Source organism: Peptoniphilus phoceensis (genome assembly GCF_001517665.2).
Taxonomy (GTDB): domain Bacteria; phylum Bacillota; class Clostridia; order Tissierellales; family Peptoniphilaceae; genus Peptoniphilus_A; species Peptoniphilus_A timonensis.
The window spans coordinates 114993-230335 of the sequence record NZ_LN999809.1 but is presented as its reverse complement, the minus strand read 5'-3'; the positions used below and the strand labels follow the sequence as shown (position 1 = coordinate 230335).

General features: G+C 31.1%; 101 protein-coding genes, 3 tRNA genes, 3 pseudogenes, 1 riboswitch and 1 other annotated feature (2 of these 109 cut by a window edge). Of the genes and pseudogenes, 24 read left to right on the top strand and 83 right to left on the bottom strand.

Translation table 11 applies throughout. The annotated features are described in order from the left end of the window. Nucleotides 1-567, top strand: the 3' portion of a protein-coding gene (locus tag BN3657_RS05330; RefSeq protein WP_062552067.1) for a ComEA family DNA-binding protein. 93 nt of this gene lie to the left of the window's left edge; 567 of the gene's 660 nt are visible here — the last part of the coding sequence; its start codon lies off the left edge, out of view; its stop codon occupies nucleotides 565-567. A 138-nt stretch (nucleotides 568-705) separates the two neighbouring features. Here the strand turns inward: BN3657_RS05330 and BN3657_RS05325 are convergent, their stop codons facing one another. The 9 genes from BN3657_RS05325 to BN3657_RS05285 form a co-directional block, all read right to left on the bottom strand. Next, nucleotides 706-1041, bottom strand: coding sequence for a hypothetical protein (locus BN3657_RS05325; RefSeq protein ID WP_019138044.1), 336 nt, complete (start codon nucleotides 1039-1041; stop codon nucleotides 706-708). 12 nt (nucleotides 1042-1053) lie between these two features. Further along, on the bottom strand, nucleotides 1054-2478 hold the full coding sequence (locus BN3657_RS05320) for a hypothetical protein (protein ID WP_062552066.1): 1425 nt from the start codon (nucleotides 2476-2478) through the stop codon (nucleotides 1054-1056). Further along, nucleotides 2471-3892, bottom strand: coding sequence for a sensor histidine kinase (locus BN3657_RS05315; RefSeq protein ID WP_062552065.1), 1422 nt, complete (start codon nucleotides 3890-3892; stop codon nucleotides 2471-2473). Before BN3657_RS05315 ends, BN3657_RS05320 begins: the two co-directional genes overlap by 8 nt. 8 nt (nucleotides 3893-3900) lie before the next feature. After that, nucleotides 3901-4584 carry a response regulator transcription factor gene (locus BN3657_RS05310; protein ID WP_019138040.1) on the bottom strand — a complete coding sequence of 228 codons (684 nt, stop codon included), beginning with the start codon at nucleotides 4582-4584 and terminating at the stop codon, nucleotides 3901-3903. Nucleotides 4585-4656: 72 nt separating this feature from the next. Next, the gene (gene guaB / locus BN3657_RS05305; protein ID WP_019138039.1) at nucleotides 4657-6102 is read right to left on the bottom strand and encodes an IMP dehydrogenase; all 1446 of its coding nucleotides are present in this window, start codon (nucleotides 6100-6102) and stop codon (nucleotides 4657-4659) included. A gap of 25 nt (nucleotides 6103-6127) precedes the next feature. Beyond that, a complete protein-coding gene (locus tag BN3657_RS05300; RefSeq protein ID WP_062552064.1) occupies nucleotides 6128-7066 on the bottom strand; it encodes a CdaR family protein in 939 nt (312 codons plus the stop codon). Then, nucleotides 7047-7877, bottom strand: coding sequence for a diadenylate cyclase CdaA (gene cdaA, locus BN3657_RS05295; protein WP_062552063.1), 831 nt, complete (start codon nucleotides 7875-7877; stop codon nucleotides 7047-7049). The genes BN3657_RS05300 and cdaA overlap by 20 nt, the downstream gene beginning before the upstream one ends. After that, the gene (locus BN3657_RS05290) at nucleotides 7877-8437 is read right to left on the bottom strand and encodes a DUF5317 domain-containing protein (protein WP_062552062.1); all 561 of its coding nucleotides are present in this window, start codon (nucleotides 8435-8437) and stop codon (nucleotides 7877-7879) included. Before BN3657_RS05290 ends, cdaA begins: the two co-directional genes overlap by 1 nt. Before the next feature lie 212 nt (nucleotides 8438-8649). Continuing rightward, nucleotides 8650-10110, bottom strand: a complete 1461-nt coding sequence (locus BN3657_RS05285) for a C40 family peptidase (RefSeq protein WP_062552061.1) — start codon at nucleotides 10108-10110, stop codon at nucleotides 8650-8652. A gap of 171 nt (nucleotides 10111-10281) precedes the next feature. On the opposite strand from BN3657_RS05285, the gene BN3657_RS05280 reads away from it, so the two are divergent. Beyond that, a complete protein-coding gene (locus BN3657_RS05280) occupies nucleotides 10282-10854 on the top strand; it encodes a xanthine phosphoribosyltransferase (protein ID WP_062552060.1) in 573 nt (190 codons plus the stop codon). A gap of 172 nt (nucleotides 10855-11026) precedes the next feature. On the opposite strand, the gene BN3657_RS05275 is transcribed toward BN3657_RS05280, so the two are convergent. The 5 genes from BN3657_RS05275 to BN3657_RS05255 are packed head-to-tail and all read right to left on the bottom strand — an operon-like array spanning nucleotide 11027 to nucleotide 16795. Then, nucleotides 11027-12148 carry a toxic anion resistance protein gene (locus BN3657_RS05275; protein WP_062552059.1) on the bottom strand — a complete coding sequence of 374 codons (1122 nt, stop codon included), beginning with the start codon at nucleotides 12146-12148 and terminating at the stop codon, nucleotides 11027-11029. A 2-nt stretch (nucleotides 12149-12150) separates the two neighbouring features. Beyond that, a complete protein-coding gene (locus BN3657_RS05270; RefSeq protein ID WP_062552058.1) occupies nucleotides 12151-13272 on the bottom strand; it encodes a 5-bromo-4-chloroindolyl phosphate hydrolysis family protein in 1122 nt (373 codons plus the stop codon). A gap of 8 nt (nucleotides 13273-13280) precedes the next feature. Then, entirely contained in the window at nucleotides 13281-14114 is an 834-nt protein-coding gene (locus BN3657_RS05265; RefSeq protein WP_062552057.1) for a DegV family protein, read from the bottom strand. Nucleotides 14115-14123: 9 nt separating this feature from the next. Further along, a complete protein-coding gene (gene glmM, locus BN3657_RS05260; RefSeq protein ID WP_062552056.1) occupies nucleotides 14124-15467 on the bottom strand; it encodes a phosphoglucosamine mutase in 1344 nt (447 codons plus the stop codon). Between the two features lie 2 nt (nucleotides 15468-15469). After that, nucleotides 15470-16795 carry a CCA tRNA nucleotidyltransferase gene (locus BN3657_RS05255; RefSeq protein ID WP_074017845.1) on the bottom strand — a complete coding sequence of 442 codons (1326 nt, stop codon included), beginning with the start codon at nucleotides 16793-16795 and terminating at the stop codon, nucleotides 15470-15472. A gap of 99 nt (nucleotides 16796-16894) precedes the next feature. Here BN3657_RS05255 and BN3657_RS05250 point away from each other — a divergent pair, with 99 nt between their 5' ends. Beyond that, on the top strand, nucleotides 16895-17383 hold the full coding sequence (locus BN3657_RS05250; protein ID WP_062552055.1) for a hypothetical protein: 489 nt from the start codon (nucleotides 16895-16897) through the stop codon (nucleotides 17381-17383). A 14-nt stretch (nucleotides 17384-17397) separates the two neighbouring features. Beyond that, nucleotides 17398-18345 carry a copper amine oxidase N-terminal domain-containing protein gene (locus tag BN3657_RS05245; RefSeq protein WP_062552554.1) on the top strand — a complete coding sequence of 316 codons (948 nt, stop codon included), beginning with the start codon at nucleotides 17398-17400 and terminating at the stop codon, nucleotides 18343-18345. 90 nt (nucleotides 18346-18435) lie between these two features. On the opposite strand, the gene BN3657_RS05240 is transcribed toward BN3657_RS05245, so the two are convergent. The 3 genes from BN3657_RS05240 to BN3657_RS05230 all read right to left on the bottom strand — a co-directional run bounded on the left by BN3657_RS05240 (nucleotide 18436) and on the right by BN3657_RS05230 (nucleotide 25499). Further along, nucleotides 18436-22713 (bottom strand): 2-hydroxyacyl-CoA dehydratase, encoded by a 4278-nt coding sequence (locus tag BN3657_RS05240; RefSeq protein ID WP_062552054.1) that lies wholly within the window; start codon nucleotides 22711-22713, stop codon nucleotides 18436-18438. Between the two features lie 288 nt (nucleotides 22714-23001). Then, nucleotides 23002-23172 (bottom strand): DUF362 domain-containing protein, encoded by a 171-nt coding sequence (locus BN3657_RS05235; protein ID WP_019138028.1) that lies wholly within the window; start codon nucleotides 23170-23172, stop codon nucleotides 23002-23004. A 269-nt stretch (nucleotides 23173-23441) separates the two neighbouring features. Next, nucleotides 23442-25499 (bottom strand): heavy metal translocating P-type ATPase, encoded by a 2058-nt coding sequence (locus BN3657_RS05230; protein WP_062552053.1) that lies wholly within the window; start codon nucleotides 25497-25499, stop codon nucleotides 23442-23444. A 258-nt stretch (nucleotides 25500-25757) separates the two neighbouring features. On the opposite strand from BN3657_RS05230, the gene BN3657_RS05225 reads away from it, so the two are divergent. The 3 genes from BN3657_RS05225 (at nucleotide 25758) to BN3657_RS05215 (ending at nucleotide 26016) form a co-directional block, all read left to right on the top strand. Continuing rightward, nucleotides 25758-25849 (top strand) — tRNA-Ser (locus BN3657_RS05225). A gap of 7 nt (nucleotides 25850-25856) precedes the next feature. Then, nucleotides 25857-25933 (top strand) — tRNA-Ile (locus BN3657_RS05220). Nucleotides 25934-25940: 7 nt separating this feature from the next. Continuing rightward, nucleotides 25941-26016 (top strand) — tRNA-Phe (locus BN3657_RS05215). Between the two features lie 168 nt (nucleotides 26017-26184). Here the strand turns inward: BN3657_RS05215 and BN3657_RS05210 are convergent. After that, nucleotides 26185-26709 (bottom strand): cysteine hydrolase family protein, encoded by a 525-nt coding sequence (locus BN3657_RS05210; protein ID WP_062552052.1) that lies wholly within the window; start codon nucleotides 26707-26709, stop codon nucleotides 26185-26187. A 77-nt stretch (nucleotides 26710-26786) separates the two neighbouring features. Here BN3657_RS05210 and sfsA point away from each other — a divergent pair, with 77 nt between their 5' ends. The 5 genes from sfsA (at nucleotide 26787) to BN3657_RS05185 (ending at nucleotide 29236) form a co-directional block, all read left to right on the top strand. Then, nucleotides 26787-27503 (top strand): DNA/RNA nuclease SfsA, encoded by a 717-nt coding sequence (gene sfsA / locus BN3657_RS05205; protein WP_062552051.1) that lies wholly within the window; start codon nucleotides 26787-26789, stop codon nucleotides 27501-27503. Continuing rightward, on the top strand, nucleotides 27476-27979 hold the full coding sequence (locus BN3657_RS05200; protein WP_062552050.1) for a GNAT family N-acetyltransferase: 504 nt from the start codon (nucleotides 27476-27478) through the stop codon (nucleotides 27977-27979). The genes sfsA and BN3657_RS05200 overlap by 28 nt, the downstream gene beginning before the upstream one ends. 7 nt (nucleotides 27980-27986) lie before the next feature. Next, entirely contained in the window at nucleotides 27987-28202 is a 216-nt protein-coding gene (locus BN3657_RS05195; protein ID WP_062552049.1) for a DUF6440 family protein, read from the top strand. 80 nt (nucleotides 28203-28282) lie between these two features. Then, nucleotides 28283-28648 (top strand): hypothetical protein, encoded by a 366-nt coding sequence (locus BN3657_RS05190; RefSeq protein ID WP_062552048.1) that lies wholly within the window; start codon nucleotides 28283-28285, stop codon nucleotides 28646-28648. Between the two features lie 72 nt (nucleotides 28649-28720). After that, a complete protein-coding gene (locus BN3657_RS05185) occupies nucleotides 28721-29236 on the top strand; it encodes a hypothetical protein (RefSeq protein ID WP_062552047.1) in 516 nt (171 codons plus the stop codon). A 164-nt stretch (nucleotides 29237-29400) separates the two neighbouring features. On the opposite strand, the gene mgtE is transcribed toward BN3657_RS05185, so the two are convergent. Next, a complete protein-coding gene (gene mgtE, locus BN3657_RS05180; RefSeq protein ID WP_019138020.1) occupies nucleotides 29401-30738 on the bottom strand; it encodes a magnesium transporter in 1338 nt (445 codons plus the stop codon). Further along, nucleotides 30725-32581 carry an ATP-dependent helicase gene (locus tag BN3657_RS05175; protein WP_062552046.1) on the bottom strand — a complete coding sequence of 619 codons (1857 nt, stop codon included), beginning with the start codon at nucleotides 32579-32581 and terminating at the stop codon, nucleotides 30725-30727. Before BN3657_RS05175 ends, mgtE begins: the two co-directional genes overlap by 14 nt. A gap of 108 nt (nucleotides 32582-32689) precedes the next feature. Between BN3657_RS05175 and BN3657_RS05170 the strand changes: the two genes are divergently transcribed. Further along, entirely contained in the window at nucleotides 32690-33484 is a 795-nt protein-coding gene (locus BN3657_RS05170; RefSeq protein ID WP_019138019.1) for a nitroreductase family protein, read from the top strand. A gap of 114 nt (nucleotides 33485-33598) precedes the next feature. Here BN3657_RS05170 and BN3657_RS05165 read toward each other — a convergent pair whose 3' ends face one another. The 14 genes from BN3657_RS05165 to murJ form a co-directional block, all read right to left on the bottom strand. After that, entirely contained in the window at nucleotides 33599-34144 is a 546-nt protein-coding gene (locus BN3657_RS05165; RefSeq protein ID WP_062552045.1) for a substrate-binding domain-containing protein, read from the bottom strand. Nucleotides 34145-34356: 212 nt separating this feature from the next. Further along, nucleotides 34357-35274 (bottom strand): RnfABCDGE type electron transport complex subunit B, encoded by a 918-nt coding sequence (locus tag BN3657_RS05160; RefSeq protein WP_062552044.1) that lies wholly within the window; start codon nucleotides 35272-35274, stop codon nucleotides 34357-34359. Between the two features lie 9 nt (nucleotides 35275-35283). Beyond that, on the bottom strand, nucleotides 35284-35862 hold the full coding sequence (rsxA, locus tag BN3657_RS05155) for an electron transport complex subunit RsxA (RefSeq protein ID WP_062552043.1): 579 nt from the start codon (nucleotides 35860-35862) through the stop codon (nucleotides 35284-35286). Further along, a complete protein-coding gene (gene rsxE / locus BN3657_RS05150) occupies nucleotides 35862-36458 on the bottom strand; it encodes an electron transport complex subunit RsxE (protein ID WP_062552042.1) in 597 nt (198 codons plus the stop codon). Before rsxE ends, rsxA begins: the two co-directional genes overlap by 1 nt. A gap of 11 nt (nucleotides 36459-36469) precedes the next feature. Beyond that, nucleotides 36470-37054: an FMN-binding protein gene (locus tag BN3657_RS05145; RefSeq protein ID WP_062552041.1), complete on the bottom strand. Its 585-nt coding sequence runs from the start codon at nucleotides 37052-37054 to the stop codon at nucleotides 36470-36472. Next, nucleotides 37055-38056, bottom strand: a complete 1002-nt coding sequence (locus BN3657_RS05140) for an RnfABCDGE type electron transport complex subunit D (RefSeq protein ID WP_062552040.1) — start codon at nucleotides 38054-38056, stop codon at nucleotides 37055-37057. Between the two features lie 11 nt (nucleotides 38057-38067). Continuing rightward, nucleotides 38068-39402 carry an electron transport complex subunit RsxC gene (rsxC, locus tag BN3657_RS05135; protein WP_062552039.1) on the bottom strand — a complete coding sequence of 445 codons (1335 nt, stop codon included), beginning with the start codon at nucleotides 39400-39402 and terminating at the stop codon, nucleotides 38068-38070. Nucleotides 39403-39803: 401 nt separating this feature from the next. Continuing rightward, entirely contained in the window at nucleotides 39804-40232 is a 429-nt protein-coding gene (locus BN3657_RS05130) for a MaoC family dehydratase (RefSeq protein WP_019138011.1), read from the bottom strand. A 22-nt stretch (nucleotides 40233-40254) separates the two neighbouring features. Then, nucleotides 40255-41322: a class III poly(R)-hydroxyalkanoic acid synthase subunit PhaC gene (gene phaC, locus BN3657_RS05125; RefSeq protein WP_062552038.1), complete on the bottom strand. Its 1068-nt coding sequence runs from the start codon at nucleotides 41320-41322 to the stop codon at nucleotides 40255-40257. Nucleotides 41323-41401: 79 nt separating this feature from the next. Next, nucleotides 41402-42562 (bottom strand): poly(R)-hydroxyalkanoic acid synthase subunit PhaE, encoded by a 1161-nt coding sequence (locus BN3657_RS05120; RefSeq protein WP_062552037.1) that lies wholly within the window; start codon nucleotides 42560-42562, stop codon nucleotides 41402-41404. Nucleotides 42563-42967: 405 nt separating this feature from the next. Beyond that, nucleotides 42968-46555, bottom strand: coding sequence for a DNA-directed RNA polymerase subunit beta' (rpoC, locus tag BN3657_RS05115; protein WP_062552036.1), 3588 nt, complete (start codon nucleotides 46553-46555; stop codon nucleotides 42968-42970). Nucleotides 46556-46591: 36 nt separating this feature from the next. Next, complete coding sequence (rpoB, locus tag BN3657_RS05110; protein ID WP_062552035.1) at nucleotides 46592-50335, bottom strand: DNA-directed RNA polymerase subunit beta; 3744 nt, start codon at nucleotides 50333-50335, stop codon at nucleotides 46592-46594. Nucleotides 50336-50492: 157 nt separating this feature from the next. Next, nucleotides 50493-50816, bottom strand: coding sequence for a DsrE family protein (locus BN3657_RS05105; protein WP_019138007.1), 324 nt, complete (start codon nucleotides 50814-50816; stop codon nucleotides 50493-50495). A 70-nt stretch (nucleotides 50817-50886) separates the two neighbouring features. Next, nucleotides 50887-52386 carry a murein biosynthesis integral membrane protein MurJ gene (gene murJ / locus BN3657_RS05100; RefSeq protein ID WP_062552034.1) on the bottom strand — a complete coding sequence of 500 codons (1500 nt, stop codon included), beginning with the start codon at nucleotides 52384-52386 and terminating at the stop codon, nucleotides 50887-50889. Nucleotides 52387-52796: 410 nt separating this feature from the next. On the opposite strand from murJ, the gene BN3657_RS05095 reads away from it, so the two are divergent. Continuing rightward, nucleotides 52797-53012, top strand: coding sequence for a hypothetical protein (locus BN3657_RS05095; RefSeq protein WP_062552033.1), 216 nt, complete (start codon nucleotides 52797-52799; stop codon nucleotides 53010-53012). 353 nt (nucleotides 53013-53365) lie between these two features. On the opposite strand, the gene BN3657_RS05090 is transcribed toward BN3657_RS05095, so the two are convergent. The 10 genes from BN3657_RS05090 to BN3657_RS05045 form a co-directional block, all read right to left on the bottom strand. Further along, a complete protein-coding gene (locus tag BN3657_RS05090; RefSeq protein WP_062552032.1) occupies nucleotides 53366-53623 on the bottom strand; it encodes a hypothetical protein in 258 nt (85 codons plus the stop codon). Nucleotides 53624-53632: 9 nt separating this feature from the next. Beyond that, nucleotides 53633-56101, bottom strand: a complete 2469-nt coding sequence (locus BN3657_RS05085) for an ABC transporter permease (RefSeq protein WP_062552031.1) — start codon at nucleotides 56099-56101, stop codon at nucleotides 53633-53635. Continuing rightward, the gene (locus BN3657_RS05080) at nucleotides 56094-56774 is read right to left on the bottom strand and encodes an ABC transporter ATP-binding protein (protein ID WP_062552030.1); all 681 of its coding nucleotides are present in this window, start codon (nucleotides 56772-56774) and stop codon (nucleotides 56094-56096) included. The genes BN3657_RS05085 and BN3657_RS05080 overlap by 8 nt, the downstream gene beginning before the upstream one ends. Before the next feature lie 47 nt (nucleotides 56775-56821). Continuing rightward, nucleotides 56822-57685 (bottom strand): sensor histidine kinase, encoded by an 864-nt coding sequence (locus BN3657_RS05075; RefSeq protein WP_062552029.1) that lies wholly within the window; start codon nucleotides 57683-57685, stop codon nucleotides 56822-56824. Continuing rightward, complete coding sequence (locus BN3657_RS05070; protein WP_062552028.1) at nucleotides 57685-58332, bottom strand: response regulator transcription factor; 648 nt, start codon at nucleotides 58330-58332, stop codon at nucleotides 57685-57687. Before BN3657_RS05070 ends, BN3657_RS05075 begins: the two co-directional genes overlap by 1 nt. 137 nt (nucleotides 58333-58469) lie before the next feature. Beyond that, nucleotides 58470-58883, bottom strand: a complete 414-nt coding sequence (locus BN3657_RS05065) for a SixA phosphatase family protein (protein ID WP_062552027.1) — start codon at nucleotides 58881-58883, stop codon at nucleotides 58470-58472. Further along, on the bottom strand, nucleotides 58880-60166 hold the full coding sequence (eno, locus tag BN3657_RS05060; protein ID WP_062552026.1) for a phosphopyruvate hydratase: 1287 nt from the start codon (nucleotides 60164-60166) through the stop codon (nucleotides 58880-58882). The genes BN3657_RS05065 and eno overlap by 4 nt, the downstream gene beginning before the upstream one ends. Before the next feature lie 35 nt (nucleotides 60167-60201). Next, nucleotides 60202-61704 (bottom strand): 2,3-bisphosphoglycerate-independent phosphoglycerate mutase, encoded by a 1503-nt coding sequence (gene gpmI / locus BN3657_RS05055; RefSeq protein WP_062552025.1) that lies wholly within the window; start codon nucleotides 61702-61704, stop codon nucleotides 60202-60204. Beyond that, nucleotides 61701-62444 carry a triose-phosphate isomerase gene (gene tpiA, locus BN3657_RS05050; protein WP_062552024.1) on the bottom strand — a complete coding sequence of 248 codons (744 nt, stop codon included), beginning with the start codon at nucleotides 62442-62444 and terminating at the stop codon, nucleotides 61701-61703. Before tpiA ends, gpmI begins: the two co-directional genes overlap by 4 nt. Then, a complete protein-coding gene (locus BN3657_RS05045; RefSeq protein ID WP_062552023.1) occupies nucleotides 62441-63625 on the bottom strand; it encodes a phosphoglycerate kinase in 1185 nt (394 codons plus the stop codon). Before BN3657_RS05045 ends, tpiA begins: the two co-directional genes overlap by 4 nt. 410 nt (nucleotides 63626-64035) lie before the next feature. Between BN3657_RS05045 and BN3657_RS08670 the strand changes: the two genes are divergently transcribed. Continuing rightward, nucleotides 64036-64158 (top strand): hypothetical protein, encoded by a 123-nt coding sequence (locus BN3657_RS08670; RefSeq protein WP_268258898.1) that lies wholly within the window; start codon nucleotides 64036-64038, stop codon nucleotides 64156-64158. Nucleotides 64159-64213: 55 nt separating this feature from the next. Here the strand turns inward: BN3657_RS08670 and BN3657_RS08730 are convergent. The 8 genes and pseudogenes from BN3657_RS08730 to BN3657_RS05005 all read right to left on the bottom strand — a co-directional run. Then, nucleotides 64214-64294 (bottom strand): annotated as a pseudogene (locus BN3657_RS08730) (methionine--tRNA ligase subunit beta); the annotation flags it as partial. Continuing rightward, nucleotides 64264-64680: pseudogene (locus BN3657_RS05040) on the bottom strand (tyrosine-type recombinase/integrase); the annotation flags it as partial. The pseudogenes BN3657_RS08730 and BN3657_RS05040, both read right to left, overlap by 31 nt. 122 nt (nucleotides 64681-64802) lie before the next feature. Further along, complete coding sequence (locus BN3657_RS05035; RefSeq protein ID WP_062552021.1) at nucleotides 64803-65375, bottom strand: uracil-DNA glycosylase family protein; 573 nt, start codon at nucleotides 65373-65375, stop codon at nucleotides 64803-64805. 117 nt (nucleotides 65376-65492) lie between these two features. Then, nucleotides 65493-65709 (bottom strand): annotated as a pseudogene (locus tag BN3657_RS05030) (MobA/MobL family protein); the annotation flags it as partial. A 135-nt stretch (nucleotides 65710-65844) separates the two neighbouring features. Next, nucleotides 65845-67719 carry a lysine--tRNA ligase gene (gene lysS / locus BN3657_RS05025; protein WP_062552553.1) on the bottom strand — a complete coding sequence of 625 codons (1875 nt, stop codon included), beginning with the start codon at nucleotides 67717-67719 and terminating at the stop codon, nucleotides 65845-65847. A 43-nt stretch (nucleotides 67720-67762) separates the two neighbouring features. Beyond that, nucleotides 67763-68236: a transcription elongation factor GreA gene (gene greA / locus BN3657_RS05020; RefSeq protein ID WP_019137989.1), complete on the bottom strand. Its 474-nt coding sequence runs from the start codon at nucleotides 68234-68236 to the stop codon at nucleotides 67763-67765. A 497-nt stretch (nucleotides 68237-68733) separates the two neighbouring features. After that, complete coding sequence (gene dusB / locus BN3657_RS05010; protein WP_062552019.1) at nucleotides 68734-69663, bottom strand: tRNA dihydrouridine synthase DusB; 930 nt, start codon at nucleotides 69661-69663, stop codon at nucleotides 68734-68736. Nucleotides 69664-69673: 10 nt separating this feature from the next. After that, entirely contained in the window at nucleotides 69674-70456 is a 783-nt protein-coding gene (locus BN3657_RS05005) for a type III pantothenate kinase (RefSeq protein WP_062552018.1), read from the bottom strand. Between the two features lie 196 nt (nucleotides 70457-70652). On the opposite strand from BN3657_RS05005, the gene BN3657_RS05000 reads away from it, so the two are divergent. Beyond that, nucleotides 70653-71189, top strand: coding sequence for a biotin transporter BioY (locus tag BN3657_RS05000; RefSeq protein ID WP_019137985.1), 537 nt, complete (start codon nucleotides 70653-70655; stop codon nucleotides 71187-71189). A gap of 122 nt (nucleotides 71190-71311) precedes the next feature. Further along, nucleotides 71312-73750, top strand: coding sequence for a transglycosylase domain-containing protein (locus BN3657_RS04995; protein ID WP_062552017.1), 2439 nt, complete (start codon nucleotides 71312-71314; stop codon nucleotides 73748-73750). 132 nt (nucleotides 73751-73882) lie between these two features. Here the strand turns inward: BN3657_RS04995 and BN3657_RS04990 are convergent, their stop codons facing one another. The 15 genes from BN3657_RS04990 to BN3657_RS04920 all read right to left on the bottom strand — a co-directional run bounded on the left by BN3657_RS04990 (nucleotide 73883) and on the right by BN3657_RS04920 (nucleotide 88633). Then, the gene (locus BN3657_RS04990; protein ID WP_062552016.1) at nucleotides 73883-76381 is read right to left on the bottom strand and encodes an ABC transporter permease; all 2499 of its coding nucleotides are present in this window, start codon (nucleotides 76379-76381) and stop codon (nucleotides 73883-73885) included. After that, complete coding sequence (locus BN3657_RS04985) at nucleotides 76344-77021, bottom strand: ABC transporter ATP-binding protein (protein WP_062552015.1); 678 nt, start codon at nucleotides 77019-77021, stop codon at nucleotides 76344-76346. The genes BN3657_RS04990 and BN3657_RS04985 overlap by 38 nt, the downstream gene beginning before the upstream one ends. Before the next feature lie 88 nt (nucleotides 77022-77109). Next, nucleotides 77110-77982, bottom strand: a complete 873-nt coding sequence (locus tag BN3657_RS04980; RefSeq protein WP_062552014.1) for a sensor histidine kinase — start codon at nucleotides 77980-77982, stop codon at nucleotides 77110-77112. After that, on the bottom strand, nucleotides 77970-78623 hold the full coding sequence (locus tag BN3657_RS04975; protein WP_062552013.1) for a response regulator transcription factor: 654 nt from the start codon (nucleotides 78621-78623) through the stop codon (nucleotides 77970-77972). Before BN3657_RS04975 ends, BN3657_RS04980 begins: the two co-directional genes overlap by 13 nt. A gap of 121 nt (nucleotides 78624-78744) precedes the next feature. Next, complete coding sequence (ftsH, locus tag BN3657_RS04970; protein ID WP_062552012.1) at nucleotides 78745-80694, bottom strand: ATP-dependent zinc metalloprotease FtsH; 1950 nt, start codon at nucleotides 80692-80694, stop codon at nucleotides 78745-78747. Between the two features lie 5 nt (nucleotides 80695-80699). After that, nucleotides 80700-81242, bottom strand: coding sequence for a hypoxanthine phosphoribosyltransferase (hpt, locus tag BN3657_RS04965; RefSeq protein WP_062552011.1), 543 nt, complete (start codon nucleotides 81240-81242; stop codon nucleotides 80700-80702). Beyond that, nucleotides 81229-82563: a tRNA lysidine(34) synthetase TilS gene (gene tilS, locus BN3657_RS04960; protein WP_062552010.1), complete on the bottom strand. Its 1335-nt coding sequence runs from the start codon at nucleotides 82561-82563 to the stop codon at nucleotides 81229-81231. The genes hpt and tilS overlap by 14 nt, the downstream gene beginning before the upstream one ends. A 49-nt stretch (nucleotides 82564-82612) precedes the next feature. Next, on the bottom strand, nucleotides 82613-82990 hold the full coding sequence (locus tag BN3657_RS04955; RefSeq protein ID WP_019137976.1) for a S1 RNA-binding domain-containing protein: 378 nt from the start codon (nucleotides 82988-82990) through the stop codon (nucleotides 82613-82615). Nucleotides 82991-83010: 20 nt separating this feature from the next. Then, nucleotides 83011-83337, bottom strand: coding sequence for an FtsB family cell division protein (locus BN3657_RS04950; protein ID WP_019137975.1), 327 nt, complete (start codon nucleotides 83335-83337; stop codon nucleotides 83011-83013). Between the two features lie 36 nt (nucleotides 83338-83373). Further along, complete coding sequence (locus tag BN3657_RS04945; protein WP_062552009.1) at nucleotides 83374-83616, bottom strand: RNA-binding S4 domain-containing protein; 243 nt, start codon at nucleotides 83614-83616, stop codon at nucleotides 83374-83376. A 97-nt stretch (nucleotides 83617-83713) separates the two neighbouring features. Further along, on the bottom strand, nucleotides 83714-83992 hold the full coding sequence (locus tag BN3657_RS04940; protein WP_005957971.1) for an HU family DNA-binding protein: 279 nt from the start codon (nucleotides 83990-83992) through the stop codon (nucleotides 83714-83716). A 140-nt stretch (nucleotides 83993-84132) separates the two neighbouring features. Next, the gene (locus BN3657_RS04935) at nucleotides 84133-85050 is read right to left on the bottom strand and encodes an SAM-dependent methyltransferase (protein ID WP_062552008.1); all 918 of its coding nucleotides are present in this window, start codon (nucleotides 85048-85050) and stop codon (nucleotides 84133-84135) included. 106 nt (nucleotides 85051-85156) lie between these two features. Beyond that, a complete protein-coding gene (locus tag BN3657_RS04930; RefSeq protein WP_019137972.1) occupies nucleotides 85157-86113 on the bottom strand; it encodes a diaminopimelate epimerase in 957 nt (318 codons plus the stop codon). Nucleotides 86114-86239: 126 nt separating this feature from the next. Then, on the bottom strand, nucleotides 86240-87412 hold the full coding sequence (metK, locus tag BN3657_RS04925) for a methionine adenosyltransferase (RefSeq protein WP_062552007.1): 1173 nt from the start codon (nucleotides 87410-87412) through the stop codon (nucleotides 86240-86242). 129 nt (nucleotides 87413-87541) lie between these two features. Further along, a riboswitch (SAM riboswitch) is annotated at nucleotides 87542-87634 on the bottom strand. Nucleotides 87635-87679: 45 nt separating this feature from the next. Beyond that, entirely contained in the window at nucleotides 87680-88633 is a 954-nt protein-coding gene (locus BN3657_RS04920; RefSeq protein WP_062552006.1) for an AEC family transporter, read from the bottom strand. A gap of 88 nt (nucleotides 88634-88721) precedes the next feature. Between BN3657_RS04920 and BN3657_RS04915 the strand changes: the two genes are divergently transcribed. The 4 genes from BN3657_RS04915 to BN3657_RS04900 all read left to right on the top strand — a co-directional run bounded on the left by BN3657_RS04915 (nucleotide 88722) and on the right by BN3657_RS04900 (nucleotide 93019). Then, entirely contained in the window at nucleotides 88722-89630 is a 909-nt protein-coding gene (locus BN3657_RS04915) for a hypothetical protein (RefSeq protein WP_062552005.1), read from the top strand. Between the two features lie 32 nt (nucleotides 89631-89662). Continuing rightward, a complete protein-coding gene (locus BN3657_RS04910) occupies nucleotides 89663-89872 on the top strand; it encodes a DUF1858 domain-containing protein (protein ID WP_062552004.1) in 210 nt (69 codons plus the stop codon). 71 nt (nucleotides 89873-89943) lie between these two features. Then, the gene (locus BN3657_RS04905; RefSeq protein ID WP_062552003.1) at nucleotides 89944-91947 is read left to right on the top strand and encodes a YcdB/YcdC domain-containing protein; all 2004 of its coding nucleotides are present in this window, start codon (nucleotides 89944-89946) and stop codon (nucleotides 91945-91947) included. 64 nt (nucleotides 91948-92011) lie between these two features. After that, a complete protein-coding gene (locus BN3657_RS04900; RefSeq protein WP_062552002.1) occupies nucleotides 92012-93019 on the top strand; it encodes a polysaccharide deacetylase family protein in 1008 nt (335 codons plus the stop codon). Between the two features lie 860 nt (nucleotides 93020-93879). Here BN3657_RS04900 and gltX read toward each other — a convergent pair. The 11 genes from gltX to serS form a co-directional block, all read right to left on the bottom strand. Then, nucleotides 93880-95355 carry a glutamate--tRNA ligase gene (gltX, locus tag BN3657_RS04885; protein WP_062551999.1) on the bottom strand — a complete coding sequence of 492 codons (1476 nt, stop codon included), beginning with the start codon at nucleotides 95353-95355 and terminating at the stop codon, nucleotides 93880-93882. Nucleotides 95356-95372: 17 nt separating this feature from the next. Continuing rightward, nucleotides 95373-96935 (bottom strand): S-layer homology domain-containing protein, encoded by a 1563-nt coding sequence (locus BN3657_RS04880; protein WP_062551998.1) that lies wholly within the window; start codon nucleotides 96933-96935, stop codon nucleotides 95373-95375. A 198-nt stretch (nucleotides 96936-97133) separates the two neighbouring features. Continuing rightward, the gene (locus BN3657_RS04875) at nucleotides 97134-98459 is read right to left on the bottom strand and encodes an NCS2 family permease (protein WP_062551997.1); all 1326 of its coding nucleotides are present in this window, start codon (nucleotides 98457-98459) and stop codon (nucleotides 97134-97136) included. Nucleotides 98460-98603: 144 nt separating this feature from the next. Continuing rightward, nucleotides 98604-99242: an ABC-2 transporter permease gene (locus BN3657_RS04870; protein ID WP_062551996.1), complete on the bottom strand. Its 639-nt coding sequence runs from the start codon at nucleotides 99240-99242 to the stop codon at nucleotides 98604-98606. 4 nt (nucleotides 99243-99246) lie between these two features. Further along, nucleotides 99247-99855: an ABC-2 transporter permease gene (locus BN3657_RS04865; RefSeq protein WP_074017844.1), complete on the bottom strand. Its 609-nt coding sequence runs from the start codon at nucleotides 99853-99855 to the stop codon at nucleotides 99247-99249. After that, a complete protein-coding gene (locus tag BN3657_RS04860; protein WP_062551995.1) occupies nucleotides 99852-100457 on the bottom strand; it encodes a hypothetical protein in 606 nt (201 codons plus the stop codon). Before BN3657_RS04860 ends, BN3657_RS04865 begins: the two co-directional genes overlap by 4 nt. Beyond that, nucleotides 100454-101293: an ABC transporter ATP-binding protein gene (locus BN3657_RS04855; protein WP_062551994.1), complete on the bottom strand. Its 840-nt coding sequence runs from the start codon at nucleotides 101291-101293 to the stop codon at nucleotides 100454-100456. The genes BN3657_RS04860 and BN3657_RS04855 overlap by 4 nt, the downstream gene beginning before the upstream one ends. Beyond that, entirely contained in the window at nucleotides 101290-101670 is a 381-nt protein-coding gene (locus BN3657_RS04850) for a GntR family transcriptional regulator (protein WP_062551993.1), read from the bottom strand. The genes BN3657_RS04855 and BN3657_RS04850 overlap by 4 nt, the downstream gene beginning before the upstream one ends. 91 nt (nucleotides 101671-101761) lie before the next feature. Beyond that, nucleotides 101762-102769 carry a CPBP family intramembrane glutamic endopeptidase gene (locus BN3657_RS04845; RefSeq protein ID WP_062551992.1) on the bottom strand — a complete coding sequence of 336 codons (1008 nt, stop codon included), beginning with the start codon at nucleotides 102767-102769 and terminating at the stop codon, nucleotides 101762-101764. A 639-nt stretch (nucleotides 102770-103408) separates the two neighbouring features. Next, entirely contained in the window at nucleotides 103409-106105 is a 2697-nt protein-coding gene (locus BN3657_RS04835; protein WP_062551990.1) for a cation-translocating P-type ATPase, read from the bottom strand. Between the two features lie 207 nt (nucleotides 106106-106312). Further along, nucleotides 106313-107599, bottom strand: coding sequence for a serine--tRNA ligase (gene serS, locus BN3657_RS04830; protein WP_062551989.1), 1287 nt, complete (start codon nucleotides 107597-107599; stop codon nucleotides 106313-106315). A gap of 37 nt (nucleotides 107600-107636) precedes the next feature. Next, nucleotides 107637-107799 (bottom strand) — a binding site (T-box leader). Between the two features lie 80 nt (nucleotides 107800-107879). Between serS and BN3657_RS08725 the strand changes: the two genes are divergently transcribed. The 3 genes from BN3657_RS08725 (at nucleotide 107880) to BN3657_RS04820 (ending at nucleotide 111388) form a co-directional block, all read left to right on the top strand. Next, a complete protein-coding gene (locus tag BN3657_RS08725; RefSeq protein ID WP_222859622.1) occupies nucleotides 107880-108038 on the top strand; it encodes a putative holin-like toxin in 159 nt (52 codons plus the stop codon). 733 nt (nucleotides 108039-108771) lie between these two features. Next, on the top strand, nucleotides 108772-109683 hold the full coding sequence (locus tag BN3657_RS04825) for an AAA family ATPase (protein ID WP_062551988.1): 912 nt from the start codon (nucleotides 108772-108774) through the stop codon (nucleotides 109681-109683). Next, nucleotides 109673-111388: a vWA domain-containing protein gene (locus BN3657_RS04820; RefSeq protein WP_062551987.1), complete on the top strand. Its 1716-nt coding sequence runs from the start codon at nucleotides 109673-109675 to the stop codon at nucleotides 111386-111388. The genes BN3657_RS04825 and BN3657_RS04820 overlap by 11 nt, the downstream gene beginning before the upstream one ends. Nucleotides 111389-111400: 12 nt before the next feature. Here the strand turns inward: BN3657_RS04820 and BN3657_RS08560 are convergent, their stop codons facing one another. The 5 genes from BN3657_RS08560 to BN3657_RS04800 form a co-directional block, all read right to left on the bottom strand. Further along, on the bottom strand, nucleotides 111401-111565 hold the full coding sequence (locus BN3657_RS08560) for a hypothetical protein (protein ID WP_187363621.1): 165 nt from the start codon (nucleotides 111563-111565) through the stop codon (nucleotides 111401-111403). A 30-nt stretch (nucleotides 111566-111595) separates the two neighbouring features. Continuing rightward, nucleotides 111596-112777, bottom strand: coding sequence for a pyridoxal phosphate-dependent aminotransferase (locus tag BN3657_RS04815; protein ID WP_062551986.1), 1182 nt, complete (start codon nucleotides 112775-112777; stop codon nucleotides 111596-111598). A 10-nt stretch (nucleotides 112778-112787) separates the two neighbouring features. Next, on the bottom strand, nucleotides 112788-113744 hold the full coding sequence (locus BN3657_RS04810) for a threonine ammonia-lyase (RefSeq protein ID WP_062551985.1): 957 nt from the start codon (nucleotides 113742-113744) through the stop codon (nucleotides 112788-112790). 139 nt (nucleotides 113745-113883) lie between these two features. Then, complete coding sequence (locus BN3657_RS04805) at nucleotides 113884-114789, bottom strand: dihydroorotate dehydrogenase (protein WP_074017843.1); 906 nt, start codon at nucleotides 114787-114789, stop codon at nucleotides 113884-113886. Beyond that, nucleotides 114779-115343, bottom strand: partial view of a dihydroorotate dehydrogenase electron transfer subunit gene (locus tag BN3657_RS04800; RefSeq protein WP_082676829.1) — the 3' portion only. It continues 137 nt past the right edge of the window; the window shows 565 of its 702 coding nt (coding positions 138-702); its start codon lies beyond the right edge, outside the window — the gene reads right to left on this strand; it ends in the stop codon at nucleotides 114779-114781. The genes BN3657_RS04805 and BN3657_RS04800 overlap by 11 nt, the downstream gene beginning before the upstream one ends.

The window sequence follows — 115343 nt, the reverse complement described above, 5'->3', positions numbered from 1 at the left end:
AATTATGACGATGAAACAAGAGAACTTCTAAAAATAAATACTTCTGATTCAAATGATAATAAAATGAGTTCACTAAAATCTAATGAACTTGAAATTGAAAAAGCAAATAATGAAATAAAAGAAACAGAAGAAATAATGGTACATATTTCAGGTGCAGTAAATAAACCTGGCATCATAAAATTAAACTCTTCCAAAAGAATAGTTGACGCTCTTGAATTAGCAGGTGGACCAAGAGATGACGCAGACCTTGATAGAATTAATCTTGCATCAAAACTTCACGATGAAGAGAAAATTTACGTCCCAAAAATTGGTGAAGAAAATATAAGTGGAATCTCCTCTCTAGTTTCTAGTCCATCAGAAAGTGGAAATTTCTCTGGAAAAATAAATATTAACTCAGCTGATGCAAGTGACTTGCAAAAAATACCTGGTGTTGGAGAAAAAACTGCTGAAAAGATTATTGATTACAGAAATAATAATTCTTTCTCTTCTATTGAGGATATAAAAAATGTCCCTGGCATTGGGGACAAAAAATTTGAATCCATGAAGGATTATATTTCAACTTATTAAATTTAAAAATTTATAATCTACAAAATAAAATCTTCTATAAATAAGTTAATAAAATAATATGCCACAAAATATTTTTTCATATTCTCCTAAAAAAACTCAAGAAAAAAGAAGCACCTAAGTGCCTCTTATCTTGAGTTTTTATCTTCTTCTAGTATTTTTTCTGTAATGGCTTTTATCTGATGAGGCAATACCTATAATCAGTGCAAAAATAAGTGACACTAAACCAGATGATACCCCAACTACAAAAATAATTAAATTGTCTAAACTGCTTGGATCAAAAAGTTTATTGATAACAATAAATAGGGATATTATACCAACAAAAACTAGTGCAAGCCCTGGTAAATATTTTATAAATTTTAAATCTCTTGCAGCAAAATTTACTATAAAGGTAAGTACAACTCCAATTAATATTGCACCTAGAGTAAGGAGCAAATAAGTGGAATTTTCCATAACTAATTCCATAACTTTATTCATTTTACACCTCATTTATTTAGATGACAGTTCTTCTTGCCATATATTTGCATAGCGACCGGTTGCCCACTCTGTCATAATTGTGGAAGCATCATCGCCAATTTCTCTTTCAAAAATTGGACTCGGCACAATTCTTCCTTCACTTATATTATATATTTTTAGAAAATTATTTTCCAATGTTATTAAAAAATTATTATCAGGAGAAACAAATCCATCAGTTATATTGGATTTAAAATTTTTAATTCTTGACATTGGAACATTAATCTTATTGTAATTATTAACTTCATAAGGAAGAACCAAGTTCAAATCAAAGTCAGAAAAAGTATTATCTTCTTCATTTAATCTACCCTTTAATTTCCAGAATCCGTTATCTCTATAAATTCCAATATTATAAGGATCTTCTTTTAGAGCTTCAATCTTTTTACCCTCATTTTCCAAAGATTCTTCTGACAAAAAGTCCTTATATGTCAAAGCTTTTTTATCTTCAAGATTATCTAATTTATAAATTCTAAGACTTCTCTCGTTGGTATTCCTGTCTAAACTTTCAACATTTATATAATTATTTGTTATAAAATTAACTGTCTTTAATGAATTATTTTCTCTTAATTCTTCTACTTCAATTTTAGGAATTTCTGGATCCTTATTCCTTGGCTTAACTCTCTTATATTCCTTTGCTATTATTTTATCAGTAGTTTCATCAGATTTTGATTCTCTTTGAACGCTTACTTCATAGAAGCTATCATCTCTAGGCAAAACTATGTTATTCATTTCATAAACATTTTCCAATTTTAAATCAGAAAATTTAAGATAAAGAGTTTTATAATTCCAATTTGGAGGGTTGGAATCAATCCTTGTCTTTAGACCAATTAAAAATCCCTTGTCGCCAGTATAATCAAAAAGATTTCTTCTGTTTAAAACTTCATCTTTTTTTGCAAGGATAAAAGAATTTAAATCTTCGTTCTTCATCTTGTCATCAAGAAGCTTTATCTCCAAAATAATCCCATTGTCAAAAACTAGAGCAGTGTTTTCGCTGGTTTTTATAACTTCATAATAGGTGCTACTGTTAGAATTTGAATCAAAAATATAAGTAGTATAAACATCAGAATCTTCTAATCCCAAAGTTTTGTAATCAATGTTAAATTTTTGATATAGATAATTTGAAAGTCTAGTGTACTTAGTTTTATACTCTGCATCTTTTATATAATCATTTGCTAGAATAACTGAGTCATTGCTAAAATAAAGTTCCTCTCCAATTAATTCTTTAAACTTAAAATTATCTTGATTAATTCTCTTATTGGAAATAAACTTTGTAATTGTCCACTTGCCATAAATAGGTGCCTGACCCATGTCGGGTCTTTCTACATTTGTCCCTTGGCTAGTGAAAAAGGAGCAGCCAGTTAACAAAATTAATGAAAAGAAAAAAAATATTTTTTTAATCATCTTTCTCACCTGCTTCTTTATTTAGCTCTATTGGCAAACTTACCTTAACTGTAGTTCCAATATTTTCCTCAGAAAAAATTTCCAAATTTCCATTGTGAAGCTTTGTTATTTCATCACTAATTGATAGACCAATTCCGCTGTGGCTCTTGGAGTGCTTACCCTTATAAAATTTTTCTTTAACATGAGCAAGTTCTTCCTTTGTCATGCCCATGCCATTGTCAGACACCATAATTTGAACAAAATTATTTTCTTCGAGCATTTGGAATTTAACCCAACCCTTGTCTGATGTAAACTTAATAGCATTGTCCAAAAGATTGATTAAAAGTTGCTTTATCCTATTTTCATCAGCATTAATTAAAATTGATTCCTTTGGCAATTCAGTAATTAGTTCAATATTATTAGACTTGGCACGAGGTTTCATTTGCTTAGAGATATCTAAGCAAGTCTGTGTAATATCAAATACTTCTTTATCAAGAGTTATTCTTCCAGATATATATCTAGAAAAATCTAAAAGCTCTTCAACCATTTTTGCAAGCCTATCAGCTTCATTTTCTATTATATTTAAACCATCTTCGATGAGATCTTTTTCATCTTCTTTTGCATCTTTTAGTACAACTGCCCAGCCCTTTATAGAAGTAAGAGGAGTCCTAAGTTCATGAGAAATTGAAGAAATAAAATCATTTTTAATTCTATCCTTGTTGATTATCTCATCACTCATGGCATTAAGAGTCTTAGCAAGTTCTCCTATTTCGTCATCCTCAAAGACTTTTGCCTTCTCTTCATAATTTCCCTTTAACATTGTATTTGCAACTTCTGTTAATTCAAGAATTGGCCTTACAATTGATTTTGCAATAAGTAGAGAAAACATTGTGGTAACTAGAGCAACAAAAAGGGTGAAAATAAGTAAAGATATTACAGCTTTTAAAATTGCTGAGTTAGCTTCTTCTAAGGAAGAAATAAATCTCAAGTATCCCATAGTTTCTCCGCTATTGTTTTTTATTGGACCTGAAACTGACATTATAGATTCGCCTGTCTGCGAATCTTCACCTCTCCAGCTTTTGATTTCTCCCTTTTCAGCAGCTAAAACATCAGACGTTCTTATGGGATTTGATGCGAGTCTTCCAATAGAATCTAATAAAAGATTTCCTTCTTTATCAAGAATTTGCACTTCTGCATTTGTATTTGAAAAGAGTATGTCGTTGTCCTCATATATCAAATCTTCCAAAGATTTATCAGAATAATCTCTTTTATAAATTTCAAGAGACAATTCCATTCTCGAAACTAGTTCTTTGGAAATATTATTGTAGTAATAAAAACTAAAAGCAAATAAAAGGAAAATATCTATAATTGAAATTGTAATTAAAATAATTATTAGAAAACTCTTTACAAGTCTCTTTCCAATTTTATTTTTCAATTATAAACCTACTTCCATCTATAACCAGTTCCCCAGACAGTTTCTATGTAGTCTGGTTTTGCAGGATTAGTTTCAATTTTTGATCTTAATCTTCTTATATTGACATCAACAATTTTTGAATCACCCAAGAAGTCATCTCCCCAAACTAATTTTAAAATTTCATTTCTAGTCATAGCTTTGCCAGGATTAGTCATAAATATTTTTATTATCTGATATTCTGTTGGAGTGAGCTCAAGTTCAACATCGTCCTTGTAAAATTTTCTTGAATAAGAATCTATTTTAAAAGGTGGATCTGTTATTAAGTTGCTTTCATTTTCTTCCCCAATTTCAAGTCTTCTCTCAATGGATTTTATCCTTAGAGTTAGCTCAGTTGGATTAAAGGGCTTAGTTAAATAATCATCAGTTCCATATTGAAGCCCCATTATTTTATCATAGTCTTCTGCCTTTGCAGTTAGCATGATGATACCAAGATTTGGGAACTGCCCCCTCAAGGTCTTGCAGACTTCAAAACCATCTATACCAGGTAACATAATATCTAGAACCACAATATCAGGAAGTTCGCGTCTAGCTATTTCTATTCCATCTTCTCCACTGCCTGCTTCAAAAATTATGTAGCCTTCTCTTTCAAGATTTATCTTTACAAATTTTCTTATTGATTCTTCGTCTTCAACGAGCAAGACTTTTGTTTTCAAAATATCACCTCTACCTTGTAATTATAAAGAAAATCCACTCCAAATTCAATTGAAGTGGACTTGTTAAAAATTTTAATAATAATTAGGAGCTTCTCTTGTAATAGTGATGTTGTGTGGATGAGATTCTGTAAGTGAAGCTTGTGTAATTTTTACATATTTAGCTGTGGCTCTTAGAGTTTCAAGATCCTTAGCACCAAGATATCCCATGGCAGACTTAACTCCACCTACTAATTGGAATACAATATCTCCTACAAATCCCTTAAAAGGAACTCTACCTTCTACTCCTTCTGGAACATATTTAGTTGTACCACTTTGGAAGTATCTATCAGATGAACCAGCACTCATAGCACCTAGAGAACCCATTCCTCTATAAGCCTTAAATCTTCTTCCTTCAACAAAGATTTCTTCTCCTGGAGATTCATCAGTTCCTGCAAATAAAGAACCCATCATAACAACATTACCACCAGCTGCTAAAGCTTTGGCAACATCACCAGAGAATTTAATACCACCATCAGCAATTATAGGAATTCCATATTTTTTAGCTGCTCTATAAGCTTCCATAATAGCAGTAATTTGTGGAACACCAATACCTGTTACAACTCTTGTTGTACAAATTGAACCAGGTCCAATACCAATCTTAACACAATCAGCACCAGCCTTAATTAAATCTTCAGTTCCTTCATAAGTTGCAACATTACCTGCAATCAGTTGTAGGTCTGGGAAGGCATCTTTAATCTTTTTAATAGTATTCAAAACATTTTTAGATTGACCATGTGCTGTGTCTATTACAACGACATCGGCCTTTGCTTTTACAAGAGCTTCTATTCTATCTAAAACGTCATTAGTTGCACCAACTGCTGCACCAGCTAAAAGTCTTCCTGATTTATCTCTTGCAGAGTTTGGATATTGTTCATGTTTTTCTATATCTTTTATAGTAATAAGACCCTTTAAAACATTGTCCTTGTCAACTAAAGGAAGTTTTTCAATTTTGTATTTCTTTAAAATCTTTAAAGCTTCATCTAAATCAATATCAGGATTTCCTGTAATAAGTTTTTCTGAAGTCATTACATCGCTAATTCTCTTAGAAAGATCTGTTTCAAATCTTATATCTCTATTTGTAATAATTCCTTCTAAAACTCCCTTTTCTGTAACAACTGGCACACCAGAAATTCTGTATCTGTCCATAAGCTCAGAAGCATCTTTTATTGAATGGTCCTTAGTTAGTGAAAAAGGATCAGTTATAACTCCATGCTCAGATCTTTTTACCTTGTCAACTTCAAGAGCTTGTTCTTCAATTGACATATTCTTATGAATAATACCAATACCACCTTCTCTTGCCATGGCAATTGACATTCTATGTTCAGTAACAGTGTCCATTCCCGCAGACATTAGGGGTATATTTAACTTAATCTTTTCTGTTAAATTTGTAGATAAATCAACTTCATTAGGCAAAATTTCTGATTTTGCTGGCACAAGTAAAATATCATCAAATGTTAGTCCTTCTCCAAATAATTCCATATTCCCTCCTGATTATTAATACAACTTAACCTTCATTACTAACTGACTTCAATCTGAAATCAATATTCTCATCGACTAATGTAACCTTATCTGGCAAATTCAATTTAACTAAATCATTTCCATTTTTAAAATTATAAAAATTAACTGCTTTAGTTTCTATGAAATCTATAGAATCAATTACATCAGAATTTCCTCTAATTGTAACAGAAGATGGCTCAATTGAAAAGTCACTTGTCACAATATTTTGACTAGTATTTTCATTAAATTTTAATTTTATTGGCACAGTTTTGCTCTTTAAAATTGGAAGATCGACTTTTACTGTTGAAGGTGTTATTTCCACTTCCTTAATTAGCTTTCCTGTGTCATCATAAGCGTGAATTTCGCTTTCTACACTTGTACTTTCGCTTATATCTTTTAAATCTATGTGAGATTCAATTTTATTTATTTTTCCAACATAGATGCTTGCTCCCTTAACTTTTACGTCAATTTTTCTTTCAAGATCTCCCAAAGACAAACCCTTTTCTAATTTATTATCAAAAACCAAATTTGCAGTGGAATTTTCTTCTATAACCTTATCTATTTTAAAAGGGATTTTTCTTGGAGTCGTATTTGTAACAGAAATTCCAAGATCAATATAAGAAACATTTATCGGCACAGAATGTTCACCTTCAGTTAATTTACTTAAATCAACTTTTGCGACAATTCCATCTCTTGTAACATTTCTCATATAAGAATTGTAGCCTTGTAATTTAACATCTACACTTGCTTCCTTAGGAGAAATTATTGTCAAATTTTTTTCCTTTAAATGATTTAAACCATCATAGGTAACTTCAATATTTTTAAAATTTGATGAAGTGATAAAATTTGCTTCGCCTTTTACATAGGACCAGAGAATAATGGCAAAAATCAAGGACATAATTTTTAGCATTAAACTCCTATTTTCCTTAAAATTTATCTTCTTCATTCTTTTCACCACGCTTTGAGAAAATAGTTTTTTTTCTGTAATCTGGACTGTAAATTTCAAGAAGCTTTGCTTCAAGGGTTTCTATATCCAAATATCTTGAGATAACTCCATTTTCTGCAGTAGATATAGTTCCATTTTCTTCTGAAACCATAATAGAAAGACAATCTGACTTTTCTGAAATACCAATTCCTGCCCTATGTCTTGTTCCCAATTCTTTGGATATTTTTTCATTGTCACTTAAAGGAAGAAAACAAGCTGCGGCTTTTACTTTTGAACCCTTAATAATAACTGCTCCATCGTGAAGAGGCGTGTTTGGTATAAAAATGTTAATTAAAAGTCCACTGCTTACTCTACCGTTTATTTCAGTTCCAGTTTCAATTACTTCAGTCAAGCCTACTTCATTTTCTATGATAATTAAAGCACCAATTTTTTGTCTTGCAAGAGATCCCACAGCAGAAATAATTTCTTCCACTGTTTCTGGAACATTGTCTTTATTCTGACTAAAATTATTTTTAATATTAGAAGTAAGACCTAGATATTGAAGACCTCTTCTGATTTCTGGTTGAAATAAAATAATTATTGCAACAATACCGTCATTAATAAACCTAGTGAAAATCCAGTTGACAGTATATAATTGGAAAAATTGCGAAATTTTTATAAAAAGTAAAATCAAAAGAATTCCCTTAAAAACTTGCTCTGCTCTTGTGTTTCTAATTAATTTTAATACATAATAAATAAGGATAGTTACAATTAAAATATCCACAACATCTCTTAAATTAATTACATTTAAAAAATTATTTATTTTATCCATTAAGCACCTCTCTTTCTCACAATAATTATAAGTGCAAAATATAAACCAATTGCTATTAAAATATCCCCTATACTTATGACCTTTGAAGGTCCAATAAATCTTTTTAAGTATATGAAGTCTGACAATAAATAAAGTTTGGGATTGTCAAAGACTCCGTGGCTTAGGCTCGCGCCCATGTAAATAATTTTTATAATCCTCTCATTATCTATTTTCATTAGGGCTGATGCCGCTACTGGCATTTTTCCATTTGCCATAACTGGAAGGGCATTTAAAAAGGTCCCAAGTCCACAAATTAAAAGTCCCAAATTTTTATAATTTGAAAAAAATGAAAGACTAATAAGTAAGAGGGATAGGATATGAAAAATTGTAAAGTTTCTTACAAAAAATTCAGCAAAACTTCCAAAATATCTTCCTGTTATAAAATTAATGAAAACCATTATAAAAATACCTAAAAAGGCAAGATAAACTCTTTTAAATTTAAAATTTATTAAATTATTTAAATTTTTATCTCTAATAAAAATTAAACTTATAAGAGCAATAATAAGTGCTTCTAAAATCATTTTACCACCATAAAATTATAATATCACAAATTAATCCTTTTGGCATATTTTCCAGAGATTTTATGGGCTTATCTTTAAAATAATTTAGTATTTTTTATATTGAAATTTTCTATAAATTTCTTGTCATTAATTATAGGAGAAAATTAAAATGCAAGAAATTCTCTAAAACTAAAAAGTTTTACAATACAAAAAAGGAGCCTGTGCTCCCTTTATCAAAGATCTTTAATTCTCAAAACTTTATAACCAGCTTTTCTTACAGCTGCAACTCTAACTCCAGTTCTTGGAACAGACTCAACAACTTTACCATCACCAATATAAATCATAATGTGTTCTCCAGCCTTGTTTAAAAGATCTCCTCTTCTTAGCTCACTCATTGGAACTTCATAAACATTAGGAGATCCTTCAATTAACCAAGAAAATGCTGGTGAAATATCAAATCCTGCACAATCTGCTGCAGTTCCAACTAAGCCAGAACAGTCATATTCTTGATAAGTTGCCCCTTGCATGCTCAAAGCATAATTTATCATGTGTTCAATTTTTTCCTTGTAGGTATTTGGTCTTGTAATAGACCACCATGACAAGCCAATATCTTCACCTTTTTTTGCAAGAGAATACATTTGTCCTCTATCTGCTGAAAAATCAATTAAATTATCTTCATTTTCATAAAGAATATTCGTTATTTCATTTCCCCTTGCATTAACAAGTTCAGAAATTTCATTTTTCTTGGGACTTGTATTGACGAAATTGAGATAAATTACTTTATATCCATCATTTTGTCCGTTTTTTTCACAAGTTATAAAAGGAAGTAAAATATTATTTTTCATCCATTTATTTATATAATTTTGACTTATATTAACATCATTTCCATCAATGCAAATTGTCTTATTTTTTAATGCATCAAAATTCATATAAAGAAGTCCTGTATTTTTTGGAATATTAACTGTACCATTTATCTTTTCAAAATTTGTAATTCTTGAGTTTTTTATTTCTGCAGCATATCCTGGACTCAAATTTATTTTCCTATTATCATTTTTTGGAGGAAAATAAGTAAAATCATTATCTTTTCCAATAATTTCTCCTGAAGCTATATTTTTAATTTCTGGAGCAAGAGTATTTTCTAAATTCATGCTCACTTTCAATTTTTCATTTAAATCATTTAAATTTTTTTCATCATTGGAAAGATTGAGGTTTATAATTACACATTTTTTTACTTCATCATAATTAATTTCTATATTCAGTGCTTCAGCCAAATCTCTCAGTTTAAAATAATTATTTCCTTCAATGTTATATCCAGAAATTTGAACTTCTCTGCCATCAATAAAAATTTTTTGAGGACTTGGAATAGCTTTTTTAGATGCAGAAATATTTTCCTTTGGAATTCCTGAAAAATCCCTATAAGATGACTCCGTAAATATTTCAACTGCGTTTCTTTCACTGTCAAATTTTATATCAAATTTTTTCGCAGTCTTATTCATATAGGATGCAAAATTCCTAAGTTTAAAATAATTATAGTCATCAATAATATATGTAGAAAAAGTATAATTAGAAATACTTCCATCCTGACTAAGAATTTCCATTTTAGATGAATTATTTGGCAAGGCTTTTTCTGCAAAAATATTTGTTGGACATAATAAAGTTAAAAATAAGCATAGTAAAATTAAGGTCTTTTTCATAAATTTCTCCTTTCACACTCTATTTTATTAAAATTATTTTATCAAATAAAAATAAACCCTGCTATAAAGAATTTCCAAAAATTTATATATTAATTCTTTTTTATTTTATAAATCCTTGCCTCTAACTTGATTACTTACTTCTTATGACTTAAAATAATCTAGAGGTGTAAAATGAAATTATTAGAAGAAAGAATTATAAATGACGGAAGAATTTTAGATGGAAATATTGTCAAGGTAGACTCATTTTTAAATCACCAACTTGATATAAAATTTTTGGATAAACTAGCTGAAGAAATGGCAGTTTATTTTAAGGATAAAAAAATAAATAAAATACTTACAATAGAAGCCAGTGGTATAGCTCTTGCCAGTGTAGCTTCAAAGCACTTTGACGATGCCATGGTGGTCTTTTGCAAAAAACAAAAAACTCTAAATATTGGCGACGACGTCTATGAGTCTAGAGTTGAATCTTTTACTACAAAGAAAAACTACACTATAACTGTTTCAAAAAGATTTTTGTCAGCTGATGACAATTTACTTATTATTGACGACTTTTTGGCTGAAGGAAATGCTCTAAAGGGGCTAATCGATGTATCAAAACAAGCTGGTGCAAATATTTCTGGTATTTCAGTTGCCATTGAAAAGGGCTTCCAAGATGGTGGTAAAATTATAAGAGGCATGGGCTATGATTTACTTTCTCTTGCCATAATTGATTCTATAGAAGACGGAAAAATTTCTTTTAGATAAAAATTATATAAATTTCACATAATCTTCCATTTTTTTATTAATGGGAGATTTTTTTACCCAAAAATTTTATAAGATTAATTTAAAATTTGATAATTAATACAATAAATATTTAAATTCTTGGCAAAAGAAAAACCGAGAAAAATCTCGGTCTTAATTTCGTAATTTTATATAATTATTTATTTGCAATCTCAACTAAAGAAGATTTTAAATTTTCTTCTATCTTTCTTAGTTCAGCTGAAGCTTCTTCACGTCTTCTGTGTCCTTCAATTTGGATTTCACGAACTTCATTTAAAGCAGATATAAGCTGTTCATTGGTGTGTCTTATAGTTTCCATATCTACAATTCCTCTTTCAGAAAGTCTTGCAGTTTCAACAGTAGTTTGTTTTAAAGTTTCTGCATTTTTCTTTAAGAGCTTATTTGTAAGATCAGTCACTTCTTTTGTTGCCTTAGCTGCTTCTTTTGAATGATTTGCACCTAGAGCAATTACCATTTGAGATTTCCAAAGTGGAATGGTATTTACAATTGTGGACTGAATTTTCTCAACCATAACTGTATTTGATGATTGTACCATTCTAATTTGCGGTGCCATTTGAATTGAAACCATTCTAGTTAAATCTAGATCGTGAAGTTTTTTCTCAAACCTGCTTATCATATTTACATAATCATTTGCACGTTGAGCATCTACTGGAAGATTACTTTCTGCTGCTTTTTCTCTCAATTTTGGCAGTTCAACATTTGTCGCCTCATCAATTTTTTTCTTTCCAGCAAGTATATACATACTGAGTTCTTTGTAGTAGGACTCGTTTAGTTCATACATTTGATCTAACATTGCTATGTCCTTCATCAATGTAACTTGATGATCTTCAAGAGTTCTTATAATATTGTTTACATTTTTCTCTGCAGAATCATATTTTGTTTTTAATGAAGTCATATTGTTTACTTGTTTTTTGAAAAAACCAATCAATTTATTGTCTTCTTCATCTAAATCAAAGGTCTTTAATTCGTTTACAACTCCAGAAAGTAAGTCACCCACTTCTCCAAGGTCCTTTGTTTTTACTGATTCTAGTGTTTTTTCAGAAAAATTTGAAATCTTTCTTTGAGCTCCAACTCCATATTGTAGAACAATATTTGAATTTGTAATATCAATTTGTTTTGCAAATTCTTCAACTTGCCTTTCTTCTTCTGGGCTCAATTTCACTTCATTTTCATCTGTGATTTCTTTTAAAACCCTTTTATCTTCATCTTGAATTTCATCAAAATCATCTGATAATGATAGTTTGATTTCTCTATCCACTTTTACCTCCCGACTTTAAATTCGTCTTTATCTAAAAGTCCTTCTTGCTTCAACATAGATTTTAAAACACTCATATCACTTGATAAGTCCATAATCTTTTCCTGATATATATTGTCTAATATTTTCATAAAGGCATGGACAACAATGTCCATAGTATTTTCAATATCACTTAAAGATTCTGAAACTGATTCTGTTGGCTTTTCTTTCATTTCCATGTAGGATTTAGAAAGTTTCACAGTAATTGGCAAATAATAATTTATTGCTTTACTTAAATCATCTGCTGTTGATGGATTTTCTCTTAAAAGTTCAAAAATTTTACTTATTATTTTTAAGAGTTCTCTAATTTTTTCATCCATTGGAGTAGAAATTTGACTTTCAATTTTTGTCAACTCAGTGACATAAGATTTTGCCCTTAAAAGCAAATCTTCGACTTTGGCATTTTTTTCATTATCTTCAAGTTCTTCCATTCTTTCCTTAGGATCTCTTAAAGCTTCTTCCTTATAAAGTTTATAAGTTTTTGAATCAAGTATAAAGAGTTCTCCATTTTCCACAATTCTCGCTTGCCTGTAATAATCTTTCTCTATCATATTTAAAAGGTCATTTATTGTAAAATCAAGAGGCTTAGCTGTTATGGCAGCAAGGTCAGCAGTTGGAATCACTGTATTATTTCCAATTTCACGATTGTATTTTCTAAATCTAATAATTTGGTCTTTGGTTTTTTTTATTCTATAATTTGCATAAAAAGAAATAACAAGGGCAGGAATAACCCAAAAAACTAAGGCTGGCAAATCTTCTCTTATTGATCCATAAGTATCAAACATATCCATTAGAAAACCAAACAAAGCAAAAAGATGACCCACAATTGAAACTTTTGCAACAAATCCCCAAGTCTTGACCCTGTTTACAGTCTTTGGATTTTGATTTATTATTCTGTCATCATTTTGAATACTATAAGGTAATTTTCTCTTGTTTTTATTTACAAAACTAGTGATAGATCTTTTTGTAACATCAATAGCTGTGTCTATTCCTTCTCCAATTATTTCTCCGATTTCCTTAAAATTTTCATTTTTAAAGGCATAATTAATTTGATCTTGAAAATTATCTCTTCTATCTCTCTTATTCATCTTTCACCTCAAAAAGCTATTACAATTCCTCCTATATCTGCATACCCAGAGGATAAACCATTGGTGTGCCTAACATGAACCTTTACACCTTGGTAGAGCTTTTCTATTTTTTCTTTTAACTTTTCTGCTCTTTCCTTGTTGGCAACATAGGAAATAGTAATAAGATCTGGCCTATCAATTTTACACTTATTTTCTATCGCCTTTATCATTTTATCAAGAGATTTTTTCATTCCACGGTTTATTTCAAATAACTCAATTTCTCCATCATTTGAAATCATAACTGGTCTAATATTTAATACATTGGCAATTAAACCTGCTGTTTTTTTGATTCTTCCATTTTTAATAAGATTTTTCATAGATTCAAGGACAAACATAGTTGTTTCAAGATTTGTTTCCTTTTCTATTTCTTTTACAACTTCATCAAATTCCTTTTCTTTTACTAAATCAAGAAGTTTTAAGGCTATTCTTGTTGTACCAGCAGATGCTGCTTTTGAATCTATTACGTGAATCTTAATTCCCTTAAACTTTTCTTTCGCTTCAGCTTCAGCAACTTTTGCAGAATTGTAAGAACCAGAAAGTTTTGAAGATATTGTCAAAATATAAATATCCTTGTCCTTATTTTCTTCTATAACTTTTAAAAAGTCATAAGGTGCTGGACAAGCTGTTTTAATTGCATTTTCAGTTTTTTCCATGGCTTTTAAAAATTCATCTATATTTAAATTTTCATTGTCGGTATAATCTTTGCCATCAATGGAGATTTTAAAAGGAACATATTCAATCCCCAAATCTTTTATTTCCTCTTTTGTTAAATCACAACTTGTGTCTGATATAATCTTGTACATTACATGCTCCTAATTCAATTTATCTTCTATAAGTTTTACTAATTTGTCAGCATCTTGAGACAGTTTATCTTGGTCTTCTCCTTCGATCATGACACGCACAAGGGCTTCTGTACCTGATGGTCTAATTACAACCCTTCCACTTCCATTATAATTTTCTTCTACAGCCTTAATTGCATCCATGATTTCTTTAAAATCTTCATATTTATTTTTTAAATCTTCACGAACCTTTGCATTTTTAAGGACTTGTGGATAATCTTTCATAAGTTTATTTAGTTCAGATAATTTTTTTCCAGATTTTTTCATAATTTCTAGAAGGTGAATGCCTGTTGCAAGTCCATCCCCTGTTGTATTGTAATCAAGGAAAATCACATGACCTGATTGCTCAGCTCCAATTATATAATCATCGCTCAACATTTTTTCTAAAATATATCTATCTCCAACCTTCGTTTCAATAAAATCTACATCAATTTTTTCAAGATATTTTTTAAGACCCATGTTGGACATAATTGTTCCAACTGCAGCATTATTTTTAAGTTTTCCATTTTCTTTTAGATATGTGGCAGCAATTGCTAAAATGTGGTCACCGTCAACTATATTTCCCTCTTCATCAACAGCAATTATCCTATCAGCATCTCCATCAAAGCTCATGCCAATATCTGATCCTTCTTTTTTTACTAATTCTTCTATTAGTTCTGGATTAGTAGAACCGCAAGAATCATTTATGTTCATTCCATTTGGTTCATTGTTTATAATTTTAACCTTGGCACCGTAGGACTTTAAAACTTCTTCTGCTATAAAAGATTGTGCACCATTCCCTGCATCCACAGCAACTTCAAATTCAGAAAAATCAAGATCAACTAAGTTCTTTAGATAATCTACATATTTTTTTGTAAATTCATTGGACCTATTTAATCTTCCAATTTCATCTCCACTTACATCCTTATAAATTTTTGTATTTGATAAAATTTTTTCTTCTATTTCATCTTCAATTTTATCATCAAGCTTTAATCCTTTGCTTGAAAAAAACTTGATGCCATTGTGTTCAAAAGGATTGTGAGAAGCTGATATGGAAACACCACATAAGTAATCTCCTGTTCTTGTTAGATAAGCAACACCTGGTGTTGGAATAACTCCTGCAATGTCGACATCAAGACCAATACTCATAAATCCTGCAACAAGGGAAGATTCGACTAAATCCCCAGAAAGTCTAGTATCTCTTCCAACTAAAACTTTTCCTTTTTTTCCCTTTGCAAGCACAAAAGCAGCCGCTCTTCCTATATCATAACAAAGTTTTGGAGTAAGTTTTTTATTTGCAATTCCACGAACTCCATCTGTTCCAAATAATCTTGTCATTTTTATCTCCTGTAATTTTTTTCAATATATTCTATTAAATAAGCCCTATTATTCTTTTCTGGATCTTCTAAAACCAAACTTTCAAGTTCTCTTAAAATTTCTCCAATTATTTTTCCCTCAGAAAAACCCAAGGACTTAATATCATTTCCATTTATTTCTAAAAACTTTTCAGTTTTCATCTCTTTTTCATCTAATAATTCTTTTACCCTATTTTTCCTATTTATAATAAAGCTTGCATCTCTATCTATTCTTGTGGCTTTGCAGTCAGCTATAAGTAAATCATAAAGGTCAAGGACATTTTCTCTGCCCACTCTTTTTATTTGCCTTCTTAGAGCCTTATCAGACATTTCAGAATGAACCTTCATGTGGTCTAAAATTAAAATTTTAACTTTTTCTATGGTTTTATTTGGAAGTCTATATTTTTTCAAAATCTCTTCCACAAGTTCTGCCCCAAGAATTTCATGACCATAGAAGTGTCCTCTTCCATCTTCTCCAATAGAAAGAGTATCTACCTTTGAAATATCATGAAAAAGTGCTGCAAGTCTAAGACTTAAATCAGGTCTTACATAATCCATTACACATATAAGGTGGTCAAAAAGAGTTTTGTCATGATAGGGAGAGAATTGTGCAAATCCCACAGTTCTTTTTAATTCAGGAAAAATAACATCTAATATTCCACTTTCTTCTAATAAAAGTAAATAATAAGATGGCTTTTCACTAGTGATCATTTTTGAAAATTCATCAAATATTCTTTCTGGAGCAATTTTTTTCAGTAGATGTGCATTTAGACCTATTGCGTCAAAAAGATTTTCTTCTATATAAAAATTAAATCTTCCAGCAAATCTTATTGCCCTCATCATGCGAAGAGCGTCCTCTTTGATCCTTTCATTTGGATCTCCAACTGCCCTAATTATTTTTTCTTGAAGATCTTTTTTTCCATCAAAAGGGTCATAAAGTTTTCCATCAATGTCCATAGCCATAGCATTAATAGTAAAATCTCGTCTTTTAAGATCTTCTTTTAGATTATCTGAAAAAATTACTTTTTCCGGTTTTCTGTTGTTAATGTAATTTCCATCAATTCTAAAAGTAGTTATTTCATATAGTACTTTATTTAGCAAAATGCCAACAGTGCCAAATTCTTCTCCAACTAAAATAGTTTTGCAGTCACTAAATACTTCTTTTATCTCCTTTGGTTTAGCTGAAGTTGTTATATCATAATCATGAGGCTTAATGGAAAGCAATTTATCTCTTACACAACCACCAACTATATAAGCTTCAAATCCATTTTCTAATAATTTATTTAAAATAAATAGGACATCTTTTGGCATTTTATCACCCTTTTTATTATATCATTCTTATACTTAATTTAAAATTATATAATTACTTAGCTCTCTTGTGATATAATGAACTAAAATTGGAGGTATAGTATGAAAAAGATTTTTATTATTTCAATGTCATTGCTTCTAAGCCTAAGTCTTTCTGCTTGTGGCAAAAAAGATAAGGTCGATACAAAGACAAATGACAAGCAAGTTTCATCAGAAACTACTGCTAAAAAAACTGATGAGGAACAAGTTGCAACTTCAAATTTTGACAAGGAAGCTGTTAACGAACTAATCAAAAACTCTGATTATATTTCAAGAATTAGAATTTCAACATCTACTGCTGAAGGTATGTCTATTTCCTTCTTAAAGGATTATAAGGGAGACCTATCTCAAATTGAAGTAGATGTTCCAAAGAACCTAAGCCCTAACAAGGAATATTTAATTTTCTACAGAGATGATGAAAATGGAGAAGTTTCTCCTACTACAAGAGATGGCTCTTTTATTGAGCTTCAGGGAGACAAGGACTCAAACTTAATTTATATTGAAAAACAATTTGATCCAAACTCTTACACTTCATCATTAAAGAGTAAATAAGGAGGAAGATGAGAATGAAAAAATTTAAATCTATTTTATTTTCTCTTGTACTTATGATTTTTGTGACTTCAAATGTTTTTGCAGGCAGAAGTCCTCTTATTGAGTACAATGGAAAAATTGTAAAATCAGACGTTGCACCCTATATTCAAAATGAAAGGACCATGGTTCCCATAAGATTTATTTCTGAAACTCTTGGATACAAAGTAACTTGGGATAATGACAAAAGAGAAGTTGGAGTTAAGGGAAAGGATACTGAAATTCTTCTTAAAGTTGATTCTAAAAATGCTCTAGTTAATGGCAAAGAGGTGAAACTTGATTCCCCTGCATCAATAAAAAAAGATCGTACTTTCGTTCCCCTAAGATTTGTTGCTGAAAATCTAAAGGCTGAGGTTAAGTGGGACAAGGAAAACTTTAAAGTCATTATAAATGACAAAAATTCTTCATCACTTTCTTTAAATTTATCAGCTGATGAAGAAAATTATGTAAAAGAAATTAAATCACTACAAAGTGATTTAAATAAATCAATTGGAAAATTAAAATTAAGTTTCTTCGACAATGCTGCAAATTTAAGTAGTGATGAATTAAATTCTGCCTACGAAAATGCAAATTCTGAAATTACAAATATTGTTAGTAGAATTAAATCCCTTAATGTACCAGACAAATTTAAGGAATCTCATGAATATACTCTAAGAGCAAGTGAAAAAGCTCTAGAAATTTTACCAGGCTTAAAAAATTCTATTATGTCAGAAAATGAAGAATCAGCAAAAGTGTTTATAAGAGAACTAACAGATTTTCAAGTTAAAATGCAAGAAGCTACAGATTCCTTTAATGCTGCACTAAAGGGCGAAGATTACAAGGCACAAAAAGATATAGATGTTTATAAAGACCAGTTGCAAAAACAAGATTCAAAAAATAATTTATTACAAGATCAAACCTTAAAAAATATCTTTAACAGAATTTAATTTATAATTTAATAAATTTAAAATCAATAGCAAAAACCCCTCAAATTAATCTGAGGGGTTTTACTTTTATATAATCTATAAAATTTATTTTTAATTTTTCAAGCTTGCCTTTTTCTTTAGATAACCTCTATTGTACTTGTCTTCTCCTTCTTCCATATTTTTCTTTGCTTGGGAAAGCATTAATTTAATCCTATTGAATTGGTTTACTTCTGATGCAGATGCATCATAGTCAATTGGAATAATATTTGCTTTTTCGTAAGAGGATCTAATTGCCTTTATTACACCCTTGCCTGTAATGTGATTTGGAAGACAACCAAAAGGTTGAACACATATAATATTTTCGACGCCTGATTCTATTAATTCAACCATTTCTCCAGTTAAAAGCCAGCCTTCTCCATATTGATTTCCAAGGTCCACATATTTTTCCGCGTATTTTATAATTTCTTCAATTTTTTCAGGAACAATAAATCTAGTTCCTTCTAGCGCTTCTCTTACATATTTTCTATAGGATTCTATATAAGAAATTCCAACTTCGCAAGCAAAGGCAGTAAATCTTGATTTTGAAAGTTTTTCTGCTTTAGCTCTGGCATTTTTAAAGGAATACATCATAAAATCAGTTAGATCAGGAATTACAACTTCTGCACCTTCTTTTTCTAGAAGATCTGCAACGTGATTATTGGCAGCTGGATGATATTTTACTAAAATTTCTCCTACTATACCAACTTTAGGTTTCTTTTCCTTTGTAATTTCAAGTCTATTAAATTCGTTAACCATTTGATTTACATTAGTCATAAAAGATTTCTTGTTGTAAATCAAATCTTCTGAACTTGTTATGTCAATCCATCTGTCACGCAAAATATTTGTTGAACCCTTTATAACTTCGTAAGGTCTTGTTGCTTGAGTAAGTCGCATAATTAAATCAGCATAGAGCATTCCCTGTATTAATTTTCTTCCCATTCTTACAATTTGTCTTTTATCAAATTCAAATCCAGGATGTTGTTCTATTTGTTGGAAGGAAAGTCCAATTACTGGAACATGACCATAGCCAGCATCTTTTAAAGCTTTTCTAATAAATCCAACATAGTTTGATGCCCTGCAAGCTCCACCAGTTTGACTCATTAAAAGTGCCAATCTATCTGTATCATATTCCCCAGATTTTACTGCATCTATAAATTGTCCTACTACGAAAATTGATGGATAACAAGCATCGTTATTTACATATTTTAGTCCTTCGTTTACTACCTTGTTGTCAGAGTCGTGAAGAACTTTTATATTAATTCCTTCTTGTCTTAATATTGGTTCAAATATGCTAAAGTGAAGTGGTGCCATTTGTGGCATTAAAATTGTATAATCCTTCTTCATTTCTTTTGTGAATAAAACAGGATCATCATCAATTAGTCCTTCAAGTTCTGCATCAATTTTTTCAAAATCTCTTTTTTCAGCAGCTTCAATTAAGGATCTAATTCTAATTTTTACAGCACCTAAATTTGAAACCTCATCTATTTTTAAGGCAGTATAAATTTTGTTATAAGATTCGAGAATATGTTGAACTTGATCAGTTGTTACTGCATCGATACCGCATCCAAAAGAATTTAATTGGACAAGTTCTAAGTTTTCATGTTCTCCAACAAATTTTGCAGCTCTATAAAGTCTTGAGTGATAGTTCCATTGGTCTAGAACTCTTAACCTAGAATCAATTTCTACATTTCTTGCTATTCCATCTTCTGATATAACTGCAAGTCCAAGACTTGTGATGAGTTCTGGAATTCCGTGATTAATTTCTGGATCAATGTGATATGGTCTACCTGATAAAACTATTGCTCTTTGATTTTTTCTATTTACTTCTTCTAGAATTCTGTTTCCTTCATTTAAAACATCAAGTCTATATCTATCTTGTTCTTCATAGGCAGCACGAACAGCTTTTTTTACTTCGTTTTTTGGAATAAATTCAAAAACATCTGCCAATCTTTTTTCCAACTTTTTCCTATCATCAAAGGAAATAAATGGATTCATGAATTTAACTTTTCCATCAATTATATCGTCAACATTATTTTTTATAACTTCAGAATATCCTGCAACTACTGGGCAGTTTAGTGTGTTATCTGCATTTTTAAACTGTCTTTCTTCATAAAAAACTGCTGGATAAAAGATAAATTTGATTCCCTTTTCTATTAAATCTTCTATATGTCCGTGACTTATTTTTGCTGGATAGCAAGCAGTTTCACTAGTTATAGTTTCTATTCCCTTTTCATAAATTTCTCTAGATGATTTTGAAGATAAAACTACAGAATAACCAAGTTCAGTTAAGAAAGTATGCCAGAAAGGATAATTTTCATAAATATTTAAAACTCTAGGAATTCCTACAAGTCCTCTAGGCGCTTCTTTTTCTGGTAGAGATTTGTAGTCAAAGACTCTTTCATATTTATAACGGAACATGTTTGGAAGTTCATCTTCCTTATTTTTAACATGACCAGCACCCTTTTCACACCTATTACCTGTAATATATCTCTTTCCATTGGGAAATATATTTACAGATAAGGCACAGTTATTAGTACATTGTCTACAATTTGTTGAAATTGACTTGTATTCAAATTTTTCTAATTCTTCCTCAGAAATTATTTTTGATTTTCCTGTTGATTTTTCTTTTGAAATTAAAGCCATGCCAAGGGCACCCATAAGTCCTGCAATTTCTGGTCTTGTCACTTCAACGCCAGTCAAATTTTCAAAGGCCCTTAAAACTGCATCTGATAAGAAAGTTCCACCTTGAACTACTATGTGTTGTCCCAAATCTTTTGGGTCCCTTACTTTTATTACTTTTTGGATTGCATTTCTAATAACAGAATAAGCAAGACCTGCAGAAATATCTGGAACTGATGCTCCTTCTTTTTGAGCTTGTTTTACATTTGAGTTCATAAAAACAGTACAACGAGATCCTAAATCAACTGGTTCCCTTGATTTAGTAGCTTCAATAGAAAATTCTTCAGCACTCATATTTACTGAATGGGCAAAAGTTTCTAAGAAAGAACCGCAACCTGCAGAACAAGCTTCGTTTAATAGAATTGATTCAATTACTCCATCTCTAATTTTCATAGACTTCATATCTTGACCACCAATGTCCAAAATAAAGTCAACATCTGGGTCAAAATATCTAGCAGCTGTGAAATGGGCAATTGTTTCAACTTCTCCAAAATCTAAATTTAGAGCTGCTTTTAAAAATTCCTCTCCATATCCAGTTGTTCCACAAGCTGCAAAATAAGCCTTGTCATTTTTTTCTCTATAAATTTCTTTTAAATTTTCTATGGCAATATCAAGTGGATTTCCCTTATTAGATCCATAAAAAGTATATAAAAGTTCATTATTGTCTGAAATTGCAACTAATTTTGAAGTAGTGGAACCAGAATCTATACCAAGATAAATTGGTCCTTCATAAGATTTTAAATCAATCTTTTTAAGTGATTTTGTTTTATGTCTTTCCCTAAATTCTCTTACTTCTTTGTCGCTAGTAAATAGTGCGGGCATAACATCACTTTCTTTAATTGTAATATCGGCACTATTATTTACCTTGTTGTAAAGGTCAACAAAAGACATCGTCTTTGAATCAAAACTAGAAAGAGCTGCTCCAAGAGCTACAAAAATTTGTGAATTTTCTGGTACAATTATTTCATCTTCATCAAGATCCAAAGTCTCAACAAATCTTTCTTTTAACATAGGAAGAAAATGAAGAGGACCACCTAAAAAGGCAACATTTCCTCTTATTGGTCTACCACATGCCAAATTTGAAATAGTTTGGTTTACTACAGATTGAAAAACAGAAATAGCAATATCAGCCTTGCTTGCACCTTGATTTATTAAAGCTTGGACATCTGTCTTTGCAAAAACTCCACATCTAGAAGCAATTGGATATAATTTCTTATAATCCTTTGCCATCTCATTTAAACCTGATGCATCTGTTTGAAGAAGTGAAGCCATTTGATCTATAAAAGCTCCAGTACCACCGGCACAAATAGAATTCATCCTTTGTTCTACTGATCCTCTAAGATAAGTTATTTTTGAATCTTCGCCGCCAAGTTCAATTGCTACATCAGTCTTTGGTATAAAACATGAGATAGCTTCTCTTCCTGCCACAACTTCTTGAACAAAATCAATTCCCAAAAATTCGTGAACAGATAATCCACCAGATCCTGTTACATTAACAGTTACAGTGTCGTATTTAAACTGAGGATATACTTCATTTATTACATCTTTGACAGTTTTTCTAACATCAGAAAAATGTCTTCTATAAGTTTTATATAAGATATTTAATTTTTCATCTAATATTACAAGTTTTACAGTAGTTGAACCAACATCTAATCCCATATGAATTAGCATAGTCACTTTCTCCTTTCAAAATAAAAGCCACATAAAATTTATGAATAAAGTCTTTTAACTTCAAAATTTATTTTAAATAAATATTCTAAGATAAATAATTATTGCACTTTAATTTTATAAATTCAACAATTATTTTTAAGAAATTTGATATTTATTATTTAAATGTTAGACATTTCTTAACATTTGCTTCTCATATATTATAAACTACTTTAGTGATTTTTATAATGGGTAAAATAAAATTTTACAATAAAAAAAGATAGGCAATAGCCTACCTTTTCTTTAAGTAAATTAGTCTTCTGGATTTGGAGCACCAACTGGGCAAACAGCTGCACAGCTACCGCAATCGATACATTGATTTTCGTCGATTGTATAAATGTCTCCTTCAGAAATACATGATACTGGACATTCTGGTTGACAAGCACCACAAGCGATGCAAGAATCATTAATTACATATGCCATTTTTATTTACCTCCATAAAATTATACCAAAATTTATGAATCTTTATATTCATATCTTCTGTCATTATATTAACATAATACTTTTATTTTTTCAATCAATATTATTATTTTTTTATGGTGAAAATATATAGCCCTTATAAATATTTATTTTGGTCTAGTGTTTTCAAGACTTCTAGACAAATTAACATTCTAAAATAAGAGAAATATTGTTTTTCAAAATACTAAACTATTCATTAAAGCTAATAAATCATAGCATTTTACTATGATTTATTATTCTTTAAAAACCCTAAGTGAATTGACAATACAAAGTAAGGCAACACCTACATCAGCAAAAACTGCCAGAGGCATTGATACATATCCTACTGCTCCAAGTCCTAATACTACAACTTTTAAGAACAAGGCAATGAAAATATTTTGGTAGGCAATTTTCTTTACCCTCTTGGCTATATCAATTCCTCTTACAATAGAAGAAATATCATTTTTTAAAAGAACAATGTCAGAAGTTTCTATGGCAATATCTGATCCAGAACCCATACTTATACCTAAATATGCTGATGCAAGTGAAGGTGCATCGTTAGTTCCGTCACCAACAAAGGCAATTTTTTTATCTTTTTCAATCTTTTTAATTTCACTTACCTTGTCCTCTGGAAGAAGAGATCCCTTATAATAATCAATTCCAACTTCTTTTGCAATTTCTTCGACAACAGAGTCCTTGTCTCCAGAAAACATGTAAGTTTTTACTCCTCTTTGGTGAAGGTCACTTACACTTTCCTTAACTCCATCTTTAATTTGGTCTTTTAGTTTAATAATTCCAAGAACTTTTTCTTTATCAGCTACAAAAACATCGACATAATTTGAAGTGTAATCTTTATCAATTTTTATATTAAAATCATCAATTAATTTTCTGTTGCCAACAATATAGGACTTCCCTTCAAGTTCAAATTCAATTCCTTTTCCACCAATGTTCTTCAAATTTTCAGGAACTTTTTTAGTTTCAAAAGCTTTTACAATAGCCTTGGCTATTGGGTGAGTGGAATAAGCTTCGCCAACTGAAGCAATTTCTAAAATTTCATCTTTTTTAGCAGAAATTTCTTCAACTTCTGCAATTTCAAATTCTCCCTTAGTAACTGTGCCAGTCTTGTCAAAGGCAATTCCATCAATATCTGTTAGAGCTTCAATGGAGTTACCTCCCTTTACAAAAATTGATCTTTTAGATAGAGAGCCAATTCCTGCAAACATTGTAAGTGGAACAGAAATCGCAAGAGCACAAGGGCAAGATATAACTAAAAATATGGCCGCCCTGTAAAGTGCTTCCTTAGCAGTGTGGTCTGTTGCAAAATTTAAGAACAAGAATAAAATTACTGCAAGGCCAATAACTATTGGAGTGTAAATTTTTGCAAATCGAGTGATAAATTTTTCAACTTTTGCTTTGTTTACACTGGCATTTTTTACCATATCAATAATTTTTGCAATAGTTCCTTCTTTATAAGTTTTTGTTACTTCAACTTCAAGGGAAGAATCTAAATTTACAAATCCGGAAATAATTTCATCTCCTACTTCAAGAGAAACTGGTGCAAATTCTCCAGATATATTTGAAGTATCAAGATTGGAAGACCCCTTTATTATTTTTCCATCAAGAGGAACTTTTTCTCCAGGCTTAATCAAAATCTTTTGTCCTATTGAAACTTCACTGGGATCAACTTTTTTAATCTCGCCTTGGCTAATTAAATTTGCAAATTCTGGTTTTAATTTTAAAGCTTCTTTGATAGAATCCTTTGATGAATCTACAGCCTTATCTTGGATTATTTCGCCAAGACTGTAAAATAACATAACAGCAACAGCTTCAGCGTATTCGCCAGATATAATGGCAGCTATAGATGCAATTGTCATTAAGAATTTTTCATCCATAAAGTTTCCCGAAGAAATTTTTGTAATAGAAGCTTTTATTACATCAAATCCAATCACGAGGTATAAAATTAAATAAGAAATAAGACTAGCTTTTTCATTTAAGTCAACAAAATGTAAAACAATAAGTCCTACAAAAGCAAAAATACACTTATATATGGAAAAGTTTTCTTCCTCTTCCTCCTCTTCAAGTTCTTCTTCAAAATCCTCTGTAACTACAACTCCATCTTCGATAGAATCAACAATGTCCTGAATTTTTCTTTTTAGTTCTATTGAATCTTCTTCTGTTTCAAATACAAGTTCGTCATTTAGAAAGTCATAATGCAAGTTTTTGAGTTCATCTTTTGACTTGAGTTCTTCCTCTATCTTGCCTGCACAATTGGCACAGGTAAGACCTCTTAAGTGAAAAGTATATTTATCCATAAATTCCTCCTTTTTTATTTTACATTTTATACTTCGATACTTGTTCATATATTCATTATATAACTTTCATCTTTTATGTCAATGGATTTAAATTAAGTCTTTATTTTTTTTATATTATGTGAGATAATACTAAAGCAAGAGAAGCCGAAAAAAACCGTTTTTTAAATTTCTTGTAAAAACTTTTAAAAAACAGTTGACAAAAATAACATATTCCTTTAGAATAGTTAAAGTAAGTTGCTAAAGAGTGACCTTCAATTTGGAGAAATACTCAAGTGGCTGAAGAGGCTCCCCTGCTAAGGGAGTAGGTCCCGATTAGGGTCGCGAGGGTTCAAATCCCTCTTTCTCCGCCAATGGTGAGGGCCTTTAGCTCAGTTGGTTAGAGCGCCCGGCTCATAACCGGTAGGTCCCGGGTTCAAGTCCCTGAAGGCCCACCATTTACTTGCCCAGATAGCTCAGTCGGTAGAGCAGAGGACTGAAAATCCTCGTGTCGCTGGTTCGATTCCGGCTCTGGGCACCACAAATAGTACCAAGCATTTGGTACTATTTTTTTTATTTATAAGTTTAATATTTATGTAAGGATATTGTTATGAACTTGTAAAGATTAAATAAATTTTTATATAATTATAAATTCTTATAAAAATAAAGTCCTATCCCTAAATTATTTAAGGATAGGATTTTTTATTTTTTATATTGCTTTTACTTGACATGAATCTAAAACATCTATTGCCGATGCTTTTTTAGCATCACTTAAACCCTCTGTAAGATCTTTATAGATATAAATAGTTTTCTCTGGCAAAAATCCCTTAACTAATAAAATATTTGATATTACACAAATATCAGCCACAAGACCTAGAAAATAAATATCTCCTATTCCCTCTTTTTCGTCTAGCTCTTTTAAATACTCTCCAAGTTTTACTGAAGCAAAAGTATTTTTTTCAAACTTCTTTGCACTTTCAAAAGATTTTGTTTTCTTCAATTCATCAGGGATTTCGTAACCCCAAGTTCCCTTTATACAATGTTCAATGGGAAGATTTTTTCCTTCATTTGTTGAAAGATAATCATCATAATGAGTATCAAGTGTGTAAACCACCTCCCCATCAAACTCATTTACTTTTTTTACAATCTTTTTTAAAAAATTATCCCCATCTTTTGTCTTTAGAGACCCTGTTACAAAGTCATTTTGCATATCAATAACAACTAAAACGTCCATTGTTTCCCTCCTTTTCAATATCTTACTCCATATTTTACATAAATAGAAGTTACTTGTATAATATTTTGGGGTGAATTATGAAATACAAGAGCGTTTTAAAAGCAGAATTTTTATACAGAAAGAATAGATTTATCTCCTATTGCAAAAAAGGTTCAAAGATTTTAGAAGTCTATGTGCCAAACACTGGCAGATGCAAGGAACTTCTCTTAGAAGGCACTAAAGTTTTTGTAACTTACAATGACAATAAAAAGAGAAAAACTTCTTATACCTTAATAGCAGTTGTAAAAGGCGAAAAAATTATAAATATAGACTCTCAGGCTCCCAACCAAGTCGTAGAAGAAGCTCTTCTTCAAAATAAGATTGATCTTGGCTTTAAATACAGTAAAATAAAAAGAGAATACACTCACGGTGATTCTCGCTTTGATTTTTATCTTGAAGGCCAGGGAAAAAAGGCTCTTATGGAAGTAAAGGGTGTTACTCTAGAAAATAATGGAATAGTTGCATTTCCCGATGCTCCAACAAAAAGGGGCTTAAAACACATAAAAGGTCTTATTGATTCTAGTGAAGATTACTTAACTTATATTTTATTTGTAATTCAAATGAAGGATGTAGAGTTTTTCACACCAAATTATGTTACTGACAAAAATTTTTCTAAAGAACTTTTAAGGGCTAGTAAAGCTGGTGTAAAAGTCCTCGCTTATGATTCTTATGTAGAAAGAAATAAAATTGAAATTGCAGATAGTGTGCCAGTTGTCTTGGAGGAAAAATGGAATTTAGACTTGCAAGAGAGATAGATAGAATAGAAATTGAAAAAATTTATGAAGATGGCTCTCTTAAATTAAAATCCCTTGGCATAAACCAGTGGCAGGGTCAAGATAAACCAAACTTGGACAATTTTAAAAATCTAATAGCAAACAAAAATATTTTTGTCCTTGAAGATAATAATAGAGTAGTTTCCACAGTGATAATTTATGATTATGATCTCGATTATGAAAAGAACTTAGATGGAAAATGGAATAGTCCAAAAGCCTATGTGGCACTTCACAGAATTGGCACTCTTGGGAGTGAAGTAAAGAAAGGTTACGGAAGAAAGGTCATTGAACTTGCAGAATCTTATGCAAGAGAAAATAATTTTAAGTCTGTGAGGATAGACACCCACAGGGGTAATAAGACAATGCAAGGACTTTTAAAGTCTTTAAATTATAAATACGTTGGATTAGTTTATCTCTCTGGCAGGAACGAAAGACTTGCCTTTGAAAAAATATTGTGAGGTTAAAATGTTTAAAGATAAGGATGACAAAAGATTTATAAAAGTTTTTAGAGAAGGAACTCTTACTGAGACCATGGAAATTCTCTTAGACACAGAAACTGGAGTAAATTATCTCTACATAGGTGCAGGTTACGGAATGGGAATCACTCCCCTCCTAGATTCAGATGGCAAAGTTGTCGTTTCAAGTAAGAGAGAAATTGCAAATTATAAAGAAAGAGATTGAAAAATTCTTTTGTTTGTTTGCTTTTTTTTTAGGGTATCCTACTAATAGGAAGTCTTTATATTATAGTAAAGGAGTTTATTATGAAAATTATTTCCAAAAAACTTATGAAATTGAGTTTAGTGTTTATTTTAATGTCCGTCTTTGTAAACGTTTTTGCAAGTGAAAATAATGAAATCGCTTCAATAGAGAGTAACAACCCTAAACTAAATTCAATTAGCAATAAAGTAGTTGTTTTTGGTACAGAGGATGATGTCATCTATGATTTCACTAAAGTTTTTTATCAAGAACATGCTAATTTTGCTCCTTATATTTCTAATTATGAAATTCATAGGAATGGAGTGAGATTTGTAGGAACTATCTATTTAAAATCAACAGTTCAAGTTGGACCAAGTAGATTTAAAGGTACTTATGTAGGAAATTTATACGAAGCAGGATTAGCTAAATAATTAATATTTTAATTTTAATAAGTATTGTTTTTTTATAAAGACTTCCTAATTATATTTTTGGAGTGAGTATTAATGAAAAATAGCTTTTTTAAAATTTCAATTCTTCTTATTCTTTCAATTGGATTAGTCGCTTGTAATAATAAGACTAATACAAAGAATACCGAAGTTAACAAGCAAAATAATCTAGTGAATGTTGAAAAAAACAGTAATAAAATGACAGATCCAGAAGAAAATAAATCTAAAGTTTCAAACATCAACGAAAATCAAGCATCTAATACTTTAGATGAAGAAACTTTTAATGAAGAGGAAAACTTCTATAATTTTTCTGATTTGAAAAATATTAAAGAAAGTGACATATCCTATGAAAAATCAAAAGATGGAAAAACTTTAAATAACTACAAAGTTGTCATAATTAATGAAAATAACGAAGGAAACTTTGAATATAAACACTTAATTAAAAACTATAAAACTGAAGTTAATGGAGTGGAGTATTCTGGAGATTTAAAATTACATCATACTACTAGTAAAAATGATAATAAAACCTTAATTATGGCAGGACATTATACTGGGAATTTAACAGCAAAATAAGTTAAGATTGTGAAAAAAGTTTTGTGTATCAGCCCTCCTTATAGGATGAGGCTGATATTTTCATGTCTTGGCTTGTAAAATGAAGACATAAAATTCCTCCTGATTCTTATTATCTTATCAGGAGGAATCTTAATATGTTTTTTAATATATCTATATTCTACTTTTTATATTAATTTTGGTAAAAAAACTGTTGCTAGACCTAGGAATATAAAGAATCCAAATACATCTGTAAAAGTTGTCAAGAAAATTGATGATGCTATTGCAGGGTCGACTTTTAATTTATCCAATATCAAAGGAATTAAAAATCCCATGGAGCAAGCAATTATCATATTTAAAATCATCGCCAAAAATAAAATTAGACCAAGGTAAAGATTGTGGTGCCAGAATACAAAAACTCCTGCAGCCAAGAGACCGATAATGGCTCCTTCAGTAAGTCCCAAGAAAATTTCCTTAAAAATAAGCTTAAAATCTTCTTTTAAGGACAACTCTCCTCTTGCAAGGGAAGTTATTATAATAGATAGAGTTTGTGAACCTGCGTTACCACCCATTCCAGTTACTATTGGCATTGCAGCTGATAAGACAACTACTTGAGAAATTGTAGATTCAAATCCCTTTACAACTGATGATGCCAAAAAGGCTGTCACTAAATTCACTATTAGCCAAGGAATTCTTGATTTAAAAGAATCAAAAATGCTAGAGTCGTATTCTTCATCTGCATTAACACCGTGCATCTGCAACATATCTTCATTATGCTCTTGATCAATTACTGCTATGATGTCATCTGAAGTAATTACGCCGAGAACTGCTAAATTGCTATTTACAACTGGCAAAATATCTAGTTCATATTTACTAAATAAATTTGCTGCCACTTCTTGGTCATCGGTTCCGTAAACATAAAAGTCGCTCTCTTCCATTATGTCTTGCAAAAGTGTGTCTGCATGACAAACTAAGAGGTCTCTCATAGTTACAATTCCCTTTAGCCTGTGATAATTATCTGTAACAAAAATTTTATCAATTATCTCAGTCTTTGGTGAAATTGAAATTATTTTTTTTACAGCTTGTTCTGCTGTCAAATTTTCTCTTAAAGCAATAAAATTTGTCGTCATTATAGAACCAGCCGATTCTTCGTCAAAGGACAAAATCATCTTTAAGACATATTTATCTTCACTTTTTATTAAAGACATAATAGATTTTCTTCTAGCAGTTGGAAGAAATCCTAAAAGGTCAGCAACTATAGAATTTTCTATTAAGGTAAAAATTTCAATAAGTTCTTCATTGCTGAAAAATCCCATAGTCATTTCTGCTAGTTCATCTTCTGCAGACTCAAGTAAAAGGCCTATATTTTCTCTATTTAAAAGTTTTACAAAAGTTCCCAAGTCATCTTCTTCTAAATCTTCAAGCTCAAGACAAATATCAACTGGATGATATTCCTCAAAGAGATTGTTAGCAGCTGCCTGGTCCCTTTTTAATATAATATTATTAATTTCATCAATTATGTTCATTTTTCGCTCCTGCCAAAGTTTCCAAATCTGTTACAAAAGAAGAAATTTCATTTTTCCTTCCATTTGTATAGTGGGAGTACATCAGATAAAGCTCTTTTTTTGCCCTTGTCATGGCTACATAAAAAAGCCTTCTCTCTTCTTCATAAAGTTCGGGATCTTCTCGCAAATCCTCTATGCTTGAAGTTGACGGCAATGTTCCCTCATATAAGTCTACAACAAAAACCCGCGAAAATTCAAGACCCTTGGCAGAATGCACTGTTGAAAAAGTGAGCTTTGCTCCAGCATCTTTTGCCTTTAAAAGGTCATACTCTAATTCTTTTAACCTTCCAATAAATAAATCCAAAGACTTAGTTGACTTGGCAATCAATTTTAAATAATAGAGATATTCATTTAAAGTAGATTCTGTCTCCATAAACCTCTTGGCATTTTCTTTTAAATAATCGCCATAACCCATTTCCTTGTCAATATAATCAATAGCTTCATAGACATCAACTCTTGCAATTTTCTTAAATCCAACTAAAAGACCATTAATATTTTTATGATAATAAGAAGGAAGATCTGGATAATTTTTTAGAATATTAAAAACATTTTTCCCCCTATTCCTCTTTAAGTACTCAATGTGTCTTTTTGAAATATATCCCTTTAGCTTGAAATAAAATTTTTCATACAAATCAATATCTGATAAATCTCTTGAAAAATTTAAAATATCCAAGATATCTCTAGTTATAAAATGAGAAAAAAACTTTGTCTTTTTATCCTTAATATTAAAACTATAATTTTTTCTCTCAAAATATTCCACAAGTCCAATGCTAGAGAGATTATTTCTATAAAGAACTGCAATATCCCCCTTGTCCTTTTCCAATTCCTTTTCTATAAAACCATACTGATCCTTTGGCTCTTTTAACTTAATAATATTTACAGGCTTGTCAAAGGGATTATTTGTTATGACAGTTTTTTCGAATCTTTTTTCATTTTGACTAATAAAAATATTTGCAATATTTACAATATTTTTTGTTGAACGAAAATTTTCTTCCATATAAAAAGTCGCTATATCATCATATTCTTTTTGAAGCTTAAAAAGTTCTTCAGTATTTGCTCCTCTAAAAGCATAAATAGACTGATCATCATCTGCTACAACAAATAAATTATTATTAGGCTTAGCTAGGAGTTTTAAAACTTGAAATTGACTCCTAGACGTGTCTTGACCTTCATCAAGTTGTATGAACTTAAATCTGTCCCTGTATTTCTTTAAAATTGCAGAATCATTTTTTAAAACTTCATAAGAAAGATTTATCATGTCATCAAAATCAATTAAACCCTTATCCTTCTTAAACTTCTCATAAGTCTCAAAAAATTTTACAAAATTATCAGTTTCACATCTCTTGGACTTGGCAAAAGACTTAGGTGAAAGCATCATATTCTTACAATAACCCACTTCTGAAATCGCCGTTTCCACCCTTTCCTCTGTGGGATAAGTATTATTTACACTCTTATAAATATCTCTTAAAATTTCATATTTCTTTTTTAAATTAGAATCAATTAAACTAAGAGATTTACCATACTTTTTTGCATAATCTCTCACAATAGAATAGCAAAAAGCATGAATTGTGGAAAAGTGAACAAATTTATCTCCGTCCATCTCAATAAAACGCATCTTAATATCCACAGCTTGAGCCTTTGAAAAAGTAATTGTGAGAATACTCTTGGGGTCCACTCCCTTTTCTATTAACTTTTTTGTCCTGTGTAATATCATTGTAGTCTTGCCTGCACCAGGAACTGCCAAAACAAGAGCTGGTCCCTCAAAATGGTCTACCGCTTTTAATTGACTTGCTGTTAAATTCACTTTATCCCTCCTCTTATAGTTTAAACTATAGGCGGATTATTTTAAATCTATTTTTAAAGGCTTTATTATGATATAATCTTAATATAAACTGGTTTAGGGGGTATTACTATGTTAATGACAAATTTTTTACAAAAAAGAAAATCAGTGAGAAATTTTAAGAAAGATACAGTGCCAAGAGATTCTTTAGAAAATATAAAATTACTTATGGATGAAATGGACACGGAAGAAAAAGACATTGACTTTTCTCTTTACGAAAACGGAAAAATCGTGGCTGAAGGTCTTAGAGGCAAGGCAGGATACTCTGGAGTTATGATTGAAGCTCCACACTATATTGCCCTTGATATTAAAGACGACAAACCACTTAACATATTAAAAGGTGGCTACTGCCTAGAAAAATTAAACACAAAAATAGTAGACCTAGATATTGACACTTGTTGGATAACAGTAGACAATGTTGACATTGATACTAAAAAAGCAATCTTTGGAGAAAATGGAACAGGAATAGACTATCTAATAGCAATTGGATATGGACAAAAGAAAAAACTATTTGACCCAGAAGTAACAAGTTCAAGACTTACTGTAGATGAAATCGTCTTCGCAGACATGATAGGCAATCCAATTTCCATTGAAACTTTAGAAAACTATGGAATTTTCGATGTATTTTCATCTGTTAGATATGCACCAAGTCACAAAAATTTCCAACCTTGGAGATTTGTAGTTAAAGGATCAGATGTTGAAGCCTATATGGTAAAATCTGATGAGGACACAAGATCACTTATTGATATGGGAGTAATCTTATTCTACATGGAAGAAATGTTAAAAACTAAGGGCATAGAAAAGAAATGGACAATTGACTTAAAGGATGCAGGCAAATATTATTACATTGGCTCCTTTACACTATAATTATAAGGACAGAGAAGAAGGGTTTATCTCCCTTCTTTTTTATTGTCTTTTACATGAAAAAATCTCCACAAAATTGCGGAGATTTTTCAAGTTTCTAACAAATAATTAATGATTCTAAATATTTTCTGTCAGTGAATCTATTTTTTCTTTAGTGGCATCTTCATCTAAGCCCAAGCCCTTGGCAAAATACATGATACCATTTTTTGTGTCCTCTAAAGTTTCAAAAGAAGCTGAAGCATAAGCGATATCATCAACCTTTTGTCCCAGAGCCTTATCATAAGTTACACTTTTATCTGTAAGTAAAAGTTCTGGAGTTAGATTTTTTACTAATTTAAAATCAGGATCCATTTCATCGCCTATACTACTTGCATCGGGATAGAGGGATTCTGCTCCACTGGGAACTCCCACTACATTTTCATAATCCAAAACTTTTAAAGCCTTTGCAGCTTTTATTGACATAGCAACAATTCTTGGATTTTCTTTTTCTATAAAGAGTTTATCTTCAATCTTGCCGTTTTTTTCTTTGTTTACATTTTCTTGGCTAACTTCCTTTCCATTGGAAGTATTTTCAACTGCTGCCTTCTCCTTAGACTTACAAGAAGTTAATAGGATCATTATAAGTAAGGCAAAAGCAATTTTAGTATAAAACTTTCTTTTCATAATACACACTCCTTTAAATTTTATTTTACTTTTAATTTATCCTATTACTAGGATATCACATTATTCAAAAAAAAAAAAAAAAATAGAAGAGCAAAATTTTGTGAAGCTTTTATAAATTTAAAGGAGTTAAAGAAATGTATTTAAAATTTTTTTAAAATTTGCAAGAAAAAACTGCCGCTTGCACGGCAGTTCCTTAATATAGATTTTAAAGATCAAGCATTAACTTTATCTTTTTCTGCTTGAGCTTTTTTAAGCTTTGCTTCTTCGATTTTTGCTTGTCTTTCTTTTTCTTTCTTTTCTTTTTCCTTTTGTTTCATCTTTTCCACTCTTTCAGGATATTCGCAATAAATTGCTCCTGTTGGACATTTTGAAACACAAATTCCACAGTTGATACACTTGTCATAATCAATTGATGCTAAATTGTTTTCTACATGGATTGCATCTTTTGGACAATTCTTTTCACAGATGCCACATCCAATACAACCAATGCTACAATTATTTCTAACAACTTTTCCTGGATCAAGTGACTTACATTCAACAACTGTTTTTGATTTGTAAGGTCTAAGTGAAATAATTTTCTTAGGACAAATGTTGATACACTTCATACATGCAACACATTTTTCCTTGTCAACTACTGCTACGCCGTTTACCATGTGGATTGCGTCAAATTCACAAACGCTAACGCAAGTTCCTCCACCACAGCAACCATAGTTACAAGCTTTTGCTCCTTGTTGGTAGTCCGCTATAAGTCTACAGTCAACTAGGTCATTGTAGTCGTATTTATTTTTTGCCTTGTTGCAGTCACCTTGACAGTGAACTACTGCAACATTTCTATCAACATTTTCTGCATTTACACCCATTACTTGGCTGACTTTTTCTGCAGTTTCTGCGCCCCCAATAACACAACCGTTAACTGGTGCTTTTCCATTTGCTATTGCTTCTGCAAGTCCATCACATCCTGGAAAACCACAGGCTCCGCAGTTTGCTCCTGGAAGAGCATCTCTTACTTCAGCGACCTTTGGATCAACTTCAACATGAAAAACCTTTGATGCTATGGAAAGTATAACTCCGAAAAAAGCTCCTGCTATTCCTAAAAACACCACTGGGGTAAGTATTGTACTAATTTCCATAATTACCTCCTATACCAATCCGCCGAAACCTGAGAATGCAATGGCCATAAGACCAGCACTTACAAGTGCAATAGGAACTCCTTGAAGTGCCTTAGGTACGTCTGCTAACATTAATTTTTCTCTTAGTGCTGCGATTAATACTAAAGCTAATGTAAATCCAATTGAAGCTCCAAAACCACTAAATATTGTTTCTATTAAGTTATATCCATTTTGAACATTTAAAACTGTAACACCAAGTACAACACAGTTTGTAGTTATAAGCGGAAGATATACACCCATTGCTTGATAAAGTGAAGGTGATGATTTCTTTATAAACATTTCTACAAATTGTACTAGTGATGCAATTACAAGAATAAATGCTATTGTTTGTAAATACTCAAGTCCAAATTTGTCCAATACAAAAATTTGGATAAGCCATGTTATTGCAGATGCAAGAACAACTACAAAGGTAACGGCAACTCCCATTCCAAGGGCAGTTTCTGTCTTGGAAGATACACCTAAGAAGGGACAAATTCCTAAGAACTGAGCAAAAACATAATTATTTACAAGTATTGTTGATATTAATATTGTAAGAATACTTTCTAACATTAGTCTGCCCTCCTGTTAAGTAATAATTTAAATCCTGCTATCAAGAATCCTAAAAGTATGAAGGCACCTGCTGGAGCTCCCATAAGACCAATTCCTGGGAAGGATTCTGGCAAAATTTGTTTTTCAAATAAAGTTCCATATCCAAAAAATTCACGAACAAGTCCCATTGCAAGAACTGCAATTGTGTATCCTACTCCTGTTCCTATTCCGTCAACAATTGATGGAATAAGTGCATTTTTGTATGCGAAACCTTCAGCTTCTCCAAGTATACAGCAGTTAACTACGATTAGTGGTAAGAAAATACCAAGTGCTGCATAAATTGATGGAGAGTATGCTTGAAGAATCATTTGTACTAATGTTACGAAAGTAGCTATTACTACGATAAAACAAGGAATTCTTATTTTATCTGGTATTATTTTTCTAAGTGCAGATACTACTGCGTTACTCATTATAAGAACGAAAGTAACTGCTATACCCATTGCTAATGAGTTTGTTAAACTATTTGTTATAGCCAGTGTTGAACAAAGCCCTATAAGTTGGATGAATACGGGATTGTTTTTGAAAGCACCGTCTAAAAATACTTTAGATAATTTCATTTTAAACCTCCTTATTCATTCTTTAGAACTTCATTATAAACTTGAATGGCGTCATTTGAACCTGCAAGAGCACCCTTAGAAGATATTGTAGCTGATGTAAGCCACATAACTTCGTTTTCTGCCTTAGGTTCTTTAGAAATTTCTAGTGGACCTGCAGCTGATTTTCCTTCATAAGATGGATAGTATTCATCAGTTGTGATTCTAGAACCAAAACCACTTGTTTCTCCGTTAGAAATATTTCTAAATCCAGCGATTTTATCTCCATCAAGTAGGAAACCAAGGGCATTTGTCATAGCGCCACCATAACCATTTGATTTTACATTAACACCATATCCAACTAGGTCTTCGCCTTTTTTAGCTACGAAGATTTTTTCAATATTTGGATATTTTTCTTTTAATGAGTTTAATTTATCTTGATCATATTCTTCAAAACTATCGGCAGAGTCACCAAAGATTTCTTCATATGATGCAAGTGTATTTTTAAGTTCTGTTTCTGCAATTACTGGAGCTGTAACATTATTTACTGCAGCAAGTAGTCCAGCTGATAATGCACAGAATACTAAAAGTATAATCCCAAATTTTACTGGTTCTTTCATTTACTTCGCCTCCCCATATGCACTTGATATTGTAAGTTTGTCAATTAATGGTGTTGCGAGGTTCATAAGACATATTGCGTATGAAACACCTTCAGGAAGAGATGCTTTAACTCTTATAACTGCAGTTAAAATACCACATCCAAGAGCAAATATTATTCTTCCCTTTCTATTTATTGGGTTTGTTGTGTAATCAGTTGCCATAAAGATAGCACCAAGTAACAAACCACCTGCAAGTAATTCATAAGGAATAAGTTCCATAGGAATTCCTAAAATAAATAGGCAAATTGCAGTTGATGCAACATAAATTACAGGAATTTCCCAAGAAATTACCTTTCTTGCCACTAAGTAAACAAAACCTATTAGAAGTGCAATGGCTGAAGTTTCTCCTATTACACCGCCAATATTTCCAATAAACATATCTCCCATTGATGGAAGATTTGAAATTTCACCAGAAGCAATAACTTGAAGTGGTGTAGCATAAGACATACCATCTACAGTTGCAGCTGTTGTTATACCTTGCTTTAATAATTCTGGTGATATATAATCTGTAATTTGTTTTGGCCAAGAAGTCATAAGTACTAGTCTTGCTGCAAGTGCTGGGTTCATGAAGTTAAATCCAATACCACCAAAACATTCTTTTACTATTAATATTGCGAAAACTGATCCGAAAGCAGCCATCCAAAGTGGAAAAGACTGAGGCATATTAAGTGCAATAAGAATACCTGTTACAACAGCAGATAAATCGGCAATTTGCACAGTTTTCTTTAGACATTTTTGTGTAATTAATTCTGTAAATACACAAGCACCAATACAAACTGCTAAAAGAGCAACAGCCCTTGAACCAAAGAAATAAACTGAAGCAATCATGGCAGGAACAAGTGCGATAATTACATCAAGCATAATCTTTCTAACAGTGTCATTTGACCTAATGTGAGGAGCTAACGAAACAAAACGTGCTTCATTTACTGTCATCGGATCTTTATTTAATTTATTATTTTCCAAATTGATCCCTCCTATTTCTTTTGATTAGCTTTGATTTCTCGTTTAGCTAATTTTACAGATGCACTTAGATGTCTCTTAGCTGGGCAAACAAAGGAACATATTCCACATTCCATACATTGATCAGCGTGTAAACTCATGCATAAATCAACATCGCCCTTTAAAATCGCATGATTAATATCAGTTGGATTTATGTTAGCTGGACAGTGATCAACACATCTTGAACATCTAATACATGGAGTTTCAATTCTTTCTGTAACTTCTTCTTCAGTAAATACTAAAATACCAGAAGTTGTCTTAGTAACAGGTGAGTCAAGATTAAATACTGACTTACCAGTCATAGGACCGCCACAGATGATTTCTTTGAAGTTGTCTTTTACTCCACCACAGAAATCAAGAATATCTCCAACAGGAGTACCTATTTTAACGAGAATGTTCTTAGGTTCTTTAATACCAGAACCAGAAACAGTTATTACTCTTTCATAAGAAGGCTTTCCTTCGATCATAGCTTCGTAGAAGGCAAGAGTAGTACCAACATTTGTTAGGAAAACTCCAACATCATTTGTTACACCATTTTGTGGAACAATTCTTCCAACTACTGCTTCAGAAAGTCTTTTTGAATCACCTTGTGGATATTTTGTCTTACAACCCACAACTTTTAAATGATTCCAATTAGGATTTTTTCCTATAACTTCTTCCATTTTTGCAATTGCATCAGGTTTATTTTCTTCAATTGCCATGTAAGAAGCTTCTTTGTTATAAAAATATGAGAAGATATCTAAACCCTCTAATATTTCCTCAGTTTTTTCTAGCATAATTCTATGGTCACATGTAAGGAAAGGCTCACATTCTGCACCATTTATTATACATTCATCTAGAACTGGATCTTCACCCTTTAATTTAGCATGAAGAGGGAAACCAGCTCCCCCCATTCCTACGACTCCCTTTTCTTTAATAAAAGGAATTAAATCGTCAATGGGATGATCCTTATAATCTTTAAAAGATTTAAGGTCATCAGTCATTTCATCTTTGCCATCGTTTTCTATAACGACACAATCACAATACCTTCCATCAGCTGTATACATCTTTTTAATTTCTTTAACTGTACCTGATACAGAAGAGTGTATAGCTGCTGAAATAAAAGCATCAGAATTCCCAACAATTTGACCAACTTTTACAGAATCTCCCTTAGAAACAACGGGTGAGCATGGCGCTCCTATATGTTGTGACATTGGTATGTAGGCAATCTTTGGACTTGGCATCCTTTCAATTGCAATTTTTTCTGTCAAAGTTTTGTGTTCGTCCATATGAACTCCACCTACGGAAAAAGTGAGATTTCTTGAACTCATAAAACTTCACCCCTTATTCGGCTTAAGCCTATATTTTTACCATTTGTTATAATTATAACACTAAATTTTATTAAAGTACATTATTCTACTAAAAAAATTGATTTTGGGAAATCTTTATCATCATTAAAATATAGTCATTTCTAATCTATCATTTCTGATATTTGCTATCAAAAATAAGATCAAAAAAACTTAATATTTCGATGAATTAAAAAGTGTTTTTTTATTTTTAATTTATTGTGTTTTTTGAAATTTTCAATCTAAGGGGTATTTAAATACAAAATTAAACTTAATTATAAAAAATTTTTATCTTAATTTTCTTTAATTTTAAAATAAAAGTCTTTTATTTTTGTCAACCAAAAAAGTGATGCTACTTTTGTAACATCACCTTATATCTTTATATTTTATTTTTTTGGAGCCAAAACTAAGGCCCTACCCTCAATAACTGTATCACCATGTTGATTAGTGCAAACTGTATCCATTATAACTCTATTCTTTTCTGGAAATATTTCTTCAACAGTACAAGTTGCTGTTATTGTATCACCAAAATGAACTGGATGAGTAAATTTAAGATCTTGTGATAAATAAATTGTACCAGGACCAGGAAGTTGAGTTCCCAATACAGAAGATATAAAACCTGCACTAATCATACCGTGAGCAATACGAGTTTTAAATCTTGTGTTTTTAGCAAATTCTTCATTTATATGGGCTGGATTAAAGTCACCAGAAACCCCAATGTAGTTGTAAACATCTGCTTCCGAAACAGTCTTAGTAAAACAAGCACTTTGTCCAACTTTTAATTCATCAATAGTTTTTCCTTTGGTGTTATCCATAATCTCACAATCCTTTCTGCGATTATTTAGAGTGGTTCTTTATCCAATCTACAACAGTAGGTGCAACCTCTTCTTGACTTCTTCTACTTACAAACATTCCAATGTGACCTGTTGGGAATGATTTAGCTGTATAATCTTTACTTCCCACAATCTCTTTAATAGGAATAGTTGCTGCATTTGGAACTTGATTATCTCTTTCTGCATAAAGATTAAGAAGTGGTTGAGTTATTTTTTTAAGGTCAACTTTTTTGCCACCAACTTGCATTTCACCTTTCATGAGAAAATTTTCTCTATACATTGAATTTAAAAATTCTTTATAAGCCATACCAGCTTGTCCTGGACTGTCAAAAATCCATTTTTCCATAGTCATAAAATTTGAAAGTGAGTCTGGATCATCTAAATCATTTATCACATCCACATATTTATTGACCATAAGTGAAAGTGGTTTTAAAGTTAAAAATCCAGTATTCATAAATTCACCTGGAACAACTCCATAAGCTTCTACCATTCTATTTGGATTTAAATATTTTCCCCATTTAAATAGAAGACCATCATCAGTAGAAAAATCAACTGGAGTTACCATAGTAACAACATTCTTAATTTTTTCTGGGTGAAGAGATGTGTACATTAAAGTAAAAGTACCACCTTGACATACACCAAGAATGTTTATTTTATCAACCTTATTTTCTTTTCTTATGTGGTCAACACAATCGTCAATGTAAATATTAATATAATCATCTAAAGTTAAATATTTATCATCAGCAGTTGGAAAACCCCATTCTATTAGATATAAGTCTAGACCACTATCTACAAGTTTTTTTATAAAAGACTTGTCTTGTCCTATATCCATCATTGATGGAGTATTTACAAGTGCATAAACTATAAGCGTTGGGACTTTGTTAACAGACCTAGTACTTTTTTTGTAGTGGTAAAGCTTTAATTTATCTTCTTCAAAAACAAGATCTCTTGGAGTTTGATTTGCATGATCACTAGTTACTTCCATCATACTTTCATAACTCTTGAGAAACTTCTCTTGTGCTTTTATGCTTTCTTCCATAGTTGTCTTTATATCAAAAAAATCACTATACATATTTTGAACCTCCATGAGTCAAATCAATAGTTAAAATTATTTATCTGCTCTATTTCTATTCTTTTTCTATTTATTTATATTATTTTTCGTCTTTTTGAGCTCGCAATTCTTCCAATTCTTTTTTTAGTTCTCTAACTTCACGTCTTAGGCTGTATACATTTTTATATACATTATCTACTTCGGATTTAGTAACTATTGGAAAATCAGCAAGAGCCTTTTCAATTACCTTGTCGTATTCAATTTTAAAAATCATAGCTGAATCAGCAGTTTTTGCTATAAGTTTAGAAAATTCATCAGTATAGAAGTATGTTTCAATGGCATTTTCAACATGTTTAGACCACATTTTATAAAATTCATTGAAAGTTTTTGGATCTTCTCCATTATCTACTGAATCAAAATATTGTTCAAAAGCTTCTTGAGAATATTTGTACCCAACAGAAAGTGCTTTTGTCATAAATTCTGATACAGATATAAGCATTTCAATCATGGCATCAACTGCTCTGTTATTTTGTTCCAACATTTCTCTAGAACTTCCAACAACAGGAGATTTAACTAAAACACCAAATGTTTGATTATATGCTTCTTTCCATTCTTTTAAGGAATCTGCTAACTTCATGGGATCTTTGTAGAAAGTTTCCATAAAGATGTCTGCAATATTTTGATATGCAAAAGACCATGGTCCAATAAAGTTTTCAACAGTCTTTAGATAAGTGTTGAAATAACTTTGAGAATTCATCATCAAAGCTTGGATTTCCTTTGGTAAAAGAGGAATCAAATTGTTAACAAAAATATTGTTAAATTGATCCACAAGTTGAGTCATGTTTTTCTTGTATTCTTCAGTTCCAGGTTTTAAAAATTCATCGCTAAATTTTTTCCATTGTTCATAAACACCTAGATAAAGTTTGTTTGAATTTAAAATTTTTTCAAAAACTTCACGTGTGCCTGCACCCATCATCTTGCTGGCATCAAAAGGATTATAGGCTTCCATCATTTTTGTCCATGATGCGTAAGGTCCCTTAAACCATGCATTTTCTGGACTAGCATTTTTCATCATATCTTGCCAATTGTTTATCCATGATTGTTGAAACTTAACCCAGTCTTGATACTTACTAAAATCAAAAGCACCAGTTTCTTCTTTTTCACTCTCAGATTCTCTTTTTGGTAAAGCATCAACCCAAGCATTCATCATATCTTGACTTGCCTTGAACATCTCATTCCAAGCATTATAATTCATTGCCATTTTTATCCTCCCCTATTTCTTTACATAAGTAATTTCTTAATTTAAATAATTTCTTAATTTCCTTCTTATAAATAGATTACCCACTTTTGTCTAGTAATAACACTAACAAGTTAATAAAGTAAAATATTATGGATATATAATATAAAAAATTTAGCATAATGTCAAAATGTTTTTATATTTTTTAGTAAAATTTTTTAAACTATTTCTTTACATTAAATATACAATATAACTTTACTAAGAGCTTGTGAATAAAATAAAAAAATTTAATTTTTATTTTAGTTAATTTTTAAAAAAATAGATATATTATCATAATATATACAAATTACATGCACATATTATATTCAAACATAAAAAAAGTAGGCTCATTTCTAAGCCTACTCTATATATAAAATATTTAATTTAAAATTATTCTTCTTCTACAGTTTCAAGATCAAGTTTTACGTCATCACTTGTAATGACTTGTGAATCTTCTAGGATATCATAATCTTCCTTCAAGCTTTCATCAATTCCAATTTGAACTTTAGAATTAATTCTAGCTCCAGTACCTGCTGGTATAAGTTGTCCAATTATTATATTTTCCTTTAGACCTTCAAGCATATCTTGTTTACCCTTTATAGCTGCATCTGTAAGAACTCTAGTAGTTTCTTGGAAAGATGCTGCTGATAAGAAGGATTCTGTTGCAAGTGATGCCTTAGTGATACCAAGTAAGTTAACCTTACCAACTGCTGGTTCCTTACCTGCATCAATTGCTTCTTTGTTTGCTTTTTTGTAATCAACAACATTTACAAGAGAACCTGGAAGTAAATCTGTATCTCCTGCATCTTCTATCTTGCACTTTGATAGCATTTGTCTAACAATGATTTCAATGTGCTTGTCGTTGATATCTACCCCTTGAAGTCTGTAAACTCTTTGAACTTCTTTTACAATGTATTCTTGTACACCCTTTTCGCCTTTTACACGAAGTAAATCTTGTGGATATACAGAACCTTGTGTAAGTTCATCCCCAGCTTCTACTTCATCGCCTTGTTTTACTTTTAACCTTGAACCATAGACAATATTGTAAGAATCAACTGTTCCATCTTCAGCTGTAATGAGAACTTCTCTCTTCTTGTTGGATTCTTTAATATCAACAATACCAGCACGTTCTGCAATTACTGCAAGACCCTTAGGTTTTCTAGCTTCAAAAAGTTCTTCAACTCTTGGAAGACCTTGAGTGATGTCGGCTGCGGCAGCTACACCACCAGTGTGGAAAGTTCTCATTGTAAGTTGTGTACCCGGTTCACCAATGGATTGAGCAGCAATTACACCAACTGCTTCTCCAATTCCAACACTTGATCCTGTTGCAAGGTTTCTACCATAGCAATGTGCACAAACTCCATTTTTACTCTTACATCCAAGAATTGATCTTACTTTAACTTCTTTAATGCCAAGTGATTCTATTAATACTGCGTCATCATCTGAGATTGTTTCATTAGCAGCAACAATTATTTCTCCAGTTTCTGGATTAACAATATCTTCGAAAGAATATCTTCCTTCGATTCTATCAGCTAAAGATTCAATTAATTCTTTTCCATCTTTAAAGGCTTTAGCTACAAGATATTCATCTGTGCCACAATCTTCTTCAGAAATAATTACTTGTTGTGATACATCTACAAGCCTTCTAGTTAAATAACCAGAGTCAGCAGTTCTTAGGGCTGTATCGGCAAGACCCTTTCTAGAACCATGGGCTGACATATAAAATTCAAGTACTGAAAGACCTTCTCTAAAGTTTGAAGTGATTGGAACTTCTATTGTTCTACCTGAAGGTGATGCCATAAGTCCACGCATACCTGCAAGTTGTCTGATTTGGTTCTTAGAACCTCTGGCTCCAGAATCTGCCATGATATAAATATTATTAAGGGCGTCAAATCCGTCCATTACATCGTCTGTCAAATCATCTGTTGCCTTATTCCAAATTTCAATTACCTTTTCATATCTTTCTTCATCAGATATAAGACCTCTTCTAAAGGCTTTTTCATATTTAGCTACTTCTTTTTCAGCTGCTGCTAAAAGTTCTGGCTTAGTATCAGGAATTTGTACGTCCCCCATTGAAATAGATACTGCTCCAATAGTTGAGTAGTGGTAACCTGTTGCCTTAATGTTATCAAGAAGTTCGGCAGTTTTTATATTTCCATGTTTTTTATAAGTTTTTTCAATTATTTTTCCAAGAAGTTTCTTATCTACAACTTGGTCAATTTCAAGAGAATATTTATCTTCATCCCTGTTTACAAAACCTAAGTCTTGTGGGATAAATTCATTCATTATGAATCTACCAACAGTTGAAGGGACAATTTTACCTCTCTTGTCATTTTCATCTGCATATCTTCTAACAGATACATGTGATTGTAGGTGTAAAAATCCTGATTCATAAGCGTGGAACATTTCGTCAAAATTTCTATATATTGATCCGTCGCCCTTTAATTTATCTTTTCTATCTAAAGTTAAATAATATGAACCAAGAACCATATCTTGTGTAGGAGTAGTAATTGGCTTACCATCCTTTAATGCTAAGATATTGTTTGTTGAAAGCATTAATAATCTTGCTTCAGCTTGTGCTTCAGTTGATAGTGGTAGATGGACAGCCATTTGGTCACCATCAAAGTCGGCATTATATGCTGTACAAGAAAGTGGATGAAGCTTAATAGCCTTACCTTCTACTAGAACTGGTTCAAAAGCTTGAATACCAAGTCTGTGTAGTGTCGGTGCACGATTAAGAAGAACTGGGTGATCCTTTATAACTTCTTCAAGTACATCCCATACTTCATCTTTTCCTCTTTCAACCATTCTCTTTGCAGATTTAATGTTATAAGTTAATCCCCTAGATACAAGTTCTTTCATTACGAAAGGCTTAAATAATTCTAGAGCCATGTTTTTTGGAAGACCACATTGATAAAATTTAAGATCTGGTCCAACTACGATTACAGAACGACCAGAGTAGTCAACTCTCTTACCAAGTAAGTTTTGACGGAAACGACCTTGCTTTCCCTTTAACATTTCTGAAAGAGATTTTAAAGGTCTATTTCCTGGTCCAGTAACAGGTCTTCCACGTCTACCGTTGTCAATAAGAGCATCTACAGATTCTTGTAGCATTCTCTTTTCATTTCTAACGATAATGTCTGGAGCATTGATGTCCATTAACTTTTTAAGTCTGTTATTTCTATTTACAATTCTTCTATATAAGTCATTTAAATCACTTGTTGCAAATCTACCACCATCAAGTTGAACCATAGGTCTTAAATCTGGTGGAATTACAGGGATTGCATCAAGAATCATCCATTCAGGTTTGTTGTCTGATTGGATAAAGGCATCAATAACTTCAAGTCTTCTTGTTATTCTAATTTTCTTTTGTCCAGTTGCATCTTGGAGTTCTTCTGTAAGTTCATCATTTTCTTTTTGAAGGTCAACTTTTTCTAGAAGATCTCTAATAGCTTCTGCACCCATCTTTGCAGTAAACTTGTCACCATATTCTCTTTTGAATTCTCTATATTCAATTTCAGATAATAGTTGTTTTTCATAAAGAGTTGTTTCGCCTGGTTCAACATAAGTTACTACATAAGATGCAAAATAAAGTACCTTTTCAAGGGCCCTAGGGCTCATGTCTAGTACAAGACCCATTCTTGAAGGTATTCCCTTAAAGTACCAAATGTGTGATACTGGAGCAGCAAGTTCAATATGACCCATTCTTTCACGACGAACCTTAGCCTTAGTGACTTCAACGCCACATTTTTCGCAGACTACTCCCTTGTATCTTACTCTTTTATATTTTCCACAGGAACATTCCCAATCCTTAGTTGGTCCAAATATCTTTTCACAAAATAGACCTTCTTTTTCAGGTTTTAATGTTCTGTAATTTATAGTTTCCGGTTTTTTAACTTCTCCATAAGACCAAGATCTGATCTTTTGTGGTGAAGCTAGTCCAATTTTTATTGAATGGAATAATTCATGTTCGCTCAAGGAGCACTTCTCCTTTCCTATTAATTAAAACAATAATTAATCTTCAGATTCATCGGATTCATAAGAGTCTTCTTCTTCGCCATCTTCATCTTCGTAGATGTGACTATTTTCAAAAGACTCAACTTCATCATTTGAAATTGTTCTGATTCCAATATTTGCAGTTCCAGTTTGTTCTATAAGTTCCTTTAATTCATCATCATCTGATTTTGAATTCTTATCGTCTATATTATCAATCTTAGTTAATTCATCTTCGTCAACTTCAAGATCAACTTCATTGCCATTTTCATCAAGAACTTGAATTTCAAGAGCTAATGCTTGAAGTTCTTTTATTAATACTTTGAAGGATTCAGGAACTCCTGGTTGTGGAATGTTTTCGCCCTTAACAATTGCTTCATAAGTTTTAACACGACCAACAATATCGTCAGACTTAACTGTTAGCATTTCTTGTAGTGTATGACTGGCACCATAAGCTTCAAGAGCCCAAACTTCCATTTCTCCAAATCTTTGTCCACCAAATTGTGCCTTACCTCCAAGAGGTTGTTGTGTAACAAGTGAGTAAGGTCCAGTAGAACGAGCGTGGATCTTTTCATCAACCAAATGGTGAAGTTTTAGCATATACATGTAACCAACAGTTACAGGGTGATCAAATTCTTCTCCAGTTCTACCATCTCTTAGTTGAATCTTTCCATCTCTTGAATATCCAGCTTCTTCTAAAGTATCGAAAATGTCATTTTCATTTGCACCATCAAATACTGGTGTGGCAACATGCCATCCAAGTTTCTTGGCAGCAAGTCCTAAGTGAACTTCAAGTACTTGTCCAAGATTCATACGAGAAGGAACCCCTAGTGGGTTAAGAACAATTTGAATTGGTGTACCATCTGGCATATAAGGCATATCTTCTTTAGGCATTACCCTAGAAATAACCCCTTTGTTACCGTGACGACCACACATCTTATCTCCTACTTGAATCTTTCTTTTTGTAGCAACGAAAACTCTAACCATTTCATTTACACCTGGTTGAAGTTCATCTCCATCGGCTCTATTAAATGTCTTTACATCAACTACAATTCCATGCTCACCATGAGGAAGTCTAAGTGAAGTATCTCTAACTTCTCTAGCTTTTTCTCCGAAGATTGAACGAAGAAGTCTTTCTTCTGCAGAAAGTTCAGTTTCTCCCTTAGGAGTTACTTTTCCAACTAGAATATCTCCTGGTTTTACTTCTGCACCAATTCTAATAATTCCTCTTGAGTCAAGATCCTTTAACATATCTTCGCCCACATTAGGAATATCTCTTGTAATTTCTTCAGGTCCAAGTTTTGTATCTCTTGCTTCAGATTCATATTCTTCAATGTGAAGTGAAGTCAATACATCGTCAATTACAAGTTCTTGACTTACAAGCATAGCATCTTCGTAGTTGTATCCTTCCCAGTTCATAAAGGCTATTAGGATATTTTTACCAAGAGCCATTTCACCTTGATCTGTTGATGGACCATCGGCAATAATTTCACCAGCTTCTACAAGGTCACCTTCATTTACTATTGGTCTTTGATTAATAGTTGTACCTTGGTTTCCGCCCATGAATTTGTGTAGTTTATATGAGTCAATTCCCTTGTCAGATTCTCTTTCAACTTCAATGTGAACAGAATCTACTTTTTTAATTTTTCCCTTGTTCTTAGAAACTACTACAACACCTGAGTCCTTTGCTGCCCTATATTCAATACCAGTTCCAACAACAGGAGCTTCAGTTTTTAATAGAGGCACTGCTTGACGTTGCATGTTAGCACCCATTAGAGCTCTGTTGGCGTCGTCATTTTCTAGGAAAGGAATCATGGAAGTACCAACAGCAACAATTTGTTGAGGTGAAACGTCCATGTAGTTTACATCTTTAATGTCAAAGATATCAGCATTACCACCATGACCTCTGGCTGCAATTCTATCTTCAACGAATTTATTATTTTCATCAAGTCTTTCGTCAGCTTGAGCAATGATTTGTTCGTACTCAACATCGGCAGTTAGATAATCAATTTGATCAGTTACAACTCCGTCAACGACTTTTCTATATGGAGTTTCAATAAAACCATAATCATTAATTCTTGCGTAAGTCGTAAGGGATGTGATAAGTCCAATGTTTGGACCTTCTGGTGTCTCAATAGGACACATTCTTCCGTAATGTGAGTTATGGACGTCACGCACTTCAAATCCAGCTCTATCTCTACTCAACCCACCAGGTCCAAGTGCAGATAACCTTCTCTTGTGAGTTAATTCTGATAGAGGATTGTTTTGGTCCATAAATTGTGAAAGTTGTGAAGAACCAAAGAATTCTTTTATCGCAGCTGTCACAGGTCTAATATTTATAAGTGATTGTGGAGTTGTCGCATCAACATCTTGAACTGTCATCCTTTCACGGATAACTCTTTCCATTCTTGAAATACCAATTCTAAATTGATTTTGAAGAAGTTCTCCAACTGATCTTATTCTTCTGTTTCCAAGATGGTCGATATCATCAACACTACCCACATTATTCATAAGTCCAAATTGATAATTTATGCCAGCGATAATATCGTCGACTAAAATATTTTTTGGAGATAATTCTCTATGAGCTTTTACAAGCTCTTCCTTAAACTTTTCTGTATCTTCAGAATATTCATCATAAAGTTCATCGAAAAGTGGTCTATAAACTTTTTCTTTAAAGCCAAGTTCTTCCATGTCGAAGTCAAGATCATATGCGTCTACAAAAGAAAAATTATTTCCAATAACAATAGTATTTTCTGTTGCGTGTTCATAATTTTCATCAGTTTTTACAAGAACTTGGTTCACTCCAGCTGCTTCAATTTTTTCAGCCTTTGCCCTGTTTAAAAGTTCGCCAGCTTCTGCCAAAATTTCTCCAGTCATTGGGTCTATTATATCTTCAGCAGGAATATTATTTTCTAGTCTTGCAGAAATTCCAAGCTTTTTGTTGAATTTATATCTACCAACTTTTGCAAGGTCATATCTTCTATCATCGAAAAACATATTTTCAAAAAGAGATTGAGCTGAATCAATAGTTGGTGGTTCGCCTGGTCTTAATTTCTTATAAATTTCAAGCAAAGCTTCATTCTTATTAGTAGTAATATCTTTTTCAAGTGTCTTTAGAACAGCTTCACTTTCTCCAATTACATCCATGATTTCTTGGTTAGATTCAACACCAAGAGCTCTTAATAAGATTGTAATAGGAATTTTTCTTGTTCTGTCAATTCTTACATTAATTACGCCTTGAGCATCAGTTTCAAATTCAAGCCAAGCTCCTCTATTTGGAATAAGTGTAGCCGAATAGATTTTTTTACCTGTCTTGTCTCTTTCTTCCTTATAATATGCTCCAGGACTTCTTACAAGTTGTGAAACTACAACACGTTCTGCCCCATTTATTACAAATGTGCCAGTTGGTGTCATGAGCGGAAGGTCGCCCATAAAGACTTCTTGTTCCTTAACTTCTCCCGTTTCACTGTTGATAAGTCTTACCTTTGCCTTTAATGGCGCAGAATAATTTGTGTCTCTCTGTTTAGATTCGTCTATATCATATTTGATTTCATCAGATAAATGATAATCTACGAATTCCAAAATTAAATTTCCAGAGTAATCCTCGATAGGAGATACGTCATCAAAAACTTCTTTTAACCCTTCTTCAATCAACCATTTGTATGAAGAAGTCTGCACGTCAAGAAGATTTGGAAGTGACATAACTTCATCTACACGAGAAAAACTCATTCTCTCACGTTTCCCATATTTAACAGGATGTACCATTAATTTTCTCACCCTAGCCTTTCAAATGAGTGTATCCAATTAGAGTACAAATCACCACTCTAATTATTATTATGCAAATAGGTATTTTATCATTTTTACTGACACTTTGCAAGGTTTTTAAATAAAAAAATCCTGCCAAATGGCAGAATTCTTTTTTTTAAAGTCTAATATAAGCGTAACCTTCGTTTTGAAGCTTTACGATTTTTGTAATAACTAAATCTTCAACTTTGATTTCTGATGGAATTAGTTCTGGTGAAAGTCTATTTTCTTCTAATGCTTTTTTACCAATTGTAATATTAACTTTAGGATTTCCTAAGATTCCTTGGAAGTCTATTCCAGAGTATCTGTTAAATAATGCAGCAGCTTTTGACATAGCAATTATTTCTACTTGGATATCTTCGAAGTTATTTAATAAGTCCTTTACGTTTGATATTACAGATGACCATTTGTCTTGTTCTACTACGTGAAAAATTACCTTCATATCTATCACTCCTTATTAGTTAACATTTTACACTAATAAAGAGAAAAAGAAAAGGTCAATGGAGAAATTCCTATCTTTTTAAAAGTAGCCTAAAAATTTCTTTTATTTCATCAACTCTAAATACAATTAAAAGAAATAAATAAATTATACCGGCAACAATTATTGAAATTAGTAGAGATAAATTAATCCCTAGGCTCTTTGTCAAAACATCGTAAACAATTTTTGACACAAGGGCCATAAGAGCAGAAGAAACTGTTATTTTTACAATATTGGTCAAAAGTGTTTTATCAAAAACATTTCCAATTAATTTTATTGAAGAAAAATAAATTGTTAAAGCTCCAACTATAAAAGAAATTGATGTGGCTAGAGCTATACCTCTTATTCCCATAATCTTTGAAAGTAAAAAGGCAAGTACAATATTTATTCCAACAATTACAACAGAATTAATAACTGGAGTCCTATTGTCACCAAGAGAATAAAAAACTCTTGAAATTATTTCACGAACTCCAATACCTATTACACCAAAGGCAAAAAAGGAAAGTACTATTGCGGTAATCTTCGCATCTTCAACAGAAAATTCTCCACCAACAAATAATAAATTTACAATTGGAAAAGAAAATATATAAAGACCAAAGGCAGCTGGCACAACAAGTATTAGCATGTTGGAAAGGCCTTCTGAGAGGGCAGTTTTTAAGTTTTTTAAATCCTTTTTAGAGCCAAAACTTGCAAGCTTTGGATAAGTTGCAGTGATAATTGAAGTTACAACAATTCCTGTAACAAAACTTTGCAGCTTGTAGGAATAATTTAAGATTGAGATTCCACCAGCGTAGGCTCCCGATGCAAGAGAACGCGATATCATAAAGTTAATCTCAATGGCAGAAGTTGAAATCAAAATTGGAAGAATAGACTTAAATAACTTCTTAATATCTTCATTAAAATCAATTTTTAAAGAATGCTTGTAGCCAAGTTTCTTTATTGGTCTAATAAAGATCCCATATTGAAGAACAAAAGCCAATAAAATTCCCACAGCAAGATAATTTATTCCCATCTTGTAGGCAAGCCCCATGGAAATAATTATTATGATGTTCATGATAATTGAGTGAAGGACTGAAATCACAAATTTTTCATGAATTTGTAAGTAGGCTTTATAAATAGAACTTACTGCTGTCACTGCAATTGATAGCATGGCAACTCTTGATACAAAAATTGCCAGTTCAAGTTTTTCTCCAGAAAAACCTTCAGCCATTAATTTCACAAGCGGTCTTGCAAATATAATAGAAAGAATAGTTACAAGGGCAAATACAATAAAAATTATATTTGATAGATTTGCAGTGAACTTGTCTGCAAGATTTTTGTCCTCCCTCTCTCTTATTGAGTCGTACATAGGAATGTAGCCATTGGCAACGGCGCCACTAATGACATTGGTAAAGGTCATTGGAAGTTGAAAGGCAACTAAAAATATATCTGCCACCATGCCAACTCCAAAAAAGTAAGCAAGGGCCTTCTCCCTCAAGAGTCCAAAGACCTTTGAGAGTATTGTAATAATCATAAGTATATATGAAGTCTTCATTTTTTCTCCTTTAAAAAATCTATTTGAATACCTCAAGTATTATATATTTATTTAAGATATATTACAAGCAACTAACTTAGTATTAAGTTATAAGATAATAGTAATTAAAAATAATTATAAAAATTAATGGATAAAAAAATACGTCAACTGTAAAAAACATTTATTCTTTATGGGTTTTTCTCTTAACTGTTTACTATCATTATATAGATATACACTTTTTTTGACTAAACCTTTGCAAATTATTATAATTAAAGTTATATATGATACATTTAACCTAGTTAGCACTATCTCTTATGCAAGTATTGGGGTCATTGAAAAATAATTAGGATTTCTTCCTCTAATGCAAGGTACACTTCATACTTTTATAAGCACATTTCTGTAAATGAATCCATCTTAAGGAGTGATATAAGATGAAAAAAAAGTTTTTATTATTATTAGTATTTATTAGCCCCTTAATCTTAAGCTTTGTAATCCTTATTCTTGATAGATTTTTAGATGTGCTTCCTGGCAGTTTCTTTAACATGAGATTTTGGGATGAAGTCGAATTTATGAAAAAGTATTTATATGCTTCTACTATATTGGGAACTTATCTTTTATATAAAGACTATTCGGATAAAGATAAATAAATTTAAAAATTTTAATCCATAACTTTATAATATCCTTTAATTTAAAAATATAAAATATATTTTCTTGCATTAAAAATGACATCTTAAATTGGAATATAGATCCAACTTAAGGATGTCATTTAAAATTTTTGCTCTAAATTGTTTTATAATAACTTTTAATTACTCTTTCATTAGTTTGAAAAAATTCAAAGGATTCAAATTTCTATTCATTTTTCAACTTAGTTTCGATTATACTCGAAATATTTTTTTATTTTTAATTTATTTCTAGTATAATCGAAATTGTAAAAATTTATTTAATAAAAAAGTGATGCTAAGAATAAAATTAATTATTCTAAAACATCACTTAAAATAAATTATATGAAACTATTAATAAACATAACTAGTGGAAAAATTATAATTAATAAAAAATTTAATATACCAAACAAAACTGACTTCTCTTTAATTGCAAAGATAAGACCAATAAGTCCAATAATCCTACAGATAAATAAACTTGTGAGACCAGTTGGTCTTAGGTTTGTAAAATTTTCAAAAATATCTACAGGCAAGAAATAAGAAATTATAAAAACTCCAATTCCAATAAAAAATAAGATTTTACTAATACTTTTTCTCATAAGTTCCTCCTAGTCAAATCCTCTTATCAAATCAATGGGATCAATCTTTAGAATATTTTTTAAAGATAATTTGTAGATTAAGATATTTATACCATAAATCAAAATTCCAAAAACAAGGAAATATTTATATTCAAAATAAGACAACAAAATTTTCATATCCAATGTTGGCGAAATTTTTGCAATTACAAATAAAGCAGCAAAACTTACTGTTAAAACTATTGCCAGAGATTTGATTTCTTCTAATATAAAATCTCTTGTATATTTATATATTAGTTCTTCCCCATCTATTCCACAAGACATTAAAGATCCAATTTCTTTTTTCCTTGCCATTAAACTTAAATTAATGGAAGAATATCCATTAGTTATATTTAAAATGAAAATTATGCCTGCAATAAAAACTATCATAAGTCCAAAAGTTTTTACGTCTTTCATGCGACTTGCTTCTACATCTTTGCTTGTAGTTAAATTATAAGTTTCATTGTAGGCAATGGAAGAATCTAATCTCTCTTTAACTTCATTCTTTATATCGTCTAACTTATTTTCATCAACTTTCATTGAGAGTTCGTAGGTGTTTCTTCTCAAGTCATTGTTGTTTTTTAAATAGTATTTATTCCATTCATCTAAGAGTTTAAAATATGTGTCAAAGTCAACATATAAATTCACATAAAAAGGTAGCCTTCTTTGCCTAAAGTCCTTTGTGTCATCGATTAATTTATCTACTTTGATTGAATAATTGTAATCTTTTTTCTCTGTTATAGAGTAATTTAAACTATTTATGTTTTTAAAATATTTTGTTGTTTCTGATCCATCAATAGGTGCATTTGGATTGACTTGGACCCTATTTAATAGCAAAGCCTCTCCCTTTTTGCCACCTATTTTTTCAAAAGTTTGATCATCTAAGGCCGTAATAATTCCATCGAGATAAAAATCTTCGCCATTATCATAATATTTGCGGATTGTTTCATGTAAATCAAGAGACCTAAACTCATCTGAATAATTTTGATCCTTACTAAGGGAAATATATTTTTCAGTTGAAAGGAAGGCTCTGTGATTTTCTGTAGTCTTCATTATATCCTTTAAGACATTTGGAACTTCAGCTTCATTTGAATGAATTAGTATATTAATATTCGTATTGTAAGTGTAAGTATTCTTCACCCTATTGTACTTTGCCATAGAGAAAACTATCAAAAAAATTGATACAATTATCATTCCAATTGCAGAAATATATCTCTGAGAAGAAATAGTTTTTAAATTATTTATCTTTAATTCCTTCCAAATATCTTTATTCCTTTTTAGTTTTATATTTTTGTCACTAAAGTTGCCCTTTATACCATCAATTATATTTATCTTTGCGATTTTTTTAGCTGGAGCAAATATTGATATGAAAATTATAAAAAAGCAAATTAATAGAACTACAAGTGAAAGGCTTGGCGAAAATTCTATATACTTGTACTTTTCCTCTTCCTCTACAATCCTTTGAATTCCAAAATTGAGGAGGTTGATTCCTCCATATCCGAAAATATGTCCCAAAACTATTGGTAAAAATGAAATTTTTAATCCATCTTTTAAAAGCAATTTATAAATTTGATAATCTGTTGAACCAATGGACTTGTACATTGAAATTTCTCTTATCTTTCTTAGACCCCAAACTGTAAAAATATTTTTTACAAAAAATATAAAAATGAGGATTGTAGCAAATATTAAAATAGAGTCTACAATCACCTGCCTATTTTGTTGTAAAAGACTTTCATCAACTTGATAATAGTCTTTCATTATCTCGCTAAATGCAAGTTCTACTTTATCTTTATTCAAGGCAGATGCTATTTCTTTTTCTAAATTATCTTTATTACTATAGGCTTTTCTAAAATTATGGAATCTTACAAAGCTATTAGTCTTTGCATTCTTTCCTATGACAGTAGACGCATAAAAAATCTTCATATTTTCATTGTAAAGATTTCTTGTGAGACCACTTATTACATATTCTTTGCTATCTTTTCTTATAAATTCTTCATCCTTAGTAACACTTGAAACTGCTTTTATTGGTTTTCCATCAACCAATCTATTTCCAAATTCTACTTCAATCTTATCCCCAATTTTTAAATTTTCTTTTTTTGCAAGACTTTTTGGTATGGTAATTTCATTATCTTTTGCAGCAAAGCTCCCCTCTTTTAACATATTATCTTCTAACATCTTGTTAAAACCCTGGTCTGTGTAATTTATTACTAAGACATTTTTGGATAACTTGGCAGAATTATTTTCTACTGCAACTTCTCCTACTTCTTTAATATTATTTATTTCTTTTAATTTACTTGATTCACCAAAAACTGTATCAGACATAATTTTAGCATCATAAATTGATCTGTTCCTAAAATGTTCATAATCAAACTTATTATTTACATATCCAAAGTAAACACAAAATGTAAAGAAAATTGCAGTTATAAAAAGTGAAAGTGAGATTGAGAGATTCTTCCTATTCATTCTTATCATCTCCCACTACTTTTCCATCAACAATTGTTATTACCCTTTCTGCCTCTAGAGCTATGGACTCATCATGTGTGATTACTATAATTGTCTGTTTTAAAGTCCTGTTAAAATATTTTAAAATTTCAATTATTTCTCTTGAATTCTCCCTGTCTAGGTTTCCCGTTGGTTCATCAGCGAGTACAAGAGACGGAGAATATATAAGACTTCTTGCTATGGCAACCCTTTGTTGCTGACCACCTGATAGTTCACTTGGAAAGGAATCCAACTTATTTTCAATTCCTAGCTTTCTAACTGTATCTAATAGGACTTCATCATTGATTTTTCTCTTATCAAGCTTTAGGGGCAACTCAATGTTATGCCTAACTGTTAAGTTGGGGATTAAATTATAAAATTGATAAATTAATCCTACTTTTCTTCTCCTAAAAAGTGCTAATTCTTTTGATGAATATTTTGAGATGTCATTGCCGTCTATAAATATTTTTCCAGAACTTGGATTGTCCACACCACCTAACAAGTGAAGAAGAGTTGACTTGCCTGATCCACTTGGTCCAACAATTGCAACAAATTCTCCTTTTTCTATTTTTAAATTAACATCATCAATTGCTCTTACAAGATTTTCTCCACTTCCATAAGTTTTTGATAAATTTTCAGTTCTAACAATTTCCATATGTACCTCCCTCTATTTGTCTTAATAATAAAGGGTTAAAATGACTTTTAAGTGACATTGTAAAATTTAATTTTAAAAATCGCACCATCTTTTCCATTTATTACAGATATATCTCCATTGTTAGCCTCAACAATTGATTTTGCCATGGCAAGACCAATGCCAAATCCCTTAGAGTCAGGACTCTTGTAAAATCTTTCAAATATTTTTTTGAAGTTTTCTTCTTTAATACCTCCTCCGTCATCTTCAACTGTTATCTCTGTATAAATTGGATTTTTATTTGTAGAAATTTTAATTTTTGTAAGTCTATCAAGGCTTAAGGCATTCTTTATAATATTTATTAGGGCTTCAGATATCCAATAGTAATCGACTTTTATCTCATAATCTTCGTAGTCACAAACAATTTTTACCTTTTTCTCATCGATTGATTTTTTCAAAATATCTAATGCATAGTCAATTATTTCTGAAATCAATACCTCTCTCTTCTCCATCTTGTCTATATTCGCATCAAGACTAGATAGCTTTAACAAAATGTCAGCAAGAGAGTTAAGCCTTTCCAGTTGAAGCTCAAGCCCTTCAATCTCTTTTTTATTATCTTTAGTCTTATCAATTGTTTCCAAGTCAAAAACCATTGAGGTAATTGGAGTTTTTATTTGATGGGCAATATCCTCTAGGTTTTGTGTTTGCTTTTTTGAGTTTTTTTCCACTAATTCTCTAGCTTCAACAAGTTCTATAAAAATTTTATAAATTTTATCTTCAAGGATTGAAAACTCATCTTGCACCATGGGAATTGAATAATTTTTTTCTCCCAACCTATCTATTAATTTCTCAAGTTCTTTTATTCTCTTTTTCTCTCTTGTTTTCAAAAAATAATATAGAGCAAATAAACTCACAAAGTAAAATAAATAAATCATCAGTCCATCCTATAACCTATTCCACGAATTGTCTTAATAATGTCTCTGTCACTTTTATCTCTAATTCTTTTGATAGTAGCAGTGAGTGTATTATCGTTGACAAACTTTTCTCGACTATCCCAAAATCTCTCTAGCAAAAAATCCCTAGTAAAAATTCTATTGGGGTTATTTATAAATAATTTCATCACTTCAAATTCCAATGACGTTAAATCTAGTTTTTTATCTTTATAATAAAAGCTTCCTTCATTATTGTTTAAAGTCAGGTCCTTAAAGCTAATAAAATCATCTTTAACAAGAGCCGTTCTAAGAGTTTTGTCTATTCTCGCTCTTAAGATAGAGAGCTTAAAAGGTTTTGTAATGTAATCGTCGGCTCCACTGTCCAGGGCCCTAACAATAAATTTCTCATCATTTTTTACTGTAGTTATTATTACCCTAACATTATTTTCTTTCAAAATATTCATCAAGTTTATTCCATCTCTATCAGGCAAATTTATATCAAGAATCGCTAAGTCAAAAGAATTGTTTATTTTTATCTTTGCTTCTTCGAAACTTTTACAAGTTTCTACTTTAAAATCATTTTTTGACAAGTAGGACTCAATGCCACTTGATAAAATTTCATCATCTTCTATTAAAATTATTTTTTTCATTTGATCACCTAACATAATCTTGTAAACAAATTCTATCATACTTTGGTTTTTAAAAGAATTCCTAATCATTTTGGCAAATTATAAATCTTCACAAGAAAAAAGCACCGGTCTTTGCCAGTGCTTGTGTTTTTAAAATTTTATTCTATAAATTCTTTTGAGTCAATTTCTACAAAATTTATGCTGCCTCTTGATACTATTTTCATCTCTCCTGTCAATTGATAAATCCAATTTGATATAAAAGGTTCATGAGAAACTAATATATAATTGCCCTCTTGGTCAAGAGTTTTTAAGATATCTCTTATTCTTCCACCTGCAAGATAATCTTTTACTTCAAAGTCTTTATCCAAATGTTTGGATAAAATTTCTGCAGTTTCCTTGGCTCTTTCAAGTGGTGAAGAATATATTTTGTAGGATCTTTTGTCTTCTAAGTTATTGGCAAAGGCTGTGAAAGAATTTTCTAATTTAATCTTTCCAATTCTTGTAAGTTTTCTCTCGAAGTCATCATCTGCATAGATTTCTGCTTCTCCGTGTCTAATAAAGTAAATTTTCATTTTAAATTATAAAAAGCTTCAAAGCCTGGATAGTTTGAAAGATCTCCCAACTCATCTTCAATACGAAGAAGTTCATTGTATTTTGCAACTCTTTCACTTCTTGCTGGTGCACCAGTTTTTATAAAGCCGGCATTTGTTGCAACTGCTAAATCTGCTATTGTTGAGTCTTCACTTTCTCCAGACCTGTGAGAAATTATTGCAGTGTAATTGTGTCTTTTTGCAAGTTCTATTGAATCAAGAGTTTCAGTTATTGTTCCAATTTGGTTTAATTTTATTAAAATTGAATTTGCAGATTCTTTTTCAATTCCTTCTTGAAGTCTCTTAGTATTTGTTACAAAGAAGTCATCTCCAACTAATTGAACCTTATCTCCAATTAAGTCAGTCAAGTGTTTCCAACCTTCCCAATCATCTTCTGCAAGTCCATCTTCTATTGAATATATTGGATATTCATTAATTAATTCTTCATAGAATTTAGACAGTTCTTCTGCAGTAAATTCACGTCCTTCTCCTGCTAGGATGTATTTTTTCTTGTCTACATCATAAAATTCTGAAGCTGCTGCATCAATTGCAAGTACAATATCCTTACCTGCTTCATAGCCTGCAGCTTTTACTGCTTCAAGGATGCAGTCAAAGGCTTTTTTATTGGATTCAAGATTTGGTGCAAATCCACCTTCGTCACCTACACCAGTTGAAAGTCCTTTGTCTTTTAAAACTTTTTTAAGAGCGTGATAAACTTCTGCACCCATTCTTAGTGCTTCTTTAAAAGTTTCAGCTCCTATTGGCATGATCATAAATTCTTGGATATCCACGTTGTTGTCAGCATGTTCGCCACCATTTATAATATTCATCATTGGAATTGGCATAGTCTTTGAATTTACTCCACCAAGATATTGATAAAGTGGAAGTCCTGCTTCATTTGCTGCTGCTCTTGCTACTGCAATAGATACTCCAAGTATTGCGTTTGCTCCAAGTTTTCCCTTGTTTTCTGTTCCATCAAGTTCTATTAGCATTTTGTCAATACCAAGTTGATCAAAAACATCAAAGCAAATTAATTCATTTGCAATTATTTCATTTACATTTTTAACTGCTTTTTCAACGCCTTTTCCATTATATCTTTCTTCTCCGTCACGAAGTTCTACAGCTTCGTGAATACCAGTTGAAGCACCACTAGGTACAATTGCAGAACCAAAACCACCATCAACTGTTCCAACTTCTACTTCAACAGTTGGATTTCCCCTTGAATCAAGGACTTCTCTCGCATAAACATAATCAATTAAACTCATAATTCCTCCTAAGTTAAAATAATTTAGTTAATTTTCTAAAATAAAGACTTGCCAGTCATAAGCTCTGGCTTTTCAATTCCCATAATTTTTAAAATTGTTGGCGATAAGTCACAAAGAGCTCCACCTTTTCTTAGCTTTTCATCTCTATTAAATAAGAATAAGGGAACTAAATTTGTGCTGTGACTAGTGACAACTTTTCCCTCATCATCAATCATATATTCACAATTTCCATGGTCTGCAGTAATTATTGCTGCTCCATCTTTTTCTTTTAAAACTTTTAAAATTCTGCCAAGATCATAATCAACAGTTTCAACTGCTTTTATAGCTGCTTTTAAATCTCCTGTATGTCCAACCATGTCTGGATTTGCAAAGTTTAAAATTATTAAGCCATACTTGTCCTTTTCTAAACTTTCAAGGACCTTATCTGTAACCTCATTGGCAGACATTTCTGGTTTTAAGTCATAGGTTGCAACTTTTGGTGAAGGAACTAAAATCCTATCTTCACCTTCAAAGGGTTTTTCTCGTCCCCCATTAAAGAAAAATGTTACATGTGCATATTTTTCTGTTTCTGCAATCCTAAGTTGCTTAATATTATTTTTTTCAAGAACTTCTCCAAGAGTATCCTTTGGAATCTCATCTTTAAAGGCAACAGTTTTATTTTTTATATCCTTATCATACTCTGTCATAGTTACAAGACTTGTCTTTATTTTTTCTCTTTCAAAAGCAGTAAAATCATCATCTACTAAGGCTCTTGTGATTTGTCTTACTCTATCAGGTCTAAAGTTAAATATTATTATTGAATCATCTTCTCTTATTTCAGAATCTTTTACAAATTTTGCTGGTTCCAAAAATTCATCTGTTATGTCATTTTCATAAGAGGATTTTATATAAGACAAAATATCTTCTTCACAAAAATCAAGATCACTAGTTAAATCATCATAATATTTTTTTGTTCTCTCCCATCTCTTATCACGATCCATGGCATAATATCTGCCAGAAATTGTGGCAATCTTTACAGAAGGAACTTCTTTTATTTCATCTTGAAGTTCTTTTATATCATCAATAGCTGCATGAGGAGATACATCACGACCGTCTGTAATTGCGTGAATAAAAGTATTTTCAATCCCTTGGTCTTCCATTAACTTTATTAGAGCTCTTAAATGGTCAAAGTGTGAGTGAACTCCTCCCTTTGACACAAGACCTATTAAGTGAACTCTAGACTTATTTTTCTTGGCATTATCTATGGCTTTTAAAAATTCAGGATTTTTAAAAAATTCTCCTGATTTAATGGCTTCACTTATCTTAGTAAGATTTTGATAAATTACTCTGCCTGCTCCAATATTTAAGTGACCAACTTCAGAATTTCCCATTTGTCCCTTTGGTAGACCAACATATTCTTCGCTGGCATAAATTTCTGTGTGAGCCGAATTTTTATACAAATCATCTAAAATTGGAGTCTTAGCAAGTTTTACAGCATTTCCAACTTCACTATTATTTATTCCAAATCCGTCTAAGATTATTAACATTGTTGGCTTCATAGATTTTCACCAGCCTTAATTATTTCTATAAAATCTTCTGCCTTTAGACTTGCCCCACCAACTAGGACTCCGTCAATATTTTCCTTGGATAAAATTTCTCCTGCATTTGCCGGCTTCACAGATCCACCATATAAAATTCTAATTTGTTGAGAAATTTCTCCATATTTTTCATCTATTATATTTCTAATTTCCTTGCACATATTTTCTGCATCTTCTGATGAGCAAGTTTTTCCAGTCCCAATTGCCCAAATAGGTTCATAGGCAATAGTAACTTTGTCTAAATTTTTAACCCCATCAAGAGATTTTAAAAGTTCTTCTCTTACAAATTCTACTGCCTTGTTTTCTTCTTTTTTTTCAAGAGATTCTCCTAGGCAAAGAATTACAGATAAACCATCTTCCAAAGCTTTTTTTACCTTAGAATTTACAATTTCATCACTTTCAAAAAACTTTTCTCTTCTTTCAGAATGACCAATAATTACATCATTTACAGAAATATCCTTTAGCATAGAAGTTGAAACTTCGCCTGTGTAAGCACCATCATCAAATTCTGATACATTTTGTCCCGCTACTATTATTTCATTTTTTAAATTTTTTCTAAAACTTTCAAGACAAACAAAAGATGGTGCTATTAAAACATCAACTTTTTCAAAATCAAAATCATTTATTTTTTTTGCAAATTCAAGGGCATCAGAAGAAGTCTTGTTCATCTTCCAGTTTCCACAAATATATTTTTTTCTCATGCTTCTTCAACTGCCTCAATGCCAGGAAGTTTTTTACCTTCAAGCATTTCAAGACTTGCTCCTCCACCAGTTGAAATGTGAGTTAACTTATCAGCTACTCCTGCTTTTTCAACAGCGGCAACAGAATCTCCACCACCGACAATTACTGTAGCATCTAGTTTTGCCAAAATCTTTGCAAGTTCAATAGTTCCATGAGAAAATTCTTCAATTTCAAAAACTCCACAAGGACCATTTAAGACAATAGTTTTTGCTTTTTCAAGAGATCCTTCAATATCTTTTAGACTTTCACTTCCAATATCAAGAATCATGTCATCTTCATCCACATCTTCTACATCTTTTAAAGTGCCCTTGGCATCTTCTGAAAGTTCTGGAGCAACAATTACGTCCTTTGGAAGAATTAGTTCAACATGATTTTCTACTGCTTTTGCCATCATTTCTCTAGCAAGATCTAATTTATCATCTTCAACAAGAGATTTACCAACTTCAAGTCCCTTTGACTTTAAAAAAGTATTTGCCATGGCACCAACAATTACTAATGTGTCAACTTTTTCTAACAAGTTTTCGATTACGCCAATTTTATCAGAAACTTTTGAACCACCAAGAATTGCTGCAAAAGGTTTTTCTGGATTTTTAAGTGCATCTTCAAAATATTTTATTTCTTTTTCTACTAATAAACCTGCACAAGATGGTAGGAATTCTGTCACTCCAACATTTGATGCGTGAGCTCTGTGAGCTGTTCCAAAGGCATCATTTACAAAAATATCTCCTAGACTTGCTAATTTTTTTGCAAAATCAGGATCATTTTTTTCTTCGCCCTTTACAAATCTTAAATTTTCAAGAAGAGCAATTTCTCCCTTTTTAAGATTTTTAACTTCTTCAATAACTTTTTCATCTACAACTTCTTTTGAAGGTATAAATTTAACATCCTTATTTAAAAGTTCAGCAGCTCTTTTTGCAACTGGTTCAAGAGATAATTCTTCCTTGTATTCTCCCTTAGGTCTTCCAAGGTGACTCATAAGAACAACTTCTGCACCCTTTTCTATTAAATACTCAATAGTAGGAATAGCCTTTATAATTCTATCATCGCCTGTAACTTTTCCATCCTTTAGAGGAACGTTAAAGTCAACCCTAACTAGGGCAGTTTTATCATCAAAATCAAAATCTCTAATAGTTTTTTTCACATTACACCTCTTATTTTCGATTCATAAATAAATTTCATCAACATAAATTATACCACAAAATATAGCTTGTTGAAGTTAGTAGAATAGCTTTATAAATATTTATACTTGCTAATTAGCTTAAAATTTCTAATAAAAGATTTATTGCCTTTACTTTCTTTTTTTTTGTGATATAATGTGATAAATTATTAAACTATATAGGGTTTGAATTTATTTAAAAATAAAGCTAAAAACTAAAAAATATGAACTTTAACTTACATATATTTAAAAATGGAGGAGCTTACTTATGAAAATGCAAATAATAAAATTCCTTACAATAATTCAGCCTCATTATCTTTTTAACATAATTGAGATTATCCTTTTAATTTTAATATTAAATAAACTAAAAGAAATATTTAAGGAGATGTGATTTCATGGAAAAATATGAAGCAACGATGGGAATCTTAACTGGTCTAATTCCATATACAATTTTGCATGTTATTAAGATTGTTTTACTTGTAAAAATATTAAATCTTTTAAAACAATTTAAAAAATAAAATATCTTATAAAAAAAGAACTGAGAAATTTTTTTATCTCAGTTCTTTCCTTTTATTAATATAATTTTGCCCCTGCTGGGATATTGTCATCTAACATTATAAGATTTAATAATTCTTCTCCATTACATCTACATATATATCCATTGTTGTACTAATATCAGAATGACCTAGAATAGACTGCATCGCTTTTGTATTTATATTTTGTTCCTTAAGCCTTGTAGTAAAGGGGTGTCTGAAAATGTGATTGCTTAAATGTGGAACTAATAGAATATCATTAGAGCTCGATTTATTTTTATCCATTATACTTAAATTGCAATCTCTAACAATTCTTCTTAAAGCTTTATTAAGTGTTCCATTATTGTAAACCTTTCCGAATCTGTTTAAAAATACAAAGTCTTTAAATCCATCGATTGAATCACAACATTTGATTCCAAAAGTCTTTTGTAACTCTCTTTCCATAAGAAAAGCGTCTTTTACTTTTTGAACCATAGGAATACTTCGCTTACCTGATGCTGTCTTCGGTATCCACCAAATGCTTAAATTTGCCGTCTAAAATATTCGCACTTATTTTTTTCATCTTTTCTCTCCTTGTTGATGACCATTACCATAAAAAATAGTATACAATAAATTTTTACAAACACAATTTATCTAAGCTTTTTTACAATTTTCTTTAACTCAGGCAAGACCTCCTCTCTAAAAAAAGGATTTTTTGCTATCCACCTGTTGTTTAAAGGACTTGGATGGACTATTGGGAAATATTCTGGCAAAAATTCTTTGTAAGATTTTACTGTTTCAGTTAAATTTTTCTTAAATTTATCCTTCAAATAAAACTTTTGAGCATAGGCTCCTATCAAAATGGTTAGCTTTATATCCTTCAATTCATTTAATAATAGCGGATGGTATTCTTTTGCAATAAAAGATCTAGGAGCCTTGTCGCCCGATTTTCCCTTTCCAGGATAATAAAAATCCATTGGAATTATAGAAAAATCTTCACTATGGAGGACGTCTTTAGATATACCCAACCATTTAACAAGATTTTCCCCACTCTTATCATTAAATAAAATACCAGTTTCTTCAACCCTTTCCCCAGGAGCTTGCCCAATTATCAAAACTTTTGATTTTGGATTTAGCTGGAATATTGGGTTAATTCCTCTATTTGTGTAGATTTCATTTCTGGGATCTTCTCTTAATTTTTTAATAATGAGTTTTTCTTTCATAATTTTGCCATCACTTTCATTAGAATTAGAACCTTACCAAGCTTTAGGACAAGTAACAATTTTCGTAAAAAATTTATTCTTAGCCTAGTAAAACTTTCAACTTATATAAGATTACTACCCATTTTTGTCTTGACTCTCATCATGAATTGCATAATCTACTATCATTCCTTTTGATGTTAAATTTTTTATTAATCTTTCGACTAGGTTTTTATTTTCACTTAAAGATAATTCTTTTGCTAGTCCTATTATGAATTGTCTTGCTAGTTGTGCATTAGAATTTTTCCACCATTTCTACTTTATTCCATAAGGTCGACCTTTCATTAAATTCTTTTGTCCTTGTTGCTTCTTCTAGTAGGATTTTTATTTCTTTTGACTCTTGTCTTAGTTGATCTAATTTTTTCATACTAATCTCCTTTTTTGAAATAAAAAAAGAACTGAGAATTTTTTTATCTCAGTTCTTTTCCTTTTATTAATATAATTTTGCCCCTGCTGGGATATTGTCATCTAACATTATAAGATTTAATAATTCTTCTCCATCATAGTCGCACACTGCAGATAGTAGCATACCACATGATTCTACTCCCATCATTTTTCTTGGTGGAAGATTTGTAATAGCAACAAGAGTTTTTCCGATTAAATCTTCTGCATCATAAACATTTTTGATTCCTGAAAGGATTGTTCTTTCGTTTTCTGTTCCATCATCAAGTGTGAATCTAAGAAGTTTTTTAGATTTTGGAACTTCTTCACAGTTCTTAACTTTCACAACTCTAAAGTCAGATTTTGAGAAAGTATCAAAATCGACCATATCTTCAAATAGTGGTTCAACTTTTACTTTTGACATGTCAATTTTTGAAACTGCCACATCATCAGCTGCCTTGTTAGCTTTCATTTCAGCAACTTCCTTTCCTATTGGCTTCATTGTTGGGAATAAAAGTACATCTCTAATACTTGGTTGATCAGTCAAAAGTACAATCATTCTGTCAACACCAATTCCAAGTCCACCTGTTGGAGGAAGACCAACTTCAATGGCATTTATGAAGTCTGAATCCATTGGGTGAGCTTCGTCGTCGCCTGCTTCTTTTTCTGCAACTTGAGCTTCAAATCTTTCTCTTTGATCAATAGGATCATTAAGTTCTGAGAAGGCATTTGCAAATTCCCAAGTATTTATAAAGGCTTCAAATCTTTGTGTAAGTCTTGGGTCCTTAGGATTTCTCTTTGCTAGTGGAGAAACTTCAACTGGGTGACCAATTACAAAAGTTGGTTCAACAAGGTGTTCTTCACAGAATTCTTCAAACATTTCTGAAAGAAGCTTGCCCCAAGTGTCATTTTCATTTACTTCAAGTCCCTTTTCTCTTGCAATTTCTCTTGCCTTTTCATCTGAATCAATTTCGTTAAAGTCTACGTCAGCATATTTTTTAACTGCATCAATCATAGTAATTCTCTTCCAAGGAGCCTTTAGGCATATTTCTGTTCCTTGATAGTTAATTGTGTCAGTTCCAAGAACTTCAAGTGCCACATATTCGAAAAGATTTTCAGTAATTCTCATCATTTCTTCATAGTCAGCATAGGCTTGGTAAAGTTCAATGTTTGTAAATTCAGGATTGTGTTTTGGATCCATTCCTTCATTTCTAAACATCTTGCCCATTTCATAAACTTTGTCAAATCCACCTACGATTAATCTCTTTAAGAATAATTCATTGGCAATTCTAAGTTGCATGTCAATGTCAAGAGTGTTGTGATGAGTGTAGAAAGGTCTTGCATTAGCTCCACCTGCTACTGTACCAAGGATTGGTGTTTCAACTTCTAAGAAGTCTTTGTTATCTAAAAATTCTCTAATTTTTTTGATAATTTTATTTCTCTTTATAAATACATCTTTTACTTCAGGATTTACAATTAAATCAACATATCTTTGTCTGTATCTAAGGTCTGGATCCTTTAGTCCGTGGAATTTTTCTGGAAGAATTTGTAGTGATTTAGAAAGTAGAGTTAAATCTCTTGCACGAACTGTGATTTCGCCAGCTTCTGTCTTAAATACAATTCCCTTAACACCAATAATATCTCCAATGTCAAGTCCTTTAACTTCTTCATATTTATCTTCAAGGACATCTTTTCTTGCAAATACTTGGATTGTTCCCACAGAATCTCTCACATCTAAGAAACAAATCTTTCCGTGACGTCTTTTGCTCATTACACGTCCAGCTATAGAAACTTCTCTTTCTTCAGCTTCATTAAATTCTTCTTTAATATCAACTGAATGAGCAGTTACATCGTATGTTTCATTGACAAAGGGATCTTTTCCTTCTTTTTTTAATTCATCAAGCTTTTGTCTTTTTAACAAAAGCATTTCATTTAGTTTTGCATCTTCTGTCTTCTTCACAAACTGCCTCCTAAATAGTTATTCCACAAATTTCGTACTTGATAATTCCGTCTGGAACTTCAACTTCTACAACATCGCCTACACGATTGCCTAGAAGTTTTGAACCAACTGGTGATTCATTTGAAATTTTTCCTTCAAGAGGATCTGCTTCAGCTGAACCAACGATTGTGTATTCATCCTCTTCCATTGTGTCAAGTTCTCTAACTTTTACACTAGAACCAACATTGACAACATCTGTGTTTAAATCTTTTTCATCTATAATCTTAGCATTACGAACCATCATTTCAAGCTTTGCAATTCTCTCTTCAACTTGTGCTTGTTCGTTTTTCGCTTCGTCGTATTCAGAGTTTTCTGAAAGGTCACCATAGCCAAGAGCTACCTTAATTCTTTCAGAAACTTCTTTTCTTCTAACTGTTTTTAAATACTCAATTTCATTTTCGATTTTTTCTAGACCTTCCGGTGTAAAAAATATATCTTTTTCCAAAATTCTCTCTCCTCAATATATAAAAAATAAGGCGTAAGCCGCCTTTCACAAAACCTTTTAATCTAGGCTATTATAGTTTATACTTCTCTAAATGTCAAGATTTTAAAGTATTTGGGTGAATTTTTAAAAATTTTTACAATAAAATAAACTCTGCAAATTTATTCACAGAGTTTGAAACCTATTTAAGCTTATTTTACTTTATTTTCTTTTTCCATATTCTTTTTTTGATAAACATAAATTAAATTGTCTATGGTACAGGAAAGTGCTATACAATTAAATAAATCATTACGATCTAGTCCATTATGAAAAATTTTATAAACAATAAGGTAAGTAATTCCTACTGTTATAATGATAATTGGTAGTAAAACTTTTAATCTCTTAAAAGAATTTCTTTTATGATTTATAAAATACACAATTAACCACATTATCATTAGAGAAAAAGGCATACTTATCATCTCCAAAACCTATAATCAGCATCTATTAATATTATTATAATTTTAATCTAAATTATCTATATAATCTCTTATAAGTTCTATTATCTCTTCTTTATCCTTTAAAATATTTAACTTATTTCTAACTTCCTTTGAATTCTTCATACCCTTAAAGTAATTTGCGTAAACTTTTCTCATCTCTAGGATTCCAAGCTTTTCTCCCCTATACTTTATTTTTCTTTCCAGCTCATCAATCATAAGAAGAAGTTTTTCCCTATCACTTGGTCTATAATAATCACCAGTTTTTATAAGTTCTTCTATCTGATTAAATATATAGGGATTACCGACAGCCCCCCTGCCTATTGCCAGACCGTCCACTTTTGAATAATTTATTTTTTCTATGGCATCTTCTGGACTTTCAATGTCTCCATTTCCAATTACTGGAATTTTTACATTTTCTTTTACTTCTTTTATATAGTCCCAATCGGCTTTACCAGTGTAGTATTCTTCTCTAGTTCTGCCATGAACTGTGACAAAGCTTGCTCCTGCTGCCTCAATGTTTTTTATGGCTTTCATAGAAGACACCCCGCCAATTCCCTTTCTCACTTTTACAGAGACTGGTTTATTTGAGCTCCTAACAACAGATTTTACAATATCATAGACAAGAGATGGATCACTTAAAAGAAAAGAGCCAGCTTTATTTTTTACAATTTTTGGTGCAGGACATCCCATATTTATGTCCACATAGGAAAAGTCATAGTCATTTAAAATACTTGCAGCTTCACCCATTACATCAGGGTTGCTGCCAAAAATTTGTACAGAAACTTTTTTCTCCTTGGGAGAAATTTCTAAAAGATCAAGGGTCTTTTTATTTTCATAGACAAGTGCCATGGCAGATACCATTTCTGTTACTGTAATATCTGCACCTTTTTCTGTTGCCACTTCTCTAAAGGCTATGTCAGTATAGCCTGCCATTGGTGCTAAAATCTTTAACAAAAAATCACTCTCAATCTATTTGGTTATTTTTTTCAAAAATAATTTTAAGTCCTTCTAGTGTTAAAAACTTATTGATTATAAAATTATATTTTGAATCTTTTGTAAGCATTGTAGAGAAACCACCAGTTGAAATAATATTAGTTTCTTCTTCCTTCCAATTTAATTCTTTTAGAAGTTTTCCAACAATACCATCTATCATTTCAGTGTATCCATAATATAGACCTGCTTGCATTGCTCCAACAGTGTTTGCTTGGATTACTTTATCTGGTGCAATTATTTCTATCTTTGGAAGTTTTGATGTCATCATGAAAAGAGCCTCTGCAGAAATTCCAATACCAGGCATAATAAGTCCACCAAGATAATTTCTTTCTTTATCAACTACACAAAAAGTCATAGCAGTTCCAATGTCAACTATAATTGATTGCTCTCCATAAAGTTCTAGTGCTCCAACTGCGTTTACAATTCTATCTGCCCCAACTTCTTTTGGGTTATCATACTTTATATTTAAACCAAGATCTAGGTCTGTATTTACAACCATAGGACTTTTATTGAAATATTTTATAATCATAGAAGGAAGTGTGTGCATTAAGTTTGGCACAACTGAAGAAATAATTACATCTTCAATATCTTGTGGGTCAATATTTGCATGAAGAAGAGTTTCTATAAAAATAAGTCCATATTCATCAGATGTCCTAGTTTTTACAGTAGAAGTCCTAAAATCATTGACAAGTTCTCCTCCCTTGTAAACGCCCCAAGTTATGGAAGTATTTCCTACATCTATTACTAATAACATTTTTACACCCCTATTTAACAAATTGTTTTTATTATATATTTTATAAAGTCCACTTTCAACTAAATCTTTCTATTTTAAATCCTTAAATTTATTGCTTAAAAAATTTTATATTAACAAAAACAAATAATAAATTTTATTTTGTTAACCTTATTGACATACAGGTAAACATTGTGTAATATGTCCATGGAGGTTAGAAATGAAATTTAAAACAAAAGACATAACAAAAATCGCACTTTTAGTTGCACTTATAGCTGTGGGAGCTTTTATATCAATACCCATTGGACCAGTACCCTTTACACTACAAAACTTTTTTGTATTTATGGCAGGACTTTTACTTACACCTTTTTATGCTGGTCTTGCAGTTTTTATCTATGTGCTACTTGGCTTAATTGGTATTCCAATTTTTGCAGGTTTCACTGGAGGATTTCAATCTGTACTAAAGCCAAGCTTTGGATTTTTAATAGCCTTTATTATAGGTGCTATTTTTATATCTAAATTTGCTCACGGCGAAAAGAAATTTGGGAAAATTATGATAGTTTTAGTTATTGCAGAAGTGATATTTTATGCAATTGGACTTCCTTATATGTATTACATTTTAAATGTAGTAATGGGAAATTCTATGGACGTATCAAAAATATTGTCCTTGGGAATGATTCCTTTTATAATACCTGATATGGCAAAGGCTGCTGTAGCTGCTATTATTGCGCCAAGAATTCAAAAGGCAATAAAATAATTTTAGTTCATAATAAATAGAATAATTTATAAAAAATCTCGCTTAATAGGTGAGATTTTTTTCATTTAAATTTATAGTTATATGCTTAAGATTCTGATATAATAACAAGATAGGAGGTTATTATGAAAGATAATAAAGACAATAAACCTCGTGGAATGATAAAACTTTCAAGCATAATAAAAATACTCTTACTTATAGTTGTGGCAGCAATTATTATTTTAGGCTCACTTGTCACTGCTATTGTACTTGGTATTTTTAAAAAAGCTCCTGTAATAGATCCAACAGAATACAGATCACAGTTGGCTGAAACTTCTAGGATCTATTCAAGTGACGGAAAGCTAGTTGAATCACTTATATCTGATCAATTTAGTGAGTTCGTTCCCTACGAGGACATACCAAAGAATTTAGTAAATGCCATTGTAGCAATAGAAGACGAAAGATTTTTCGAACACAGTGGAGTTGACTATAAAAGAGTTGCTGGAGCAATAGTCCACGACATTAAGACGAAGTCCTTCGAGCAAGGTGCTTCGACTATTACTATGCAGCTTGCCAAGAACTTGTACACGTCCTTTTCAAAAAGTGTTGTTAGAAAAATAACCGACGTGTATTATTCATATCAGATTGAAGAAAAACTTTCCAAAGAACAAATATTGGAAGCTTACTTAAACTCTGCTGGATTTTCTAAGGGAACAGTTGGAGTACAAGCAGCAGCAAAAACTTTTTTCAACAAAGACGTATCTGAACTTGATTTAGCTGAATGCGCCTTAATAGCTGGTGTTACTAACCTTCCAGAAAAGTACACTCCTTACAATACTCAAGCCATAGAAGATTCTGATGATTTAGGAAATATAGAAATTGTTCTTCTTCCTAAAAATGAAAATTCTGAACCAAATTCTGATAGAATTATAGAAATTGCTAACAATCTAAATGAATTAGGTCAAATAGATAACTTTGAACTTATTCAAATAAAAAACGACTTAATTGTACCTGTTAAGGCAGTCTTTAATGAAACTTCTCAAGAAAGACAAAGACTTGTATTAAAGAGAATGCTTAACCAAAACTTAATAAGTCAAGATGATTATGACAAGGCTCTTAACGAAAAAATCCAAATTAGCATAGGATCTCGTAAAGAAAGTGGAATTTCATCTTTTTACACAGACGTAGTTCAAAAAAGTACACTTAAAATCTTAATGGATTCTGGCTATTCAAAAGAAGAAGCCACAAATAAACTCTTCAACGGAGGACTAAAAATTTATACTCCAATGGATATCAATATGCAAAGAACTCTAGAAGAAGTTGTTTCAAATCCAAGATATTATTATGGTGGTTTTACTGATAAAAATGGAATTATACAACCACAAGTTGCATCTGTAATTATTGACCAAAAAACTCACGAAGTTAAGGCACTTGTTGGTGGTAGAAATGTAAGTGGTGGTAGACTCTTAAATAGAGCTTTAGTTCCAAGACAACCTGGATCATCAATAAAACCAATTTCCGTTTATCTTACAGCCCTAAACAATGGAGCAACTGCTGGTGATGTCTACCTAGACCAAAAGATGCCAGAAAGACTTTTTGGTCACTCACCTAGAAATGCAGGTAACTACTATCAAGGTTGGACAACTATAAGAAATCTTCTTCGTCAATCATCAAATGTTGGTGCCTACCAAGTTGCCAGAGATATATCTGCCGATAAAGACGCAAAGGCAAATAAAAATTCAACTTATTCTAAAGTCTATAACGACGAAGAATCAATTAATAAAATTATTGAAACCTTAAAATCTATTGGAATCACTACTATAGTAGAAAAAGATGAAAATCCAACATGGAACGACATGGATTATGCACCACTTACTCTTGGTGGCATGAGCTATGGAATCAGTCCCTTTGAAATGGCTGGAGCCTTCACAACTCTTGCCAACGAAGGTAAATATGCAAATCCTTATGTAGTTTCAAAGATTGAATCAAATACTGGTGAAATAATTTATGAATACAAGGTTAATGAAAAAGAAATAACTAGTCCTCAAAATGCTTACATCTTGACAGATATGTTAAAAGATGTTGTTAGACGTGGAACTGGTAGAAATGCTTCCTTCCCTGGTCAAGAAATTGCTGGTAAGACTGGTACATCAACTGACGAGCATAATGGCAGGAAGGACGTTTGGTTTATTGGTTACACTCCTTACTACACTTGTTCAGTTTGGATTGGTAACGATAAAAACCAAAAGCTTGCCTTTGGATCAACTCAATCAGCTTATTTGTGGAAGCAAATTATGAAATCAGTTCACCAAGATCTTGATAGAAAAGAATTTGAAGAACCTGAAGGCATTTACACAAAATATGTAAATGGAAGACGTGAAATCTTCGCAGATGGAACTAGTCCACACTACACAAATAAAATTGGCTGGTACAGAGCTTCTCAAGCAAAGAAGAGAGCAAAGAAAAATGATAATAACAATAACAACGACAACAAAAAGAAGAAAAAATCTTCAAACAATAACAACGACGATTCTAACAGCAAGAAAAAATCTCGTTCCAAATCATTAATTAATGACGAAGATTAAAATAAGCTAATGAATAAGACCCTCTTTATTAGAAATTAATAAGGAGGGCTTTTTTTATTCTATAAAATTTTAAAAACTATCATAAATTAAGTTAAAGTAAAATCTTTTAATAATTTAAAAATATAATATTTACTATAAACTTCTTATTCTATCTACAAGGCTGTTTTGGCTATGCTTTTCATAGAACCTACCTGTAAATATTATCCCAATGATTATATTTACTAAGTTTACAAGTATAAGTGGCGTGATTACAAATTTATAGGAAGTCCACTGAGTCTGTTCAATAAAATCCATCAAGATAAATTTATCTACAAGAAGCATAATGATGAAAGAAAATACTAAGCCACATAAAGAATAAATCAAATTCTTTTTCACCAAATATTTTTTAATATTTTTCTTTGTCATTCCAATTGCTTCAAGGATTGATAAGTTCACCATGTTTCTTAATATTTCAGTAGCAATGACGTTAATAAAATTCAGTACAGAAATTAAGAATAATACTATAGATAGACTGTAACCAGCAAATTCTATTAGATTTTTGAATTCCATTGTAGATTTGATCTGAAGATCTCTTGAATCGTAAGAAAAGCCTGGTTCATTTTCAAAAGATTTTAATAACTTATCAAAATTTTCCTTTTCACTATCCTCTACATTAAATCCATAGGACATTATACTTTGATCTCCTGTGAGCTCTTTATACTCATTCGTATTCATATAAATATATTCCAAACTTAAAGTAGGACTAAATTCGTCATTTATATCTTCCTTAATTACAGGAAAATATCTAAGACCATTTGAAAAATTATATTCAACTTTCCCCATCACTTGGACTTCTTTGACTTTATTTTTGACATTAATCTTTATTTTATCGCCAGCTTTAAATGCAGATTTTTTATTTCCATATTCTCCTATGATTATATAATTTCCTGTTTGCCATTTGTCTTTATCAAATTCTCCATCTATAAATTTTTGTTTGTTTATTAAATAATCATCTATTCCTAATAATATTGGAGCAACTTTATTATCTTCTATTTTTATATCTGGATAATCGTATTCATAACCATAGTAGTATAAAGCTCCCCCACTTTTAAAGCCCTTATAGTTTTCTATCTCATCAATAAACTTTTTATCAATTCCTTCTTCACTACCTAAATACATATACCTAAAGTATTTTGGGTTTGCTATATTATAGTCTGTTGTAATGGCATCAGAAATTCCCTTTTCTAGATCAATATTACCAGTATAAGTTAAAACACTATTTAAAATAACTGCAGAAAGGCTAATGGAAAGAACTATGGATATAAATCTAAATTTATTGGAAAATACTTGTCTTCTAGCAAGCTTTCCCAAAGAAACAACCTCACTTTTATACTTATTTTTTATTTGGATTTCATTGTATCTGCTAGCATCTATTGGAGAAACTTTTGCTGCATATCTTGCAGGTCTCATAACCGATAGAAATACTGTAAGCAAAGTAAAGGCTGTCGAAAATAAGATAATTAAGACCATTACCGTTAGTGATAATTTTACATCCGTTAACATCTCATTATTTGCAAATATTTTATTTAAAATAATTTTCCCTATAGAAATTCCTACTAAATCTCCAACTATTATTGACGGAAGTGCTACTGCTAAAGACTCAAAATGAATAAGCCTTTTGATTTGTGGCTTTGTCATTCCAATTGTTTTTAAAAGTCCTAGAAGTTTAATATCTTCATTTACGGATATTTTAAAAATATTGTTTATTATTAAATATCCTGCGACCATTACCAAAATCAAAAAAGATAAGAAGGGTAGAAATGTTTTAAAATCAAAACTAGAATCACCAGATAAAAGATATGCAAAGTTAACACCAATTCTTATTTCTTTGTCAGATAGATTTCCAGGGTCATCTACCACTTTATAACCATTTCTCTCTGCAATTTTTATAAGCTTATCCCTTATCATAAAGGAATTTTTTAGCATTAGCTCCACATCTTTATTATTTTCCGGAAGAGATAATTTATCTACATAAGCTTTTGATAAATAGATTTGTCCTACACCAACATTGGAGTCAATAGGATTTTGAAAAGTCCCCGATATAATAAATTTCTCACTTCTTTTTTTGATAATCTCTCCCGTGTAAGGTTTTTCTATTTTAAAAGGAACTTCTATCTCTTCTCCAATTTCACCCTTATAAGCTAATTTTTTAGCAGTTGCTATATCTATAAATACTTGATTTTCTTTCTCTGGAAATTTCCCCTTAATTTTTTCTATTAGCGACCATTCAAATCCATTGTTATCTATATAGGATAGTTCTGCACTTATTTTTTCATCATCAAGAATACCAACTTTCTCTCTTATTGAAAATTCCTTTATATCTTTATCCTTGGATAAAATACTTATGTCTTTGTCAGAAAGTTCTTTAAAAGAGCCATGACTGATTGTTCCAATAGTTTTCATCGTTTGGGTTTCCATGCTTTTCCCTAAACCTAAGACTACAGAAAACAAACTTGTAAATAGTATAGAAGTCAAAGCAATTGCTAATAAGAGAATATTTCTCCTGCTTTTGTTTGCATTTAAAATATTTTTTGCGAGGCTCCTTATATAAGCTTTATTTTTGACTTTCATTATTCCCCTCCAGCCTTCCATCTTCTATCCTTAAAGTTTTTTCTGCCGCTTGAGCAACAGCATCATCGTGAGTGATCATAAGAATAGTATTTCCAAGCTCTTTATTAATCTTTTTTAGTAAGTAAACAACTTGGGAAGAAGATTTTGAATCTAAATTTCCTGTTGGTTCGTCAGCTAGAATTAAAGATGGTTTGGTAACCAATGCTCTTGCTATGGCAACTCTTTGTTGCTGTCCACCTGATAATTCGTTTGGCATTTTATTTTTTTGATCACTTATCTCAAGAATGTCTATTACGGAATCAACATATTTTTTATCTACCGCATCCCCATCTAGACCAAAGGGAATAATTATATTCTCATACACATTTAGCATGGGCAAAAGATTATATGCTTGAAAGACAAAACCAATATTTCTTCTTCTAAAAATTGTTCTCTCATCATCTTTTAAAGCATAAATGTCTGTACTATCAATCAAAACTTTTCCGCTTGTAGGATAATCAAGTCCACCTAACAAATGTAATAAGGTTGATTTACCAGATCCAGATGCTCCGATTATAGAAATAAATTCTCCTTTGTTTACTTCGAAAGATACTCCGTCAAGGGCTCTTACTTCCACATCATTTGTTTTATAATATCTTTTTAAATTTTCTACTTTTAACATAACTATCACCTCTTTACATTTAATATAACATTCATATCTTACAAAGTACTTACAAGACTTCTTACAGTTTTGTAAGAAAAAAGACTTCTCACAAGGGGAAGTCTACTGAAAATTTTATTTTATTATTATCCAAAGACGCTCTTATATTTCCACCATGTTTTTCTATAATCTCTCTAGCTATAAATAGACCTAAACCCAAACCGTCCTTGGAAATTGAATTTTTTCCTCTATAAAATCTTTCAAATATCTTTGGCAAAGTTTCTTCTGATAAGTCAATGCACTGATTTTCTATGTCTAAATTATAGTTTAGGTAAGATTTATAAACTAAAATATTAATGGTAGAACCATTGGGCGAGTATTTTATAGCATTATCTACAAGATTGTGAATAGCTTCTTTAAGCCATCTTTCGTCCAAATCGAAAATTAAGTCTTCGTCTTTTAAATTTATGCTTATATTTTTTTCATCTAATATGACTTTAAATTCTCCTAAAACATCTTCAACTAAATCTTTTAAATTTGCTTGATTTTTTTGTAAGGAAATAATATCAGATTCAAGCCTAGAAGATTTTACTAGGTTTTGTATTAAAAACTCTAGTTTATTAAGCTCATACTTTATTATTTCAAGATACTCATCTTTCGGACCATCTTCTAAAAGACTAATGTATAAAGAAAGGTTGGTAATGGGTGTCTTGGTTTGATGTGATATATCTGCTATTAAATCTCTTGTTTTGTTTTTTTCAGTATTTATTTTAGCTTCTTTTACTTGGTTGGCATATAAAAACTTAATGAGCTTTGATTTTATTTTGGATAATTCCTTTTCATCAAATTCAGTAATTTCTAAATTTCCATCTAAAGCCTTGTCAATATAATCTGAGAGTTCACGCATTTCATTTCTCAAGACAATATATTTATATAAAAGAATTCCATTTATAAAAACTAAAAGACCTACTAAAACTGCCATTTATAACCAACTCCAAAGACTGTTTCTATTGGGTCATAGGGTTTTAATTTGTTTCTTATCCTAGAAATATTGACGCTCAGTGTATTTTGATCAATAAATTCATCCTCTATTCCCCAAACAAAATCAAATAGTAATTCCTTAGTAATAACTTGAGACTTGTTTTTTATTAGGTAGTATAAGATTTTTGTTTCTGTCCTTGTGAGATCTATGTTTTTATTATCTACATAAAAAGTATTTTCATTGAAATTAAATTCTAGACCTTCTTTCTTATACAGATTAAAATCACAAGAGGCTATTTTTTCAAAGGCCCTTTTTATCTTTGCTTCTAATATTCCCAAAGAAAATGGTTTTGTTAGATAGTCTTCTGCACCTAAATTTATGGCTGAAATTATATATGCTTCGAGATCTATAGCTGATAAAACTATAATAGGAATTGATGAACTTTCTCTAGTATATTTTATTATTTCAAGCCCATCTCCATCTGGTAAATTCATATCAAGTAAAATTAAATCTGCATCATCAATAAAAGTTTTAGCTTTACTAATTGTGCTTACAGAAAAAACCTCATAGTCTTTATTTAAAGCTATAGAAAGTCCCTTATTTAAATTTTTGTCATCTTCAATTATCAGTATTTTTTTCATACCTTTTTCCACCATCACTCAAAATTATAACAATAAAATTTATCTTGAACTTTTATATTCTATATTATATATTTTATAGTCAAAAGAAAAAGCCCCTAAAGGAGCTTTTATTCTTATATTTTTAATTTTCTTCAGACTCTTTTGTATCTTCTTTTTCTTCTTTATCCTTACCATGGATAAGTTCTTTTGCTTCTTCTGAAAGATCTTCTTCATTTATTGAGGCACTTATATCTATTGATTCTTCATCAAGTTTCTCACCATTAAAAATCTTTTCAAAGTCCTTAGAATAGATTGTTTCTTTTTCTAAAAGTGCATCTGATAGAGCAAGTAATTTATCTAGGTTTTCACTTAATAGCTCTTTACATCTAGCATAGGCTTCATTAATTATTCTTGTAACTTCATCGTCAATTTCAGCTGCAGTTCTTTCAGAATAATCTCTTGAACGACCTAAGTCACGACCAATGAAAACTTCATTTTCAGATGAGTCATAGTTTATTGTTCCCAATTTTTCACTCATGCCATAGTGAGTTACCATAGCTCTTGCAATTTTTGTTGCTCTTTCTATGTCATTTGATGCTCCTGTTGAGATGTCATCAAGTACTAGGGACTCAGCAACTCTTCCTCCAAGAAGTGAAATTATTGATGCTTCCATCTTTTTCTTTGTCATAAAGGAAATTTCATCTTCAGGTAGATAAGCTGTAAATCCTCCAGCCATTCCTCTTGGGATAATTGTAATCATGTGCACTGGATCTTCTTCTGGAAGTAATCTCGATACAATTGCGTGACCTGACTCGTGTACTGCTGTGAGTTTTCTTTCTTTTTCTGAAACTACACGAGATTTTTTTGCAGGACCTGCTTGCACTTTTATGGATGCTTCGTCAACATCTTCCATTGTTATTGCACTTTCGCCACGTCTTGCTGCAAGTAAGGCTGATTCATTCATTAAGTTTTCAAGATCTGCAGGAGTAAAACCTGGAGTTCTTTTTGCAATTACTTCAAGATTTACATCATCAGCAAGTTTTTTGCCTCTTGAGTGAATTTCTAGAATTGCCTTTCTAGCACGAACATCTGGCTTTCCAACATAAACAGTTCTGTCAAATCTGCCTGGCCTTAATATAGCTGGGTCAAGTATGTCTGCTCTATTTGTTGCAGCCATTACTATTACGCCTTCGTTAGTTCCAAAACCATCCATTTCTACAAGAAGTTGGTTAAGCGTTTGTTCTCTTTCATCGTGTCCACCACCAAGTCCAGCTCCTCTTTTTCTTCCCACTGCGTCAATTTCGTCAATGAAAATTATACAAGGTGCGTTCTTCTTAGCTGATTCAAATAAATCTCTTACTCTTGATGCGCCGACACCAACAAACATTTCAACAAAATCAGACCCACTCATTATAAAGAAAGGTACTCCAGCTTCTCCAGCAACTGCCTTTGAAAGGTAAGTCTTACCAGTTCCTGGAGGGCCTACTAAAAGAACACCCTTTGGTATTCTTGCTCCCATGTTAATAAACTTTTTAGGATTTTTTAAGAAATCTACAATTTCTCCCAATTCTTCTTTTTCTTCTTCAAGACCTGCAACATCATTAAATTTAACAAGATTTTTGCCATCTTCTTTGTTTATTAATTTTGCCTTGCTCTTGCCAAAGGAGTTCATTTTTCCTCCTCCACCAGCTTGTTGCATCATCCTATACCAGAAGAAAATCAAAAATCCAAACATAAGTAGTGTTGGAATCCATTCAACTAAAAATGAAGTTTGTTTTGTTTGACTTGATACTACATTTATCTTTCCAGCATCAGATTTTTCTTTTAAGTAATCTTTATAAAAACTATCAGCAGCTTCTTGTGGAATTACTGTTTTAAAAGAATCGTCATTTTTTAATTTTACGCTTGCAACGGAGTCAACTCCATTTTGCAAACTTACACTTTTTACATTGTCTTTTTCAAGTTCTGATACAAATTCAGTGAAAGATTTTTCTTCCACAACATTTGCAGGCGGGCCAAAAAATCTAATTGATAATATTAGCACTAAGATCAGTACTATATAAAATCCCGCTCCTCCAAATTTTTTATTCAATAATATCACTCCTCACTATTAGAATAGACTGATTCATCTAGTATTCCAATGTAAGGAAGAGCTCTGAATCTTTCGTCATAGTCCATTCCATAACCAATTACAAAATGGTCATCAATTTCAAATCCATTGTATTTTACTGGAAGATCAACTTTTCTTCTGCTTGGTTTAGAAAGCATAGTCACAATTTCAATAGAATTTGCCCCTCTTGATTTCAAAACTTTAGTCAAATAAGAAAGAGTTATTCCAGTGTCTATAATATCTTCGACAATTAAAATATCTTTTCCCACTATAGAAGTAGATATGTCCTTTAGAATTCTAACTTCTCCCATGGATCTTGTGCCTTGGTAACTTGAAACATCCATAAAATCATATTCAAGGTCTAAGTCAATACTTCTCATTATATCTGCCATAAAGGGAACACAACCCTTTAGGATTCCAAGTAAGAATAAGTTTTTGTCCTTATAATCTTCAGTTATTCTTTCACCAAGTTCTTTAACCTTACTTTTTAATTCCTCTTCAGAATAAAGAACTTCTTTAATTTCTGACATTATTAACCTCCAAAACGAGTTTATTTAAAGTATTTTTATCTATCTTTACATCTTCTGAAATATCCATACCCATTACATAGATAATTTTCTCATCATCACATATAAGACCTATCTCATCTCTTAAAAGCCTGTCCACTTTTCTGTCAATAAAATAGTCCTTTAACTTTTTATTGTTTTTCATTCCAAGAGCCTTAAATTTATCTCCTGGAAGTCTTTTTCTCACGTAAAGATTACCTTTAATTTTATCACAGTCTATTACTTTTATAAAGGAGTCATGTGGACTTTCTAAGTCATCTTTTCTTAAAATAATTTCTCCAAAATCTGTTATATTTTCTCCCAGATTTAGATCCTTATTTTTCATAACTTTTTTGTCTTTAGCTTTTTCAAGAAAAATCTTGTCATAGGACCTTCTGGCAGTGATATTTTTTCCTAAATGAATTTCTCTTCCACTTTCTCCAAGACACAAATCATAAATCCCCAAAATATTTGTCCTTGATAAAATATTTTCCTTGTAAAAATTTTCTTCAAGGTATTTTTTTATCAACTCACAGGCTAAGAATTTGTCGAGACTTTTAATTTCACTAACTATTAAAAAATTATCTTCCTGACACTTATAGTAATTTTCTTCTATAATCTTCCCAATAAAATTATCTGCTTCTTCAACATTTTCAGACAATCTTAAAATAGAATTTATTATATCTGGATTAAATTTTTCTAAATAAGGAATTAGACCAAGTCTGATTTTATTTCTAGTATAAATTTCTTCAAAGTTTGTTTCATCGTCGAAATATTTTAAATTATTTTCATGAAGATAAGCTTCAATTTCACTTCTCTTTATATTTATAAGAGGTCTATAAATATCTTCATTTACCCCAGAAATTCCAGAAAGTCCTCTCAAGCCTGTCCCTCTAATTATATTAAAAAGAACAGTTTCAACTCTATCATTGGCATTGTGGGCAGTTAAAATTTTTCTATTTTTAGAATTTTCCCTAAAAAATTCATATCTCAAAATTCTTCCAGCTTCTTCAGATGATAATTTGTTTTCTCTTGCATAATCATTCATATTAACAGTTTTAGTAAAATACTTAACTTTATAATCGCTGCAAACTTTTTTGACAAATTCCTCATCTCTTTTTGCCGTTTCTCTTATGCCATGATTTAGATGACAAACAACTATATCAAGATTCCAATCCTCTCTTAGGTCCATAAAATTATAAAAGAGATACATTGAATCAGCCCCACCAGATACAGCAAGAGTGAGTTTATCAGACTTTTTTATTATATTTAATTTTCTTAAATTTTCGTAAAATAACTTATCCATAACTAAAATAAAAAAAGTGGTAGAACTATCAAAAGATAGTCACCACTTACTAATTTCTAGAATTTTTCTTCTTTGTCTTTTGATTATATCTTGCTCTAGCTTCATCAAGCTTTGTATTGCTTTCCTTTAGGAACTTGCTCAATAAATCTTCAAATCTCTCATCAACTTTTTCATCTTGAGGCTCTTCTTTTTTCTCAACTGCATCCTTCATGGAAAGAGCAATTTTACCTTTTTCATCTATGCTAAGAACCTTGACCTTAACCTCGTCACCTTCTTTAACGTGGTTATTAATGTCTTTTACAAAAGTATCCGCAATTTCAGAAATATGTACTAGACCACTTTTGCCATCTTCTAAGTCAACAAAGGCACCAAATTTTGCAACCTTAGTAACTACACCTTCAACTATATCGCCTGGCGATAAATCCATAATTTCCTCCTAAATTTTATTTAAATACCCTTATCAGTATTTATATCAGTATTTACAGTCTTATCTTTATTCTTATCAACATAGATAACCTCTCTAGGTTTCACCATGCCTAACTCTTCTCTTGCTACCTTTTCAATAAAATCAGTAGATGAAGAATTCTCAAGTTCTGAATTTAAATTATCAATCTCAAGTTTTAAATTAGAAATTTCTCTATTATTAGCAGAAATAATCTCAAGTTTTTGATTTCTAAGTGATATGGACTTGCCTATTTTAACTGATCCAAAAAGAACAGTTCCTATAATAATTAGGGCAAGTGCCAAAGGAAATCTTCTTTGTTTTACTTTCATAAAAACTCTCCCATTAAATTCAAAATCTATCTAAAACTAATTTATTCTATCGTAAAGAGTCTCTGCATCCTTTTTGCTATTTACATCAGATATGTCCTTAACCTTGACACTGACTTCCCTTTCTCCAAGTTTCAAAGTCAAAATATCATCAACATTTACAGAGTCTGATGGTTTTGCAATCTTGTCATTAATTTTGACAAGTCCTTTTTCACAGGCTTCTTTGGCAACAGTTCTTCTTTTTATAAGTCTTGAATTTTTTAAAAATTTATCTAATCTCATAATTCTCTCCACTAAAGAATATATCAAATAAATAAGAAAATTTCAATACTTTGAAGAAATTTGAGCATAAAAAAAGAAGGCCTTGCCTTCTCTTTTCTTACTTATTAACAGCTTCTTTAAGAGCTTTACCTGATCTGAAAACTGGTGCTTTAGATGCAGGAATCTTAATAACTTCTTCTGGATTTCTAGGGTTTCTTCCTTCTCTAGCTTTTCTTTGTCTAACTTCGAAAGTTCCGAATCCAACTAATTGAACTTTTTCTCCATCTGCAAGAGCTTCTTGAACTGAAGAAATAAATCCGTTTAAAGCTTGTTCAGCGTCTTTTTTAGTAAGACCTGATTTTTCAGCAATACTTGCTACTAATTCTGATTTGTTCATTTTATATCCTCCTTGAAGAATTTTCTTTATTCTTTTTTCTTGGTTTAAAAACTAATTTGCCCTTGTGATTTCACTAGGAAAACTTAGCTATAACCTAAGACTGTTACAATTATAACCTATGTCAGCTTTATTTTCTACATTTATTTTAAAAAAATCGCTATTTTATCCAATTTTTTGTATATTTCCTCATAGATTTGACGAAAATCAACTAAACCATCTCTATCTTTTAAAAATAGCAAGATAAAAGATAAGATCAAAAGATCATTTTCGCTTTCATAGTCCATAGATAAGTCTTGTGATTTTTCTATAATTAAATCTTTTATCTTTGCAAAATTTTCCTCATCTAGATAAATATCTTTTTCTTCCAAAATATTTGAAAGTTTATCAAAAATAAGTGGCATATTTTTTCCATCTGTTCTTGGAATGTAAATACAAGATTGATGGTTGTAGTCATCAAATCTTGGCAATTTATAAATTTCAACTTCTCTTACTATTTCATCATCAAGACCAGCATTGGTTATGACATATGCCAAATCCTCCTCTTTATAAACTTCTTGAAGGGATAAAGATAAATCTGATGCTATTCTCTTGTTATAAACTTGAGTAATTAAAGTGTCACGTCTTGTGTCAAAGTCAAAAATATTTGCATCAAAATCTAAAAATAATAAACCATCTACTGCATCTCGTCCAACAGCTGCGAGAACTGGTTCTATAAAAGAAATTCCATTTACTATATTTATTTCACTCTTACTTTCAAGCAAGATCTTTACAGTTTTTTCAGCAACTAAGGGAGTTCCTGGCACAAAATAATTTATATCTTCACTTTTTGACTTTTCTAACAATATTTCTACAATCTTCTTGTAAACTTCGTCAAAGCTTTCCATTTTATCATATAAATAGTCGAAAGATTCATAGGATATATTATTTTCTTTAAAAAATGAAAGGGACTCATGCCTATCAGTTCTTAAAAAATTTTTATTTCCATTTTTCATAATTTTTACTGCTTCCAGAGTTAAATCTCTAGAAGAAGTGGAACCAAGTCCAACAACATTTATCATTTTCGATCACCTTCTAACATTATACACATAAATTCTAAAATTTTTTTATTTTTATTTTAAAAACAAAAAAAGAGGGGTTGCCCCCTCAATTTTAATAATCATTTAATTAATCAAATCCAAATTTTTCTCTCATTATTTTAAGCTCTTCGTCAGTTAATTCACTTTCATCAACTGGCTTTTCAGCTTCTTCTTTAGCCATTTCTTTTTTTCTTTCTTCAACGATTTTGTCGTGTTCAGCAATGACTTCTAAGGCAACTTCCTTAGGAATTTCTATGGATTTCTTTTCAACTTCAGAAAGTTCAACTTTTCCACCAACACAGAATTTTTTGCCGTCTTCAAATTCATAAACAAAAACTTCAAGTTCTCCTGCTGGGTTTTTTATAGAAATCTTGTAATCTTCATCTAACTTTTCAATGTCGTCTTCAAGATAATCGACAACTGCAACAGTTCCTGATCCACAAGATCCTTCTCTAAATAAAGTTTCTGAACCTTCTACATAAACATAAGGAATCATTTCTAATTTTTCTTTATCAAAGAAAATTACACCGTAAGCTTCATCCTTATAGTCTTTTTTAAGAATTTCAAGTGCCTTATCCACGAATTCTTTGTCTTCTTTCGCTTCAACAATTAAGTGGCTAATTCCATGTAATTTAATAAGAGTGTAATCTTTGCCGTCAATTTCTACACTTTTTTTATCAAGTGGAGCATCTAGAGCAACGTAAGCTTTTTGATTTTTCACATCTGCAATTACATCTGTAGTTCCTTCGTGACCACTTACATAAACTTCTATATCAACAAGTCCATCTGTGTCATAAAATCCTGCAGAATAAAGTCCGTAAGCTCTTGTTGCGTTGGCACAGAATTCTCCACCCATCATGTCCATTCTTAGTGGTGCACCTTCATAAGCAGGAGAAATAAATCCAACTTGCTCAACGTCTTTATCTATTTGTTCCATTATACAGTCTGTGTAGGCTTTTCTATATCCTGGATAAACTGGCGCTACTACAAAACCTGTTATATTTCCACAAGGGTTTGCTCTAAAATAATTAAAACTTTTCTTCATAATCATCCTCTTCTCGACTCTAAAATAAATCTACCATATAAGTATACCATACTAAGTTAGTATTTTTTAGCACTATTTATTTGTTACCCTAAATTTATTTTTTAACACAAGAAAATCTATTAATTTTTATTTTAAATATTTTTTAAGTTCTTCTGCCCTATCTGTTTTTTCCCAAGGAAGATCCAAATCATTTCTACCAAAGTGACCGTAAGAAGCAGTTTGTCTATAAATTGGTCTTAATAAATCAAGATCCCTAATAATAGCAGCTGGTCTCATGTCGAAGTTTTCCATAATAATTTTTTCGATTTCTTCATCAGATAGTTTTCCAGTGCCAAAAGTTTCTACGTAAACTGAAGTTGGTCTAGCAATACCAATTGCATAGGCAAGTCCAATTTCTACCTTGTCAGCAAGCCCTGCTGCAACAAGATTTTTTGCAATATATCTTGCGTAATATGCTCCAGATCTATCAACCTTAGTTGGATCTTTTCCTGAAAAAGCTCCGCCTCCATGTCTTCCAAATCCGCCGTAAGTGTCAACTATAATTTTTCTACCAGTAAGTCCTGCATCTGCCATTGGTCCACCAATTACAAATCTTCCAGTTGGATTTATGAAAAATTCTGTATCGGCATCAATTAAATCTTTTGGCACAACTTTTTCAACAACTTCTCTTATAATGTCTTCTCTGATTTTTTCCATGGAAACATCTGGAGCATGCTGTGATGAAACTACAACATTTTTAAGTCTTACAGGTTTATCTTCTTCATATTCTACTGTAACTTGAGTTTTTCCATCTGGTCTTAAATAATCAAGAGTTCCATCTTTTCTCACTTGAGTAAGTCGTCTTGAAAGTTTGTGAGCAAGTGAAATAGGAAGTGGCATTAATTCTTCTGTTTCATTGCAAGCAAAACCAAACATAATTCCTTGGTCGCCTGCTCCAAAAGAATCTAGTTCGTCTACTCCTTCTTCCTTAAATCTGTCAACGCCCATAGCTATATCAGAAGATTGTTCCTTTATTGCAGATAAAACTGCACAAGTTCTTCCGTCAAAACCATATTTTGCTCTGTTGTATCCAATATCTTCTAATACTTCTCTTGCTGTTTTTTCAAAATCAACATAAGTTTCTGTTGATATTTCTCCAGTTATAACTATCATTCCAGTGGATGCCATAGTTTCGCAAGCCACTCTTGCATTTTTATCTTCTGCCAAAATCTTATCTAAGATTGCATCAGATATTTGGTCGCAAACTTTGTCAGGATGTCCTTCTGTAACGGACTCTGAACTAAATTGCCATTTTTTCATTTTTCTTTCCTTCCTCCATTTTAAATACCTAGATTTAATGTATGAATTTATTATTTTTCTTTTAATGTATAAGTTTTTTAAATTTTTAATTCATAAAAAAATCCTCACGCAAAAAGTGAGGACCATTAAACCTCATCTTCCAGATAAAAATCTGTGGGATTTAGCACCAACTAGGTTGCCGGGTTTCACAGTGCCCATTCACTCCACCACTCTCAATAAGGTATTATAATTTTCATTTGTAATTTTGATTATAGCACTTAAATAATATTAGTGCAATAAGTTAAAATAATTCATAAAAGATATGCCCACTGGATAAGTAATTACACTCATAATAAAACTTAGAGTTATTACTTTTGAGGCAAATTCATAATCAGACTTCATTTGCTTTGTAAATATAAAACAATTTGCGGCACAAGGTGTTGCCCAAAATACATAAGCTATTCCCAATTCCATATTTGTAAAACCAAGTTTAATGCCAATTGGTATCAATATAAGTGGTGCTAAAACAGTTTTTATAAAAGCTGATATAAACATGAGCTTGAAGTCACTCTTTGAACTCTCAAAGTTAAGGCTTGCTCCAATTAAAATAAGTGACATTGGGGTCGAAATCTTTGCCACCATTTCTATTGCCTTGTCAACTCCTTGATAAACTGGAATATTAAGGAAGTTAAAAATTGCTCCAAAAACTACACCAACAATCATTGGATTTTTTATTATTTTTATAAGTATATCTTTTACAGAAATACTTTTATCTTCTGCCTCACTATAATAAGTGAGAAGTACAATTGCAGAAATATTATAAAGTGTAAGACCAAAGGAAACTATAACTATCATGTGCTCCATTGAAGGTGCACCATTGTAGATTATATCTAAAATTGGAAATCCAACATAGACAAAATTTGACCTATAAGCACAGTGGACAAAGGCCGATAACTTTTTCTTGTCCTCAATACTCAAGGCTTTTGCAATTAATAGTGCAATTATTATTATAAAAATAACTCCTAATACAATGTAGAGAACGTACTTTGGATGTAAAGACTCTATCCTTGCATTTTTTATGTCATAAAATAATTTAAAGGGCAATGCCATGTAAAATACTATCCAAGTTCCCTTATCAACAAAGTTGCTATCTATGTATCCTTTTTGTTTTGCAAAATAACCAAGGAGCAAAACTATAAAAACGGGAGATACAATATTAAAACCCATAAGTAAGTTTTCCATAAAATCACCATATTAAATTATAGGTTAAATATTTGGGCTTGTCGAGGGCTATATTTTTAAATACAATATAGTCATAGGAGGTCATATTATGAAAAAAATAATAGGTATTGCACTTTCATCACTTGTTTTATTTACAAGTGTAAATGTTTTTGCAAATGCAAAAGTTTCTAGCCAAAGTGTAGTTTTAGATGGAAAGGACACTGAAGTTAAGGGATATAACATTAATGACAACAACTATTTTAAGTTAAGAGATATTGCAGCACTTTTAGATGGAAAAGATGCAGAATTTAATGTTTCTTATGACAATGACAGATCTGCTGTAATGATAACAAGTAAGTCTGATTATAAAAAGACTGATGAAGATTTAGTGCCACTAAAAGATAGTAAGAGTGAAGTGAAAAAATCATCTCACAATGTTTTTGTAAATGGTGTTAGACATTCTTTTAAAGTTTACACAATTGATGGTTACAATTATTTCCAACTTAGAGAACTAGGAAGAACAATTGGTTTTGATGTTAATTTTGATGAAGAAAATAATTCAGTTTTATTGTCTTCCAAATCAATACCAGGTCTTTCTCTTGTAAAAAATCAAGTAGACGTAAAAATTGTGGACTACGCAGCTGATTATGAAAGCAAGGAACTCTACATTTTAAAGAATCCTATTCTTGACATTTCACAATTTCTTGATAATATTAAAAACGACGTACTTGCAACAACAAATGAAGGACAACTTATTGCAGAATCAACTTATGTCAAATCAGAAAATATTGTTGAAGTATTGCCAAAATCTACTAAATATAATGGAAAATTCACTTACAAACCTTATATACAAATAAAACAAGCTGAAAAAACTGAAGTCTTTCCTTATGAAGGAAAATTTGAAGTTGCAAAAACTTTGACTTCAAAGGGCTTTGATTCTACAGAAGAATTTGAAATTAGTTTAGGAGCAAATAATAAGGATAATTTTATTAAATACTCATCTTTTAAATATAAATAATTTTGGGTATATTAATTATGGAGGTGTTAAAGATGGAAATTAAAAAAGATATGTTAATAGGAGAAATTCTTTCAAAAAAACCTGAATCAATTGGCACTCTTATGAGCTTTGGAATGGGATGTATAATGTGTCCTTCTTCTCAAATGGAATCTCTAGAAGAAGCTGCTATGGTTCATGGTATAGATCCAAATATGCTTGTAGCTGCACTAAATAAAGATAGCAAGGAAGAAGCAGAAGCTTAATTTAAGCTAATTTTGAAGGGGTAGCAATACCTCTTCTTTTTTTACATAAATTTAATTTAAAGGAGCTTATTATGAAATATAAAAATTTAATTATTGCCACTTCGGCTTTATTACTTTTATCTCCTACTTATGCAAGTGAAAAAAGTAATAATATTATGAATGATGATGCTACTTCTGTGGAAGTTAGTGCAAAGGAAAAGGAAAAAGTTGAAAAAATAAAAAACATTTTTAATATAAGAGGCGATTATAAATCTTTTACCATTTCAAAGGAACCAATTAGTAGCGACACTGGAAGTAAATATTTAAATAAGCTTGTCAAAGGAAAATATGTTGAAATGTACAGTTGGCATGATGATAAGCTTGGTGGAATTGATATTTCTTTTAACAGTGACGGAGAATTTCTTTCATATTCAAAATGGACAAATGAAGAAGAAAATGATAAAAAAACTATATCCAAAGATGAAGCACAAAAAACCGCTGAAAAACTGTTAAAACAAGTGATAAAAGATTTTGACAAAAAATATGTCTTATCTGATTATTCTGTTTTAAAAGGAAGTAAGGACATAAATATAAGTTATCAAAGAGTTATAAATGAAATTCCTCTTGCCGATACTCTTATAATTGTAAGTATTGATTCACAATCTGGTGAAGTCCGAGATATAAATTCTCTAGCTGCAAATCCCTATGCCTATTCTTTTTTAAAGGATACTGATTTTAAAAAGGATAATAAATTAAGTTTGGAAGAAGCAGAAAAAATATTTTTAGAAAAATCTCCCCTAATTCTCTCTTATAAAGTCAACGAAAGAGATGAAAGTGTCAAAAAAGTTTATCACACAAAAGTAGCCGATATTGACGCAAAAACTGGAGAAATCGTCAAAGAAAAAACTGATATGAACCTCATGCCTTTTGCAAAGGCTGAAGAAGCAATGGCAATGGATACTGCAAGTCTAACTGAAACTGAAATCAAAAAAATTGACGGACTTAAAGATCTTGCATCAAAAAAAGATGCAAAGAAGAAGGCTTATGAAATTGTCGGAAAAGATTATAAAATAGAAAATATTTCACTTTACTCTGATGACGATAATTATTACTATAGGATGGCTCTTGAAAAGTCAAAAAATTCTGGTCAAATTGTCTTAAATGCAAAAGATTTAAAACTAATGAATCTAGATATCTGGTCTGATAAAAAAGATTATAAAAATAAGCTAAGTGAAGATGAAGCTATAAAAATAGCAAAGGACTTCCTTGAAAAATATGGCGACAAAAGTGAATTGAATTTTGAAAAAATCACAGTTGAAAAATCAGATCTAGGTACAAATATTTTCTTCCCCAGATATGTAAATAATATTCCTGTAATAGATGAAGGTCTTAGAATTTTTGTAAATGATGAAAAAGTCGTGACATCTTATGACAGACAATTTTCTGAAGAGGATTTTTCAAAAGCTGAAGATCTTAAAATGACAAAGGAAGAAGCAAATAAAATTTATCTAAATTCTAAAAACTTTGGCTTGAAATATGAAATTTCTGAAAATGGTCCAAGACTTTTATATGGATCTATCAAAAGAATTGAACCTATAATTGGAAAAGATAAAATTTTGAGAGACTCCTTTGGCGAAATAGTTAATTTCAAAGAACAAATTAATTACAAAGACTTTGATAAGGCAAAAAATAAAGAAATATTAAATTCTTTAAAAGAAATGGAAATTGGATTAATTGGAAAAAATTTATCTGACAAAGTAACTTACAAAGAATTTTATTCCTTAATAAGTGTAGATTTTGGAAAGGATTCTTATTATAAATCAAGATTTGGCATTGATTATGCAAATTTAAAAAATAAAAACATCACTGAAAAAGATGTCATAAAATCCTTAGTTATAAATAATGATCTTGAAAAATTTACACGAGCAAAAAATATTTTTAAAGATAATTTATTTAAAAATCAAAAGTCTTTAGGTGACTATGAAAATTATTATATAGTGGCAAGAGGCTTTGGCTACATTGATAGTGAAATAAATCCAGATGAAGAACCAAGTCTTGAAGATGTTTTATACATTATCTACAATTCAATAAAGTAATTGTAATTCTTTTGTAATTGCATCTTGCCTCCCACTGATGTATATTGTCAGTGGGAGGTTTTTTATGACCCAATCAGACTATGAAAGAAGAAAAAAAATAAGAAAACAGAGAGCCAGAAGGAAAAAAAGAAAAAGACAAATAATATCTATTACAATTTTTGCAATAATAATAATTTTTATATTTTCTAAGATTTTTTCTGCAATAAAGAAACCAAAGGACGAGGTTTCCCCTGCTCTTATGTGGTACTACACAAATGAAATTTATAAAGATAGACCAAAAACTATTTTCTACGACAAAGAATACATCTCCAATGTTGCCTTAGATAAAATCACTAAAATGGAAGATGAATTCATTGTAAAAGGTTCAAACCACTTGAAAAAAGTTGACAAATACGCCTATGATGCAAAAAAAATAAGAGAATACACTCGCCACAACAACTACAAGGGCGAGAAAAAAATTGTATTCTTGACTTTTGATGATGGACCAAATAATCTCATTACTCCACAAATTTTGGATACCCTAAAAAAAGAAAATGCTCGTGCAACTTTCTTTTTAGTTGGCAAATCTATTGGAGATAAGACTGCGGGTCGTGTTAGAGAAATACTTGCAAATGGAAATTCAATTGCAACTCACTCTTTCTCCCACGATTACGAATATATTTACCCAGGAAGATATGTAAATGCTGATAGAGTTTATGGAGAAATAGAAAAAACCAACGAAAGACTTCAAAATATTTTAGGCGAAGATTTTCACTCTAAGGTTTTTAGATATCCTGGTGGAGAAATGTCTTGGAACAACACAGAAGCTTCCAATTCTTACCTAGAATCAAGATATATTAATTGGATTGACTGGAACTGTCTTGTTGGAGATGCTGAGAAAAAATCTGTAAGACCAACTACTACAGAAGGACAAATTGCATATCTTGATCACAGTCTTAACAAAAATAAAAATACAAAGATTGCCGTTGTCCTAGCTCACGACGCAAGAAACAAACAATTAACAGCCGACTCCCTATCAGAAGTTATAAAATACTTTAGGGACAGAGGCTACGAGTTTGGAATTTTAAAATAATTTCAAGCTTATACAAGAGCTTCATAAAAATAAGAGGACTGATTTCAAATGATTAAAAAAAACAAAATAATTAAAATCGGATTTTTGTGTTTCTATTACTTGTTATTTGTAAATAGTTTTGGATTAATCTATGAAAAGTTTTCAATTTTTCCTGATTGGTATTTATTAATAAATTATCTTGGTATTAGTGCAAAAGAATTAAGTATATTTTACAATTTTAGATTTTCTATTTTTAGCTTATTCCATATTATAATTTTAATCACACAAATAATTTCCATAATTATTGGAATACTTATTATTGTTGAAGTTTCTAAATTGTATAATTCTTTTAAAGAATAGTTTTAGTTTTGTTTTTATGGCAAATTTAAAGAGGGAAGATTTACTTATCTCCCCTCTTATTTTTTTACATAATTAAATTTTATCTAAATTAAACTAAGTCCTTTTTTATTAAGTAGATTAAAATAAATAAGCTGACAAAAGCCAGTATATAAGAAAATAATATAAAGACAATAAATAAAAACTTTCCACTTTTCTCATCTAGACTTCCAAGGATAAATAGGCTGGGTAAAAAAGATAAAAAACTAAGATAAGTATAGATAATAAGACAAATTTTAATAAAAGTAATATTTATATTATTAATAAAAATATAAGCCCAACCCATGCTTAAAAAAATTAAAAAGGCATGAATTAAAATCCTATAAATTATATTAGATCTTTTAGGATACTGCCATAGGATTACCTGTAAAAACTTTTTAATATTTGTTGTCAACTATATCACCACCCAAAAGTTTCTTATAATACTATTATAGTTTATAAAATAAAAATAGGACTAGTCATAAAGATTAGTCCTATTCTTTTAATTAAAGTGAATTTTTAATTTTTTCTGCTCTTTCAATTAATTTATCTTTTCCTAAAAGATAAAGAATGTTTTGCATTTCTGGTCCGTGAACATTTCCTGAGATTGCTGCTCTCACTGGCATGTAAAGTTTTTTTCCTTTTACTCCAGAATCCTTTTGAACTTCTTTCATTAGTCCCTTGGCAGTTTCCATATCTATTTCATCATGAGATTCTACAATTTTAATAAAGGATTCAAGAAGTCCCTTTACATGTTCTTGCCCTAATTCTTCTTTTGCGGCATCTTCTGTGATTTCAATATCGCCAAATAAGAAGTCAATGTGCTTAGGAATGTCTTCTAACTTGTCGCAAGCTTCTCTTACTGTATCAATTAAGATCTTGTACCATTCAAAGTTATTCTTAATTTCTTCTTCACTCAATAGTCCTGATTCAGTCACAAAGGGAATTGAAAGTTCTGAAAGTTTTTCTAAGTCATAAGATTTCATGTAGTGAGAGTTAACCCAGTTTAATTTATCTGTGTCAAATATTCCACCAGATTTTCCAACTCTATCAAAGGAAAATTTTTCCACTAATTCATCTAAATTCATAATTTCTTCTCCATCTTCTGGTGACCAACCAACAAGAGCAAGATAATTTACAATTCCTTCAGGTAGATATCCTCTTTTTCTAAAGTCTTCTACTGAAACATCTCCTTGTCTTTTTGAAAGTTTTTTCCTGTCCTTATTTAATACTGTTGGAAGGTGAACAAATTCTGGAGCTTCCCAACCAAGACATTCATAAAGATAAACGTGCTTTGGAGTTGATGGAAGCCATTCTTCTCCCCTTACAATGTGAGTGATGCCCATTAGGTGGTCATCCACAATTACAGCCATGTGGTAAGTTGGAAAACCATCTGATTTCATTAAAACTTGATCGTCAATTTCATCTGTATTTATTGTAACTTTTCCACGAACTGCGTCGTTAAAAGTGATATCCTTGTTCTTAGGAAGCTTTAGTCTTACAACATAATCTTCTCCTGCTGCAACTCTTTTTTTAGCTTCTTCAAGAGGAATTCCACGGCAAAGTCCGTCGTATTTAGGAACTTTTCCCTTAATTCTTTGTTCTTCACGAAGATTATCTAATCTTTCCTTGGAACAGAAGCAGTAATAAGCGTGTCCATCTTCTATTAATTTTTCTACATATTTTTTATATATGTCTAGTCTTTCTGATTGGATATAAGGTCCACATTCGCCTACTTCAGTTAGCTTTCCATCTTTTACAACGACACCTTCGTCATGAGTTATGCCTGCCCATTCAAGGGATTCAATTAAGTTTTCTATGGCACCTTCAACATATCTAGTTCTATCTGTATCCTCAATTCTCAAAACAAATTTGCCATCATTTTTCTTTGCAAACAAGTAATTGTATAGAGCAGTTCTCAAACCTCCAATGTGTAGGTATCCTGTTGGTGATGGTGCAAATCTTACTTTAATATCTGACATTTCTTCTTCCTTTCTATTTACTTAGCAGTAATTTCTATAACTTGATAATAAGCCCAGTGATTTCTCTTTAAATCTTTAAATGGGTTCTTTGAATATTTATCTAAGAAAGATTTATTTATCTTTCTATCTAACACTTTATTAAATATTGTGGCAGCTTCTGCCCTTGTTATATTCTCATTTGGTTTAAATTCATTTTTAGATTTTCCAACCATAATACCGTGACTGGAAAGAGTATTTATTGCATCTTTTGCCCAATAATTATCCTTTACATCCTTAAACTCTATTGGATTGTTGCCTTCATTGAGCTTTAGATAATTTGCCATCATGCTGGCAAATTGTGCCCTAGTCATTGGATTGTTTGGTTTAAAAGTTCCATCTTTATAACCAGAAATTAATCCTTCTTTTTCAATAAATACAATATTGTCGTAAAACCATTGACCTTCTTTTAAATCTCTAAAAGAGGACTTGTCATTGGCAATGGCCTTGTCGTCGATTATTCTTTTTAAAACAGAAGCAGCTTCTGCCCTTGTTATTTTTTGATTTGGAGCGAATTTATCCTTTGATATGCCTGCCATATATGGAAGTCTTATGACTTCAATAGACTTTTGCAATTCTTCAAGAGAATCATTTATTTCATCAGTTGAAACTTCACTTTTAACAACGACATATTCTGCTGATGCAATGGCAGCACGAATTCTTCTTTCATTTTGAAGACCTGCTTTGGCAGTAGAAAGATTTTTTGCAAAATCTACATAATCTGTTAATTTTTCGAGAGTTTTTATTGTACTATAAAGTTCAAGTTCATCATTATTTTCATTTACAAGTTCTGTAGATTTCTTTTCTTCGACTTTTGCCTTTACAATATAATCAAGCTCAGCTTCCTTATCCTTCGTCTTGGCAGCTATTCTAAGATAGGCCCCTTCTTTTAAATCTAGTCCTTCAAATTTAAAATTGCCATCCTTATCTGCTTTAGTGCTTGCAATTAATTTTTTATCAATGGCAAGATTTAGATCAGCATTTTTTTCTGTATTACCTTCAATTTCACTTGATCCTTCATAAACATCTTTAATTGTCAAAACTCCATTTTGAGTTTTTGTTGAGGACTCAAGATTTTTTTGGTCGCTCTTTGTGTCGCCTTCTCTGTCAACATAGGATAAGACGAAGGAATTTTTTAAGTTGGAACTTGAACCAACATCATTTTTTACCCTTGTTGTTATCTCTAGGTCTAACTTGTTATCTCCTATTACAGAAAGATCATTGGCATTAATAGTTACTATGCTTTGATCTTTTCCCTTTATGGAAGTTTCTCTCACGTCTAACTTGCCAGCAACTTCTTTGTCGTCAATTAGTTTAGTTTGTTTTAAATCAAGAGATTTGTCAAGTAAAAGAGTTACAGAAAAAGAAGAATACTTTTCCCTATAATTTTCTGGCAAATTTACTATTAAATTGTATTTTAGCGTGTCACCACTTTTTACCTGAGAAATGCCTGGCTGTTCCAAAACAACTTGTATGTCCTCAGCAGCAAAAACATTTACAAAAAGTGTAAAAGCCATAACTATGTATAAAAACATTTTTTTCATAAAAACGCCCCCTTAATATAAATATAATTATACTAAAGGGGTCAAAACAATTCAATAAACGAGTATTTTAAAATTAATTCAAGTAGATTTAAAATATATTTAATAATCAAAAAATTTTATACATTTCTTCAGTTAATTTTAAAATAAGAAAGACTTTAGCAATTTATAAATCACTAAAGTCCTAAAAAATACTTTTTGTTAAAATGGCAAAAGTGGTCTTAAATATCTAAGTGTAAAGATAATAGCTAAGATGTACATTACTGGAGAAACTTCTTTTGCACGTCCAGTTGCCACTTTTAAAATAACATAAGAGATCATTCCAACAGAAATACCTTCTGCAATAGAATAAGCAAAGGGCATTGTTACCATTGTCAAAAAGGCTGGCACAGATTCTGTATAATCATCTAATTTTATTTGATTAATTGGACTAATCATAAAAAGTCCTACCATTACAAGAGCAGCTGATGTTGCTTGTGCTGGCACAATTGAAAAAATTGGGAATAAAAATAGTGATAAAAAGAAAAAGAAGGCACATGATAGTGATGTAAGTCCAGTTCTTCCTCCGTCTGCTACACCTGAAGCTGATTCAACAAAAGTTGTTACAGTTGATGTACCAAGAAGTGCTCCCACAACTGTACCAACGGCATCAGATAAAAGGGCACGACCAACTCCTGGCAAGTTTCCATCTTCGTCAATTAAATCTGCCTTAGTTGCAACTCCAGTTAAAGTTCCCACTGTGTCAAATAAGTCTACAAATAAAAATGTAAACATAACAGAAAACATGTCAAAGGTAAATAAATCTCCCCAGTGAAGTTTAAAGGCAACAGGTGCAAGTGATGGTGGAAGAGAGAAAAGCATTCCTCCAGGTAAGTTACTAACTCCCAAAATAAGTGCAAGAACAGTTCCTGTTATAATTCCATATAAAAGAGCTCCTTTTACATTTTTTGCTGTAAGAAGTGCCATAACCATAAGTGACACAATAAATACAAGAGATGGTCTTGATGCAATATCTCCAAGAGCAATAAGAGTTGCGTCATTATCAACTATAACTCCTGCTGAAATAAGTCCCACTAGGGTTATAAAAAGTCCAATCCCAACTGAAACTGCATTTTTTAGTGACATTGGTATTGATGTAAATATTGCCTCACGAATGTTGAAAAAGCTCATCACTATAAAGATAAGACCTTCTAAAAATACTGCAGTAAGTGCATAGGACCAATCGTGACCCATGGAGAGTACTACTGTGTAAGTGAAAAAAGCATTAAGTCCCATTCCTGCTGAAAGTGCGAAGGGCAAGTTTGCAAATAATCCCATAAAAATCATTGCAATGATTGAAGATACAATAGTCGCAGTGAAAACTCCACCCTTGTCCATTCCAGTTTCAGATAACATATTTGGATTTACAACTAAAATATATGACATTGTCATAAAAGTTGTAAGTCCTGCCAAAAATTCTGTCTTGGCATTTGTCTTTCTCTCATTGAGAGAAAAAGTCTTTTCTAAAAAACTTGAATTTGTTTCCATTTTTTCCTCCTCATATAATATAAATTCATTTTTTATTCTATCACATTGGGAGGCAAATGGCAGGAAGATGATGAATTTTTCCTTTAAAATATAATTTTAAATCAAAAAAGACTCTTGAAGTTCGGCTTCAAAAGTCTTTCTCTCTTAATAATCTTTTCTCTCTCCTATTATTCTTGAGATAACATAAATTGTTATAAGAAAGGCAAGTAAAAATAAAATTAATTTAAGAGAACTTGTCTTCTTTATTATGCCTAGGAAAAAGCCAGAGGGATTCTTTCCAAGTTTATCTAAAAATGGAAGCAAGGCAGGCGAACTTGTAAATATTGTTCCCACACCACTATTTTGTCCAAAGTAAAGATATATTGGAATGTTTATAATGTAGTAGGACATCATAAATAGTGAAATGAAGAGTCCAAATTCAAATTCCTCGCCACGCAATTTAAAATTTTGCAAGATGTAAGCCATTAAAAGCCCATCTATAATAAATATTATTGCAATCTTCAAAAATTTTACATTTATTATGTCACGCCTTGATACACCAAGAGTTAGAAAGTATGGTTTGCTCTTGTCAATCATCATACCTTCACTAGTTATTACATATAATACAAAGTGAATTAGGATAGCTGATAGGTAAACTAGGACGAAGGATTTGTTTGTGAAAAAGCTATATTCCTCTGACATAAGTCCTATGGTCTTTAAGGAAAATATCATTAATATAAATATGAAATAAGCGATGATAAATTTTTTTCTAATTTTAAAATCATTTTTTAAAAGAATTTTCATCCTATCACCTCTTATTCAAATATTTTGTTGACAATTTATAGTCTAACTTAAAGGACAAGATGCAAATTATTAATGAACCTATAATAAAGGCAGGTCTGTAATTAATTAAAACGTCATAATTTGTCATGTAGGTTAAGCCAAAAATTAAACCCAAACCTACAATCATTAAGCCGTATAATAATGCCACTAATCCCTTTTTGTATTTTGTAAAAATAAGGTGACTTAGGCTAAAGGCGAAAAAGTCCAAGGCTATTAGTAGGTTGACATACATATTTAACATAAGCCTGTCTTCGTCACCACTAGTAATTAGCCCTATTAAAAATACAATTGTAGTAAGAATAAATATTATTAGATTTTTTATTATCTTGGCAAGAGAGTAATCTTCCAAAGAGCTTGGCATTGTCATAAACTTTTGAAAATCTTTGAAGTTATCTCCAAAGAGCACTTGTGTCCTCAAGGTAAAGATCATAATAAATGCCCATTGCATAAAAAATTGCTCAGAATTTTTCCCTGTAATTACAAAACTTAAAAGAAGAATTGCCCCAATAAAAAACACAAATGGAAGGGCAAGCTTTTTTACAACTTTAAAGTCATTATATAAAACTGCTTTCATACTATCTCATCCTCCTTTAAAAGTTTTGATGAGAATTTATAATCCATAAAAACTGAAATTACTGGTAAGACTATGGAAAGAATTATAAAAATTATTTTGTAATTCAAAAGATACTTTGTGTATCTAAGCAATGGCATCCCCACTAATAAAACAGATAATGTATAAATTATAAAAATATAAGATTTTTTATATTTTGAAAAAAATATATGGAAAATGCTCATTAAGCTAAAATCAATTGCTAAAAAATAAAATATATATCTCTTTATAATTTCCATTGTAATGTTTTCTTTAAAAATTACTACAGAAATAAAAAATGCTATTGATGTTATTATATAGACCATTATATTTCTTAAGATTTTCCCAAGTGAATAGTCATTAATAGAAACTGGCATTGTTAGGAACTTACCCATATCATTATACTTATCTCCAAAGATAATTTGACCTCTTAATGTATAAGAAACAATGCCAACGCAGTAGATAATAAGTCTGTTGTCTCCTCCCCTATTATTCATAAAAATTAAGAGTATTAATGCCAATCCTAGTATTGATGCTAAAAAATAATACTTAAATATTTTCCACTCATTTATTAATACTGCTTTCATTGTCCACCTCTTGATAAAAATATCATGATGTCCTCCACATTTGCCCTATCCACAACTTCATTTGGATAAAATTCTTTGAAAACCCCAATATTTTTTACGAGAGCTTCAGTTGAGTATTTGTTTTTTCTTGTCTTTAAGATAAAATCTCCATATTTTTCTAAGTTTTCTTCTGATGTCTTTAAAATTCCATATTTTTCTATTAGAGAGTCCTTTTCGTCGTACAAAATAACTTTACCATCGTGGATATAAACAATGTAATCGGCAATTTTTTCTATGTCGGACAAGATGTGTGATGAAAATAAAATTGTCCCTTCCCCATCTCTCATATAGTCAAAGAGAAAGCCTATGATTTCATCACGAATAACAGGGTCAAGACCTGAAGTTGGCTCATCAAAGATCAAGAGATCTGGATTGTGACAAATTGCAGAGATAATTTTTAACTTCATCAAATTTCCTGTAGAGAGTTCATTTAATTTTTTGTCCCTTGGCATTTTAAATTTATCCGCGCAGTCATAAAACATTTCTTCATCAAAGTTTCTGTAAGCAACTTTTAAAATATCAACAACATCTTTTATCTTAAAAGTATCGTTGAAGAAGGAGTCAGTTATCACTGCCCCAATTTTTTCAAAAGATTCCTTGTGGATATCTTCTCCAAAAACTTTTATGTCGCCATCATATTTGTATAAATCCAAAATACATTTTAAGAGAGTTGTCTTTCCTGCACCATTCTCGCCAATTAGTCCAATGACTGCACCCTCAGGAATTTCTAAATTTTCTATATTAATTTCAAAGTCCTTAAATTCTTTTCTCAAATTTTTTATTTCTATCACTTTCATAAGTCACCCACTTCATCTAATGTCTTTAAAATTTCTTGCAATTCTTCAATTTCAATGCCACTAGCCTTGGCAACAGTAATTGCGTCAGTAAAATGCTTTTCTATTTTTGCCAGGGCATTTTCTCTTACAACTTCTTCATTTAATTTTTTTACAAAGGAACCCTTTCCTGGCATTGAATAAATATATCCCTCTTGTTCCAAGTCATTGTAGGCACGTTTTGTTGTAATGACAGAGACCTTTAGGTCGCTGGCAAGAGTCCTCATGCCAGGAAGTCCTTCATCTGCCTCTAGGTCCCCTGCAACGATCTGAGCCTTGATTTGATTTTTTATCTGCTCATAAATTGGAAGACCAGAATCATTGGAAATAATAATTTTCATATCACACCACCTTTAAGTGTATATAGTTTTTTTATTTTAAAAAATGCTTATATTTGATACTTTAAATGCTTTTATAAAGAGCACAAAATAATTAAGACTCCTTAATTTTCTCATATACAGATTTTTGCCAAAGTTCTTCATCCTTTATATACTTTGAAAATATGAAAATTCCAAATAATATAATTGAGCTCAAGACTGTAAACAAGGAATCTTTAAATTCATAATGTTGCCCAGAAAAAATATCATTAGAAATATCTGTAACCAATAATAAGGCAAGATTATTATTTAAAAAGTGAATCATAACTGGAGCCCAAATTGATTTTGTCCTATTATATGCATAGGTTAAAAATATTCCCAAAAATGTGCAAAATACAAGTTGTACAAGTACTGAATAAATCTGTGATGTCAAAACTCCATCTGAATAATAAAATAAATTAAGAGGTAAGTGCCATATTCCCCAAATAAAACCTGTTAGTAGAATAGATTTCTTTACACCATAAATTTCTTTTAGCCTTGGTGCTAAATATGCCCTCCAACCATATTCTTCTCCAATGAATGGCATAATATTTAAAAATGAGAAAATAATAATGGAAATAAAAATTTTTAATTTATTAAGATTAAAAACTTTTATAAATTCTCTTGTTTCTCCTCCCAAAACGTACAAAATAAATAATCTTAAAAAATATATAAAAATAAAAATTAAACACATGAGAATTGTCATCTTTTTATTTGGATTGTCTAGAGATAATTTCTTTTTAAGGTCCTTATCCATAGTTGAAATAGCTATGATCATTGCAATAGCAGACATTAAAATTATCGTATCTGAAAAATTATCAAAGTTGGGATAAAAAATATTTAATATAGCAAACAAAAACACAACAATACTTGTAAAGATATAAATTTTAAATGGAAAAACTTTTAAAATGCTTTTGTCTTCTTTGTATAACAAGGCTACTACAGCTAAAAATGGAATAAACATTTGAAATAAGGGATAAATACTTATGCTTATGTCGTGTAATTTGCAGTAATAAATAGCAAATCCCATTAAGTAGGGAATTATAAATGATATGCCAATAAAAATTTTTAAATCTCTTTTCATAAATTTCTTTAACTCCTTAATTTATTTTTAAGTGTATATACTTTATATTTACACTATAGCCCCAACAAATATTTTTGTCAAGATTTTTATAAAAATAAAACAAGCTAAAACTTAAAAGATTAGTAAATGATTTTCTAACAAGTTAAAAATTTTTAAGTTTACTATTGTTCAATATTCAGTTGATTATTGTTTTTAATAGTGATATATTTACTTTATAAAATATTTATAAGTATCACAATTCTTTAGTTTTTAATTCAGTTTTATTTTAAGAGGTAGAGATGAAAAAAATAAATTTATTGCTTGAAAAATTTATTTTAAAACACTATAAAAAAATTGATGTAAATGACGACATTTATTTTTACTTATTTAATATGTGCAAAATGGCTGTGCTATTTTTTATATTAGGAATTCTTTTATTTATTTTTTACAAATTATCTGGGATTGAAAGAATATTTGGTATCCCTTTGTATAGTCTTTCTAAAGAATTAATGTCGTGTCTTTTACTTGGTCTTATTTTTTCTCTAATTATTTATCTTTTCAAAAAATAAGAATTTCTATAAAACTATATATTAAATAAAAAAAGTGTCCTTAAACTATAAGAGTCTAGGGACACTTCTTTTTTTATCTTTTAATTTTTATTTATTTTTTCTTAAATCTTACTTTCTTTTGGATTTCTCCAGCTACTAGTGGGATAAGAGCTGATCCAAGTACAACGCCAATTTCTCTTGGTCCTAAGTCCATTAGTCCAAAGGCATCGTTTAATACTGGAACATAAATTACCACAAGCATTAATAGGAATGAAAATGCTGTTGCCATTACTAATTTTTTGTTTGTGAAAGCTCCAATTTCAAATACAGTCTTGTCAATTGATCTTGATGAGTAAGCTCTTAAAAGTTCACAAATAATTAGTGTTGAAAATGCCATTGTTCTTGCGTGATTTATTCCAGATTCAAGTCCATACCACTTTAGTCCAACTAGATATGCAAGAAGTGTTGCAACTGTTATGGCAATTGATTGAATTGCAACTGTGATTTTTATTTCAGTATCTAGGATTGGCTCATCTGGATCACGAGGTGCTTCATCCATTATGTCAGCTTCTCCTCTTTCAACTCCAAGCGCCAAAGCTGGGAAGGAGTCAGTTACAAGGTTAAGCCATAGTAATTGAATTGGAATTAGTGGCACTGGTAGGTCCATTAAAATTGAAATTAAAACTATTAGGACTTCTCCAAGGTTACATGAAAGAAGGTAAGCTACAAATTTTTTGATATTTGAATAAATAATTCTCCCTTCTTCAACTGCGTTTACAATTGTGGCAAAGTTGTCGTCAGTCAAAATTACTTCTGCAGTATTTTTTGCAACATCTGTACCAGTTATACCCATGGCAATACCAATGTCTGCTCTTTTTATTGCTGGAGCATCATTTACACCGTCACCAGTCATGGCAGTAATGTGACCATTTTGTTTTAGCGCCGTTACTATTTGAACTTTGTTTTCTGGGGAAACTCTAGTGAAGACAGATTTTTCTTTTACAATTTGTCTTAGTTCTTCTTCAGACATTTCATTTAATTCTCTACCCATTATTGCTTCATCATCAGACTTTGCAATACCAAGGTCTTTTGCAATAGCAAGTCCTGTTTCAAGATAGTCACCAGTAATCATTATTGGTCTTATACCAGCACTTCTACATTCTTTTATTGCTTTTTTAACTTCTGGTCTTGAAGGGTCAATCATACCAGTAAGTCCAACGAAAACCATGTCTTTTTCAATATTTTCAGATGTGATTTCACTTGGCATATCACTGTGTTTTCTGTAAGCATAGCCAAGACATCTAAGTGCAGATCTTGCAAATTCACTATTCTTATCTAAAACTTCATTTTTTAATTTATCATCAAGTTCTACTTCTTTTCCATCAATTAATATTTTGTTACATCTGTCAAGGACAACATCTGGTGCTCCCTTTGTAAAGGATGCAATATTATCAAAAATCTTATCGTGGAAAGTTGTCATCATCTTTCTTCCAGAATCAAAAGGAATTTCTTCTATTCTGTCAAAGTTACTGTAAAGTTCTTTTAGTCCATTTCCTGCTTTTTCTGCAAATGTAAGAAGGGCTCCTTCTGTTGGGTCGCCAATAATTGAAGCCTCATCTCCTGAGACTTTTAATTTTGCATCATTAGTTAGGGCTGCTATAGATGATAGAATCTTTAAGTTTTCATCATCTTCAATAGTAACTTTTTCTTCTTTTTTAGTTACATCACCTTCAGGTGAATAACCAGTTCCAGAAACATCATAAACTTGTCCATCTGTAAATACTTTTACAACAGTCATTTCATTTTGAGTAAGTGTACCAGTTTTATCTGAACAAATTACTGTTGTTGTTCCAAGAGTTTCTACTGCCAAAAGTTTTTTTACAATGGCATTTTTTTCTGCCATCTTGCCCATTCCAATGGAAAGTACAATTGTTACAATAGCAGGAAGTCCTTCTGGAACTGCTGCTACAGCTAGAGAAATTGCTGTCATAAACATTTCTAGTGGGTCATTTTTATATAAAACTCCTACTCCAAGAACCACTGCACAAATAACAATAACTAAAATTCCAAGAGTCTTAGAAAGTTTTGCAAGTTTTCTTTGTAGTGGTGTTTGTTCATCTCCCACAGTAGCAATTGAAGTTGCAATCTTTCCAATTTCTGTTTCATGACCAGTTTCTACAACAAGACCCATTCCTCTACCATAAGTTATAATAGTTGAAGAATAAGCCAAGTTTTCTCTATCTCCAATTTCCATCTTGCCATCGTAAACTTTTGAGAAGTTTTTTTCTACTGGAACTGATTCTCCAGTTAGAGATGATTCGTCAATTTTTAAGTTAGATGAATCAATAAGTCTTAAATCTGCTGGCACAATGTCGCCTGTTTCAAGAATTACAATATCTCCTGGCACAAGAGTATTGGAATCAACTTCTATGTGATCACCATCTCTTATTACCTTTGCCTTTGGTGATGACATTTTTTGTAAGGCTTCTATAGCTTCTTCAGCTTTTCCTTCTTGATAAATTGAAAGAAAAGCATTAACAATTACAATTGCAATAATAATTCCAGCATCCAGTGCTTCTCCAACGAAAGCAGATACAATGGCTGCTATCATAAGAATAATTATCATTGGATCAAGAATTTGTTCCTTTAATTTTTCTCCAAAGGATTTTTTCTTTTCTGCAGCAAGTGCATTTTCCCCATATTTTTCTAGCCTTTTTGTAGCTTCTTCCTTACTCAAGCCGCTTTCTTTACTTGTTGAAAGATTCTTTAAGGCTTCATCTGGGGACTGATTATACCAATTTTTGTCCATTTTTCCTCCTTATAAATACATAAAATAAATACATAAAAAAGAGACCGATTGTTACATCGGTCTCACATACTTAATAATAAGCTTTCCAGCCGGGCTTTGCCGTAATGACGACTGAAAATTTAAAAGTTACTCCCCTAAGTGAATAAATTATATCAAATTATTTTACCTAAAACAATCTATAATTTTTTTTGAAAATATATTTAATTATTATTTTTTTGGAACTAACTTGTCCTTGCCACCCATGTACATTTGTAGTGGTTCAGGAATTTTAATTGTGCCATCTTCTTGTAGTAAGTTTTCTAAAAAGGCAATCAACATTCTTGGTGGCGCAACTACAGTGTTATTTAATGTATGTGCTAGATATGTGCCATCTTTGCCACGAAGTTTAATATTAAGTCTTCTTGCTTGTGCATCTCCAAGATTTGAACATGATCCAACTTCAAAATATTTATTTTGTCTTGGAGAAAAGGCTTCGACATCAAGAGATTTTACCTTTAAATCTGCCAAATCTCCAGAGCAACATTCAAGAGTCCTTACAGGAATTTCTAGTGAACGGAAAAAGTCCACTGTATTTTGCCACAATTTTACAAACCAATCTTTTGAATCTTCTGGTTTACAAATTACAACCATTTCTTGCTTTTCAAATTGGTGGATTCTGTAAACCCCTCTTTCTTCAATTCCGTGAGCTCCAACTTCTTTTCTAAAACATGGAGAATAAGAAGTAAGTGCTAGTGGCATTTCTTCTTCTGGACTTATAGTATTTATATATTTACCAATCATTGAGTGTTCAGAAGTTCCTATTAGATAAAGATCTTCACCTTCGATTTTATACATCATGTCTTCCATTTCTGCAAAACTCATTACACCAGTAACTACATTTGATCTAATCATAAATGGTGGAATGTGATATTCAAAACCACGATCAATCATAAAATCTCTGGCATAAGATAAAATTGCTGAGTGAAGTCTTGCAATATCTCCCTTTAGATAATAAAAACCTGCACCAGATGTATTTCTAGCAGAATCTAAATCAATTCCATTAAACTTTTCCATAATATCAACGTGATATGGGATTTCGTAATCTGGTATAACTGGTTCTCCAAATCTTTCGATTTCTACATTTTCGCTATCATCTTTTCCTATTGGAACAGAGTCGTCGATCATTTGTGGTATAACTTGCATTCTCTTTTTAAGTTCTTCAGCAAGTTCTTTTTCAGAAGTTTCTAGTCTTGTTATCTCTTCATTTATTTCAGCAACTTTTTTCTTTGCTTCTTCTGCCTTATCTTTTTCGCCCTTTTGCATAAAGCCGCCAATTTGTTTTGAAGTTTGATTTTTTTCTGCACGAAGATTATCGCCCTTAGTCTTAGCATCTCTAAGTTCTTCGTCAATCTTTATAACTTCGTCAACTAGTAGAAGCTTGTCTTCTTGGAATTTCTTTTTAATATTTTCCTTAACTGCTTCTGGGTTTTCTCTTACAAATTTAATGTCTAACATATATCCTCCCTTAAATTAAAAAAAGCCTCTTCATCCCTAAAGGGACGAGAGACCCGCGTTGCCACCCTAATTAACCTAATGGTTCACTTAAAAAATCATAGACTATGAGTCGGATTCATTTTATTAGTTTACAGATTTTCACCAGCCATCTGCTCTCTTAAAAACTTTTTAAAATTACTATTCTCAATTATCGCCTTTTTTAGTTTTTTTTATTATAACATAAGTAAAAATAAGTTCAAGCTTTTTGGATAATAAACTATTTGATGAGAATTTATAAAATATGTATAATATATTTGAGGACATATACCCATTTGGGCACAGGCATAAGGTGGCCGCCCTTCCAAAAGGAGGGTGTGGTGCTATGAGTATATTTGAGACTTTGTCTTTGATGATTGCTTTTGGCACACTTATAGCCCTTATCGTTAAAAAAGATAAGTAAGATATGAAAAAGCCACCTGTATCACTACTACAGATGGCTTAATTAAAATTTAGTCATTGAGGGTGACCATCTACATGGTGTCCTCTTCATCTATATTATAACACAAGATTTTTATTTTTAAACCCTACAATGGTTCTTATTTTTTTAAGAATTGCTGATAATAAACTATTTGATGAGAATTTATAAAACATGTATAATATGTTTGAGGACATATACCCATTTGGGCACAGGCATAAGGTGGTCGCCCAATTTAATTATTGGGAGGTGCAACATGAGTGATTATGAATTGATATCCATAGTGATAAAAATCCTAACACTTATCGTTGGCATCCTAACACTTTGTAAAAATAAGTAGTTAGTAAAAAACCACCTGTATCGTCACTACAGGTGGTTTCATAAATCATACTGCAGGGCAACCGTCGCTTGTGCCCCAATGGGTATTAACGGTGTCCTCTTTATCTATATTATAACACAAGATTTTTATTTTTAAACCCTGCTAGGGTTTTATTTTTTTAGATACTTTATAAGGGCAAGGATTGCCAAGATTATGAGTATAAAAATTCCAATATAAATTCCAAAACCTAAAATTAAAGCAATAAGTGATTTAGAAGTAAAGGCCATAAAATCTCCTCCTTTATACTTTATTACATTATAACAAGAACAACTTAATTATACAAAATTTATTGACCCCACTTAGATTTTCTTTTTGTTATAATACAAAAGAGGTGATGAAATGAGAGAGTTTTTACTTTCACAAGGCGTTTCAAAGGATCTACTTGATGGAGTAGATGAATTTATAGAAAAACACGATTTAAATAAGGATTTTGAATATAGAATTCCAAATATAAAATATAAATATTACGGCAAAAAAACTTGGGAGAAGGCAATCGCAGCAATTTTATCTGGTGACAACATCCTCCTCTCAGGACCGAAAGCTACTGGGAAAAATGTCTTAGCAGAAAACTTGACATATCTCTTTAAAAGACCGCTTTGGACAATTTCTCTTAATATTGCATCAGATCCATCTAGCTTAATTGGTTCCGATACTTTTAAAAATAATGAAGTAACTCTAAAAAAAGGACCTGTTTATGAAGCTGCCGAAGAAGGTGGCTTTGCAGTTTTTGACGAAATAAATATGGCAAAAAATGAAGCCTTATCTGTTGTCCACTCCACTCTTGATTATAGAAGAGTTCTTGATATCTCTGGTTACGATAGGCTTAATCTAAACGATGCTACAAGATTTATTGCAACTATGAATTACGGTTACATTGGCACTCGTGACCTTAACGAAGCCTTAGTTTCTAGATTTTTGGTAATCGATATGCCAACTATTTCTGAATCTGACTTAGAAAAATTATTTAAAGAAAATACAAATTTAAATAATAATTCCATAAAACTTTTTACCAGATTATTTTTAGACCTTCAAGAAAAATCACTAAATTCAGAAATTTCTTCCAAAGCAATTGATCTTCGTGGACTACTCTCTAGTATTGAACTCATGAATCGTGGACTTGGAATAAGAGAATCCTTGGATCTTGGCATAGTAGATAAAACTTTTGATTCCTACGAAAAAGAAATTGTCAGCGATGTAATTGACACACTTTTTGTGAAAAATATTGAAAGAGCTGATCTTTTTGAAGGATGAAAATAGGCTGAAAAATATTTTTTGGACCTTATCTGATTTTTATGACTTTGATATTTCTAAGTTTTCTTTAAATTCAGAAGATCCCTACGAGGCAGCAATCCTTGGATACTCTACAAAATATCTTGATTTTTATATTCTCGATGACTTTTTTAAAAAGTATGTGAATACTTTAAACAACAAAAAGGATTTGTGGGAAATTTCAAAATTAGTTTTAGAAAATATTTTTTCTCATGAAATGATCTTGGAAAGACCAGGGACTCTTGATTTTAAAAAGGACCACGATGAAGAAATCCTAAAAAATCTAAGAAGAAGAAAAATCATAATGACAACAGAACTTAAAATTGGCTACATCAGAAAAGAAAGAGGAGAATTTCCAAAAGTTCAGAGGATTTTGGAAGAGATGCTTAAAGAAATTTGTGACTTTAAAGAAAAAGATACTTTTCTCTATCTTGATTTTTTAAGAGGGCTCTTCAAAAAATATTTTCACATTAATAAAGATCTTCCAAAGGATACAGAAAAATCTTATGAAGAATTTAAAAAAGAAGCTAAATCAAACTCATTTTCTAAAAAGAATATTCCCTACAAAAGAAATAATATCTTAGACAACAGTTTTTTAGAAAGATATAACATTGAATCTGCAGAATTTACTTTTTTTAACGATGATTTTCGAGATATCAACGTAAAAGAAGACAGCTTAGTCAATAATTTTTCTGACAAAAATATTTATAAATCTTTAGTAAAACGCTATGGACTTGAAAAAGTAAAGAGAAATACTGCTGATAAAATTGTTAAGGAAATTTCAACAGGAATCCATAGTGACATAAAATTTTTCTTTCCATCTGGAGAGTTTGAAAATAAATCTTCCTATTATGCAAGTGAGGAAAGAAATAATTATTCTGACAACTTAAATTTTTATGAAAAAAATAAACTTCAAAATTCTCGTGCCATAAGAGAGTTAGCTGGAGTTATTAAAAATTCTTTATTAAAGGAATCTGAAGATGAAATAGTAAAATCAACTTCTGGAAAAATTATTCCATCAGAAATTTGGAAGACAAGAGAATTAAATGAAGATAGGATTTTTAAAAAAATAAATAAGAAGGATTCCAACGAAATATTTGTAGATATTCTTCTAGACTCTTCTGCTTCACAAAATGAGAGAAAAGAAATTTTGGCAACAGAAACTTATATTATTGCAGAGGCTCTCACATCTTTAAATATAAAAACTAGAATTTTTTCCTACAACAATTTTTATAATTACACTGTTATAAAAAAATATAGGGACTACAATGACCCTAGAGTAAAAAATAAAGACATCTTCAAATACTCCCCTTCGGGATCAAATAGAGATGGACACGCAATTAAATTTATGCGACACTTGATTTCCAAAAATCACGACTCAAGAAGATTTTTAATTATTTTGACTGATGGTCTTCCCTTTGACGAAATCGACATTGGAATAGTCGGTGCATCAAAAACTCCTGGGGAAAATTATAAGGACGAAGAAGCTGTCATGGACACATCAAAGGAAGTCCTTTTGACAAGATTAAAGAGAATAAATACTTTTGGTGTTTTTACTGGAGAAGAATCTGAAAGCACAAATATTAAAAAAATTTACGGAAGTGACTATGCTTATATAAGTGACCTTGCAAGATTTCACAAACTTGTTGGTATATTTTTAAAAACTTATGCAAATAAAATAGAGTAGGACCTATTGAACCTACTCTTTTTTTAATGCCTTTGTTATATTAAATCCTGCTTTTACTAGGGCTACTGAATAAATTATTCTTAAAATCAAATCGCCACTTTTTTGACCTCGTGAAAGTAATGTTGAAGCTATGGCAAAAACAAGGACATTTAATATAATTATTAAAACTTTTTTCATTCTTTCACCTTATTATAAAATCACGATTACTTACTTATTTAAAAAATGCTTACAAGCTTTCTCCATTCTTTTTAGACCTTCGACAATATCGTCATAAGAAGATGCATAAGAAAATCTAATAAAGCCTTCCCCTGCACTTCCAAAAACAGTTCCTGGAACTACTGCCACACATTCTTCGTCAAGAAGGTAATTACAAAATTCTTCTGAAGAAACTCCCACATCTTTAATATTTATAAAAGCATAGAAAGCTCCATCTGGATTATTTAGGCTAAGTCCATCAATGGAATTTACTTTTTCTACAATATAGTCACGTCTTTTCTTGTATTCTCTCACCATTTCATCTGTGCCTTCCTTCCCCTCTTTTAGTGCAGTTATACCTGCGTATTGAACAAAAGAAGTTGCACAAGAAGTATTGTGTTGGTGAATAATATTTAAAACTCTAATAAATTCTTCCGGAGCAGCAATATATGCAAGGCGAAATCCTGTCATAGAATAAGTTTTTGAGAATCCATTTATAGTTATAGTTCTCTCTTTCATTCCATCAAGAGATGCCATAGAAATATGTTTCTTATTTCCATAAACAATTTTTTCATAAATTTCATCTGAAATTACTAAAATATCTTTTTTCTTTGCAAAATCAGCAAGCTTTTCCAAAGTTTCTTGAGAAAACATAGAACCTATTGGATTTGATGGAGTGATAATTACAATAGCCTTAGTTTTTTCTGTAACAAGCTCTTCTAATTCATCAAAGTCAATTTGAAAATCATTTTCTTCAGCAAGACTATATCTCACTGGTTTTGCTCCCATAATGTGAGCTGCGTTGACATAGTTTGGCCAACAAGGGTTTGGAAGAAGAATTTCGTCGCCTTCTTCTAAAATAAGTGAATAAGAATCAAAAATTGATTCAGTTGCACCAGCTGTTATCAAGACTTCCTTTGCAGTATAGTCTAAATTATTTTCTTCTCTAAGTTTTTCAGCTACAGCTTCTCTTAGAGGCATTATGCCGTAATTTGATGTATAAAAAACATCGCCATTTTCAATACTTTTTATTGTGGCATCTTTTATTACTTTTGGAGTGTCAAAATCAGGTCTACCCACTTCAAAATGGTAGATTCTCTTGCCATCTCTTTCCATTTCAATTGTCTTTTCATTTATCTTTCTAATACCAGACGGTGCCACCTTGTTAAACTTACTACAAATAAAATCTCTCATGATTTCCTCCCTAAGAATTTATTATTTCCTCAATTGCTCTTCCTTCAACATTACCACCAGTGATTATAAGGACAAGTTTATCCCTATCATCAAATTTTATCTTTCCTTCTAAAATTGCACCAAGACCTATGGCAGAAGATGGCTCAACAATTAATTTTTCTTTATTATACAATAAATCTAGTGCTTTTTTAAGATATTTATCTTGGCATGTAACCACATCATCAACAAGATCTCTTACAATAGGAAAAATATTTTCTCCCGGCTTTACAGATAAAAGTCCATCAGCAAGAGTTTCTCCTCTTTTTACTTCTTTTGGCTCGCCTTTTTCTAAAGATAAAGTGTATCTAGAAACATTTTCTGGTTCAACACCAATGACTTCAGACCATCTCGTCACTCCCTTGGTGTACATGGCAATGCCAGAAATAAGTCCGCCACCACCAATTGGCACAATCATCTTCAAGTGGTCCATCTTGTTTAAAATTTCCACAGCTATAGTTCCTTGACCTTCAGATACATCTAAATCATCAAAGGGATGGATAAAAGTCATGCCTTCCTTTTCAGCAATTTCCTTTGCTACTTCAAATCTCTTTTCCACACTTGAAATGACAATTTCTGCACCAAGGTCTTTTATCATCTGTCTTTTTGTCTCAGTAGAAGTGTCTGGCAAGACAATTTTTGCAGGAATGCCAAGCATTTTTGCACAAGTTGCAATTCCCTTGCCGTGGTTGCCAGAAGATGCAGTTACAACACCTTTTTTTAATTCTTCATCAGAAAGTTTTCTAATTTTATTTAAGGCACCTCTTATCTTAAAAGAATTTGTCTTTTGCATATTTTCAAGTTTTGCATAGACAGAAGTGCCAAGCATCTCAGATATATAATTGAGTCTAATTAAGGGAGTTTCATAAACATAATCCCTAATCCTCTCTCTCGCCTTTATTGTCTCTTTATATCCATTTCTATAATCCATTATTTCTCCTTTATATAAACTATTTCATACTATACCTTTTTCTGATATTATAATACGCTAAAGTGAATTTGTAAAATAATTTTATAATATAAAAATTTTAAAAAAGAACTCCTCTTCACAAGGAGTTCCCAATAAAAATTTAGACTAGTTTTTTTATATAATCATTTATATTTTTATTTTTTTCTTCCAGATAATTTTCAAGATCTCTTATAATTTCCTCACCAGCAAAGGGATTCATAAAGTTATAAGTTCCAATTTCCACAGCACTTGCTCCAGCCATTAAAAATTCCAAGACGTCTTTGTAATTTGAAATTCCTCCCATGCCAATTATTGGAATATCAACATTTTTTGCAACTTGATGAAGAATTCTTAAAGCTATTGGTTTTACTGCTGGTCCAGATAAACCTGCATAGGTATTGTTAAAGACAATTTCTTCTCTATCTAAATCAATTGCCATTCCGAGAATTGTATTTATAAGAGAAAGACCTGTTGCTCCTTCAGCTTCCACAGCCTTGGCTATGCCAACAATATCTCCTGCGTTTGGTGAAAGTTTTACAAAAACTTTTTTGTTAGTAACTTTCATAACCTCTCTCACAACTTTTGCTGCAGACTCCTTGTCCATGCCAAAGGCCATTCCACCTTCTTTTACATTGGGGCAGGATATGTTTAGTTCTATAGCTGCAAAGTCATAATCATTTAAAATTTTTGCCGATTCAACATATTCTTCTATTGTATTGCCACCTAAATTTACAAATATTTCTGTGCCCAACTTATTCATGTCGTGGATTTTTGTCTCAACAAATTCTTCTACTCCTGGATTTTCAAGTCCAATAGAATTTAAAATTCCTGAAGGAGTTTCCCAAATTCTTATGCCTTCATTTCCCTTTTTTGGGTATCTAGTTATACCCTTAGAAGCAATTCCCCCTAGAATTTTGGGATCGTAAAAATTTTTAAATTCTTCTCCATATCCATAGGTTCCACTTGCCATAATTATTGGATTTTTTAATTTTATACCAGCTAAATTTATTTCAGTTCTAGAAGTCAAGTAAATCACTCCCCTTAAATATAGGTCCTTCTTTGCAAGATCTTTTTCTTCCCTTTTTTGTTTCACATGAACAAGATAAACAAGCTCCAAGGCCACAGCCCATTCTCTTTTCTAGGGATACATAAGTTTTTGTATCGTGTTGTCTTGCAAATTCAACAACTTTTTTCATCATAATTTCTGGTCCACAAGCATAAATTAATTTGTGATTTTCAAAATCAATTATATCTGTTATAAATCCACCTTTTTTTATTTTTATGTCGCATTCTATGTCCTTAAAAGCATTTTCAAGTTCAAGCTCTTCTCTTTCTCCTATGTAGAGAGTGATTTTTGAATCTTTTTTTAATTTTTGAATTTCTTTAATTAGATAGTGAAAAGGTGCCACGCCAACTCCACCGCCAACTAAGGCAACTTCATCTACATTTGCATAAAAGCTATTTCCAAAAGGACCAAATAATTTTATTTCATCACATTTTTCAAGTTTTTCTAAGATTTTTGTTCCCTCTCCTCTTTTTTCTATTAAGAAGTCAACTCCATCTGTGACATCGTAAACTGAA

Bases quoted from the DNA above. Each gene is read 5' to 3' on its own strand.
- BN3657_RS05325 (WP_019138044.1), bottom strand. From the start codon at position 1,041: ATGAATAAAGTTATGGAATTAGTTATGGAAAATTCCACTTATTTGCTC.
- BN3657_RS05320 (WP_062552066.1), bottom strand. From the start codon at position 2,478: ATGATTAAAAAAATATTTTTTTTCTTTTCATTAATTTTGTTAACTGGC.
- guaB (WP_019138039.1), bottom strand. From the start codon at position 6,102: ATGGAATTATTTGGAGAAGGACTAACATTTGATGATATTTTACTTGTG.
- BN3657_RS05300 (WP_062552064.1), bottom strand. From the start codon at position 7,066: ATGAAGAAGATAAATTTTAAGGAAAATAGGAGTTTAATGCTAAAAATT.
- cdaA (WP_062552063.1), bottom strand. From the start codon at position 7,877: ATGGATAAAATAAATAATTTTTTAAATGTAATTAATTTAAGAGATGTT.
- BN3657_RS05290 (WP_062552062.1), bottom strand. From the start codon at position 8,437: ATGATTTTAGAAGCACTTATTATTGCTCTTATAAGTTTAATTTTTATT.
- BN3657_RS05285 (WP_062552061.1), bottom strand. From the start codon at position 10,110: ATGAAAAAGACCTTAATTTTACTATGCTTATTTTTAACTTTATTATGT.
- BN3657_RS05280 (WP_062552060.1), top strand. From the start codon at position 10,282: ATGAAATTATTAGAAGAAAGAATTATAAATGACGGAAGAATTTTAGAT.
- BN3657_RS05270 (WP_062552058.1), bottom strand. From the start codon at position 13,272: ATGAATAAGAGAGATAGAAGAGATAATTTTCAAGATCAAATTAATTAT.
- BN3657_RS05265 (WP_062552057.1), bottom strand. From the start codon at position 14,114: ATGTACAAGATTATATCAGACACAAGTTGTGATTTAACAAAAGAGGAA.
- glmM (WP_062552056.1), bottom strand. From the start codon at position 15,467: ATGACAAGATTATTTGGAACAGATGGAGTTCGTGGAATTGCAAATAAA.
- BN3657_RS05255 (WP_074017845.1), bottom strand. From the start codon at position 16,795: ATGCCAAAAGATGTCCTATTTATTTTAAATAAATTATTAGAAAATGGA.
- BN3657_RS05250 (WP_062552055.1), top strand. From the start codon at position 16,895: ATGAAAAAGATTTTTATTATTTCAATGTCATTGCTTCTAAGCCTAAGT.
- BN3657_RS05245 (WP_062552554.1), top strand. From the start codon at position 17,398: ATGAAAAAATTTAAATCTATTTTATTTTCTCTTGTACTTATGATTTTT.
- BN3657_RS05240 (WP_062552054.1), bottom strand. From the start codon at position 22,713: ATGCTAATTCATATGGGATTAGATGTTGGTTCAACTACTGTAAAACTT.
- BN3657_RS05235 (WP_019138028.1), bottom strand. From the start codon at position 23,172: ATGGCATATGTAATTAATGATTCTTGCATCGCTTGTGGTGCTTGTCAA.
- BN3657_RS05230 (WP_062552053.1), bottom strand. From the start codon at position 25,499: ATGGATAAATATACTTTTCACTTAAGAGGTCTTACCTGTGCCAATTGT.
- BN3657_RS05210 (WP_062552052.1), bottom strand. From the start codon at position 26,709: ATGGACGTTTTAGTTGTTATTGATATGCAAAATGACTTTGTAACAGGG.
- sfsA (WP_062552051.1), top strand. From the start codon at position 26,787: ATGAAATACAAGAGCGTTTTAAAAGCAGAATTTTTATACAGAAAGAAT.
- BN3657_RS05200 (WP_062552050.1), top strand. From the start codon at position 27,476: ATGGAATTTAGACTTGCAAGAGAGATAGATAGAATAGAAATTGAAAAA.
- BN3657_RS05195 (WP_062552049.1), top strand. From the start codon at position 27,987: ATGTTTAAAGATAAGGATGACAAAAGATTTATAAAAGTTTTTAGAGAA.
- BN3657_RS05190 (WP_062552048.1), top strand. From the start codon at position 28,283: ATGAAAATTATTTCCAAAAAACTTATGAAATTGAGTTTAGTGTTTATT.
- BN3657_RS05185 (WP_062552047.1), top strand. From the start codon at position 28,721: ATGAAAAATAGCTTTTTTAAAATTTCAATTCTTCTTATTCTTTCAATT.
- mgtE (WP_019138020.1), bottom strand. From the start codon at position 30,738: ATGAACATAATTGATGAAATTAATAATATTATATTAAAAAGGGACCAG.
- BN3657_RS05170 (WP_019138019.1), top strand. From the start codon at position 32,690: ATGTTAATGACAAATTTTTTACAAAAAAGAAAATCAGTGAGAAATTTT.
- BN3657_RS05165 (WP_062552045.1), bottom strand. From the start codon at position 34,144: ATGAAAAGAAAGTTTTATACTAAAATTGCTTTTGCCTTACTTATAATG.
- BN3657_RS05160 (WP_062552044.1), bottom strand. From the start codon at position 35,274: ATGGAAATTAGTACAATACTTACCCCAGTGGTGTTTTTAGGAATAGCA.
- rsxA (WP_062552043.1), bottom strand. From the start codon at position 35,862: ATGTTAGAAAGTATTCTTACAATATTAATATCAACAATACTTGTAAAT.
- rsxE (WP_062552042.1), bottom strand. From the start codon at position 36,458: ATGAAATTATCTAAAGTATTTTTAGACGGTGCTTTCAAAAACAATCCC.
- BN3657_RS05145 (WP_062552041.1), bottom strand. From the start codon at position 37,054: ATGAAAGAACCAGTAAAATTTGGGATTATACTTTTAGTATTCTGTGCA.
- rsxC (WP_062552039.1), bottom strand. From the start codon at position 39,402: ATGAGTTCAAGAAATCTCACTTTTTCCGTAGGTGGAGTTCATATGGAC.
- BN3657_RS05130 (WP_019138011.1), bottom strand. From the start codon at position 40,232: ATGGATAACACCAAAGGAAAAACTATTGATGAATTAAAAGTTGGACAA.
- phaC (WP_062552038.1), bottom strand. From the start codon at position 41,322: ATGTATAGTGATTTTTTTGATATAAAGACAACTATGGAAGAAAGCATA.
- BN3657_RS05120 (WP_062552037.1), bottom strand. From the start codon at position 42,562: ATGGCAATGAATTATAATGCTTGGAATGAGATGTTCAAGGCAAGTCAA.
- rpoB (WP_062552035.1), bottom strand. From the start codon at position 50,335: ATGGTACATCCTGTTAAATATGGGAAACGTGAGAGAATGAGTTTTTCT.
- BN3657_RS05105 (WP_019138007.1), bottom strand. From the start codon at position 50,816: ATGAAGGTAATTTTTCACGTAGTAGAACAAGACAAATGGTCATCTGTA.
- murJ (WP_062552034.1), bottom strand. From the start codon at position 52,386: ATGAAGACTTCATATATACTTATGATTATTACAATACTCTCAAAGGTC.
- BN3657_RS05095 (WP_062552033.1), top strand. From the start codon at position 52,797: ATGAAAAAAAAGTTTTTATTATTATTAGTATTTATTAGCCCCTTAATC.
- BN3657_RS05090 (WP_062552032.1), bottom strand. From the start codon at position 53,623: ATGAGAAAAAGTATTAGTAAAATCTTATTTTTTATTGGAATTGGAGTT.
- BN3657_RS05085 (WP_062552031.1), bottom strand. From the start codon at position 56,101: ATGAATAGGAAGAATCTCTCAATCTCACTTTCACTTTTTATAACTGCA.
- BN3657_RS05080 (WP_062552030.1), bottom strand. From the start codon at position 56,774: ATGGAAATTGTTAGAACTGAAAATTTATCAAAAACTTATGGAAGTGGA.
- BN3657_RS05075 (WP_062552029.1), bottom strand. From the start codon at position 57,685: ATGATTTATTTATTTTACTTTGTGAGTTTATTTGCTCTATATTATTTT.
- BN3657_RS05070 (WP_062552028.1), bottom strand. From the start codon at position 58,332: ATGAAAAAAATAATTTTAATAGAAGATGATGAAATTTTATCAAGTGGC.
- BN3657_RS05065 (WP_062552027.1), bottom strand. From the start codon at position 58,883: ATGAAAATTTACTTTATTAGACACGGAGAAGCAGAAATCTATGCAGAT.
- eno (WP_062552026.1), bottom strand. From the start codon at position 60,166: ATGAGTTTAATTGATTATGTTTATGCGAGAGAAGTCCTTGATTCAAGG.
- gpmI (WP_062552025.1), bottom strand. From the start codon at position 61,704: ATGAAGCCAACAATGTTAATAATCTTAGACGGATTTGGAATAAATAAT.
- tpiA (WP_062552024.1), bottom strand. From the start codon at position 62,444: ATGAGAAAAAAATATATTTGTGGAAACTGGAAGATGAACAAGACTTCT.
- BN3657_RS08670 (WP_268258898.1), top strand. From the start codon at position 64,036: ATGGAAAAATATGAAGCAACGATGGGAATCTTAACTGGTCTAATTCCA.
- BN3657_RS05035 (WP_062552021.1), bottom strand. From the start codon at position 65,375: ATGAAAGAAAAACTCATTATTAAAAAATTAAGAGAAGATCCCAGAAAT.
- lysS (WP_062552553.1), bottom strand. From the start codon at position 67,719: ATGCTTTTGTTAAAAAGACAAAAGCTTGATGAATTAAAAAAAGAAGGA.
- BN3657_RS05005 (WP_062552018.1), bottom strand. From the start codon at position 70,456: ATGTTATTAGTAATAGATGTAGGAAATACTTCCATAACTTGGGGCGTT.
- BN3657_RS05000 (WP_019137985.1), top strand. From the start codon at position 70,653: ATGAAATTTAAAACAAAAGACATAACAAAAATCGCACTTTTAGTTGCA.
- BN3657_RS04995 (WP_062552017.1), top strand. From the start codon at position 71,312: ATGAAAGATAATAAAGACAATAAACCTCGTGGAATGATAAAACTTTCA.
- BN3657_RS04990 (WP_062552016.1), bottom strand. From the start codon at position 76,381: ATGGAAGGCTGGAGGGGAATAATGAAAGTCAAAAATAAAGCTTATATA.
- BN3657_RS04985 (WP_062552015.1), bottom strand. From the start codon at position 77,021: ATGTTAAAAGTAGAAAATTTAAAAAGATATTATAAAACAAATGATGTG.
- BN3657_RS04980 (WP_062552014.1), bottom strand. From the start codon at position 77,982: ATGGCAGTTTTAGTAGGTCTTTTAGTTTTTATAAATGGAATTCTTTTA.
- BN3657_RS04975 (WP_062552013.1), bottom strand. From the start codon at position 78,623: ATGAAAAAAATACTGATAATTGAAGATGACAAAAATTTAAATAAGGGA.
- hpt (WP_062552011.1), bottom strand. From the start codon at position 81,242: ATGTCAGAAATTAAAGAAGTTCTTTATTCTGAAGAGGAATTAAAAAGT.
- tilS (WP_062552010.1), bottom strand. From the start codon at position 82,563: ATGGATAAGTTATTTTACGAAAATTTAAGAAAATTAAATATAATAAAA.
- BN3657_RS04955 (WP_019137976.1), bottom strand. From the start codon at position 82,990: ATGGATTTATCGCCAGGCGATATAGTTGAAGGTGTAGTTACTAAGGTT.
- BN3657_RS04950 (WP_019137975.1), bottom strand. From the start codon at position 83,337: ATGAAAGTAAAACAAAGAAGATTTCCTTTGGCACTTGCCCTAATTATT.
- BN3657_RS04945 (WP_062552009.1), bottom strand. From the start codon at position 83,616: ATGAGATTAGATAAATTTTTAAAAAATTCAAGACTTATAAAAAGAAGA.
- BN3657_RS04940 (WP_005957971.1), bottom strand. From the start codon at position 83,992: ATGAACAAATCAGAATTAGTAGCAAGTATTGCTGAAAAATCAGGTCTT.
- BN3657_RS04935 (WP_062552008.1), bottom strand. From the start codon at position 85,050: ATGATAAATGTTGTTGGACTTGGTTCCACTTCTTCTAGAGATTTAACT.
- BN3657_RS04930 (WP_019137972.1), bottom strand. From the start codon at position 86,113: ATGAAGAAAAGTTTTAATTATTTTAGAGCAAACCCTTGTGGAAATATA.
- metK (WP_062552007.1), bottom strand. From the start codon at position 87,412: ATGAAAAAATGGCAATTTAGTTCAGAGTCCGTTACAGAAGGACATCCT.
- BN3657_RS04920 (WP_062552006.1), bottom strand. From the start codon at position 88,633: ATGGAAAACTTACTTATGGGTTTTAATATTGTATCTCCCGTTTTTATA.
- BN3657_RS04915 (WP_062552005.1), top strand. From the start codon at position 88,722: ATGAAAAAAATAATAGGTATTGCACTTTCATCACTTGTTTTATTTACA.
- BN3657_RS04910 (WP_062552004.1), top strand. From the start codon at position 89,663: ATGGAAATTAAAAAAGATATGTTAATAGGAGAAATTCTTTCAAAAAAA.
- BN3657_RS04905 (WP_062552003.1), top strand. From the start codon at position 89,944: ATGAAATATAAAAATTTAATTATTGCCACTTCGGCTTTATTACTTTTA.
- BN3657_RS04900 (WP_062552002.1), top strand. From the start codon at position 92,012: ATGACCCAATCAGACTATGAAAGAAGAAAAAAAATAAGAAAACAGAGA.
- gltX (WP_062551999.1), bottom strand. From the start codon at position 95,355: ATGTCAGATATTAAAGTAAGATTTGCACCATCACCAACAGGATACCTA.
- BN3657_RS04880 (WP_062551998.1), bottom strand. From the start codon at position 96,935: ATGAAAAAAATGTTTTTATACATAGTTATGGCTTTTACACTTTTTGTA.
- BN3657_RS04875 (WP_062551997.1), bottom strand. From the start codon at position 98,459: ATGGAAACAAATTCAAGTTTTTTAGAAAAGACTTTTTCTCTCAATGAG.
- BN3657_RS04870 (WP_062551996.1), bottom strand. From the start codon at position 99,242: ATGAAAATTCTTTTAAAAAATGATTTTAAAATTAGAAAAAAATTTATC.
- BN3657_RS04865 (WP_074017844.1), bottom strand. From the start codon at position 99,855: ATGAAAGCAGTTTTATATAATGACTTTAAAGTTGTAAAAAAGCTTGCC.
- BN3657_RS04860 (WP_062551995.1), bottom strand. From the start codon at position 100,457: ATGAAAGCAGTATTAATAAATGAGTGGAAAATATTTAAGTATTATTTT.
- BN3657_RS04855 (WP_062551994.1), bottom strand. From the start codon at position 101,293: ATGAAAGTGATAGAAATAAAAAATTTGAGAAAAGAATTTAAGGACTTT.
- BN3657_RS04850 (WP_062551993.1), bottom strand. From the start codon at position 101,670: ATGAAAATTATTATTTCCAATGATTCTGGTCTTCCAATTTATGAGCAG.
- BN3657_RS04845 (WP_062551992.1), bottom strand. From the start codon at position 102,769: ATGAAAAGAGATTTAAAAATTTTTATTGGCATATCATTTATAATTCCC.
- BN3657_RS04835 (WP_062551990.1), bottom strand. From the start codon at position 106,105: ATGGACAAAAATTGGTATAATCAGTCCCCAGATGAAGCCTTAAAGAAT.
- serS (WP_062551989.1), bottom strand. From the start codon at position 107,599: ATGTTAGACATTAAATTTGTAAGAGAAAACCCAGAAGCAGTTAAGGAA.
- BN3657_RS08725 (WP_222859622.1), top strand. From the start codon at position 107,880: ATGTATAATATATTTGAGGACATATACCCATTTGGGCACAGGCATAAG.
- BN3657_RS04825 (WP_062551988.1), top strand. From the start codon at position 108,772: ATGAGAGAGTTTTTACTTTCACAAGGCGTTTCAAAGGATCTACTTGAT.
- BN3657_RS08560 (WP_187363621.1), bottom strand. From the start codon at position 111,565: ATGAAAAAAGTTTTAATAATTATATTAAATGTCCTTGTTTTTGCCATA.
- BN3657_RS04815 (WP_062551986.1), bottom strand. From the start codon at position 112,777: ATGAGAGATTTTATTTGTAGTAAGTTTAACAAGGTGGCACCGTCTGGT.
- BN3657_RS04810 (WP_062551985.1), bottom strand. From the start codon at position 113,744: ATGGATTATAGAAATGGATATAAAGAGACAATAAAGGCGAGAGAGAGG.